General features: G+C 52.1%; 112 protein-coding genes, 2 pseudogenes and 2 other annotated features (1 of these 116 running past the window's edge). Of the genes and pseudogenes, 67 read left to right on the plus strand and 47 right to left on the minus strand.

Going from position 1 to position 115,343, the window contains the following annotated elements; all coding sequences use genetic code 11:
• Positions 1-177 precede the first annotated feature (177 nt).
• The 3 genes from IEV46_RS11405 to IEV46_RS11415 form a co-directional block, all read right to left on the minus strand.
• Entirely contained in the window at positions 178-2,448 is a 2,271-nt protein-coding gene (locus IEV46_RS11405) for a DUF2339 domain-containing protein (protein ID WP_188432687.1), read from the minus strand.
• 124 nt (positions 2,449-2,572) lie between these two features.
• Positions 2,573-3,280 carry a hypothetical protein gene (locus IEV46_RS11410; protein ID WP_188432688.1) on the minus strand — a complete coding sequence of 236 codons (708 nt, stop codon included), beginning with the start codon at positions 3,278-3,280 and terminating at the stop codon, positions 2,573-2,575.
• Positions 3,281-3,404: 124 nt separating this feature from the next.
• Entirely contained in the window at positions 3,405-4,484 is a 1,080-nt protein-coding gene (locus IEV46_RS11415) for an isocitrate/isopropylmalate family dehydrogenase (protein WP_188432689.1), read from the minus strand.
• 195 nt (positions 4,485-4,679) lie between these two features.
• On the opposite strand from IEV46_RS11415, the gene nagZ reads away from it, so the two are divergent.
• The 8 genes from nagZ to ccpA all read left to right on the plus strand — a co-directional run bounded on the left by nagZ (position 4,680) and on the right by ccpA (position 11,730).
• Positions 4,680-6,410 carry a beta-N-acetylhexosaminidase gene (nagZ, locus tag IEV46_RS11420; protein ID WP_188432690.1) on the plus strand — a complete coding sequence of 577 codons (1,731 nt, stop codon included), beginning with the start codon at positions 4,680-4,682 and terminating at the stop codon, positions 6,408-6,410.
• A gap of 57 nt (positions 6,411-6,467) precedes the next feature.
• The gene (locus tag IEV46_RS11425) at positions 6,468-6,887 is read left to right on the plus strand and encodes a DUF948 domain-containing protein (RefSeq protein WP_188432691.1); all 420 of its coding nucleotides are present in this window, start codon (positions 6,468-6,470) and stop codon (positions 6,885-6,887) included.
• A gap of 20 nt (positions 6,888-6,907) precedes the next feature.
• On the plus strand, positions 6,908-7,261 hold the full coding sequence (locus IEV46_RS11430) for a YtxH domain-containing protein (protein WP_188432692.1): 354 nt from the start codon (positions 6,908-6,910) through the stop codon (positions 7,259-7,261).
• 71 nt (positions 7,262-7,332) lie between these two features.
• Positions 7,333-7,755 carry an EamA family transporter gene (locus IEV46_RS11435; RefSeq protein ID WP_188432693.1) on the plus strand — a complete coding sequence of 141 codons (423 nt, stop codon included), beginning with the start codon at positions 7,333-7,335 and terminating at the stop codon, positions 7,753-7,755.
• Between the two features lie 199 nt (positions 7,756-7,954).
• Positions 7,955-8,488, plus strand: a complete 534-nt coding sequence (locus tag IEV46_RS11440) for an RNA polymerase sigma factor (protein ID WP_188432694.1) — start codon at positions 7,955-7,957, stop codon at positions 8,486-8,488.
• Between the two features lie 12 nt (positions 8,489-8,500).
• Positions 8,501-9,250, plus strand: a complete 750-nt coding sequence (locus IEV46_RS11445) for an anti-sigma factor family protein (RefSeq protein WP_188432695.1) — start codon at positions 8,501-8,503, stop codon at positions 9,248-9,250.
• A 96-nt stretch (positions 9,251-9,346) separates the two neighbouring features.
• Complete coding sequence (locus IEV46_RS11450; RefSeq protein ID WP_188432696.1) at positions 9,347-10,438, plus strand: bifunctional 3-deoxy-7-phosphoheptulonate synthase/chorismate mutase; 1,092 nt, start codon at positions 9,347-9,349, stop codon at positions 10,436-10,438.
• A gap of 254 nt (positions 10,439-10,692) precedes the next feature.
• Positions 10,693-11,730, plus strand: a complete 1,038-nt coding sequence (ccpA, locus tag IEV46_RS11455) for a catabolite control protein A (RefSeq protein WP_188432697.1) — start codon at positions 10,693-10,695, stop codon at positions 11,728-11,730.
• Positions 11,731-11,937: 207 nt separating this feature from the next.
• Here ccpA and IEV46_RS11460 read toward each other — a convergent pair whose 3' ends face one another.
• Genes IEV46_RS11460 through IEV46_RS11470 form a run of 3 tightly spaced genes read right to left on the minus strand, consistent with a single transcriptional unit; the run spans position 11,938 to position 14,400 of the window.
• Positions 11,938-13,095, minus strand: a complete 1,158-nt coding sequence (locus IEV46_RS11460; protein WP_188432698.1) for an acetoin utilization protein AcuC — start codon at positions 13,093-13,095, stop codon at positions 11,938-11,940.
• A 1-nt stretch (position 13,096) separates the two neighbouring features.
• Positions 13,097-13,747 carry a CBS and ACT domain-containing protein gene (locus tag IEV46_RS11465; RefSeq protein WP_188432699.1) on the minus strand — a complete coding sequence of 217 codons (651 nt, stop codon included), beginning with the start codon at positions 13,745-13,747 and terminating at the stop codon, positions 13,097-13,099.
• Between the two features lie 20 nt (positions 13,748-13,767).
• A complete protein-coding gene (locus IEV46_RS11470; RefSeq protein ID WP_188432700.1) occupies positions 13,768-14,400 on the minus strand; it encodes a GNAT family N-acetyltransferase in 633 nt (210 codons plus the stop codon).
• A 250-nt stretch (positions 14,401-14,650) separates the two neighbouring features.
• Between IEV46_RS11470 and acsA the strand changes: the two genes are divergently transcribed.
• The 5 genes from acsA (at position 14,651) to IEV46_RS11495 (ending at position 22,118) form a co-directional block, all read left to right on the plus strand.
• Positions 14,651-16,357 carry an acetate--CoA ligase gene (gene acsA / locus IEV46_RS11475; RefSeq protein WP_188432798.1) on the plus strand — a complete coding sequence of 569 codons (1,707 nt, stop codon included), beginning with the start codon at positions 14,651-14,653 and terminating at the stop codon, positions 16,355-16,357.
• A 247-nt stretch (positions 16,358-16,604) separates the two neighbouring features.
• On the plus strand, positions 16,605-18,995 hold the full coding sequence (locus tag IEV46_RS11480; protein ID WP_188432701.1) for a B12-binding domain-containing radical SAM protein: 2,391 nt from the start codon (positions 16,605-16,607) through the stop codon (positions 18,993-18,995).
• 215 nt (positions 18,996-19,210) lie between these two features.
• Positions 19,211-19,714 (plus strand): hypothetical protein, encoded by a 504-nt coding sequence (locus tag IEV46_RS11485; protein ID WP_188432702.1) that lies wholly within the window; start codon positions 19,211-19,213, stop codon positions 19,712-19,714.
• A 474-nt stretch (positions 19,715-20,188) separates the two neighbouring features.
• A complete protein-coding gene (locus IEV46_RS11490) occupies positions 20,189-20,923 on the plus strand; it encodes a hypothetical protein (protein WP_188432703.1) in 735 nt (244 codons plus the stop codon).
• A gap of 13 nt (positions 20,924-20,936) precedes the next feature.
• Positions 20,937-22,118, plus strand: coding sequence for an MFS transporter (locus IEV46_RS11495; RefSeq protein WP_188432704.1), 1,182 nt, complete (start codon positions 20,937-20,939; stop codon positions 22,116-22,118).
• A 537-nt stretch (positions 22,119-22,655) separates the two neighbouring features.
• Here the strand turns inward: IEV46_RS11495 and IEV46_RS11500 are convergent.
• A complete protein-coding gene (locus IEV46_RS11500) occupies positions 22,656-25,283 on the minus strand; it encodes a transglycosylase domain-containing protein (protein ID WP_188432705.1) in 2,628 nt (875 codons plus the stop codon).
• Positions 25,284-25,336: 53 nt separating this feature from the next.
• Positions 25,337-25,540, plus strand: a binding site (T-box leader).
• Between the two features lie 67 nt (positions 25,541-25,607).
• Here IEV46_RS11500 and tyrS point away from each other — a divergent pair.
• From tyrS to IEV46_RS11520, 4 genes are all read left to right on the plus strand, one after another.
• The gene (gene tyrS / locus IEV46_RS11505; protein WP_188432706.1) at positions 25,608-26,864 is read left to right on the plus strand and encodes a tyrosine--tRNA ligase; all 1,257 of its coding nucleotides are present in this window, start codon (positions 25,608-25,610) and stop codon (positions 26,862-26,864) included.
• Positions 26,865-27,374: 510 nt separating this feature from the next.
• The gene (locus tag IEV46_RS11510) at positions 27,375-27,725 is read left to right on the plus strand and encodes a lactococcin 972 family bacteriocin (RefSeq protein ID WP_188432799.1); all 351 of its coding nucleotides are present in this window, start codon (positions 27,375-27,377) and stop codon (positions 27,723-27,725) included.
• Between the two features lie 120 nt (positions 27,726-27,845).
• Complete coding sequence (locus tag IEV46_RS11515; RefSeq protein WP_188432707.1) at positions 27,846-30,083, plus strand: DUF1430 domain-containing protein; 2,238 nt, start codon at positions 27,846-27,848, stop codon at positions 30,081-30,083.
• Between the two features lie 3 nt (positions 30,084-30,086).
• Positions 30,087-30,728: an ABC transporter ATP-binding protein gene (locus IEV46_RS11520; RefSeq protein ID WP_188432708.1), complete on the plus strand. Its 642-nt coding sequence runs from the start codon at positions 30,087-30,089 to the stop codon at positions 30,726-30,728.
• Between the two features lie 60 nt (positions 30,729-30,788).
• Here the strand turns inward: IEV46_RS11520 and rpsD are convergent, their stop codons facing one another.
• Together rpsD and trmB are read right to left on the minus strand one after the other, a co-directional pair.
• Complete coding sequence (rpsD, locus tag IEV46_RS11525) at positions 30,789-31,388, minus strand: 30S ribosomal protein S4 (RefSeq protein ID WP_188432709.1); 600 nt, start codon at positions 31,386-31,388, stop codon at positions 30,789-30,791.
• Between the two features lie 258 nt (positions 31,389-31,646).
• A complete protein-coding gene (gene trmB / locus IEV46_RS11530) occupies positions 31,647-32,306 on the minus strand; it encodes a tRNA (guanosine(46)-N7)-methyltransferase TrmB (RefSeq protein ID WP_188432710.1) in 660 nt (219 codons plus the stop codon).
• 678 nt (positions 32,307-32,984) lie between these two features.
• Here trmB and IEV46_RS11535 point away from each other — a divergent pair.
• The 4 genes from IEV46_RS11535 (at position 32,985) to IEV46_RS11550 (ending at position 36,991) form a co-directional block, all read left to right on the plus strand.
• On the plus strand, positions 32,985-34,247 hold the full coding sequence (locus IEV46_RS11535; protein WP_373284607.1) for an ABC transporter substrate-binding protein: 1,263 nt from the start codon (positions 32,985-32,987) through the stop codon (positions 34,245-34,247).
• A 292-nt stretch (positions 34,248-34,539) separates the two neighbouring features.
• Positions 34,540-35,850: a carbohydrate ABC transporter permease gene (locus tag IEV46_RS11540; protein WP_188432712.1), complete on the plus strand. Its 1,311-nt coding sequence runs from the start codon at positions 34,540-34,542 to the stop codon at positions 35,848-35,850.
• A 14-nt stretch (positions 35,851-35,864) separates the two neighbouring features.
• Positions 35,865-36,692 carry a carbohydrate ABC transporter permease gene (locus IEV46_RS11545; protein ID WP_188432713.1) on the plus strand — a complete coding sequence of 276 codons (828 nt, stop codon included), beginning with the start codon at positions 35,865-35,867 and terminating at the stop codon, positions 36,690-36,692.
• Positions 36,693-36,796: 104 nt separating this feature from the next.
• Positions 36,797-36,991, plus strand: coding sequence for a hypothetical protein (locus IEV46_RS11550; RefSeq protein ID WP_188432714.1), 195 nt, complete (start codon positions 36,797-36,799; stop codon positions 36,989-36,991).
• Between the two features lie 13 nt (positions 36,992-37,004).
• Here the strand turns inward: IEV46_RS11550 and IEV46_RS11555 are convergent, their stop codons facing one another.
• Positions 37,005-37,235 carry a cysteine-rich CWC family protein gene (locus IEV46_RS11555; RefSeq protein ID WP_188432715.1) on the minus strand — a complete coding sequence of 77 codons (231 nt, stop codon included), beginning with the start codon at positions 37,233-37,235 and terminating at the stop codon, positions 37,005-37,007.
• A 181-nt stretch (positions 37,236-37,416) separates the two neighbouring features.
• Between IEV46_RS11555 and IEV46_RS11560 the strand changes: the two genes are divergently transcribed.
• On the plus strand, positions 37,417-37,881 hold the full coding sequence (locus IEV46_RS11560; RefSeq protein ID WP_188432716.1) for a hypothetical protein: 465 nt from the start codon (positions 37,417-37,419) through the stop codon (positions 37,879-37,881).
• A 149-nt stretch (positions 37,882-38,030) separates the two neighbouring features.
• On the opposite strand, the gene IEV46_RS11565 is transcribed toward IEV46_RS11560, so the two are convergent.
• Positions 38,031-38,582, minus strand: a complete 552-nt coding sequence (locus IEV46_RS11565; RefSeq protein ID WP_188432717.1) for a GNAT family N-acetyltransferase — start codon at positions 38,580-38,582, stop codon at positions 38,031-38,033.
• Positions 38,583-38,820: 238 nt separating this feature from the next.
• Between IEV46_RS11565 and IEV46_RS11570 the strand changes: the two genes are divergently transcribed.
• From IEV46_RS11570 to IEV46_RS11585, 4 genes are all read left to right on the plus strand, one after another.
• Entirely contained in the window at positions 38,821-40,032 is a 1,212-nt protein-coding gene (locus IEV46_RS11570; RefSeq protein ID WP_188432718.1) for a hypothetical protein, read from the plus strand.
• 14 nt (positions 40,033-40,046) lie between these two features.
• Positions 40,047-40,664, plus strand: a complete 618-nt coding sequence (locus tag IEV46_RS11575) for a histidine phosphatase family protein (RefSeq protein WP_188432719.1) — start codon at positions 40,047-40,049, stop codon at positions 40,662-40,664.
• A gap of 261 nt (positions 40,665-40,925) precedes the next feature.
• On the plus strand, positions 40,926-42,371 hold the full coding sequence (cls, locus tag IEV46_RS11580) for a cardiolipin synthase (protein ID WP_188432720.1): 1,446 nt from the start codon (positions 40,926-40,928) through the stop codon (positions 42,369-42,371).
• 35 nt (positions 42,372-42,406) lie between these two features.
• Entirely contained in the window at positions 42,407-42,970 is a 564-nt protein-coding gene (locus tag IEV46_RS11585; RefSeq protein WP_188432721.1) for a histidine phosphatase family protein, read from the plus strand.
• Here the strand turns inward: IEV46_RS11585 and IEV46_RS11590 are convergent.
• Together IEV46_RS11590 and IEV46_RS11595 are read right to left on the minus strand one after the other, a co-directional pair.
• Complete coding sequence (locus IEV46_RS11590) at positions 42,911-43,813, minus strand: metal-dependent hydrolase (protein WP_188432722.1); 903 nt, start codon at positions 43,811-43,813, stop codon at positions 42,911-42,913. The two genes, IEV46_RS11585 and IEV46_RS11590, sit on opposite strands and share 60 nt — an antisense overlap.
• 219 nt (positions 43,814-44,032) lie before the next feature.
• The gene (locus IEV46_RS11595; protein ID WP_188432723.1) at positions 44,033-44,938 is read right to left on the minus strand and encodes a diacylglycerol/lipid kinase family protein; all 906 of its coding nucleotides are present in this window, start codon (positions 44,936-44,938) and stop codon (positions 44,033-44,035) included.
• A gap of 223 nt (positions 44,939-45,161) precedes the next feature.
• On the opposite strand from IEV46_RS11595, the gene IEV46_RS11600 reads away from it, so the two are divergent.
• Entirely contained in the window at positions 45,162-45,602 is a 441-nt protein-coding gene (locus IEV46_RS11600) for an ATP-binding cassette domain-containing protein (RefSeq protein ID WP_229736064.1), read from the plus strand.
• Positions 45,603-45,966: 364 nt separating this feature from the next.
• Here the strand turns inward: IEV46_RS11600 and IEV46_RS11605 are convergent, their stop codons facing one another.
• From IEV46_RS11605 to IEV46_RS11610, 3 genes are all read right to left on the minus strand, one after another.
• Entirely contained in the window at positions 45,967-46,644 is a 678-nt protein-coding gene (locus IEV46_RS11605) for a PhzF family phenazine biosynthesis protein (protein ID WP_308420305.1), read from the minus strand.
• Entirely contained in the window at positions 46,613-46,771 is a 159-nt protein-coding gene (locus tag IEV46_RS18505) for a PhzF family phenazine biosynthesis protein (protein ID WP_308420304.1), read from the minus strand. Before IEV46_RS18505 ends, IEV46_RS11605 begins: the two co-directional genes overlap by 32 nt.
• A gap of 222 nt (positions 46,772-46,993) precedes the next feature.
• Entirely contained in the window at positions 46,994-47,851 is an 858-nt protein-coding gene (locus IEV46_RS11610; RefSeq protein WP_188432724.1) for a phosphotransferase, read from the minus strand.
• Between the two features lie 711 nt (positions 47,852-48,562).
• On the opposite strand from IEV46_RS11610, the gene IEV46_RS11615 reads away from it, so the two are divergent.
• Positions 48,563-49,585: a serine hydrolase domain-containing protein gene (locus IEV46_RS11615; protein WP_188432725.1), complete on the plus strand. Its 1,023-nt coding sequence runs from the start codon at positions 48,563-48,565 to the stop codon at positions 49,583-49,585.
• A 67-nt stretch (positions 49,586-49,652) separates the two neighbouring features.
• Here the strand turns inward: IEV46_RS11615 and IEV46_RS11620 are convergent, their stop codons facing one another.
• Positions 49,653-51,173: an MDR family MFS transporter gene (locus IEV46_RS11620; protein ID WP_188432726.1), complete on the minus strand. Its 1,521-nt coding sequence runs from the start codon at positions 51,171-51,173 to the stop codon at positions 49,653-49,655.
• A gap of 202 nt (positions 51,174-51,375) precedes the next feature.
• Between IEV46_RS11620 and IEV46_RS11625 the strand changes: the two genes are divergently transcribed.
• Both IEV46_RS11625 and IEV46_RS11630 read left to right on the plus strand, forming a co-directional pair.
• Positions 51,376-52,788: a sigma-54 interaction domain-containing protein gene (locus tag IEV46_RS11625; protein WP_229736065.1), complete on the plus strand. Its 1,413-nt coding sequence runs from the start codon at positions 51,376-51,378 to the stop codon at positions 52,786-52,788.
• A gap of 264 nt (positions 52,789-53,052) precedes the next feature.
• On the plus strand, positions 53,053-53,532 hold the full coding sequence (locus IEV46_RS11630) for a glutathione peroxidase (protein ID WP_188432727.1): 480 nt from the start codon (positions 53,053-53,055) through the stop codon (positions 53,530-53,532).
• An 87-nt stretch (positions 53,533-53,619) separates the two neighbouring features.
• Here the strand turns inward: IEV46_RS11630 and IEV46_RS11635 are convergent, their stop codons facing one another.
• The 7 genes and pseudogenes from IEV46_RS11635 to IEV46_RS18675 all read right to left on the minus strand — a co-directional run.
• Positions 53,620-53,757, minus strand: a complete 138-nt coding sequence (locus IEV46_RS11635; protein ID WP_188432728.1) for a hypothetical protein — start codon at positions 53,755-53,757, stop codon at positions 53,620-53,622.
• Complete coding sequence (locus IEV46_RS11640; RefSeq protein ID WP_229736066.1) at positions 53,741-55,069, minus strand: helix-turn-helix domain-containing protein; 1,329 nt, start codon at positions 55,067-55,069, stop codon at positions 53,741-53,743. The genes IEV46_RS11635 and IEV46_RS11640 overlap by 17 nt, the downstream gene beginning before the upstream one ends.
• Positions 55,070-55,345: 276 nt before the next feature.
• Positions 55,346-56,692 (minus strand): helix-turn-helix transcriptional regulator, encoded by a 1,347-nt coding sequence (locus tag IEV46_RS11645; RefSeq protein WP_229736067.1) that lies wholly within the window; start codon positions 56,690-56,692, stop codon positions 55,346-55,348.
• A gap of 178 nt (positions 56,693-56,870) precedes the next feature.
• Positions 56,871-57,383: a hypothetical protein gene (locus IEV46_RS11650; RefSeq protein ID WP_188432730.1), complete on the minus strand. Its 513-nt coding sequence runs from the start codon at positions 57,381-57,383 to the stop codon at positions 56,871-56,873.
• 251 nt (positions 57,384-57,634) lie between these two features.
• Entirely contained in the window at positions 57,635-58,084 is a 450-nt protein-coding gene (locus IEV46_RS11655; RefSeq protein WP_188432731.1) for a hypothetical protein, read from the minus strand.
• Positions 58,081-59,559, minus strand: a complete 1,479-nt coding sequence (locus IEV46_RS18785; RefSeq protein ID WP_229736068.1) for a hypothetical protein — start codon at positions 59,557-59,559, stop codon at positions 58,081-58,083. The genes IEV46_RS11655 and IEV46_RS18785 overlap by 4 nt, the downstream gene beginning before the upstream one ends.
• A gap of 75 nt (positions 59,560-59,634) precedes the next feature.
• Positions 59,635-59,781, minus strand: a pseudogene (locus IEV46_RS18675) (DUF4244 domain-containing protein); the annotation flags it as partial.
• 355 nt (positions 59,782-60,136) lie between these two features.
• Between IEV46_RS18675 and IEV46_RS11665 the strand changes: the two are divergent.
• Genes IEV46_RS11665 through IEV46_RS11695 form a run of 7 tightly spaced genes read left to right on the plus strand, consistent with a single transcriptional unit; the run spans position 60,137 to position 68,902 of the window.
• Positions 60,137-61,744 (plus strand): restriction endonuclease subunit S, encoded by a 1,608-nt coding sequence (locus IEV46_RS11665; RefSeq protein ID WP_188432733.1) that lies wholly within the window; start codon positions 60,137-60,139, stop codon positions 61,742-61,744.
• A 12-nt stretch (positions 61,745-61,756) separates the two neighbouring features.
• Positions 61,757-63,289: a class I SAM-dependent DNA methyltransferase gene (locus tag IEV46_RS11670; protein WP_188432734.1), complete on the plus strand. Its 1,533-nt coding sequence runs from the start codon at positions 61,757-61,759 to the stop codon at positions 63,287-63,289.
• Between the two features lie 45 nt (positions 63,290-63,334).
• Positions 63,335-63,535, plus strand: a complete 201-nt coding sequence (locus tag IEV46_RS11675) for a hypothetical protein (protein WP_188432735.1) — start codon at positions 63,335-63,337, stop codon at positions 63,533-63,535.
• Positions 63,536-63,552: 17 nt separating this feature from the next.
• The gene (locus IEV46_RS11680; RefSeq protein ID WP_188432736.1) at positions 63,553-64,803 is read left to right on the plus strand and encodes a restriction endonuclease subunit S; all 1,251 of its coding nucleotides are present in this window, start codon (positions 63,553-63,555) and stop codon (positions 64,801-64,803) included.
• Positions 64,772-67,897, plus strand: coding sequence for a type I restriction endonuclease subunit R (locus tag IEV46_RS11685; protein ID WP_188432737.1), 3,126 nt, complete (start codon positions 64,772-64,774; stop codon positions 67,895-67,897). Before IEV46_RS11680 ends, IEV46_RS11685 begins: the two co-directional genes overlap by 32 nt.
• Before the next feature lie 23 nt (positions 67,898-67,920).
• Positions 67,921-68,715: a DUF4145 domain-containing protein gene (locus IEV46_RS11690; protein WP_188432738.1), complete on the plus strand. Its 795-nt coding sequence runs from the start codon at positions 67,921-67,923 to the stop codon at positions 68,713-68,715.
• A 28-nt stretch (positions 68,716-68,743) separates the two neighbouring features.
• The gene (locus tag IEV46_RS11695; protein WP_188432739.1) at positions 68,744-68,902 is read left to right on the plus strand and encodes a hypothetical protein; all 159 of its coding nucleotides are present in this window, start codon (positions 68,744-68,746) and stop codon (positions 68,900-68,902) included.
• Between the two features lie 644 nt (positions 68,903-69,546).
• On the opposite strand, the gene IEV46_RS11700 is transcribed toward IEV46_RS11695, so the two are convergent.
• The 6 genes from IEV46_RS11700 to IEV46_RS11725 form a co-directional block, all read right to left on the minus strand.
• The gene (locus IEV46_RS11700) at positions 69,547-69,993 is read right to left on the minus strand and encodes a contact-dependent growth inhibition system immunity protein (protein ID WP_188432740.1); all 447 of its coding nucleotides are present in this window, start codon (positions 69,991-69,993) and stop codon (positions 69,547-69,549) included.
• Between the two features lie 270 nt (positions 69,994-70,263).
• A complete protein-coding gene (locus IEV46_RS11705; RefSeq protein ID WP_188432741.1) occupies positions 70,264-71,790 on the minus strand; it encodes a tripartite tricarboxylate transporter permease in 1,527 nt (508 codons plus the stop codon).
• Positions 71,791-71,807: 17 nt separating this feature from the next.
• Positions 71,808-72,269, minus strand: a complete 462-nt coding sequence (locus IEV46_RS11710; protein ID WP_188432742.1) for a tripartite tricarboxylate transporter TctB family protein — start codon at positions 72,267-72,269, stop codon at positions 71,808-71,810.
• A gap of 68 nt (positions 72,270-72,337) precedes the next feature.
• The gene (locus IEV46_RS11715; protein ID WP_188432743.1) at positions 72,338-73,354 is read right to left on the minus strand and encodes a tripartite tricarboxylate transporter substrate binding protein; all 1,017 of its coding nucleotides are present in this window, start codon (positions 73,352-73,354) and stop codon (positions 72,338-72,340) included.
• 165 nt (positions 73,355-73,519) lie between these two features.
• Entirely contained in the window at positions 73,520-74,263 is a 744-nt protein-coding gene (locus tag IEV46_RS11720; protein WP_229736069.1) for a response regulator, read from the minus strand.
• Positions 74,226-75,869 (minus strand): ATP-binding protein, encoded by a 1,644-nt coding sequence (locus tag IEV46_RS11725; RefSeq protein WP_188432744.1) that lies wholly within the window; start codon positions 75,867-75,869, stop codon positions 74,226-74,228. The genes IEV46_RS11720 and IEV46_RS11725 overlap by 38 nt, the downstream gene beginning before the upstream one ends.
• A 387-nt stretch (positions 75,870-76,256) precedes the next feature.
• Between IEV46_RS11725 and IEV46_RS11730 the strand changes: the two genes are divergently transcribed.
• The 4 genes from IEV46_RS11730 (at position 76,257) to IEV46_RS11745 (ending at position 79,678) form a co-directional block, all read left to right on the plus strand.
• The gene (locus tag IEV46_RS11730) at positions 76,257-77,684 is read left to right on the plus strand and encodes a GntP family permease (protein WP_229736070.1); all 1,428 of its coding nucleotides are present in this window, start codon (positions 76,257-76,259) and stop codon (positions 77,682-77,684) included.
• Positions 77,685-77,814: 130 nt separating this feature from the next.
• Complete coding sequence (locus tag IEV46_RS11735) at positions 77,815-78,585, plus strand: 3-hydroxybutyrate dehydrogenase (protein WP_188432746.1); 771 nt, start codon at positions 77,815-77,817, stop codon at positions 78,583-78,585.
• A gap of 164 nt (positions 78,586-78,749) precedes the next feature.
• Positions 78,750-79,226 carry a PaaI family thioesterase gene (locus tag IEV46_RS11740; RefSeq protein WP_188432747.1) on the plus strand — a complete coding sequence of 159 codons (477 nt, stop codon included), beginning with the start codon at positions 78,750-78,752 and terminating at the stop codon, positions 79,224-79,226.
• A gap of 38 nt (positions 79,227-79,264) precedes the next feature.
• On the plus strand, positions 79,265-79,678 hold the full coding sequence (locus tag IEV46_RS11745) for an NUDIX hydrolase (protein ID WP_188432748.1): 414 nt from the start codon (positions 79,265-79,267) through the stop codon (positions 79,676-79,678).
• Positions 79,679-79,713: 35 nt separating this feature from the next.
• Here IEV46_RS11745 and msrC read toward each other — a convergent pair whose 3' ends face one another.
• The gene (msrC, locus tag IEV46_RS11750; protein WP_229736071.1) at positions 79,714-80,211 is read right to left on the minus strand and encodes a free L-methionine (R)-S-oxide reductase MsrC; all 498 of its coding nucleotides are present in this window, start codon (positions 80,209-80,211) and stop codon (positions 79,714-79,716) included.
• Positions 80,212-80,535: 324 nt separating this feature from the next.
• On the opposite strand from msrC, the gene IEV46_RS11755 reads away from it, so the two are divergent.
• The 3 genes from IEV46_RS11755 to IEV46_RS11765 all read left to right on the plus strand — a co-directional run bounded on the left by IEV46_RS11755 (position 80,536) and on the right by IEV46_RS11765 (position 84,398).
• Positions 80,536-81,648: an aminopeptidase gene (locus IEV46_RS11755; RefSeq protein WP_188432749.1), complete on the plus strand. Its 1,113-nt coding sequence runs from the start codon at positions 80,536-80,538 to the stop codon at positions 81,646-81,648.
• Positions 81,649-81,879: 231 nt separating this feature from the next.
• Positions 81,880-83,580, plus strand: coding sequence for a M4 family metallopeptidase (locus IEV46_RS11760; RefSeq protein WP_188432750.1), 1,701 nt, complete (start codon positions 81,880-81,882; stop codon positions 83,578-83,580).
• A 560-nt stretch (positions 83,581-84,140) separates the two neighbouring features.
• Complete coding sequence (locus tag IEV46_RS11765; protein WP_188432751.1) at positions 84,141-84,398, plus strand: hypothetical protein; 258 nt, start codon at positions 84,141-84,143, stop codon at positions 84,396-84,398.
• 44 nt (positions 84,399-84,442) lie between these two features.
• Here IEV46_RS11765 and IEV46_RS11770 read toward each other — a convergent pair whose 3' ends face one another.
• A complete protein-coding gene (locus IEV46_RS11770; protein ID WP_188432804.1) occupies positions 84,443-85,801 on the minus strand; it encodes an alanine/glycine:cation symporter family protein in 1,359 nt (452 codons plus the stop codon).
• 225 nt (positions 85,802-86,026) lie between these two features.
• Here IEV46_RS11770 and IEV46_RS11775 point away from each other — a divergent pair, with 225 nt between their 5' ends.
• Positions 86,027-86,284: an AbrB/MazE/SpoVT family DNA-binding domain-containing protein gene (locus IEV46_RS11775; protein ID WP_188432752.1), complete on the plus strand. Its 258-nt coding sequence runs from the start codon at positions 86,027-86,029 to the stop codon at positions 86,282-86,284.
• A gap of 139 nt (positions 86,285-86,423) precedes the next feature.
• Entirely contained in the window at positions 86,424-87,479 is a 1,056-nt protein-coding gene (locus tag IEV46_RS11780; protein ID WP_188432753.1) for a M42 family metallopeptidase, read from the plus strand.
• A 12-nt stretch (positions 87,480-87,491) separates the two neighbouring features.
• On the opposite strand, the gene IEV46_RS18150 is transcribed toward IEV46_RS11780, so the two are convergent.
• Positions 87,492-87,605 carry a cation diffusion facilitator family transporter gene (locus tag IEV46_RS18150; protein ID WP_229736074.1) on the minus strand — a complete coding sequence of 38 codons (114 nt, stop codon included), beginning with the start codon at positions 87,603-87,605 and terminating at the stop codon, positions 87,492-87,494.
• Between the two features lie 49 nt (positions 87,606-87,654).
• Here IEV46_RS18150 and IEV46_RS11785 point away from each other — a divergent pair, with 49 nt between their 5' ends.
• Entirely contained in the window at positions 87,655-88,128 is a 474-nt protein-coding gene (locus IEV46_RS11785) for a PaaI family thioesterase (protein ID WP_373284609.1), read from the plus strand.
• Between the two features lie 226 nt (positions 88,129-88,354).
• Here IEV46_RS11785 and IEV46_RS11790 read toward each other — a convergent pair whose 3' ends face one another.
• The gene (locus IEV46_RS11790) at positions 88,355-88,720 is read right to left on the minus strand and encodes a hypothetical protein (RefSeq protein ID WP_188432755.1); all 366 of its coding nucleotides are present in this window, start codon (positions 88,718-88,720) and stop codon (positions 88,355-88,357) included.
• A gap of 98 nt (positions 88,721-88,818) precedes the next feature.
• Here IEV46_RS11790 and glsA point away from each other — a divergent pair, with 98 nt between their 5' ends.
• The gene (gene glsA / locus IEV46_RS11795; protein WP_188432756.1) at positions 88,819-89,727 is read left to right on the plus strand and encodes a glutaminase A; all 909 of its coding nucleotides are present in this window, start codon (positions 88,819-88,821) and stop codon (positions 89,725-89,727) included.
• A 94-nt stretch (positions 89,728-89,821) separates the two neighbouring features.
• Complete coding sequence (locus IEV46_RS11800) at positions 89,822-90,118, plus strand: Fpa/YlaN family protein (RefSeq protein ID WP_188432757.1); 297 nt, start codon at positions 89,822-89,824, stop codon at positions 90,116-90,118.
• A gap of 123 nt (positions 90,119-90,241) precedes the next feature.
• Here the strand turns inward: IEV46_RS11800 and IEV46_RS11805 are convergent, their stop codons facing one another.
• Positions 90,242-90,379: a hypothetical protein gene (locus tag IEV46_RS11805; protein ID WP_188432758.1), complete on the minus strand. Its 138-nt coding sequence runs from the start codon at positions 90,377-90,379 to the stop codon at positions 90,242-90,244.
• Positions 90,380-90,543: 164 nt separating this feature from the next.
• Entirely contained in the window at positions 90,544-91,437 is an 894-nt protein-coding gene (locus tag IEV46_RS11810; RefSeq protein WP_188432759.1) for a LysR family transcriptional regulator, read from the minus strand.
• A 116-nt stretch (positions 91,438-91,553) separates the two neighbouring features.
• On the opposite strand from IEV46_RS11810, the gene IEV46_RS11815 reads away from it, so the two are divergent.
• Complete coding sequence (locus tag IEV46_RS11815) at positions 91,554-92,645, plus strand: citrate/2-methylcitrate synthase (protein WP_188432760.1); 1,092 nt, start codon at positions 91,554-91,556, stop codon at positions 92,643-92,645.
• Positions 92,646-92,962: 317 nt separating this feature from the next.
• On the opposite strand, the pseudogene helD reads toward IEV46_RS11815, so the two are convergent.
• Positions 92,963-95,313, minus strand: a pseudogene (helD, locus tag IEV46_RS11820) (RNA polymerase recycling motor HelD).
• Positions 95,314-95,686: 373 nt separating this feature from the next.
• Here helD and IEV46_RS11825 point away from each other — a divergent pair.
• The 3 genes from IEV46_RS11825 to IEV46_RS11835 all read left to right on the plus strand — a co-directional run bounded on the left by IEV46_RS11825 (position 95,687) and on the right by IEV46_RS11835 (position 97,813).
• Positions 95,687-96,508, plus strand: coding sequence for an NYN domain-containing protein (locus IEV46_RS11825; RefSeq protein WP_188432761.1), 822 nt, complete (start codon positions 95,687-95,689; stop codon positions 96,506-96,508).
• A gap of 111 nt (positions 96,509-96,619) precedes the next feature.
• Positions 96,620-97,402 (plus strand): SDR family oxidoreductase, encoded by a 783-nt coding sequence (locus tag IEV46_RS11830; RefSeq protein WP_188432762.1) that lies wholly within the window; start codon positions 96,620-96,622, stop codon positions 97,400-97,402.
• A gap of 30 nt (positions 97,403-97,432) precedes the next feature.
• Positions 97,433-97,813: an Asp23/Gls24 family envelope stress response protein gene (locus IEV46_RS11835; RefSeq protein WP_229736076.1), complete on the plus strand. Its 381-nt coding sequence runs from the start codon at positions 97,433-97,435 to the stop codon at positions 97,811-97,813.
• A 42-nt stretch (positions 97,814-97,855) separates the two neighbouring features.
• Here the strand turns inward: IEV46_RS11835 and IEV46_RS11840 are convergent, their stop codons facing one another.
• The 7 genes from IEV46_RS11840 to IEV46_RS11870 all read right to left on the minus strand — a co-directional run bounded on the left by IEV46_RS11840 (position 97,856) and on the right by IEV46_RS11870 (position 102,750).
• On the minus strand, positions 97,856-98,194 hold the full coding sequence (locus IEV46_RS11840) for a YugN family protein (RefSeq protein WP_188432764.1): 339 nt from the start codon (positions 98,192-98,194) through the stop codon (positions 97,856-97,858).
• 113 nt (positions 98,195-98,307) lie between these two features.
• On the minus strand, positions 98,308-99,267 hold the full coding sequence (locus IEV46_RS11845; protein WP_188432765.1) for an ABC transporter permease: 960 nt from the start codon (positions 99,265-99,267) through the stop codon (positions 98,308-98,310).
• Positions 99,260-100,192, minus strand: coding sequence for an ABC transporter ATP-binding protein (locus tag IEV46_RS11850; RefSeq protein ID WP_188432766.1), 933 nt, complete (start codon positions 100,190-100,192; stop codon positions 99,260-99,262). Before IEV46_RS11850 ends, IEV46_RS11845 begins: the two co-directional genes overlap by 8 nt.
• Positions 100,193-100,206: 14 nt before the next feature.
• Positions 100,207-100,911 (minus strand): ABC transporter ATP-binding protein, encoded by a 705-nt coding sequence (locus IEV46_RS11855; RefSeq protein WP_188432767.1) that lies wholly within the window; start codon positions 100,909-100,911, stop codon positions 100,207-100,209.
• Positions 100,908-101,294 carry a GntR family transcriptional regulator gene (locus tag IEV46_RS11860; protein ID WP_188432768.1) on the minus strand — a complete coding sequence of 129 codons (387 nt, stop codon included), beginning with the start codon at positions 101,292-101,294 and terminating at the stop codon, positions 100,908-100,910. The genes IEV46_RS11855 and IEV46_RS11860 overlap by 4 nt, the downstream gene beginning before the upstream one ends.
• Before the next feature lie 3 nt (positions 101,295-101,297).
• Positions 101,298-101,996, minus strand: coding sequence for a hypothetical protein (locus IEV46_RS11865; protein WP_188432769.1), 699 nt, complete (start codon positions 101,994-101,996; stop codon positions 101,298-101,300).
• 4 nt (positions 101,997-102,000) lie between these two features.
• The gene (locus IEV46_RS11870; protein ID WP_188432770.1) at positions 102,001-102,750 is read right to left on the minus strand and encodes a hypothetical protein; all 750 of its coding nucleotides are present in this window, start codon (positions 102,748-102,750) and stop codon (positions 102,001-102,003) included.
• Between the two features lie 186 nt (positions 102,751-102,936).
• On the opposite strand from IEV46_RS11870, the gene IEV46_RS11875 reads away from it, so the two are divergent.
• From IEV46_RS11875 to IEV46_RS11900, 6 genes are all read left to right on the plus strand, one after another.
• Positions 102,937-103,365, plus strand: a complete 429-nt coding sequence (locus IEV46_RS11875; protein ID WP_188432771.1) for a CBS domain-containing protein — start codon at positions 102,937-102,939, stop codon at positions 103,363-103,365.
• A gap of 69 nt (positions 103,366-103,434) precedes the next feature.
• Positions 103,435-104,109: a DUF421 domain-containing protein gene (locus tag IEV46_RS11880; RefSeq protein ID WP_188432772.1), complete on the plus strand. Its 675-nt coding sequence runs from the start codon at positions 103,435-103,437 to the stop codon at positions 104,107-104,109.
• Positions 104,110-104,201: 92 nt separating this feature from the next.
• On the plus strand, positions 104,202-104,597 hold the full coding sequence (locus IEV46_RS11885) for a YhjD family protein (RefSeq protein WP_188432773.1): 396 nt from the start codon (positions 104,202-104,204) through the stop codon (positions 104,595-104,597).
• Between the two features lie 25 nt (positions 104,598-104,622).
• Complete coding sequence (locus IEV46_RS11890) at positions 104,623-104,817, plus strand: asparagine synthase (RefSeq protein WP_188432774.1); 195 nt, start codon at positions 104,623-104,625, stop codon at positions 104,815-104,817.
• Between the two features lie 95 nt (positions 104,818-104,912).
• Entirely contained in the window at positions 104,913-106,229 is a 1,317-nt protein-coding gene (locus IEV46_RS11895) for a short-chain fatty acid transporter (RefSeq protein ID WP_188432775.1), read from the plus strand.
• 424 nt (positions 106,230-106,653) lie between these two features.
• Positions 106,654-107,304: an SGNH/GDSL hydrolase family protein gene (locus tag IEV46_RS11900; RefSeq protein ID WP_188432776.1), complete on the plus strand. Its 651-nt coding sequence runs from the start codon at positions 106,654-106,656 to the stop codon at positions 107,302-107,304.
• A 227-nt stretch (positions 107,305-107,531) separates the two neighbouring features.
• On the opposite strand, the gene IEV46_RS11905 is transcribed toward IEV46_RS11900, so the two are convergent.
• Positions 107,532-107,975, minus strand: coding sequence for a YhcN/YlaJ family sporulation lipoprotein (locus tag IEV46_RS11905; RefSeq protein WP_009709789.1), 444 nt, complete (start codon positions 107,973-107,975; stop codon positions 107,532-107,534).
• A 58-nt stretch (positions 107,976-108,033) separates the two neighbouring features.
• Between IEV46_RS11905 and IEV46_RS11910 the strand changes: the two genes are divergently transcribed.
• Genes IEV46_RS11910 through spoVAE form a run of 5 tightly spaced genes read left to right on the plus strand, consistent with a single transcriptional unit; the run spans position 108,034 to position 110,977 of the window.
• The gene (locus IEV46_RS11910) at positions 108,034-108,237 is read left to right on the plus strand and encodes a DUF1657 domain-containing protein (RefSeq protein WP_009709788.1); all 204 of its coding nucleotides are present in this window, start codon (positions 108,034-108,036) and stop codon (positions 108,235-108,237) included.
• A 20-nt stretch (positions 108,238-108,257) separates the two neighbouring features.
• A complete protein-coding gene (locus IEV46_RS11915; protein WP_188432777.1) occupies positions 108,258-109,115 on the plus strand; it encodes a DUF421 domain-containing protein in 858 nt (285 codons plus the stop codon).
• 18 nt (positions 109,116-109,133) lie between these two features.
• Positions 109,134-109,613 carry a stage V sporulation protein AC gene (gene spoVAC / locus IEV46_RS11920; protein ID WP_076523994.1) on the plus strand — a complete coding sequence of 160 codons (480 nt, stop codon included), beginning with the start codon at positions 109,134-109,136 and terminating at the stop codon, positions 109,611-109,613.
• The gene (spoVAD, locus tag IEV46_RS11925) at positions 109,614-110,630 is read left to right on the plus strand and encodes a stage V sporulation protein AD (RefSeq protein WP_009709785.1); all 1,017 of its coding nucleotides are present in this window, start codon (positions 109,614-109,616) and stop codon (positions 110,628-110,630) included. It abuts the gene before it with no gap.
• A complete protein-coding gene (gene spoVAE / locus IEV46_RS11930) occupies positions 110,627-110,977 on the plus strand; it encodes a stage V sporulation protein AE (protein ID WP_009709784.1) in 351 nt (116 codons plus the stop codon). Before spoVAD ends, spoVAE begins: the two co-directional genes overlap by 4 nt.
• Before the next feature lie 49 nt (positions 110,978-111,026).
• Here spoVAE and IEV46_RS11935 read toward each other — a convergent pair whose 3' ends face one another.
• Both IEV46_RS11935 and IEV46_RS11940 read right to left on the minus strand, forming a co-directional pair.
• A complete protein-coding gene (locus IEV46_RS11935) occupies positions 111,027-111,230 on the minus strand; it encodes a DUF1657 domain-containing protein (RefSeq protein WP_009709783.1) in 204 nt (67 codons plus the stop codon).
• A gap of 59 nt (positions 111,231-111,289) precedes the next feature.
• The gene (locus IEV46_RS11940; RefSeq protein ID WP_188432778.1) at positions 111,290-112,219 is read right to left on the minus strand and encodes an alpha/beta hydrolase; all 930 of its coding nucleotides are present in this window, start codon (positions 112,217-112,219) and stop codon (positions 111,290-111,292) included.
• Positions 112,220-112,500: 281 nt separating this feature from the next.
• Positions 112,501-112,755 (plus strand) — a binding site (T-box leader).
• 48 nt (positions 112,756-112,803) lie between these two features.
• On the opposite strand from IEV46_RS11940, the gene aroF reads away from it, so the two are divergent.
• From aroF to IEV46_RS11955, 3 genes are all read left to right on the plus strand, one after another.
• Positions 112,804-113,823, plus strand: a complete 1,020-nt coding sequence (gene aroF / locus IEV46_RS11945) for a 3-deoxy-7-phosphoheptulonate synthase (RefSeq protein ID WP_188432779.1) — start codon at positions 112,804-112,806, stop codon at positions 113,821-113,823.
• 334 nt (positions 113,824-114,157) lie between these two features.
• Entirely contained in the window at positions 114,158-114,325 is a 168-nt protein-coding gene (locus tag IEV46_RS18680) for a DUF2642 domain-containing protein (RefSeq protein ID WP_373284610.1), read from the plus strand.
• A 455-nt stretch (positions 114,326-114,780) separates the two neighbouring features.
• Positions 114,781-115,343, plus strand: the 5' portion of a protein-coding gene (locus tag IEV46_RS11955) for a S8 family peptidase (protein WP_188432781.1). It continues 526 nt past the right edge of the window; the window shows 563 of its 1,089 coding nt (coding positions 1-563); its start codon is at positions 114,781-114,783; its stop codon lies beyond the right edge, outside the window.

Raw genomic sequence — 115,343 nt, forward strand, 5'->3', positions numbered from 1 at the left:
AGTATCCCCAGGAAAAGACGGATCTGGTCTATGAGTTGATTCAAGTATACCTCGATGGTGAGATGACCCTGGATGAAGTGGTGCTGGGGATTGAAAATGGATTGAAGGAAACAACGACTGTTTAAATATTGGGACTCATTACATAGGCCGGGGTCACCCCGGCTTTTTCCATGGGGTTCACCCGGTGAGGGAGAAACGGTCTTTGTACCGTTGGTATATATAAGAGACTGCCAGCAGGATCAACCCCAAACCGATAAAGGAGAAAATCCGGTACAGGGTGTCCAGGAAAGAGAGATCAAAGATAAAGATTTTCAGGATGGTGAGACCGAACAAGCCCATGGCCAAGATGCGGAGGCTGCGGAGACGGCGCCGGATTCCCACTGCCATCAGTGTGATGGAATAGAGAAGCCACACCCCGGAGATCGCCAGTTGTTGCATATTGAACAGTGAGCGCGACGCTTCCGTGTCACCGGAAGGCAGTCTTTCCAACGCCTGTTGAAAGTAGTCTCTGGTTTCCACCGTGAACAGCTCAAACAAAACCAAGGAAGCCAACAGAGGCAAGATGACCCGGATGCTTTTCGCCCATGGAGCATTTGACTCATGGTGCCGCAGTTGGAAGGAAACACCCAGCAAAACCGCAGCTGATAATACAAGCACGAGGAATCGGAGGTTGAGCAGAGGGAGATAAGCATCCAAGGGTTGATACATCAATCCCCGGATTCCCCCGACCACCAGTGAGAGAAATAAGATCCCCGTGCCGGAGAAGAGCAGCGGGTACATCCGTTTTTTCAACCCCACCCACACGAGGGACAGAGCATACAACGACCAGATTCCCGCCAGCCCCATCAAGTGGGTGAAATTCAACGCTGTTTCCGAGCCGGGCTGTTCCGCGAGACGCTGTCGGAACCAGTCGTTGGTCTCCACTGTCATCCACAGAAACAGAAGCATCACCCACCCGGTTTGGAGGGCTCCCTGGATGATCGACCAGGCTTCCCCCCGAATCCGTCGCAACAGAAGAGCGCCCCCGGCCGCAGCCCCCGCCAGCAGGAGAAAAGCGAGTGCGCGCAGATTCCACAACGGGAGATGGGTTTCCACAGGGGCCATCCAGGCCTCTCCCTGGGACAGAAGGCGCAGGAAGGCCACCATGTACAGGATCGAGGCAAAGATCCGCAGGTGGGGGGAGGACTTGCGACGACCTTGCCACAGGAGAGCCAGTGCACCCAAACCCCACAGGGCCACGGTGGGGAAGGGGGAGAACCACAGAGGAACGGCAACTCCCGCAAAAGTGAGTGCGGTCAGTTTCATTTGTGTGGCAAACCCTTTTTCCAGAGGGAGTTTCCACTGGATCAGCCAGTAAACCAAACCGACCCCGAGAGAGATCCACCCTGCCAGTTGCTGATCCTGATGGAACAACAGGAACATGCCTCCGAAGTACATCAGAGCATGGACTGCGGCCGCCGCCTGCCTGAGCACCCTTCCCGTCACTTGCCGGTTTCGTCCGAACCGGACTTCAGCAGCCAGGAACATTCCCCAATACAGGGTGAGGAATCCGAAGAGAAGGAGGGTGTTCTCAGAGATCTCCCGAACCGAAAGCCAGATGAAGTAAGTCCCGATCAGTGTGAGGGGAGGGAGAGGCACCCACTTCTCCTTTTTCAGAGAGACCAGAAGCAATCCGGCAGCCAACAGGGCCATATAGGAGAGAAGCCCCACTTCATTCACTTCACCGGTGCTGAGCAGAAAAGGGGTTAAAAAGCCTCCCGCCCAGCCCAGCAGTGAAACAGCGATGGAATCGTGGCGCAAGGCTTGCTGAAAGGCCAGTGCTGTCACCAGAGACATTAAGAAGAGAGCTGCCGGTTGGGGTATCAAGTGATAGAAATTAAAAGATGCGTAAACGGCCAGATAATCGATGGCCAACCCGGCACCGACCAAACCCTGGGCAAAAACGGTCATTCCTTTTCGACGGAATCTTCCCCCCAACAAGACGAGACCGATGCCGAGTGCACCTCCCGTCCAAACCCGGACGGATTCCGTGATCCAATTCCGGTCAAAGGCGTATTTCAGAAAAAAGCCGAACCCGAGTATCAATGCCAGCGCACCGATCCGGTTCATCAGTCTCCCGCCGATGAACCATTCCCAACCTTCCTTCAGCCAAGGATGCTCCTTCTTCTTTGGAGTCTCCCGCTGCAGTGGGGGGGTCTGCCGTTTCGGAGGAGGGGGGACAGGGGTTGGGCCGACCACCGGCGGCATCTCCCTCTCCCCCGCTTGAGGCCGGGGCGCCGGGGCGGAAGGGGAGGAAATGGGCTTGCGCGGGGGTGACGGTATGGTTTCCAGACGTTCCAACCGCTCTGACAGACGGTTCACCTTGCTGATCAGGACGATGAGAACAATCGTGCCGACAATCAATAACAAAAAGAGAAAGAATAATAAAAAAATCAGCAGAGCAATCATGGTTACCTCCAGGTTTGGCAATTTATTCCCCGATCTTATCACATTCTTGCCCAAACTGGAACAACAACAGGGTCCATGACGGACCCTGTTGTAAAAGCAGGCGGGGAACCAGTTTTGATCCCCTTCACTCAGTGGAGATGTTTAAGGGACCCACCTTCTTCATGGAGAAGTTCAGTTTGGCATTGAGATCGGATTCCAGATGGACAAACTGGTATCGTGGCGCCACGGTTTTGGTTTTCGGATCGAAGGGGGCCACCACCAGTGAATCCTTATATGTATCGACCACCACCAAGGGAGACTTCCCGTCAGAGACGAGAAAAAACTTCTGATTCTGGGCGATCAAACTGCCGCTGGAATAAGAGACGAAAATCATCAGACCCGACAATACCATGACAGCGGCCAGATTGGTGATCCGATTCTCTTTTTTGGTGAGTTGGAAAAATAATAACAGCAGACCGGTGCACAGCAGAAAGTAGAAAATTAAGGTGAACAGATTGGTTCTGCTGAGGGAAAAGCCCAGTTTCATACCGATGACCACGGCGACAGAAGCGGTGATGAAGAAAGAAAACAGATAAGGACCGACTCTCCGGAGCCGGGGTACCGTGATGGACAGGAACGCGATGAACAAAGTGAAGATGATTACACAGACGGACAGGACCACCGAGTTGAGATTGATTTCCACAAACATGGAAGGGATGTGAAAATGGGATTTGTAGCCAAGGTCGCTCAGATATGATGAGAAGTAACCCAAACCGGAAATCCCGGCCAGCAACATTCCTTCGGGAGTCCGGACGGCTATTTTCTGAAGTGGCGTCATTTTCTTGTCGGACATTGATCTCACCCCTTTTTGACGCTGTTTCGATACTGATTATACAGAAGCTTCGACGCCTTTGAAATGTGAATCTAATGATTAAAAATGCTCCGTCCCGCAGGACAGAGCAAATGAGGGCCTTTCATTACATTTGCATGCTTTTCCACACTTCCAGCTTGGTCTGCACTTTTTGGATCACTTCTGAAGTAAACTCGGTGGTGGTGGCGCTGCCGCCCAGATCTGCTGTGCGGTGCCCTTCTTTTACTGTTTCAATCGTGGCTTCATAGACGGCACGGGAAGCGAGGGAGGCTTCTTCCGTGTTGAGGTGGGACAGAAGGGAGGCGCCGGCCAGGATCATGGCCATCGGGTTGGCCAGGTTTTTTCCGAAGAGGGTGGGAGCGGTACCGTGGGGGGCTTCCGCCATGACCACTTTCGGGTTGAAGTCCTCGTCAAAACTCATCAGAATCGACTCCGAGCCGGCGATGGATCCGAAGAGCTGCAAGACCATGTCACTCAGGCAGTCGCCGTCGCGGTTGAGAGCCGGAATCACCAGGGAATCACCGGTGTTGTTCAGAAGTAGAGCATAGGTGGCGTCAATCAACTGAGGTTCATAAGGCACCTCCGGATATCTTTGGCTGGCGGCGTCCATTTCTTCCTTCAGCATTCCTTCATAGATAGGACTGACGGTGTATTTGGGACCACCGAAAACCTTGGCATGGGTCCGTTTGGCGTGGCGGAAGGCGTATTCGGCCACGGCGCGGCAGGTTTTCCGGTCGATGGATTCCGTCCGCCAGGAAATTTCATCGATTCCTTCACCTTCCCGCCATTCTTTGGCACCGTAAGCGTCCCCCACCGCCATCCGGATCACCGAGATGGGGGCAAAGGCACCTGCGACGGGGCGAACTCCGGGTATGCGACGTCCGGTGCGGATAATTACTTTTCCGTCGATCTCTTTGCGCAGGATGGCGTTGGGACTGCCCACATCTCCTTTGGCTTCAGGGGTGATTGTGGCGGCTTTGATACCGTATCCCGCTTCTTTCATGGCCCGGGCTGCCTCGTATACCACTTCGTTTTTGGTGTTGCGGCGGTTTTCCAGACTCAGATCGAATTTTTTGAGCTCAATCTCAAAACCGATCACTTCCGGATCGAGAATACGCAAGGATTCTTCCAGGAGCTCCTGACCGGTCTGATCGCCTTCCAGAACGACGATTGTTTTTTTGTCCAACGGGATCACCTCTTCAGTTATATCCTTCCCCATTATACCGGTAGCCTCATCCATGTACCACACCGCCGAACATTCAAAATAGGAAATAAGGCCTTCTTCAAACGGGAGAGAGAGCGGGATATAATGGGGGGGACTTCTTTTTGATGATTCAAAGGAGTGGTGAGTTTGTCTCCTTCCCTTCGGGGTGGACTGTTGTTGATATTGATTTTGGCCGTGGCTGTTCTTCCATCATCCCATCCCGGAACGGGAGGTGGAATGATCGGTTGGTCTCCGAAGGCGGAGGGAAAACAGCTGGAAGGGACCATTCAGGATACGATCGGGAAGATGACCCTAGAACAAAAAGTGGGACAGATGTTTATGGTCGGCTTTCACAATGAAGACCGACCCGCACAGGAAATGAACCGGCAGATCCGGACGCTGATCCGTGATCACCATGTCGGTGGGGTGATCCTGTTTGACCGCAATATCGGAAGTCCACGGCAGACAGCGGAGTTGAACAACAGTATGCAACACCTTGCCCTGTCCTCCTCCCCGGGAATCCCCCTGTTTATCTCCATCGATCAGGAAGGAGGTAAGGTGGCCCGGATCCGCGAAGGAGTGACACAGTTTCCCGGTGGCATGACGTTGGGAGCTTCCGGAAACCCCGATCTCGCCCGGAGATCCGGCCGGGTGGTCGGGGATGAGCTCCGTGGGATGGGAATCAATATGAACCTGGCTCCGGTTCTGGATGTGAACAACAACCCAAAAAACCCGGTGATCGGAATCCGTTCCTTCTCGGGCGATCCCTACCAGGTGGTTGACATGGCTTCCGCCCAAATTCAGGGGTATCACGATGGGGGTGTGCTGACAGTGGTCAAACATTTTCCCGGACACGGGGATACTTCCACCGATTCCCACATCGATCTGCCCACGGTCACCCATTCGATGGACAGGCTCAACCGGGTGGAACTGGTTCCTTTCAAGGAGGTTTTGAACCGGACCGATGCGGTGATGTCCGCTCACATCACCTTTCCAGCACTGGATGACACCCCAGGCCTTCCCGGCACCCTCTCGCATAAGGTATTGACCGGTTTGTTGCGGGAGCGGCTGGGATATGACGGGGTGATCATTACCGATGATCTGGAAATGGGGGCGATCGTGGACAACTTCAGTGCGAAAGAAGCGGCGGTCCGAGCGGTGAAAGCGGGTGCCGATATACTGCTCATCTCTCACGATCTCACCCGCCAACAGGCCTCCATCCGTGGGATTCGGGATGCAGTCAAGAGGGGGGAGATTTCCGAAGCCCGCATTGACCGTTCTCTCCGGCGCATCCTCCACCTCAAGGGGAAGCGGACCGGGGGAGTCGCTTCCGTTGCCGAACAGCCCATCACCCCGGTGGAACAAGTCCCACAACGGGTGGGTACTTCCCGTAATGATCAGGTGGCTCAGACGACGGCGGAAGCTGGATTGACTCTCCTTCAGGATCCAAAGGGCCTGATTCCTCTGGCACTGGAGAAGAAACTCCTGGTGGTGTCTGTGGCAGGGGGGCGCGAATTGGAAAAGTCGTTGCAGGCTAATGGTTTCCGCACGCAACATCGGGAACTGGATCCTGACCCATCGCAACAGGAGATGAATGAATTGATCGACCAAGCAACAGCTGTGGACGGGGTGGTCGTCGGGACGTCACGGGCGGAGATCCATTCCGGACAGCGCCGGTTGGTCCAAGCCCTGTCAGAGAGAAGAATTCCGGTCATCGTCCTCGGACTGGACACACCTTATGAAGTGTCGGTGTTTCCGAGGGATGTCACCTATCTGGCTCTTTACGGTTATGATTCACATTTGTTGAAAGCCGCTGCCGGTGCAATTGCCGGCGAAGTCCCGATCCGCGGCAAACTACCGGTGTCGATCCCCGGCCGGTATCCGGTAGGTCATGGATTGGACAGATAAACCAACTTCGGAAATGGAAGCCTCCCTTTTGGAGAATCCTGTGAAGGAGGTGTCGTTTTGGTCATTGAAATCAGTGTCGCCGTCGCCTCCCTGGCCTTTGTCGTTTTGGTAGCAGCTGTTGTGTTCTCTCTTCGGAAAGTGAACCGGACGTTGGATTCGGTGGACCGGACTTTGAATGAAGTTCGCCCCCAACTGGAGGAGGTTGCCGACGAATCCCGCAAGACGTTGAATGAAACAAGAAAGTTGATCGATGATATGAACCGGAAAAGCCGGCAGACAGATGTCTTTTTTGAATCCGTTCAGGGATTGGGCCACAGTCTTGAGGAATTATCCACCGGGATCACTCGTACGGCTTCCGCCCAGAAAGAGCGCCTGGCGAATGTGACGGCTCTGGTGGGTTCCGGTTTGGAATTGCTCAGAAAATGGCGTATGGAGAAGCGTTCTGACAAAGGAGATCAGGTCAGGCGAGTCAAATAACATATGAGGGGATGAATGAGATGGGTAACAACGGCAACGGAAAACTGTTTTTCGGTGCAGTGGTCGGAGGTTTGGTGGGGGCGGCAGCGGCTCTGCTTCTCACTCCCAAGACGGGGCGCCAAATGCGCAAAGAGCTGCTTGAAAGCCTGGATGGCGCAGGAGAGATACTCAGGGACCGCTCCGGGGAGGTGGGCCGTTTCGCAGGGAATCTGAAAGAGGCCGCCACGGAGAAATGGATTGATATCAGGGATACCGCCACGGAATCTTTGAAGAAAACCAAAGATGAAGGGTCCGGGGATGTCGAGGTGGACTCCGGCCAGCGATGGGTGGAGATCGAGGCGAAGTCGGATCCGGCCTCAACTGACTTAAGGTGAGTTCCCGCAGAAAGTCTATCCCTGCCTGTCCCCGCATATAGATGGGACAAACGGCGGGGACGGGGGTAGACATGAATAAAGAAATGATTTATGCATTGTTGGCGGCTTTCAGCTTCGGAGTGGCCCCTATTTTCGAGAAGCTGGGGCTGGCCCGTACGGAACCGACGATGGCATTGTTTCTCCGGGCTTCGGTAACGACAGCCATCATTTCCGTCTATCTCTTTATGACAGCCAAAAGCGGGAAGCTGGCAGTACCCGACCTGCAATCCCTGATCTATGTTCTGCTGGGAGGGGTGTTTGGAGTGCTTTTCGCCCAATATTTTTATTTCAAGGCGCTCCAGTTTGGAGAGGTGGGACGAGTGATGCCAGTGGTGGGAAGCTTTCCGGTCTTGGCTTTTCTGCTGTCCGTGGTGATCTTCGGGGAGGCTGTCACTGTTTCAAAAGTGGCCGGTGTGGTTCTGGTCACTTGCGGTGTGGTTCTTCTTGGCGATTAAATGCATTCCGGTTGATATAAAAGAGAAAATGGAAGCATACGGCTTCACAGCCCATCCCAACGAGTATGGGGTGGGTTGTACTTTTCGCGAGAACATGTTTCTGTATCATATAACGGGAAATGGCATTCCATCCGTTTTGAAGAATAGTACTTAGAGTCGGAAAACCTGAGATAGAAGAATGGGAAGCAGGAGGATTTCCATGAGCCTGGATAAAACACAAAGAAAAACTGTCACGGATGAGTTTCTGGAACGGCTCCAGGAGCATCGACGTTATCTGTACCATATCGCTTACCGCTTGACAGGCAATATAGAGGATGCAAAGGACCTGACACAGGAGACCCTTTGGCAAGCTCATCGCAAGTCCAATAAATATGTGTATGAAAAATCCCTGAAAGCATGGCTCCGCACCATGATGACCAACCGATTCAGAGATCAAAAAAGGAAAAAAAGTTTGAAACTGGTCGCCTTGGAAGACGCGTTTATACAATCAGAACCACCCCACTCGACAAATGTCTCCGTTGAAGAGCAAGTGGAACAGCGGATGATGTTGGAAGAAGTGAAGGCGGAGATCCGGGACCTTCCCGAGATTTACCGACGGGTGGTCGAGCTCCGGCACTTTTGCGGATACACCTATGCAGAGGTCAGCGAAGCTCTGGATCTCCCGGAAGGGACAGTGAAAACCCAGCTGTTTCGCGCGCGGAAGATGCTGAAAGAGCGACTTTCCAGAAAGTAAGGGGTTCGATGGATGTCTTCTTGCAAGGATATGGATCGCCTGATCCAACTCTATGTGGACCAGGAGATTGAAGAGGCGGACCGTAAAAGATTGGGAGAACATGTGGCGGAGTGTAACATCTGCCGCAACGACCTGCAGGAGATGATCAACCTGGTCGAATCCCTCGAAGAAATCCGAAAATATCGGACTCCGTCCAAATCTGTCGCCCTGGCCAATCAACTGATCAAATGGGCTGCTGTCTGTACTTCGATTGCATTTCTGGTGGCTTTTTTTCCCGGAATGACCCAACACCGGAGCGTCCCTATCAGTAAAATGGCCAATGGGGCAGATCCCGGAGAAGATGTCGTGGCCAAGACCCATCACCTGACGGTCTTGGCTACACAAGCGGAAAAGCTCCATATTCCGGAAAGCGATTATGTTCAAGTGATCCGTCCGAAGAATTCCATAAAGGGTGCGCAATTGGAAACAGCCTTGGTCTATCCGAGCGCCCTTCCCTTCATCCTGGATGGTAAACCGGACTGGTTCAAGGAGGTTAAGCGGTTTGTCTTTGTACGGGTTCCTGACGACAAAACCATGGGGATGATTTTGGCCGCCTCGGGTCTCACCCCGGAAAAAAAAGACTGGGAAAAGAATCGCTTCCCCTTGTCCGTTATCCTCGTCACAGGAAAAAATCCCCGGATGGAAACATTCACCTTTCCGGATAACAAACAAAAAATTTCCCGCTGGTTTGACCGGATGGCAGCCACACCTGTGGTTCCCTGAAGTATATCGGAATACGGATCCACGAAAACTCCCCTGACAAGCGCCTGTTTTTTCGATATAATTAATTTTAAAAACTTCAAGAGGGGAGCTTTGAAGATGGGCCACGAGCTGGATCGACTCCGGCAACAAATGGACGAGGTCAATATGAAGATTTTGGAACTCTTAAGCCGGCGTGCCGAATTGGCACAGATGATCGGAGAGGTCAAAAAAAAGCAGGGAATCAATCGCTTTGATCCCATCCGGGAAAGGAGCATGTTGGAGAGGGTCACTGCGGTCAATCCCGGCCCCTTCGATGATGACACCATCCGTCACCTGTTTAAGCAAATTTTCAAGGCTTCCCTCGACCTGCAACAGAAAGATCATAAGAAGGCACTTTTGGTCAGCCGGAAACAACACCCGGAAGACACAGTGGTACAGGTCGGGGAGGTTGCCGTCGGAGGAAAGTCAAAAACAGTGGTGGCTGGTCCCTGTTCCGTGGAGTCTGAGGAGCAGGTCCGTCAGGTGGCTCGGGCTGTCCGCGACCAAGGGTTGTCCTTCCTGCGCGGGGGTGCCTTCAAACCGAGGACATCTCCTTACGATTTTCAGGGCTTGAGAGAAGAGGGACTCCGAATCCTGCGGAAAGTGGCGGATGAATTTCAGTTGAAAGTGGTCAGCGAAATCGTCAACCCCGTTGATATTGAACGGGCTGAAGACTATATCGACGTAATTCAGATCGGTGCCCGGAACATGCAAAATTTTGAATTGCTGAAGGCAGCGGGTGCCTCCCGGCTTCCCATCTTCCTCAAACGGGGCATGTCCGCGACGGTGGAAGAGTTCCTGTTTGCGGCGGAATATATCGTATCCAAGGGAAACAGTCAGGTCATGCTTTGTGAACGAGGGATTCGAACGTATGAAAAATGGACTCGGAACACCTTGGATATATCTGCGGTTCCGTTGTTGAAACAGGAGAGTCATCTGCCTGTTTTTGTCGATATCACCCACTCCACAGGTCGGCGGGATATTCAGCTTCCAGTGGCCCGAGCGGCTCTCGCCGCCGGTGCCGACGGGATCATGTTGGAGGTGCATCCGGACCCGGCAGTCGCCCTGTCGGATGCCAATCAACAGATCGATATCCCGCAGTTTGAAGCATTTATGGAAGAGATGCGGAAAAACGGTGTCCATCCGGCAGCAGATCCCGTGATCGTCTAAAGGAAAGCGGCTCTCAACCGCTCCCTTGCAAGGTGGGAAAGGGGATCGATGTGTGCCGGATCAGATATTCGCGACGAGCGCCCGGCTTCTGCGGCCGGTTTTTTTTATGCAGCGGGGACAGAATATGAGGTATGGGATGGTGGAGCGGACGGCATCTGTTATCAAATTGTCAAAGGAAGCCCCCCTTTTTTCTTTGCAGGTCCATGGCTTTTATCGTATCCTTGGAACTAACAAAACAACATTGGGTGTGAACTATGGGCAGGAAAAAAGAAACCGTCACCATCTATGATGTGGCCAGGGAGGCGGGAGTTTCCATGGCCACTGTGTCCCGGGTCGTCAACGGCAATCCCAACGTCAAGCCGTTGACCCGCAAAAAAGTGCTGGAAACGATCCGGCGCATGGGATACCGACCCAACGCTGTGGCCCGGGGACTGGCCAGCAAAAGAACCACTACTGTCGGTGTCGTAATCCCGGATATATCCTATGCGTTTTTTGCGGAATTGGCCCGGGGAATCGAAGATATCGCCAATATGTATCATTACAATATCATCCTTTGCAACTCTGACCTCAAGAAGGAGAAGGAGTTGCAGTTAATTGAGGCTCTTTTTGAAAAGCAGGTGGATGGGCTTCTCTTTCTCGGTGGGGAGGTGACGGATGAGCATCGGGAGATTTTTTCCGGTTCAGATATCCCGGTCGTATTGGCCGCCACCCGGGATGAAAAAGAGAAAAACCGTCCGTTTGTGACCATCGACCAGGTGCAGGCGGCCAAGGAGGCGACAGAGGTTCTGATCCGGGAAGGTCATCGGAGGATCGGGCTGTTGGGCGGACCGTTGACCGACCCGATCATCGGGTATCCCCGCTATCTGGGGTATAGAGAAGCTCTGTTGGACAACGGGTTCACCTTGGAGGAAAAGTGGATTCGGTTGGGGAACTACCGTTATGATTCCGGACTGAAGGCGGCCAAGGAGTTGTTGGGGACGGAGGAGGGACCGACGGCCTTCTTCGCAGTGAATGACGAAATGGCGGCAGGGGCACTTCACGCGGCCCAGGATCTTGGCAAACGCGTCCCGGAGGAGATTTCGGTGATCGGTTTTGACAATATTCCCTTGGCATCTCAGATTCGTCCTCTCCTGTCCACAGTGGCGGTTCCGATGTATGATATCGGTGCGGTGGCGATGCGTCTTTTGACCAAATACATGAATGATGAACCCATCGAAAAGAACCAAGTGGTGTTGGAGTACCGTCTGGAATTGCGCGACTCCACCCGTCTTCAAGGGGAGTTGGCTCATTGATGGGCTCACTTCTACAGATCAAGCCGGACAAGTGCCGGCTTTTTTTGTTAAAGTAATTGGGTGAGATGGGTCTCGTGATTCGAAAAGAGAGGGCGACCCCGGCGAAATCGGCAGGCGGCTGGCAATCCCCATCCGATGGGGAACCGACTCCACGGAGTATGAAAATAAAATGCCTTCATCAGATACGGAATCGGGACAGAGTTCATCTCACTTCAACAGCCCGGCCATCTTAAGCACTTGGTTGACGGTGCGTTCGTTTTTCTGGGTGATCTCCTCCCGGCGGGGAATCGGTTCAAACAAGCCCTCGGGGTCGTGCAGGGTGTCGGGAAGTGTCAGTGGACTCTTCGGTTGCCACTTTTCCAGCCAGGACCGGGGAATCTCCATTTCATTCAGGGGACGTCCAGACATCTCTGCCCACAGATAGGTCCAGGCCCGGGGAACCACCCGCCAGATATCGTAGCCGCCCCCACCCACGGCGATCCAGCGGCCGTCACATAGTTCATGAGCCAGTTCGTGGACGACCTGGGGGATGATGCGGTAGATTCGCATGGTGGCGGACAGATGGGTCAAGGGATCGTAGCGGTGGGCATCACAACCGTTCTGGGAGAGGATGACATCAGGCTGGAAAGACCGGGCAATCCGGGGAATCACCCTTTGAAAGGCATCCAACCAGGATTCATCCTCAGTAAAGGCATCCAGAGGAACATTGATGCAGGAGCCCAAACCGGTGTCGTGGCCCCGTTCGTATACATTTCCGGTTCCGGGGAACAAGTAGCGCCCGGTCTCATGGATGGACAGAGTGAGTACCTCAGGATCATGGTAAAAAGCCCATTGGACCCCGTCTCCATGGTGTGCATCAGTGTCAATGTAGAGAACACGTGCTTGATATTTTTTACGTATCTGGGCGATCGCGACAGCGGCATCATTATAGATGCAAAAGCCGGAGGCTTTGCCGCGCAGGGCGTGGTGCAATCCTCCGGAAAGATTGAGGGCGTGACGGGCTTGTCCACTCATCACGATTTCCGCGGCCTCGAGGGTGCCGCCTGTAACCAGGGCTGACGTTTGGTGGATTCCGGGGAAGACGGGATTGTCCTCGGTTCCAAGACCATACTCCTCCAGTCGTTCCCGGGGGATGTCCCCCCGGTCCGCCTCTTTGACCAAACAGATGTAGTCCGGGTCGTGAACCAGGATGAGCTCCTCCTCTGTCGCCGGTCGCGGCGGGTGCAGGTGGTGATCTTCCAGCCGACCGAGAGTCCGGATCAGATCCAGGGTGGGTTTCAACCGGCGGTTGTCGAAGGGATGGTTGTCGCCGAAACGATATCTGAGCAGGTCTTCGCTGTAAATGAACCGGGCTTCGTCCTTCACGTCACACTCCTCCCTCGGGGTCAGGATTGGTTCGCGGCCAGAGCACCCGGTGTCCCGCTTGTTCGATGTTGTCGATGATCTTTCCGAGATCCTTGGCTTGAACCCGGAAGACGATATTGAGATGATCTTCTTTTTGGCTTCTTTCCAGCATGACGCTGTTGATGTTGGTTCGATGTTGGCCAAATATGTCAGCCACCTCCGCCAGAATCCCGAATCGATCCTCCACCTCCACTTCCACATGTTGGCTGGGGCGATCCACTCCAAAAATCTCGATCAGCCGGCGGAGGATATCCGTTTCCGTCAGGATGCCGACTAACTTTTCTCCCTCCAGGATCGGCAGGCATCCGATCCGATGTTCATAGAGGGCCCGGGCCGCATCTTCGAAGAAGTCGAGAGGATGGGCAGTGATCACCTGACGAATCATGACTTCGGAGACCGGTCGGTGAAGAAGGTTCCGCAGTCCTTTAGGATCGAGGCTGGAAGGAGAGGCACTGCGAAGGTCCCGGTCTGTGACCAGACCGACAAAGACGTCTCCGTCCAGGACCGGAAGGTGACGGATTTGATGGTTCTTCAGCAGGTGGATGGCATCACCGATGGAGGTGGAGGGGGTGACCGAGTGGACATTTCGGTGCATGATCTCTTCAACCAGCATGGAGGTTCCTCCTTTTTAAGTCAGTACAAATACCGGTACTGAAAACGAAGTCGATCAAACTTCTCTATGGATTCCAGCGGCACGTTTTTACCGATCCGCGCCATGAGGCAGTTGGCAGGATGGGCGGTGATCTCCGGGTCGTCGGTGGCAAACCGCTCCAGACCTGCGCTGGACATCACCTTTTCCATCACATTTCGATATTCCCAAATGGAAAGACCGGTTCCTTTCAAATCCCAGTGCCAATAGTATTCCGTGGAGATGACGATATAGTTTTCCATGTGAGGGTCGGAAAAGGCGACCCGGAGCATGTTGCGGGCCACGTGATGCCGCCGGTAGGGAGCGGTCACTTCAATCGCCCCCAGTTCCAGGAGATCGTGCATGTTTCCCTTGGACCAGTGTTCCAGGGGGTCGGGATAAAGAAAAGTGATATAACCGACCACTTCTGCGTCAGTTCTGGCGATAATGATTCTTCCCTCCGGCAGGCGAGAGATCCCGATGATAGCTTCCCGTTGCTCATCAGGCGGACGAAATGCGACCAGGTCGGGGTGAAAGGGATACCGCTCCAAGGTTTCGGGGGAAACAGGCCCTTCCACTGTCAGCATTCCACTGTCTGTTTTCCACAGGATTCGGTGATACTCCTTGATGTGCTCCATCACAGTGTCTATGACACCTCCATCGGGTGTGATCGCCCCAAAAGGGTTGTCTGCAACCCTCGCCTGTGATGTAGGAGCCTTCCAGGGCGGATAAGATTGCGAATCTTCCCATCTATGATATAATATAAACCATAAAGTTGTTTTCCAATCCGTTTATTTGTGGCGTCTCTCCAACAAAAGTTGTCGTCGGGTCTCGTCTGGTGACTCCGCCCTGTAAAAAAGAGGAGGGAATGAGTTGAAACAAGGGGAAATGATCCCGGCCATGACGGAAGGGAACAATCTGACATCCTATGAAAACGCTTATAATGACTTTGACTGGAAAGAAGTGGAGAAATCCTTCTCCTGGTTTGACACCGGTAAAGTGAATGCGGCGTTTGAGGCGATTGACCGCCATGCAGAAAGCGAGCGTGGGGACAAGGTTGCCCTCATCTACAGCGATGCCAAGCGGGAAGAGAAGTATACTTTCCGGGAGATGAAAGAGCAGTCCAACCGCTTCGGAAACGTCCTGCGCAAGCTGGGCATCCAAAAGGGAGACCGTGTCTTCATCTTCATGCCCCGCAGTCCGGAGTTGTACTTCAGTTTTCTGGGGATCGTGAAAGTGGGTGCCATTGTGGGTCCCCTCTTTGAAGCTTTCATGGAAGCGGCGGTCAAGGATCGTCTCGAAAACAGCGATGCCACCGCTCTGGTGACGACCCCGGAACTGTTGAAGCGTGTCCCGGTGCAGGAAATCTCAAGCCTGAAGCATGTGATCCTCGTCGGAGCCGATGAAGGGGATCTGAAAGAAGGGTTTTACAGCTTTGAAAAGGAAATGGCGGAAGCTTCCCCTGAACTGGAGATCGAATGGATGGACCGGGAGGACGGGATGCTCCTGCACTACACATCCGGTTCCACCGGCAAGCCGAAAGGGGTTCTCCATGTTCACAACGCGATGATTCATCATTACCAGACCGGGAAATGGATCCTCGACTTGAAGGAAGACGATATTTATTGGTGCACCGCAGACCCGGGGTGGGTGACGGGAACAGCTTACGGGATTTTTGCCCCCTGGCTCAACGGAGTGACCAATGTGATCCGCGGCGGACGATTCAGTCCGGAGGATTGGTATAAAACCCTGGAAACCCATGGTGTGACTGTCTGGTACAGCGCCCCCACCGCCTTCCGGATGCTGATGGGAGCTGGAGCCGATGTGGTACGGAAATTTGATCTGTCCAAGGTTCGTCATATCCTTAGCGTGGGGGAACCCCTCAATCCGGAAGTGGTTCGCTGGGGGTTGAAAACCTACGAACGCCGGATTCATGATAACTGGTGGATGACTGAGACCGGCGGCATCCTGATCTCCAATTATCCCGCCATGGCGATCAAACCGGGTTCCATGGGCAAACCCTTCCCGGGGATTGAAGCGGGGATCATCGATGATGAGGGAAATGAGTTACCCCCGAATCAGATGGGCAATCTGGCCATTAAAACGCCGTGGCCGGCAATGATGAGGAAAATTTGGAAAAATGAGCCCAAATATCAGGAATACTTCCGGATACCGGGTTGGTACATTTCCGGGGACTCGGCCTACCGGGATGAAGACGGATATTTCTGGTTCCAAGGCCGGATTGACGATGTGATCAACACCTCCGGCGAACGGGTCGGCCCCTTTGAAGTGGAGAGCAAGCTGGTGGAGCACCCGGCGGTGGCGGAGGCCGGGGTCATCGGTAAACCGGATCCGGTCCGGGGCGAGATCATTAAAGCTTTCATCGCCCTTCGTGCAGGTTATGAACCTTCCGAAGAATTAAAGGAAGAGATTCGTGCTTTCGTCAAGAAAGGATTGGCGGCCCATGCTGCCCCCCGGGAAATCGAATTCAAAGACAAACTTCCCAAAACCCGCTCCGGTAAGATCATGCGCCGGGTGCTGAAAGCCTGGGAACTGGATCTTCCCACCGGCGACTTGTCCACAATGGAAGACTGAAAAGAACGGAGATCACAGCGCGACTTGAAGTCGCGCTGTATTTATTTGGTCAGTCTCTTTTTGCTATCCAACGTTTGAATGATCATTTACATCCAATATAGTAATTTTTTTCCTTGAAACTATTGACAATCTTCTGTTACCAAATCTATAATGGTGGGAAGAGTCCCTTTACAAATTATTGGATAATTTACAAAACAACCGATCTTTGGATGACACGCCAAACCTGGTATACAGAGCAGGAGACAAATTGATTCACACACCTGCCAAATCCATCGACATCGACACGATTCCCACTCCTGACTTTGATGGATTGCCCTTAGGAAAGTATTTTAGTCCAGAGACGATATTACCGCTGTATACCTCCCGCAGCTGTCCCTATCAATGTGCTTTCTGCACTATACCCTATGCCAGCAGCAAATTCAGAGCGAGAGACCCGCAGAAAGTGGTTGATGACCTGGAAAATTTAAAACGAAAATATAATGTTAGAATGTTCACCTTTGTAGATGAAACGTTGATCATACCCAGTTTGAATAAAATCACAAGAGAAATCGTCAATCGAAAACTGGACGTGAACTGGTACGGCGAAACCAGATTTGATAGAAGGATCGACCGGCAACTGGCCCGGCAGATGTTTGAATCCGGTTGCAGAAAGTTGCAATTCGGATTGGAATCTTATAATCAACGGGTTTTGGATTTGATGAAAAAAGGAACCAAGGTTAAATACATTTTACCTAATATCAAAAGTTGTTTGTCGGAAGGGATCGCGGTTCATCTGTTTACCTTTCTGGGATTTCCCGGCGAAACCGAGGAAGAAGCAAAGAACACCTGTGAATTTTCAAAATACGTTATTCGCTTGTCCGAGGAAGAATACGGCAATCCCTATTCAACAGTGGGAATGGGGGCTTTCGGGCTTGAGGTTTACTCCGATGTTTATTATCATCCCGACCGATATGGTGTAACCTTCAAGGATGATATCCGGCACTTGATGGGTGACGAAATATTCGAAATCAAATATACGGTGAAGTCTGGTTTGTCCCAAGAGGAAGCGGAAGATCTCGTCAATCAATTTCATAACAAGGCGATTCTTCGGGAAGTACATGAAAGGGCCGGTCGTATCAGGTGGACAACCTTGGCTGAAAAAGAGACCAACGAAGAAGAAGCGTTTTTATTATATTGTCTCGCGAATCAAGCAAAAACGGAATCGCGGCCCATTCCGACAGAGCCGCCTGAACATCCCGGATACCTTCTTCCGGGGACTTACCGACGCAGCGCCAATCTGTCCCCCAACGTCGTGGTAAGGGAGTTTTTAAGAGATTTTCTGAGAAGTGGGGAACAACCGGGTCCGGTGATCAGCTTCTACGACAAGGCTCGGGATCTTGTGGTCAATTTACCTGTTGAAGAAGGGGCAACGATTTCCGCTTGGCTGGATGAAAATACATTTCCTGAGAAATTGAGTGACAAGTATCGGGGGATTTGCAACCGGTTGCTTCGATCCGGCTTGATACAAATTTTCGGTGAAGGGATAGTGAAGTCTCTTCTCGATCTATCGAGGGAAAAAGAAGATGTTTTCCTCATCGCCAATCCGGATTTTCAGTTTTTCCGTAGGGACAATGGACAATTTGTTTTATTTAACGAAGTCACTCAAGAGATATTAACAGTAAATACCATCGCGGCTTTCTTTTTCAGTCTTTTTAGGCAGGAACTGGAGGAGTCTCCTCCCTTTGTCCTGGGTTTTTCGTGCACTGCCCAGCAGGTTTTCAATGCAGCATACCTTGCCCGGTTCGCCAAGCGGTACGTACCTGAATTGACTGTGGTTTTGGGCGGTCCTGCCATGATGGGTAGAACTGCTCATCGGTATCTGGAACTATTTCCTGAGGTTGATGTGGTAGTTTGGGGCGATGGGGAAGAAGCTCTCTTGGCCATTGTCAACTCTTTGTATAAGTACGGACGGATTCCATCCTTACCAGGGGTTTTTCACAGAGGCGAACATCAGGTGATGACGGTTCCGACCAAGTCACCGGAACTGAACGATGTGGATCCGCCTGATTATGATGAAATCCAGGAGGAGATCATTAATCGCTCCTACCCTTTAACCACATGGATTAGCAGGGGTTGTTCATGGGGCAAGTGCTCTTTTTGTTCCATACCGGAATATCAAAGAAATTATTTTACACGTTCTGCTGAGCGTGTTTATCAAGAAATTGCTTATTTACATGAAAAATACGGGATGAACCGATTTATATTTGGGGATTGGGAAGTCAACGGAAGCCCCCGCACGTTGAAGGATTTGTGTCAGTTGATTATTCAAGGTGAACGCGATTTTGAATTTTGGGGAGAAGTGAATGCCCGTAAGATGACGAAAGATTTGATGGCGCTGATGAAGCAAGCGGGTTTTGTCAGCGTGCAAGTCGGATTGGAAGCATTTTCGAATTCATTGTTGCGCAAAATGAACAAGCCGACTACAAAATTGGAGAATATTAAATGTCTGATTTACGCCCATGAGACGGGTATGGAGATGTTCTCCAATATTCTTTACAATTTTCCCTTTGAAAGAAGAAAGGGAGATTATGGAGAACGAAAGGGTCTTACATGCCATCAGCCACCTTATAAAGCCTCCGGTATCTTTGGCTTTGGCTGAATTTTTGTTGGAAATTGATGCGGATATTCACAGCACTTTGTCTGAAGAAAGGCTGCAAAAGCCCGGATATTATCGGTTTGAATCTGTTTTCTGTTCCTCCCCCTCCGCAAGGAATATCCCTGTTTATGATCGAGAGTTTGATCAAGTATTATCAATTGGGATTAGATCTTGGGTCGGCGGGGATTTTATCCCTTATTAACTGCCCGGATCGGTAGTTGTGGCACCGTCTGGAGACGCTGAGGGGAACCAATGGAACCAACATCAATCCCTACAATGCAAGGCTGTTACCGGAAGTTCCTCGTCATTTTCTGTTAAGACGTCTTGCTCGTCATCGACGCAATGCTTTTTTGCTGGTGGATCAGCTACGGGGTCTCTGCGATGTCAGTTGCGTCGGATATGGGGGGCTTGTGTTCATCAAATCGGGTTTTCCGGAGGAATTGAAGGATTTGATTACGTATTTGGCCTTGTCCCGGAAACTATCCATCACGGAAGGAACCAGTTTTGGATTCAACATGACGAGAGTGTGTATTGCAGATCAAGAAGACGGTGCCTATTTGCAGATCGCTTGTGGAACGGAGAACATACACCATTTCAGCGAGATTGCCAATCTCATCCGAGATGCATTGAAAGCGGTTGAATCCAGGAAGATACAATCTTCCTTAAGATATCCGATGTTTTTTCCCGGACTATTCTTTATGCAAAAAAGCCAGTTCCGGTGACCTTTCCCGTCTTTATCGGTATGTTCGGGCGCTGGATCAACAAGTATCCCATATGGAAGGTAATAGACAGAGATGATAATAAATGGATTCAAATCGAATTCCGGTTACTATTTTTGTGGATGATGTGACTCCGGGTATCAATTTGCTTTATCAGTATGTTGCCCAAGTGGAGTTTTCTGAATATGACTCCCCGGAAATTACATTCGGTCCTTATGATGAGTTGCTGAGCCAAATGATCCCCATAGATCTTCTATGGAAATTCATCTCTCTTGTCGAGGAATTTCAAATCAAGGGTAAACTCTCACTGGTTCCCTGTCCGGGAGGTCTTGGGAGGATTGATCGGGAAATTGAAGGTGTAACATCCCATGACCTAAAAAATTTCTTCATGCTGTTCGCGTGTTCCTTCTTCCACATTTTGATGTAAGCCCTGAAATCTTGACGCACACTCGATATATGGATATCCATACGGGAGAATTGGGACCTCAATCCGAAGAGGAATGGTCAAGAAACCAATCGGAACAAACCTTGTTTGATTACTTATCCTATGATCTGAGGATATTGAAAAGTGTGGGGATTCCTGCCACCGGAATTACTTCTCCTGTTGATTTCGGGAAGGGAAATGAACAAAACTATGTCAACGCCGTGATGAATGCCGTTGGTGACGTTTCGGAAGCAAATGTGAGCTGGTACTTTCTCCACGAAACAGATGGCGAGCCCGCCAAGCTGGAAGCGCAAGTTCACTTAAAGTCGGGAGAACCGCAAGGGTGTGTACATATTCCAGGTACGGTGCCCGATTTTATGATGCATCTTTTTAATAAACCTCATTCAGCTGGATGTTTTCAAGAGATTGCCGATCTTTATATTTCAGCAGACGGAACACGGGGGGTGATTGTCGACCAAATTCAGGCCAATTCCGAGGTGATTTCTATACTGGTTCACTGGCCGGCACTTTACACCAATGGTCGTTACACCGGTATTCGATTGTTGAGGGAAGTTCTTCGCAGAATGAAGGAACATTTTTCTGATGTTTCTAATCTGGATGACTCCTCATCAATTGTCAAAGCGCGTGGTTTACAGTACAAAGTGGAGGATGTAAGCGACTGGAATGTGACAGATGGAGGAGTTGGCATCATGATTGGACGTTGGTATCGTGGCAACCCGGCCCTGCCTTATCTTTGGATAGGAAAAAATCACGAGTTCCACCGGTGATTGGTTATATAACGTGGCGAGTTTGTTTCTGATTCTATATCTGACTAACAGCGCCTTGTTGGTTTCGTTATATATGTTGGCCAAGATGATTCCCGGTCTGGTTTTCAGTCCCTACGGGGGAGTTTTCTCGGATCGGTTTAACCGGCGAACTGTAGTGATCCTGACGGATCTGGTTCGAATTGGAGCGGCATTGCTCCCCTTGTTTGTGGTCAGTGAGGAACAGGTTTGGTTGATTATTTTGAGCGCTGCTTTGTTGACTTCAGCCAGTTCCGTCTTTTTTCCCGCCGAAAAGGGTTTGGTGACTGAAGTGGCTGCAGGTGATTTGGCCAAGACCAACTCCGTGATGGCTTCGGGCGAAGCAATATCCATGATCGTGGGATCTGCTTTGGGCGGGATTGTGGCATCGGAAAATGTTAAATTGGCATTTATCATCAATGCTGCAACATTTGCCGTCAGTTTGATTACGACCATCGCGATCAATCTGGCCTCCCCTGCCCAAAAAAAGGAAAAACAGAAGGCTGACCCCCTCTCTTTGAAAGCCCAAATTCGCCCTCGGCAGATTTTAAAGGATATGGTTGAAGGTTTTTACATCATCCGGAAACATCCGATCCTGACAAAGCTCATCTTTTTGGCGGTCGGAGTGGCTTTGGCCGGTGGTGGCATTAACGTTTTGCTCAGTGTGATTGCAAAGCACCAACTGGACATCGGAGCGCTCGGAATCGGAAGTGTGTATGCCGCATTGGGACTGGGGTCGTTCTTGGGTTCTGTTCTTGCTCCCCGACTGATGAAAAAGAATTTTTCCCTGACACAGATTATCGGGTGGGCGGCGATGTTTGAAGGTGTGTTCATCGGGCTTTATACCCAGAGTACAGTTCTGCTCTTGTCTGTCGGAGCCTTGTTTATAGCAGGTATTTTTTCCACCGTCGATGACACTGCCACGGACACGCTAATCATGAGCGATACCCCCAAGGACGTGTTGGGGAGATTCTACTCATTTCACGAGCTTTGTACGACCCTTTCGTTTTCGGTTTCCACCTTTATGACCGGTCTGATTATCGAATGGTTTCCGGTACAGGTCGGAGGCATGATCATCTCTGGAATCTGGATTTTTGTCGGGGCGTCCTGGCTGTTTACCACCAGGGGACATGTTCGTAAGGATATTGAAGCCGTCGATTTGTCCACGATGAAAAACTGAGCAGTTTCAAGCCGACCTGATCCAGCGGCTGGGTTTTGCCTTTGTGAATCCGAAAGCCGAAGCGGTTTGAACAAATTAAAAAAATAAAGGAAAAAATTTATGACCACAAGTAAGAAAATCGATTATTATTAACTGTCCTTTTTCTGGGTGTTTCTGAAACAGCCTTAATATAAAACGCCCCGTGAGCACTTTCCCTTTCCAGCGCGCTCACGGGGCGTTTTTATCATGGCCGAGGTTCGGGGTCGGTAATCCAAAACATTTTCTAACGCTCTCAGGATTGTTTCTTTTTGGCTGAGAGGCTGTGATCGCTCCCCAATGAACAGGGGAAACATAGTTGGCGGGGTGTTCTTTGCTTTTGAAAGCCCCAAGGTCATCTTTCTCATGCTCATCGCCATTTTTTCTTCATCATCTGTCCTCTTCTTCATTTGTGGAAAAATGCTCTTTTTTCTCCGATCATCACGATCAGCGTGAAAAAGACCCAATACCCCCAGGGTGTGGGGTCTGATCTGAGATTTCCGGCGAGAAGAACTCAGCGGATCATTCGCTCTGCGGTCTCTTAATCGGGGCGGACGGGGTGCCGTCTGTCGATTCCAAACCGGCGATGTCCACAGCCCGGACCGTGTAGTTTCCCGGAGGGCCGGTGAAGACAGGGGGTTCCCCGAGGCGGATGCTGGCCACCAGTTGACCTTCTCGGTAGATCCGGTATCCGGCCAGGGCGGTATCATCGGAAGGCCTCCATGTCAATTTGACTCCCGAAGAGAAGGGGATCGCCGTCACTTGTGGCGGGGTGGGAGCCCCCAGGCTGATCCGGGGATCCCGTTCCAGTGGGAGCCGATTCCCCCGGTAATACTTGTAACGATCCTCCTCCTGTTTCGGGACCCGGAGACCGGTTTGGGTCCGTGTCAGATCCGGCGGGGTGCGGGGATCCGCCACATACTCCTTTCCCTCCACCACCACGATCCGCTCTTCTCCATGTTGGAGGCAGATCTCCTCGGGAATCTGATCGGCGGGCAGTTTCTCCTTCACCACGGCCTTTGCAGCCCGGCAATTTTCTGTGGCCAGTTGACCGGTCACTTTGCAGATCTCCATTTTCTCCAATCCCTCAGGCTGTGTAAAGGTGGCCCCCTTCGGGGAGAGACGGGGCCGGGCGTGAACGGCGGTCTGAAAGATGCGGGACCAGACCCGTTTGGCCCGACGGTCATCGGGGAGGGGATGGTTGTAATCATAGCCGACCCAGACTCCGAGAGCGATCCGGGGAGTGTAGCCAATAAACCAGACATCGTGGCCGTTTTGGGTGGTGCCGGTCTTCCCCGCCAGCTCATGTCCCCGGGCCCGGGCGCCCACCCAGCGGCCGGTTCCGCTTTGGATCACATCTCGCAACATGTCGGTGGTGAGCCAGGCGGCACTGGGGGAAAGGATGTGACGGGGTTGGGGGCGGTATTGATAGATCACTTGGCCGTCAGCATCCACGATCCGTCGAATCAGCCACGGTTTCCGGTATTCCCCGTGGTTGGCCAGCATGGCATAGCCTGCTGTCATCTCCGCCACGGTGAATCCCCGGGTGAATCCACCGATGGCGGAGGCTTCTCCATCCCGGGGATGAATCGGAAAATCCATGGATTCCAAATAGCGAAATCCTTCATGGACGCCGATCTTTCGCAACAACTTGATCGCGGGGATATTGAGGGACCATTTGAGAGCCTCCCGGACAGTGACAGGACCCTGGTAGCGGTTGTTGTAGTTTTTGTAAGTTTTCCCCTCAGCGCCGTCAACGGATAAGGGTTCATCCACAACAATTGTGGCGGGGGTGACTCTCTTTTGATCCAGGGCCGGCCCGTAGTCGAGCAAGGGTTTGATGGTGGAACCGGGTTGCCGGCGGACAGCCAGGGCATGGTTGAGCTGCCTTTGCTCAAAGTCCCGGCCTCCGACAAAGGCGAGAAGGGACCCGCTCTGAACGTCAATCAGAACTGCCCCCACTTCTTCGTGGGCGTCTTTGACAGTGTGTTTCTTTCCACCGAGACGGAGGGTGTAGGTAATGGGTTTGGCGTACAGTTTCCGGTCCAGGGCGGCCCGGTTCACCGCCTGATAAAGGCGGGGATCCACCGTGGTGTCGATGCGGTAGCCCCCGGTCAGGATCCGTTTCCGGTACTGTTCCAGGGTGGAGTGGTACAAACCTTGCCGACTCAGTTCCGCTGGCTTCAGTCCCTCCGTTTTCATCAGGAGTTTGGCCGCTTCGTCTTCCACTGCCGCCATCAGGAAGGGATGACGGTGGTAGGCGCTTTTTTCCTCCCCTCTGGCCAATGAGGACTTCAGGTCGAACTGGAGGGCTTGGGCTTCAGCTTCCGGAGTGATTTTTCCCGTCTGCCTCATGCGGGAGAGAACGGTTCGCATCCGGCGGGCCCCCGCTTGAAATCCCTCGTCACTAAAGGGGTTGAAGGCAGTGGGACGCTGGATCATCCCCGCCAGATAGGCGGCCTGGGCCAGGTTGAGATGACGGGCATCGACGCCGAAGATCCCCTTCGCCGCGGCCTGCACCCCCAGCAGGTTTCGATGGTGGATTCCTTTGCCGAAGTAAAGGCTGTTCAAATAAAACGTGAGAATTTCATCTTTGGGGAGCATTCGTTCCAGGCGGAGAGCGATGGCGATCTCCTTCGCTTTTCGTTCCAAAGCCTTCTCTCTGTTTTCCAGAATCACATTTTTGACCAGTTGTTGAGTGATGGTACTGCCTCCGCTGGCGATGGACCCCGTTTTCAGGTCATGCCAGGCGGCCCGTAAGATTCCGTGGAGGGAGATTCCGGAATGCTCATAAAAACGGTGATCCTCTGTGGCGATCAGGGCATCGACCAGCGCGGGACTGACTTCCTCTTTGGCCACCCACTTCCGGTCGGCAGCGGTCCGCATCGCCCCGATGGGAGAGCCATCACCGAAATAAGCGTGACTGGTTTGGGTCCAACCGGTCAGCTGTTGACGCAATTGCGTTTCATTGCGCAGAGGCTCCTCTTTGAGGAGGGAGGCGATGTAGCCTGCCGCCACACCGGTTCCGGCAGCAGTGAACAGGATGAGAATGGTGAGTAAAAGGACACCGATGGCAAAGGTTCGCCGGAGATAGGGCCGGATCCGCCGGCGATGCCGACCCTCAGAGGCGGGTGGCCGTTTTGGTTTCAACTTGATTCCCCCCGTCATTTCGGATATGATGGATGTATTGATTTTTTATGAATCGAAAGGCACAGATCAAGCCGCAGTAAGCCGGAGACGGGTACTCCCAGAGAGCTGGTGGCAGGTGCAAACCAGTGGCCCCCTCCGGACGAAGTACAGCTTGGGAGCCATCGCATTGATGCGACGGGTGAAAGCCCGTTATCCTCAGAGAGGAAAGCAGATGCTTTCAACAAGGGTGGTACCGCGGGTTATACCCCGTCCCTTTACCAGGGACGGGGTTATTTTATGGAATTGAATCCTTATTTATCAAAATGACCAGGCAGGTGACGAAAGATGGATCAGGAAAAAGGGCTGACCCCGGAACAGGAGCGGGAAGCGGCACATCAAATGGCCGTGATCCGGCGAGGGACGGCACAGATCATTCCTGAAGACGAACTGGAGAAAAAAGTGAAACGGTCGATCTGGACGGGGAAACCCCTGAAGGTGAAGCTGGGGCTGGACCCCTCAGCCCCGGACATTCATATCGGACACACGGTGATTTTGAACAAGCTGCGTCAATTTCAGGAGCTGGGTCATACGGTCCAGTTGGTGATCGGGGATTTCACGGGGCGGATCGGAGATCCGACAGGTAAATCGGAGACCCGCAAACAGCTGTCGGAAGCGGAGGTGAAGGTCAACGCCCAAACCTACACCGAGCAGCTGTTCAAGGTGCTCGACCGGGACAAGACAGAGGTCCGGTTCAACAGCGAGTGGCTCGCCTCCCTGGACTTCGCTGCGGTGGTCGATTTGGCGGCCAAGACGACCGTGGCCCGGATGTTGGAACGGGATGATTTTGCCAAGCGTTACAACAGCGGTCAAGCGATCAGTGTCCATGAGTTTTTCTATCCCCTGATGCAGGGCTATGACTCCGTTGCTCTGCAAAGCGACATTGAGGCCGGGGGAACCGACCAGACCTTCAACCTGCTGATGGGTCGCCAACTCCAGTCCCAGTACGGCCAGGAAGAGCAGGTGATCCTCACCATGCCCTTGTTGGAGGGGCTGGACGGTATCAAAAAAATGTCCAAAAGCCTGGGCAACTATATCGGCATCGATGAACCGCCCCGGGAAATGTACGGAAAAGCGATGTCCGTCCCTGATGAGTTGATGCTGAAATACTTTGAGCTCGTAACCGATCTCACCCTGGAGGAGTTGGAGCGGCTGCAGGCGGGATTGAAGGAAGGCAGCATCCACCCCCGGGATGCCAAGATGATGCTGGCTGGCCGTCTCGTTCAGATGTATCACGGCCAAGAGGCGGCGGCCGAGGCGGAGGCTCACTTCCGCCGGGTGTTTCAACAACGGGAACTGCCGGAAGAGATCCCGGAGAAGGAAATTCCGGACAGTGGACTGGAGGAGGAGAAGATCTGGATCGTCCAATTGCTTCGTTCCCTGGGGCTGGTCTCCTCCAACGGCGAAGCCCGCCGCATGGTGAAACAGGGCGCGGTCAAAATCGACGGCGACAAAATCTCAGATCAGGATGCCCGGATCACCGTCAACGACGGAATGGTTGTCCAAGTGGGCAAACGCAAATTTGCCCGGGTGAAACGAGTTTGACCAAAATAAACCGACCTCTGTCGATACAGGCGGGGGTCGGGTTTGTTTTGTTTGAATACGAATTGTTGAATCAGACGGATTGATTAAACCTTTCTTCCGTGGTGTACAAGGTGTTTTATTCCAACATTCAGAGAACCTATGGATTGTTCTGAAATCAGGGAGGGTTGTTTTTGAATCAGGAAACTTTGACATAGTTGTTCACCAGCCGCAATTTGGGAACGAAGTTTTAAAAAGTGGTTGATAATCCGTTGCAAGGAGAGATAGGTGGGCGAAATCACAAAGGCAAACTCTCATTCTAATCTGAAATATGGGTTTTAAAACATTGGCCAAAATTGAGACAAAAAGGACCGTGTTTTGCATCTAATCATGTCGAAAGTTGTCTTACTTTTAAAACATGAAATTTATTGACTATATAGGTAATTGATGGTATAGTCCGTTGTGGAAGAAAAAAATATTAGGAGTTGATCAATCTTGGCTGGAAGTATCATCAAAAAAGTCTCCGGTGTTACCATGAGTCTTGCTCTTGCCCTGACCTTCGCTTCAGTTTCCTCGGCAAATGCAGCCAGTGGCAGTGTGGATCTCACAGATGTAAAATCCTTGAAAAGCGGTGCCGTGACCCCCTTCTCTGTAAATGTGGGTGGCGGAACGTGGGACTATGGAACACGTCTTGTTAGTTTTGGCACAAAAAAAGAGGTGTATTCCAACTACTATCACGGCACCAAAAATCACGGGTCCACAGCTCAGATAGGGACCCAGAGCAACAAGTCTTGCGTTAGGCCCGGGAGCACTTCCTATGCCAGCGCTCGGGGTGGGTTGTTTGATTCTACACACGCCTATTGGAACACAAGTTGTACTCCGTAAAAAGAGCTTAACGTATTACTAACCTCCGATTTACAGGATCTAGGTGAACGGATGGGACAAGTTCACCTGGATCCTGTCCTTTTTCCTCTAACACCCTTTTTCGGCAAGGAGGTTGTCCATTTGAAAAAGGTCGTTTTTGCAGCATTGATGGTCACTTTTTTCTTATCGTTGGTTATCGCTTACGAGGAAACGAAAAGCATGGCACTGGAAAAGATGGACACACTGGAAGAAGAGATCGCCACCCCCTTCGTCATCCCGGCGAAGGATTTGCTGGCTGATCCGGAGGAGATGTACCCCATTTTGCGGGAGACAGCCGCACAATCCGAGGTGAATCTCTTTCGCAAGGGTTATCATTTCAGACCGGATGATCAAGTCGAGATGATCAAGTACGTTCTGCTGACCGGTGAAACTCATTTTTTTGATCATGTGCAATTGGACAGTGGTCGGATTTTGCAAGCGAAGGAGACCCAAAACAGCGGTCGGTTTCTCTCTTCCACCCAAACGCAAGATAAAAACCAGGTCGGTCAGATCCACCATTTTGACCCCGGGCAACTCATCACGATCCAACCGTTGAAAGTTTCGTATGAATCCCTCCCGGTAGAGGGGCGGTACTATGTTGAAGCGGAAAATCATGCGCAATTCCAGCTTTTTTTAAAGAGATTGAGTGAAAAGATCAATACGTATTTCAAAAGCACCTATGGATATGAGGATGTCTCTTACACTCCGGCGGATTTTCAGCCTGAACCGGCAGCTACCACCGAAAAGATGCATTCCTCTTCCATGCTGGATTTTTACCCCTACATTCAATATCTTTTGTTCCTGATCACCATCATGTTGCTGATCTATTACACCTTTAATATGGCGAAACAGGTGGGCATCCTCAAAATGCACGGCGTGACCAACCTGCGTATCTGGTGGAGGATCGTCGGTCGACTGATCAGCATGGCCGTTGTGGTGGCGGCTCTGGGAGGCGCCCTTCTGGTGTTGGCACTGCGGGCACCGGCTTTTTTTCTGTATCAAAGCTTGCTTCACCTGGGGCAAGCCTATCTCATTCTCATCCTGCTGTCGCTGCTCTGTTATGTGTATATGTCCACCATCCAGGTCAGCCAGACGATCAAGAACAGAAAAGACACCCGCAGTATCTATGTGTTTAACATGGTGTGGAAGGGGATCTGCGCCCTCATCCTGATGGGCATCGGACTCAGTGCGATGGAGCAGTATGCCCAGATCCGTGATCGGCAGGAACAACTGGATCACTGGGCGCACACGAAAGATTATGGGGTTTTATACCCGGTTTACATAGGGAACAGTACGGCGACTACCCTGGAAGAAAGACAGAAAGAAGATGCAAAAAATGCAGAGGCGATGAGTCAGCTGTATCCGACCTTGAATGGCCAAGGGGCCTTGTACATCGATGCGAGTGAGTATGAAGAAATGCACCTTCTGCTGAACCGGAATTTTGGCGGGATTCGCTCGATCATGGTAAATCCCAATTACCTGAAAGTATTTCCGGTGAATGATTCCGAGGGCCATCCGGTGCAAGTGTCTGAGAAGAGCAAGGATTGGGTGTTGCTCGTGCCAGAACAATACAAGAACCGGGAAAAAGAAATCCGTGATTATTTTGAGAGCAAGGAGCAGAGAGATTTCTATGTTTCTGTCGACAAAGGGCAAAAGCTAAAAATCCTCTGGCTAGCGGAGGGCCAACGCATCTTCAGCTTCAATCCCGACGTATTTCCGGCGGAGCAGAACATGATCACCGATCCCATCATCCATGTCAAGACGGAGAATAATCATCTTTTCGGGTACAGCGGCGGAATCCGCGGGGGAGGTGCGAGGGATCCGTTAAAAGTGAAGCTCATCGATCGGGATACCGCCCTCACATACAAGAAGTTGAGCCCGAAGTTAAAACGGCTCAAAGTGGATGATAATCTGAAGAGGATCCAGACGGTGGATCAGTATGTGTTGGAGGAGCTGCGTGACTTGCAACAAGGGATGAACATCACCATGCTGATCATGCTGGGGTTGGCCGTCTCCTTTCTCTTCCTGATCGTGCAAAACCTGCTGATCTTCTTCCACAAACATCAACAGCGGTTTGTGGTGCACCGCTTGTTCGGGATCGGTTTCTTCCGGACGTACCGAACGTATTTCCGTTGGTTGATCATCACCTGGATCGCACTGGTCGTACTGGGATGGGTGGTGAACCAGGTGCTGGGTCTGGGATTGGTTCAAGGGATCACGGATCCCAGATTTCCGATGGTGGTCCTCAGTTTTCTTGGGATCGAGCTGTTCGCTTCGGTGATCGCATTGATCTTGATTGAGCGTCGCAACAAGATTCAGGTGATTAAGGGAGGAGAATAAAGGATGACATCGATCTGTGAGCTGGAACAGGTAACCAAGCGATATGGCGATCATGTCGTTCTCGATCAGATCAGCATGGTTGTCTATGAAGGGGAGATGGTGGCGATCACCGGCAAGAGCGGCTCCGGTAAAACCACCATCCTGAATATGATGGGCATGTTGGAAAGTCCCGATGAGGGGACTGTCAGACTGTTCGGCGAGAAAAGTCCCCGCATCCATTCCCGCAAGGCCAACCGGATCTTGCGGACCCGACTCTCCTACCTGTTTCAGAACTATGCACTGATGGATAATGCGACAGTGGATGAAAATTTGGAAGTTCCCCTGATCTACTCCAAAAAAACCAAGCAGGAAAAACAGGAACTGAAAAGGAAAGCCCTTAAGAAAGTCGGTCTCAACATTTCTCTTAAGCAGAAAGTACACGAGCTTTCAGGTGGAGAGCAACAGCGGGTGGCCATTGCCCGAATTCTGTTAAAACCTTGTGACTTGATCCTTGCGGATGAACCGACAGGTTCGTTGGATGCTGACAACAGAGACGAAATTCTGCGGATCTTGAAGGATTTGAATCAAGAAAACAAAACCATCATCATCGTCACTCACGACCCGATCGTGGCAGAAACATGTAACCGAACGATTCGCTTATCCTGAAAGAAGTACAAAACGACCTCCATCCCTAAAAGGGTGGAGGTCGTTTTCCACGATTCCCGATCAGCGGGAGTAGAATTCAACGATCAGACGCTCATTGATTTCAGCGGGCAGTTCATCCCGTTCCGGAATGCGGGTGTAGGTGCCTTCCAGTTTATTGTCGTCAAAGCTCAGGTATTCCGGCAGGAAGTTGCGCTCTGCCAGAGCTTCCTTAATAACAGCCAGGTTGCGGCTCTTTTCCCGGAGACCGATCACATCGCCGGGCTTCACCCGGTAGGAGGGACGGTCCACTTTTTTGCCGTTGACGACGATATGACCATGAACCACCAGCTGGCGGGCCTGGGCACGGGTGCGGGCAAAGCCGAGGCGGAAAACCAGGTTGTCCAGGCGGGATTCCAGCAGTTTCATGAAGTTTTCGCCGTGAACCCCTTTCATCTTACCGGCTTCCACAAACAGGGAACGAAATTGCTTTTCGTTCATTCCGTACATAAAGCGCAGTTTTTGTTTCTCCTGCAACTGGGTGCCATATTCAGAGACCTTGCGCCGTTGGTTGGGGCCGTGTTCCCCCGGCGGGTAAGGCCGTTTCATCTCTTTGCCGGTGCCGGAGAGGGAGATCCCCAGGCGGCGGCTCAGTTTCCAACGAGGTCCGGTGTATCGTGCCATGGGTCATTTGCTCCTTTCTTTTTTCACACAGTCGGTTAAGCAAAGACAGGGGATGCCGATCCGCTGGTTGTTGCCCTCACTTTCCGGATAGCGGCGAAAAGCGGGGCACCTCCGGGAAAACAAGATCCTCCCCCGAGGGCGGACCGGTGAGGGTGACATTCCATCACCTGGTTTGCTGAGCTATCCTCAAGTTCCCTTTTAGCGAAAGGAACAATTTGAGCCGTACAAACCAATATTATATCGAATCCTGAAGAGATGTCAACGAGTGGAAGAGAAATCCCTGGGGTGCTTTGCCCGCAGGTAATGGATGGGCATTCCCCGGGCGGTGAACTTCTGTTCATACTCCGTCGGAATGTTTCCTCTCACATAGGGACTTTGATAAAGATCCCGGGTGGATTCCATGATGGTAAAACCCGTGGCTTCCAGCTCCTCCAGAGAGAAATCAAAGAGGGGGGAGTTGTCTGTCTTCAGCAGGATCTCCCCTTTCGGCTTCAGCACTTTCTTGTAACGGTCAAGGAAGTGGCGGTGGGTGAGTCTTCGTCGGGCATGCCGCTTCTTGGGCCAAGGGTCGCTGAAGTGAAGATAGATCCGATCCACTTCCCCCTCTTCAAAGACTTCATCCAGACGGCTGACATCCATCCATAAAAACCGGAGGTTGACACATGGAGTCTCCTCCGCTTTTTTTAAAGCAAGGAGGAGCACTTCCTCGATTCGTTCCACTCCGATCCAGTTTACACCGGGGGTGTCTTGACATGCACGGGATAAGAACTGTCCCTTCCCGGTGCCCAGTTCCAGATGAAGGGGCCGGTCATTGCCGAACAGAGTGTGCCACTTTCCTCGAAGTTGCTCCGGTTCCTTCACCACCCGGGGGTGTTCCCGAACCATCTTCTTGGCGTGGGGTTTTCGTCTGATTCGCATGCTTGTCTCCTTCTTTTCCTTGATATCTTATCTATTATAGCGGAACAGAGGTGTGGATGAGTCATAGTGGATGGGGAGATCGAGTAGGGCCACGTCGACGGTTGTGGCCCATAGGGCACAAGTCGCACCTGAGGTCTTCCGGTTGTGCTGTGTCATCCAGCAAGGATGGAATGACTGGGCTTTGTATCTGATCATCAGATAGGGACAAAGCCTTACGGAAAGAATCACAAAGAAGAATGTGGCCCCTAAAAGCGTTGCAATTTAGTTCTTCTGAGTCGGTCGGGATTGGGTTTTACATGACCTTTTCGTTGTTCTGACGATCCAAAATCACTCCATGTGAAACCCAACCTTCCCTGTGACGACTTTTTCACTAAGGGCCTTTCCTTAAGACTCTCCCGCTTCCAATTCCTAAGATCCGGCTCATCGAAAGCCCTCGGGGTTGATGTAATTTGTTCTTGCATCTTCCCTTGTTTTTGGTATTCTCTTAATTAAAACGTTTTCCTTACTGTTTATTCTGAATGTTCGATGTCCGATTTTTCCTTGAATATCACCGTCATGATGAGTTCTCCGTGAGGAGGTGGTTTGTGGCAACAGCTACCGTTTTGCTTGGTGTTTGTGGATTGGAGTTTTGATGACATTTATGAAAGGGGAGAATCAAACGTGAAATTGTGGAAAAAAATGCTCGCTGCAGGGGTGTCCGCTTCCCTGGTCTTTTCCTTGGCGGCCTGCGGTTCCGGCTCGGATGAGGTGGAGGGCGGCGACAGCGACGGGAAGAAAGTTACCCTGACATATGCCCGGGGCAAGGATCAGACCGGTGCCACCACCAAACTGATCAAAGCCTTCGAGAAGAAGCATCCCCAGATCCGGGTGAAGTTTAAAGAGATGCCTTCAGACACGGGAGTCAGCCATGATCAGTATGTGACGATGTTCAGCGGCGGATCTGGGGAGATCGATGTATTTGACTTGGATGTGATCTGGCCCGCCGAATTTGCCCAAGCCGGTTATCTTGAACCCCTGGACCGTTACATCCAGCGGGACAAGATCGATCTGGACCAATATGTGGAAGGGGCGGTGGAGGCCGGCAACTACAACGGGCAACAGTGGGCGATGCCCAAGTTCATGGATGCCGGATTGTTGTTTTACCGGACTGATCTGGTGGACAAGGCGCCGAAAACCTGGGATGAGATGATGGAGCAGGCCAAGAAGCTGACAGGGAAGAATGGAGCGAAATACGGCTATCTTTTCCAGGGGAAACAATATGAAGGTCTGGTCTGCAATTTTGTGGAGTTTATCGGCTCCTGCGGCGGACAAGTGCTGGATGAACAGGGCAAAGTGGCCATCAACAGTCCAGAGACGGTGAAGGGTCTCCAAAAAATGGCTGAAATCGCCAAGTCGGATCTGGTACCGGGGAATGTCACCGCCATTACGGAAATTGAAACCGATGCGATCTATGGGGAAGGCCAGGCCGTGTTTGACCGTCAATGGCCCTACCATTATGCCAAAATGAACGAAGATGGCTCCAAAGTGAAGGGGAAAGTGGCCGTCGCTCCGTTGCCGGCAGGGGATCAAGGGAGTGTAGCCGCCTTGGGTGGCTGGGTTTCCGGGATCAATAAAAACTCCAAACACAAAAAGGAAGCCTGGGAATTCATCAAATTCATGACAGGTCCAGAGGGACAAAAGATCTCCGCCATCGACGGGGGCTTGGCTCCGACCTATATACCACTCTTTGAGGATAGTGAGGTGAAAAGTGCCAGTCCGCTGTTCAAGGATAAAAATTATGTCGAGGGTCTGAAATCCGCCATTTCCCGCCCGGTTTCCCCGGAATATCAAAAGATTTCCGACATCATTCAAGTGGAAGTCTCCAAAACCTTGGCTGGGAAGCAAACACCGGAAGCAGCCGTGAAGAGCATGGAGAAGAAGTTGCAGGAAGTCGTTAAATAATCAGGTTCACTAATGCCGCTTTGAGCATTTCTTTAAAAGCGTCAAGGGATGTCGAATATTGTCGGTAAATTCAAAGTAGAGCTGGCTCTAAAAGCGTTGTGAAAAAGCGGTTACAGGGAGGGGGGGCATATGGAGTGATTCTGGCAGTTCAGACAAGGAAAAGGTCATGTGAAATCCCACTCGACCAACTTGGCCGGCACAACTTCACAACGTTTCTAAGGGGTGGGGCCGGAGTGGCTCCGGTTCCTGCCTTCCCTTCTTTCCATCTTTCAAGAAAAAAGCGGGTGAAAGCATGAAAAAAGGAACTCGGAAGGGACTTTCCGAAGGGAGCCTGGCCTGGTTGTTGGTAATTCCTGCACTGCTTCTCATCCTTGTGATCGCCATTTTTCCGGTGTTCCGTTCCTTTTGGCTCAGTCTCCACGATGTGCGGCTGAATGATGCCACCAAACGGACCACTCACAGCCATTACGGAGTCGATCTTGAGGGATACGCCAATTCCATGCCGTTTTTGCTGTCGGCGTTGGATCAGGAGATCAAAAAGGCGGAGGGGGCAACCCAAAAGCGTCTCACCCAGGTCAAAGCGAAAGTGGAGAACGTCCGATCCACCCTGGAAAAGGATTCCCGGGTCCGGAAAAACTTTCAAAGAGTGGATGAGCTCCTATTTGAGGGGAAGGCGGTTCCCGAAAACCTGAGGCTGGTGAATATCGAGGAGAAGAAAGCTCGTATCTCCGAGAGTCAGATCTCACAGATCCGGGCGGATCTGAAGGCGATGGAACAAGAGGGGGTCCTGAACCACCCCAAACGGGTGACCGGTCTTGCCAAAGGACTGCAGGAGTGCTTGATTGAGCCCAACTTTGTCGGTCTGAAATATTACCGCATCTATCTGACAGATGAGCGGATGTGGGCTTCCCTGACTAACACCCTCGTCTTTACCGGGATTTCCGTGGGTGTGGAGCTGGTCCTGGGGATCGCCATCGCCCTGTTGATCAACCGGCAGTTTGTCGGTCGGGGGCTGGTGCGGGCCTCGGTGTTGATTCCCTGGGCGTTGCCGACAGCAGTGGCGGCATTGATGTGGAAGTTTCTCTTTGACGGTCAGAATGGAGTCATGGCAAAAATTTTTGCTGAAATCGGTCTGATCCCCAATATGGGAACACTTTTAACAACCAAGTTCTGGTCCATGTTTGCCGTGATTTTCGCCGATGTCTGGAAGACGACTCCCTTTATGGCGCTGTTGATTTTGGCCGGACTTCAGACCATCCCCAAGAGTTTGTATGAAGCGGCGGAGGTGGACGGGGCTAGCAGAATCCAGCAATTTTTCAAAATTACGCTTCCGATGCTGCGTACGACCATTCTGGTCGCTCTTCTGTTCCGGATTCTGGATGCTTTCCGTGTTTTTGATCTGATCTATGTCCTGACCGGCGGAGGTCCGGCCAATGCCACGGAAACGATTTCGGTTTATGCCTACAAGACGATGTTTGCCCAGATGAACTTTGGGGCGGGCTCCGCGCTGGCAGTGATCGTCTTCATCTGCATCGCAATCATCAGCATGTTGTTTGTGAAACTGCTCGGCCGGGATCTGATCAGCGATGGAAGCGGCAAATAAGGAAGGTGAGAGAGATGCGTAAAAATGCGGGATTCTGGTTTTATCTGTTTTTGGCGGCTTTCCTCCTTGTCATGCTCTTTCCTTTTATTTGGCAGGTGTTGACTTCACTCAAACCATCGGGGGAGCTCTTTGGAGAGCATGCGTTTCGGCCAATTCCCGATCACCCGACAGTGGAGAATTACGTTAAGGTATTTACCCAACGTCCCTTTGCCACCTATCTGTGGAACAGCACTTGGGTGGCGATCGTGACGACTGCTTATTGTGTCTTTGTGGCAGCGATTGCCGCCTATGCCATCGCCCGTCTCAAATTCAAAGGAAAGACCATCATACTGGGGATTACGCTTGCCGTCAGCATGTTTCCTCAAATTGCCACGATCTCGCCGATCTTTATGTTTATGGAGAAAATGGGCTTGACCAACAGCTATACGGGCCTGATCATTCCCTACACCACTTTTGCACTGCCTTTGGCTCTCTGGAATCTGACCAATTTTTTCCGGAAGATCCCCTTTGAACTGGAAGAGGCGGCCAAAATGGATGGGGCCACCACTTGGCAGGCTCTTTGGAGAGTGATCTTTCCCTTGGCTGTGCCCGGGACTTTCACCACGGCCATTCTCGTGTTTATCGCCGCCTGGAATGAATTTTTCTTCGCCCTGACTCTCAACACAGAGGAGAGCATGAAAACAGTCCCTGTGGGGATTGCTCTCTTTCAGGGACGCTTCTCCATCCCCTGGGCGGAGATCTCCGCTGCTTCCGTGATCGTCACCATCCCCCTCGTTCTCATGGTTCTTCTGTTCCAACGTCGGATAGTGGCGGGATTGACCACCGGTGCCGTCAAAGAATAACTCCGGAGGGAACGGGGAGATCCGGGATGTGGCCAGGCGGGCGGGGGTTCCATTTTGGCATTTTGACCGGACAGCGAGGATTTAAAGGGTGAATTGAACAAGCGGTGAATGGGATCATCCCGGCGCCAGCAAGAGTGGGAGGAGAGCCTTGGGAAGTGTTGGATGGCTCCGAAGGGTTTGCCATCTTGCAGGAGGGGAGTCCGTCCCCCGATGAGATCCTTCGGATCGGGCATGGACTGGTGGTGCGGGACACCCCCCCTCCCGTGGGAAAAGGGGGAGGGACAAACCGGGGCTGTTGATTTGACCGGAGGTTCACGGCAGAGAGTGTGTGTTTGTGTCTGCAGGGTTCTCCCGCACATACCTTTTCAGACAGTCTATGCAGATGCATGATTTTCTCAGTTGATCCGGCGGCACCCACTCAAAGATCCCCTTTGGAAAATACTCTCGGGTACACCAACAGCTTCCCTGACGCTCACCCCGCCCGCAACCATTTTCCTGTCCGCAGATGGGACAGTACTTGGGACGTTTCGGTTTTTCAGTCATTCCGCTTCCTCATTTCACTTTTTTTCTCCACTGTACAACAACGAAAGCAAAAATGGAATGAGAAAGTCAATTTCTAGGGGGGCTGGATCTGTTTCCGGTTTGCCACAGTTGGGGGAACGCCGGGAGATCCGCCTGTTGTATAATGAAAGGTACGACATGAGAAGTAGAGGAGGGGCCGAGGTTGAAAATACTGCGATCCATCGGTGTGGCCACCCTTTTTCTGCTGTTGGTGGCCTGCGGAAACCAGCTCACCCAACCCAGCCTGGAAAAAGACTTGGATAAAGCGGTGGAAAGGTTGGAGACCAGTGAAAACGGGGGGCTGGGAAACGGGATCCTGCGCATGAACTATGTCACCCGTTTCTCCTGGGATCGTTTCTATATTTTTGGACCGGGAACCAAAGGGACGGAAATCGACCAGGCCTTAGGTTTTCAATGGTCGGAGGGGGAAAAGCTCGCATCCGATCTAAAGGAGGGGGAGAACCTCCTGGTGTTTGTCAAAAACGATCGGGTGAAGCGCTATGTTCAGTATCAGGGGAGAGGGGATTTCGTAGAACGGAAAAAGCCACTCACCCCTCATAATGCCGTCTTCCAGGCAGTGAATGCCAATGGAAAAACCAAGGTTACTACCGTGACCGATTTTAAATGAGCCCGCGCTGACGGGCTTTTTCTTATAAAAAAATTCATCACAGGGAGGGTTGGATTTCACATGAAGCGTTTTTGGATCGTCAGAACTTAGGCGCCGCATGTGTAACTCAATCCCGCCCCCGGCAATAGATTTATCGGACACACCCTAGATCACAAATCTGATGGAGATTCCGATCGGAGCAGACCGTGGATCACCAAGTCGCTCCTTCCGGGATCCGTCCAAAGGGCCTCACGGAGGATACCTTCTTCCCGGAAGCCTGCTCGCTGGGCCACCCGGCGGCTGGCATGATTAGCGGCTTCCACCCGGATTTCGATCCGGTGGATGTTTCGCTCCCGAAAGAGGTAGGTGCTTACTCTTTGGACGGATCGGGTCATCAAACCATCTCCCGTCAATTCCCGTCCAAGCCAGTATCCGATCTCCGCCACCTGATTGTGGGGATCGATTCTTTCCACCGTCACCGAACCGCCCAACACTCCTCGGTGCCAGATCCCGAAATGGGCCTCCCGTCCGGTGGCAAAGGCGGCCCGGCTCCGTCGGATATATCTCTCAATCTCCTGAACTCCCTTCACAGTCCGGATCCAGGGAAGCCAGGGTTCCAGATGGGAACGATTTGCTTCCACCAGCCGGTGCAAAGCTTGTGCATGAAGGGAGTGGAAAAGGTGGAGGCAAAGGTCTTTCCCTGCCTGTAGCATCAGTTTCATGGCGACTCTCCAATTCGTTGGTTCTTATATTTTTGATCCGGCAATGCTTTCTATTCGCATTTCCCTTCTTTGAAAGTGATCAGTGACCGGGAAAACGGCCCTTCATTTGCGGATTGACCCTTTGCGACCGGCGCGATACGATGGTGACGGTGATCCCAACATCTATACTTACAGGCATTATATACAAACAACGGCAGATCTCTGTAAAAAGATAAATCCGGGGATTGGAGTGTGGAGTATGCCGCGTTGGATGAAAAGTTGCCTGTTGCTTCTTCTGGCGGGAGTTCTGACAGCATGTCAGGGTGTGAAACCGGCTCTTTCCTCGCAAAAAAACAGTTTCGGATCAGGTAACAAAAGAGCGGAGCGATTTGTTCCCTACAGCGATCAGGTGGTCCCTCCATTGAAAGAATTGATCAAAAGGAAAGGCTTTCGCCAATATACCCAGGTTTGGCCCTATTTGCTCGGATACAGTTACGATGGCACTTTTGCGGCTGTAATTGTTTATAATTCCCGGGCGAAAGCCTATCGTGTGGATCTGTTTCACACAGGCACGCACCAGGTGCAGGAGACGGTTTATGCTCCCGCTGAAGTCAAAAATAGGGATGCTTCCTCAACGTCAGCCAAACTGGATTCTTCGCGGAGTGAAGAAGAGGAGTTGTTGGCTTTGACCCAGGAGACCCTGGATTTGGGCTATCGGATCAAAGTGCCGACCACGCCTGAAGACCATGTAACCCACCAGGAGATCCGGACGCCGGGAAAACAGTCGCTGAAGTTTACTTTAAAACAGGTGGACCGCGCCGCAGTCCTCAAGGTGGAAAAGGGCGGGGACCGTTGGGAGTTGGCCCGGTTTCCACTGAAAAAAGGGGAGCGCTTAAGCTCCCGGTGGTTGGTCAGCTCCTCCCCGTCACCGGGAGAAAAGTGGACTGTGGTCGCTTCCGCCCATGCTAAAGGCCAGGATCCAAGGCCATTGATGTATACTTTGGATGCCTCCCTGCTCAATCCGGATTGGACAGAAGGGCGGCTGAAAAAACGGCTGAAAACGGTTCTCGGAAAAGGAGCACGGGTGGCGTTTCGGGGGAAGGCTGATTCCCGGAACCGGCCGGAATTTTTTTTGGCGGTACGGGGAGGGAGTTTCTCCACAAGCGGGCCCGGAGAATCCCCCCGGCTCAGTGGTACAGTGGATCGATTTGTGATTTTGGATGCACAAGGGAAGGTGCATTTCCGGGGAAACTCCGCCGGACTGGTCCGGGATGAGCAAGTATTGCTCGATCCTTCCATATCCAAGGACTCCCGCGCCCGATACCGGCTTCTCCTGCTCGAAGAAGAGCGAAAGGATGGTAAGCGGATTCGGATGTTGACGGTGGATCAGTTAAACGGCGAGGGGCGGACAGTGAAAACCTATGAATTGAGTTGGGATCCGGAAAAGAAAAAATTCCGGTATGACTCATGAAAGAAGGGGATTATATGGAAACAACCATTTACCTGATCCGACATGGCGAAACTCTCTGGAACAGGGAACGACGAATCCAGGGACACCAAGATGTTCCTTTGTCGGAGACAGGGTTGGAGCAAGCTCGCCGTCTGGGGAAGTATCTGAGGGGAATCCACTTTCACGGGATGTATGCCAGCGATCTGCAACGGGCTGTACAAACGGCGGAAGAGGTGATCGCCGGGAGAAACCTGTCAGTTCACACCTTTCCTTCCCTCCGGGAACGTTATTTGGGGGAATGGGAGGGGTTGTCCTTTGAATCATTGAAGAAGCAGTATCCTGAAGATTGGCAGACAGTATGGAATCGAGGGGGGAAATACGGAGTGGAACCGACAGAGGAGATTCGGGCACGGATGATGGCTGCTCTGGGTGGGATCTGTCGTGAACACCCCGGACAACGGGTGGCCGTGGTCAGTCACGGCAGAAGCATCAATACCGTGTTGGAGGCGGTCAGCGACGGACGTTACGGACCGGGTCGAAATAGGATCGGGAATACTGCGGTTTCCATTCTGGTTTATCACCCGGAGAGCAGGTGGCGGGTGGAAGAAGTGAATCGCGGGGAGCATCTGGAGTCTGAGGAAGCCAAGGGCTGACCGGGGGTGAACAGGAAAGGAGGGAGTGCAGGGAAAGCGTGGGCTGGGGCGCGTCTGTGTGATTCAAGTTTCCGTGGAATGTGAGACGTTGTGAGAGCAACAGAGGGAGGGGGCACATGGAGTGATTTGGGCAGTTCAGAACAACGAAAAGGCCATGTGAAGCCCAATCCCGACCGGCTCGGTCGAGAGATTTATCGGACACGTCCTGATGTCGGTGTGCACACCTCCCGCCATTGAGGAGGCATCCTGCACGAAATACAGATGAATATTCTCAGTATTTTGTTGAGCGTTTTGTTTGTCTTGAACTTTTTCTTTGCTGCGATTGTAATTTTTATGGAGCGCCGGGATGCCGGTTCCACTTGGGCCTGGCTGCTGGTTTTGTTCTTCATTCCCTTTCTGGGCTTTATACTGTATCTGATCTTCGGTCAGAATCTGAGTCGGAAGCGATTGTTTGACTGGGAGGATCTCAATAAAATCGGAATTGAACATCTGATCTCGGGACAGATCGAGTCCTTGCGGGATGAAGAGTTTCGGTTTTCCGACCCTGTCCTTGAGAAGTACCGGGATCAGATTTATATGCATTTAATCAATAATGAGGCGGTATTAACCCGGGACAATCGTGTGGAGATGATCACGGACGGGAAGGAAAAGTTTGACGCCCTGTTCCGGGATATTCAAAGAGCCGAAGACCACATTCACCTGCAATATTATATTTTTCGCAATGACCGTCTTGGAAAAAGGTTGATCCACACCTTGACCCAAAAAGCGAAAGAAGGGGTGAAGGTGCGTGTCTTGTATGATGATCTGGGATCGAGAAAATTGTCCAAACGGGCCTTTCGTGAATTGTTGAAAGCCGGAGGGGAAGTGGAAGCCTTTTTTCCCTCCGCCATCCCGTTTATCAACCTTCGCCTGAATTACCGCAACCATCGGAAACTGGCCATCATCGATGGAAAAATCGGTTACGTCGGGGGCTTCAATGTGGGAGATGAATACCTCGGATTGAAGTCGAGGTTCGGTTATTGGCGGGACACGCACCTCAGGGTAAAAGGAACAGCGGTTCATGCGATGCAGACGCGGTTCATACTGGATTGGAACCAGGCGGCCAAAGAGGAGATTCATTATTCGGACCGGTATTTTCCGGAAGAGTCCTTCGCGGGGGAAGTGGCGATCCAAATCGTCACCAGCGGTCCCGACTCCGAGGAAGAGCAGATCAAGAACGGTTATATCAAGATGATCTCTTCGGCCAAACGATCCATCCGGATTCAAACGCCCTATTTCATCCCGGATGCCAGTCTGTTGGATGCGCTGCGGATTGCGGTGTTGTCCGGAGTGGATGTGCGGGTGATGATCCCCGACAAGCCGGATCATATGTTTGTCTATTGGGGGACTTACTCTTATATCGGAGAATTATTGGAAGCCGGGGCCAAAATTTATGTCTATCAAAACGGATTTATCCATGCCAAAACCATTATCGTCGATGAGGAAGTCGGTTCGGTGGGTACGGCCAATATCGATATGCGGAGTTTTCGCCTCAATTTTGAAGTGAACGCCTTTTTTTATCACCAACCGACTGCCATACAACTGTCTGCCATTTTTCAAAGGGATCTGGAACAGTCTCATGAGCTGACATGGGAAGAGTATCGGCAACGCCCTCTCAAAATCAGGTTTAAAGAATCGATCTCCAGGCTGCTGTCGCCGATTTTGTAGCTTTTTTTCAAAGGTGGATTATGAGTGGGGATGGGATGAAAATTTATCTGATACGCCATGGTGCGGCGACGGGGCAATCCCCCGAAGCGGATTTGACCAAAGAGGGGGAACGTCGGTCTGAATTGTTGGCGCAGTTTTTGACACCCCTGGATCTGGAAGCCGTCTGGAGCAGTCCCTTCCGGCGGACAGCGAGGACGGCGGCCCCCTTGGTACGCAAAAGGGGTCTTCCGCTTCAGACGGATGAGCGGTTGTCGGAATGGGTGCCTGGCCGGTCAGCCGCGGGAGGATTGGCTGGAGAGGCTGCAGGAAGCCTTCGCCGATCTGAATCTTGTCTGCCTGGAGGTGAATCGGGCCACACCGCGATGAGCCGGGGACTGTCCGCCCTGGAAGAGATCGCCCAAACCAAAGCCGCCCGGGTGGCGGTGATCACCCATGGCGGCCTGTTGACACGGTTGCTCAATCATTTTGATGCGAGATACGGATTTGAAGAATGGCAGAGACTGACCACTCCGGATCTGTTTGAGGTGGAGTGGGGGGCCTCAGGGATCAGACGTCTCGGGCGGGATGGACTCTTTGGGCACGATCACCTGGGTGCTTAACAGGGTAGGACTCTGCATTCGGAAACGGGGGTCGTAAAATCGGACCCGATATCCGTTGGCGGATTCCTCCACTTCCGTGCCGTGTAAGGAGAGAAAGCGGACCAGTGCCCGGGCTTCACCATCGGTGTCCAGGGCTTTCTCCACGGCGGGATGGGATTCGCTTTTGCTTTCCCCGATCTTGCGAAGCCCGGTGAACAGGGAGCCGACGTAATAATGAAAGTGATCCCCGTCTTTGGCGACCAGTTGATATTGGGTCGGCACCAGTTGAGCGACAGGAGTGGTTTGTTCCACTTCGGTCAGGCGGGATTCCAGCCAGGCGGCGTGTCCCGCTTGCAAGGATACATAGAGGAGCAGGGCGGCCCAGACGCCGCGAAAGATGCGGACCCTTCCATATTTCCGTTTCAGGAGGAAACCGCAGGCGAAAATCAGCAGGATGATGAGATCCACGATGGGCAAGATACCCAAGGAATATCGCTCTCCGACAAAGGGCTCCAGCAGTCCGGTTCCCCAGGTGTTGGCCCAATCGGAGAGAAGATGGGTCAGTGTGGCAATCCAGGCGAGCAGCCAGGCTTTCCCCCAACGGATCGAACGGTTGAACAAGGCGACGATCCCCACAGCCAAGAGGGCCATCAGTGGAGAAAAGAGAAGGGAATGGGTGATCCCCCGGTGCCAAGTGAGATAGATTTCCTGTCCCATAAAGGTGGTAAATCCCTCGATATCGGGGATTTCCGCACCGATGACGGCAGCGGCTGCATAACTGAGTTGTTCCTTTTTGTTGGCTCCTTTGATTCCGGAAGCGGCGTAAACGGCATAACCGAGCAAGCCGTGCGTCAAGTTGTCCAAAAAGGTCCCACTCCTTTGCAAAGGGGTAATCCATCAGCCTGTGGGGGAATGGCGTCTATCCGATTCTGCGTCATGCCCCCTTGTTGATGGGCCTCTTTCTTGTCATATCGGTTTCTCTTCTTTAAGTCAACCTTTTTGTCTATATTGCGGAAAATTGGAGACGGAGGGACAGTTGAAGAAACCGCTGCACGAATATCTTCGGCAGCGGTTTTGCTGTGTCTATTTTGGTTTATCGGTACGATTCTCTCCAGTCAAGATCGTCAAGTGACCGGAGAGGCTCCGGATCTCTGATGGAGTGAACCCGTCTTTCTCTCCGTCACAGTCGATACTCTGGGCAGGTTCCGCTTGAATGCTGAAGCGCCGGGTGTGGAAATAGAGGAGGTCGTCACTCTTCGGCCATTCCCGAGTCACATGAGAGGTCAGCATGGACCAGAGGCTGTCCAGAGAGGCTTCCTTGACCACCAGCACATCTAGTTGGCCGTCATCCAGGCGACTGTGGGGAAAGAAGCCCTGCATTCCTCCGATATAGGAACCATTGCCGGCCAGCAGCATGGCGGCTTCCCCTTCAAAACTTCCATCGTCCCAGTTGATGGAGAGGTGAAAGGGGCGGGGATCGAGCAGATTTTGGACAGCGCTCAGATAGTAGGCGAGCCGTCCGTAGCGTTCCTTGTTTTTGCTGTCGATCTGGGCTGACACTTGCGTAATCAAGCCAATCCCCCAAAAGTTGAGGAAAAATCGCTCCTCATCGACCACGCCCACATCCACCTTCCGCTCCCGTCCTTGCAGAATCTGGTCCAGAGCAGCAGGGATGTCCTGCTCCATTCCGATGGCCCGGGAAAAATCATTGCAAGTGCCACCGGGAAGGATGGCGAATCGGGGCCGGTCGGAAAGAAGGGAGAGGGCATTGGCCAATTCGTGAACGGTGCCGTCTCCGCCTGCGGCGATCACCAAGTCCGCTTCACCGCCCTCGTTTTTCACCCATTTAGCTCCATCCCCCGGTGCTTCCGTCTGAAGGACATTGACAGATGGGAAATGTTCCTTCAGACGGCGGGTGATCTGGGGCAGGTGCTCCAACAACCGCCCCTGCCCCGCCATCGGATTGATGATCAGATCCACCCGTTCCATGGTGTAACCCCTCCCGGAAAAAGAAGTTGGGCTTAGTTTACACCATCAGGGGATGACAAATCTAAAATTTTGTTTTTTCTTCACGCTTATATCCAGATTTTTCAACAAATTTGCAAAAAAGTCTTCCGCGCCAATTGTGCATCAGGACTGATCAAGATCAGTTCATCTTCAATTCAAGGGCATCTGAATCCATAATTTTCTGAGGTGCGCGGGAGATTCATATATGCTCAGCTTGTTGGAAAAACCGGATGCCGGTGAGATCATCATCGCGGGTAAAACGAACCCGGGCAAACGGGAGAAAATGTTATTGCGCCGGCACACGATCGGCTATCTCTTTCAAAACTATGCGTTAATACCCAATGAAACGGTGGAAGAGAATATCCCATTGGCTCTGTGTTATCAAAAGAGGGGAGATCAGGGCGGGATCATTGCCGAATCCTTGGATCGCGTCGGTTTAAAAGGGTACGAGAAGAAGAAGGTGTACATATTGAGCGGGGGTGAGCAGCAACGCGTGGCCTTTGCACGGATGATTGCCAAAAACAGCCGTTATATTTTTGCTGATGAGCCAACGGGAAATCTGGACGCGAAAAATGCGGATCAATATTTTTTCATTGCTGGAGGAGTTACACACCCAAGGGAAAACGGTGTTGCTTGTGACTCATGATTTGGAACTTGCCCGCCGGCGCCGCAGTGGTTGACCTTGTAAATCCGATTTGATTTCCACGGGGACGAGGGATCAACAGGCTGTTGCGCCTCTGAAAGCGGGGGGTTGTCACTTTTCCGGAAAAAAAGAAGATGGCTTAGGGTATCTGGTCATTTTGTTGGGATGTGTAGAGAGGCTTTAGCACTCAGGGGAGCACATGTCTCGCATAAGAGGTCGCTTCCGTTGTCTCGCGTGCTTTTTGCAAGAGATAGAGACAGTCACACAGGCCTGCTCCCAGCAATGGTATGATCAGACACGCCCTAAGTTACAGTGTCGGAATAAGTCTAATTTTATTTGGTTCCTTCTCCATGCTAAAATCCACCTGTCACAGACCCTCCATCAATTCCCCTCTCCAGACAGTGACTGCATGGCCGGCCAGTCGGACGCGGTCTCCTTCGACACGGACGTTGAGCGACCCACCCCGTTGGGAGGCCTGGTAAGCCCGCAGTTCCGTTTTCCCTAACTTTTTCGCCCAGTAGGGGCCCAGGGCGCAGTGGGCCGAACCGGTGACAGGATCTTCAGGAATACCGTGATTCGGTGCGAAGAAGCGGGAAATGATATCAAAGTCATCGCTTTCCGATCGACTGGTGATGATCAGGCCCCGTTGGATGGGAAGGCTCTTTAAAGCCGGATGGTTCGGATCAAATTTGCGGATGTCCCTTTCCGTGGCCAGTTCCATCAGATGATCCATCCGGTTGGCGCCGAGAAAACAGAGACAATCGCCAAAGGCTTCTCGCAGTGGAACGGGGATGTCAGACATCGGACGAACTGGCTCCGCAGGGAAGTCCAGTTCGATCTGGTCGCCACGGCGGCGTGCGGTCAACAGGCCGCAACGCGTCTGAAAGCGGGCGGCCTGCTCCATTGACAGGTGTCCCTCTTCCCAAAGAACGTGGGCACTGGCCAGGGTGGCATGACCACAGAGGTCTTCCTCCTCTGTCGGGGTAAACCAGCGCAGGCGGTAACTGTCTCCGTCAGGGTACAGATAGGCTGTCTCCGGGCAGATTCATTTCCCGGGCAATCGTCTGCATCCATCCTTCATCCCGGGGGCCGGACAGAATACAGACCGCCGCCGGGTTGCCGGAGAAGGGACGATCAGTAAAGGCATTGACCTGGACAATTTTTTGACTCACGCGGATCACCACCGTGTTATGTTTGTTCCACTTTGGCCTTCTTCTGCACGGGCCAACCATTCGGTGACCAGGGTTTCCTGAAGTGGATGTGCCCGATCCAATTCTATTCCTGCTTTATGGATGCAATCCCTTGGGTAAGTCCTCCATAGGATTTCCTCCCTCACACGAAAAGGGGTCGTCGGAAATAACGTATCAATAAAGTTCAGAATCACTTTCAGTATATCAGCCGAATTCCGAATCCTGGGACGTTCCGGGGTCTGTTTTGTTTTTTGGTGTCAAGTGATGGTTTTTTCGATCCCCGCTGTGCAACCATCCGTAAACCGGGGCGAGGCGGCGGTAAAGGTCGGCCCGGATCCAGAAGGAGGAGTCGATGAACCCGGAGTAGTGACGGGCCACCCTCCGGGCGGTGCTTTCCCCGAATTCCAGCCAAATGGCGGCAAAGTCGTGAGCTGGATCACCGATACAGGCATCTCCCCAGTCGATCACCCCTGTCAAGTGATGTTCTCCTCCCAGGAGATGGGCGGCACTCAGATCACCGTGGATGGGGCAGAGAGGGAGATGGGTTTTCCCCAATTCCCGATGCAGATGTTGAAAAAGCTTTTTCAACTCCTCCTGCCGGGATACTTCCATGGATGGATACAGTGCTTCTGCCGCCTGCTTCTCCAATTCACGGTACTTTTCCACCCAGTTGGCTCCCCCCGGCAAATCCGGGAAGTTGTCCATCTGGTGGAGGGCACTTAGAAACTGTCCCAGCTCCCGGAGGGGGATGGATAAAAAGGGACGAGTGGCAGTGGACAGCGGGGTTCCCGGCAGCTTCCGGTATCCCCCGAAGGGGAGGGCTCCCCTCAGATGCAGCACCTCATAGTGGGGAACGGCAAGGGACAGATCCGGGGCCGCTTGATTCAAAAAGTCGGCTTCCTGTTTCAGTCGTTCCATCTGTTGGGGACGGCGGGGAAAGCGGAAGATCCATTCTTCGTTCACTTCCAGGACGTAGAAGTCCCAACCCTCCTCATGGGACCGGATGCTTTGGATCTTCAAACCGGGAAGGGCGGACTGAATACCGTTGAGCAACGGATTCATGTTGTCACCTCCATTCAGAGAGAGGGTTTGTTTTCGGATGTTCCATGAGTTCTTTCCACAGGCAGGTTTGGCGATTCGCGTCGGTGTGGGAGAGCCGATGGAACTAACGACAACGATACTTTCCGGCGCTATCAGATAAAAAGTTGAAGTCAATCAAACCATCTGAGTCAGTCTCCTTTTCCCCTCTATTTGAAATACGATCGTAAAATTGGGAAAACCCGCCTGCATCGAAACGAAAGGCGTCGTCCTCCTTTCAGAATGTGATAAAATGGGGGAAGATTCAAGATTCCCTATAATGGATCGGAACAGGGGATCTCAGGTTTCTGTTACTACTTCAGCCCGAAAAAACGGGGGTTGGAGAAAAATGATGAGAAAGGGTCAGGTGTGTTGGTTATCCATATTTCGGGAGTTGAGATCGTGTCCTACCACGCTCCGGTTGCCATCCAGCAAGGAAGTGAAGACTGGCCGCTCCGAATCTTCCGGTCAGGGCAGGGGCAAAGCCCTATCACGAAGTGTCGCAAGGAAGCATGTTGCCCCTAACGCCCCTCCCTCCGGATTCTCCGCTGGGTGGGATGGCTTCCTCAATTCCAGGGCTTCAGCCCATCCGGACTGTAGTGCCTGTGGTACAAAGGTCGCTTTGGTAGCACACAACTCCTTCCCTGCGCCCATTTTCTGGTTAATCAACAGCCCTGAGAAAGGGTGTATATATTGATGGATCTTTCCGCGAAAATTGGTGAAATAGTAAAAGAACATGGGAAAAGCAATCGATTTTCCGGTGTCATCTTAGTTCATGATGATCAGAACACCATTTTTGAACAGGGATATGGTTATGCAAATCGGAATGAACGGATTCCGAATACATCACACACGAAGTTTGGTATGGCATCCGGGTGTAAGATTTTCACTTCAGTGGCCATTTGCCAACTGGTTGAAAAAGGGCTTTTAACCTTCGATACATATATCAAAGATTGCTTGGACTTCACTTTTCAACATTTTGATCCAAAAATCACTATTCATCAGCTGATAACCCATAGTTCGGGTATACCCGATTATTTCGATGAAGAGATGATGAGTGACTTTGAGGAGTTATGGAAGAGCAAACCCATGTATTCAATCCGTTCCGCCAAAGATTTTTTACCTATGTTTCAAAGTAAACCTATGAAGTTTCAATCAGGAAGCAGATTTTCTTACAGCAATTCAGGGTATATTTTGCTGGGACTGATCGTGGAACAAGTGACAGGATTGAACTTTACAGAGTATGTCGAGAAAAATATATTCCAAGTTTGCTGCATGTTCGATTCAGGATATTTTCGCATGGATCAACTCCCTGAACGAACAGCTCTGGGTTACATTGACAGTGAAGAGGATGACACCTGGAGGACCAATATCTATTCCGTTCCAATCGTGGGCGGTCCGGACGGCGGCGCTTTTACAACCGTTCACGATCTGTCCAAGTTTTGGAGAGGTTTATTAAATGCGCGGCTGTTGAGCCGGGAAACTACGGATCAACTACTCACCCCTCACATAGAAATTGCTGATCCATTTTACTATGGATACGGGATCTGGATTTTAAAGCGTGACCACAACGTATTTAAATATTTCATAACCGGAAGCGACCCCGGAGTGGGATTACAATCAGCGGTATTTGTAGAATCCGGATTAAATGTTCATATTATAGCGAACAACAATAGTAATCCGGGTGCAATCGGAAGAGAAATTAATGGGCTACTCTGATTTGGCAACCGCTACTTATCCGGAACCACAGACCTCCCTTCAACATGAAGGGAGGTCTGTGGTCGTCTCACTCCTTGGCTGACAGGGAGGATGCACTCCCTTTGGGTACCAGGAGCCATGCCACGACCAGAGCGGCGATGCTGAACAGAGCGGCTGTCAGGAATACAGTGTCCAAGGATTGGGCCAAGAAGGTGCTTACCCGTTGGGCCACTTCCTCCGGCAGGGTGGCCAGCCCCTCCGGCTGGGTCACCCCTTGGGCCTGTTCCAGTTGCTGGATGGTTTTTCTGCTCAGTTCATCCTTGTGGGCGGTGATATAAGCAGTGATCTCATCCTTTAACCGAAAGCTCAGGATCGCCCCCATCAGAGTGACGCCGCAGGCACCCCCCATGGAGCGGGAAAACATCTGGGAGGAGGTGGCGGAACCCCGCTCGTTGCTGCTGACAGCATTTTGCACAGCCACAATGTAAGTGGTCATGGACAGACCCAGCCCACATCCCAGGACGAACATGCTCACCAATATGAACACGTAAGGTGTGTCGGCATTCATCAGGATGAAACTGAGTGCTGAAAGGGAGATCAACACGGTCCCGGTAACAATCGGAGGCCGGTACCCTTGCTTTAACAGCCAACGGCCCGCTACCACCGAACAAGCACTCCAACCCAACACTTGGGGAGTGATCGCCAGTCCGGCCAAGGTGGGGGATTTCCCGAGGATTCCCTGGACGAACAAAGGCACAAAGTTGATGGCCCCAAACATGCCCATCCCCGTCAAAAAGGCGGACAGGTTGCTGGAGGCGATGATCGGGTTGCGAAACAGAGCGAGTGGGACAAAGGGATCTTTCACTCGCTGTTCCCAACGATAAAAGAAGACCAGCAAAACTACTCCGCTGACCAGAAGTGCCCAGGGAAGCGGATGCCCTGCTTCATTGTTGCCGATGAGCTGGGTGAAGGCCAGGATTCCCAACACCGCCAGGCTGAACAGGACGGCACCACCGTAGTCGATGCTCTTTTCCCCTTCGTGGATCTGTTCTTTGAGGAAAATGGCGATGGTGAGTACGATCAGAATTCCCAAGGGAAGATTGAACCAAAAGATCCAGTGCCAGGAGAGATACTCCACTGTCCATCCCCCGATGAAGGGACCCACAATCGCTGCCAATCCCCACATTGAGGAAAACCATCCCTGGGCACGAGCCCGCAGTTCAAAGGGGAAGATATCCCCCACGATCGTGAGGGTGACTGGCAGCACCCCGCCTGCTCCCATGCCTTGAATCGCCCGGAAGAAGACGAGCTGTCCCATGGACTGGGAAAAGCCGCACAGGGCGGAGCCGATGACAAACAGCAATACCGCAGTGATAAACACCTTTTTGCGGCCGTATAGATCCGCCAGTTTCCCATAGAGGGGAACGGTCAACGTATTGGCCAACATAAAAGCGGAAAACACCCAGCTGTATAGGGAGATTCCGCCGAGGGCTCCCACTACCGTCGGCATCGCGGCATTGACGATAGTTACTTCCACGGCGGCGCTAAATGTGGCCGCCATCAGCGCTCCGGTGATAATATTGCGCCGGGTGGGGTTTAGTTGATTCATCTCTTTTTCTCCTAAAATGATAATTCCATTTTCTATCCTATCGTAAATCCTTCGCTTTGCGAAGGTCTGTTTTATTTATCGGAACCGACTCCATCAGGAAGTGACGGATTTCTTTGAAAATATTATACTTAATAGAAGAGAGACTATTCGGTGTTCTGACGGTTTCTGATCCATTCACTTGGAAAAGGGGGAGGTGGAAGGGATGGATGCGGAGTTTTGTGATTACGAAGAGTTGCTCCACACCTATGAGGAGTGCAAGGCTACCAAAGAAATGATTGAGGCCGCCTTTGAAAGCGCGTACGAAGGAATTGTGTTGACTGATCCCCGGGGATACATCCGAATGTTGAATGAGACCTACGCCCGGTTTTTGAAAGTGGAGGCGGAGGATGCGATCGGACGTCATGTGACGGAAGTGATTGAAAACACCCGGATGCATATTGTGGCCAAAACGGGGGAAGCGGAACTGGCCCAGGTGCAGAAGATTCGGGAAGGAAACATGGTGGTCCACCGCATCCCCATCCTCAAAGAGGGAAGAGTGGTGGCGGTGGTGGGAAAGGTCCTATTCCAGGATGTGCGGGAATTGCATGCCTTATCCGCTAGGGTGCTTCAACTTCAGAAGGAGCTGGATTACTATAAGGGAGAGCTGATCAAACATCTGGGAGTCCGCTATGGATTGGAGGATATTATCGGCGACAGTCCCAAACTGAAAGAGGTCAAGGCGATGGCCCGACGAGTGGCCCCCAGCGATTCCACAGTGTTTATCGGGGGGGAAAGCGGAACGGGAAAGGAGTTGTTTGCCCATTCGATTCACCGGCTGAGTCGCAGAAGTGCCGGTCCTTTTATCAAAGTGAACTGTGCCGCCATCCCCGAGACCCTGATTGAGTCGGTGCTGTTTGGCTATGCAGAAGGGGCATTTACCGGGGCGGTCAAAGGAGGCCAGAAGGGAAAGTTTGAAATGGCTCACCGGGGAACCATCTTTCTGGATGAGATCGGCGAACTTCCTCTAACCATGCAAGCCAAACTGCTGCGGGTGTTGCAGGAGAGGGAGGTGGAGCCGGTGGGGGCGGTTCATCCGGTCAAGGTGGATGTTAGGATCATTGCGGCCAGCAACCGGGATCTGGAGCGAATGGTCCGGGAAAACCGGTTCCGGGAAGATCTATACTATCGGCTCCATGTGGTCGCCTTGATCATTCCCCCTCTGCGGGAACGGCGGTCGGACATTCCTGTGTTGGTGGAGCATTTTCTGGAAGTATTGGCCCATGAGGTGGGGATCCGTGTGGAGGGAGTGGAGCCGGATGCGATGGATGCCTTGCTCGGCTTTGAGTGGCCGGGAAATGTGCGGGAGTTGAAAAACGTCCTCGAACGATCCCTCCACATGACAGAGGGAGACCGGATCCGCCGGGAACATCTCCCCCTCCACTTGGTGGGGAAGAGACGGGAAGAGGGCTTCTCCACACTGAAAGAGACAGTGGAGGAGGCAGAGAAAAACGCCATCCTGCGGGCCCTCCAAGCCTACCGTGGGGATCGGGAACAAGCCATCCGCATGTTAGGGATCAGCCGGTCCGGGTTTTATCAGAAAATGAAAAAATACGGGATTCGTGATTGGAAACAGTGAATGAAGGCATTATACCAAATATTCCGGACAGTCTGTTGTGCCGTTTTGGCCTGGTGAAATATTTCACCAACAGAGTATCGGTTGGTTGGCGATGAACGTTTTTTGACCAGCCTTTCCCCGTTGCTTCTCACGATTGGCCGATTTCAACCAGGGCAGGTCTCATTTGTTACCTTTGTTTGGAGTATGTTTATCGCCAATTTGTGGTCATCGTCAATTGGATGATAGCTTGACCAAATGAGGATCCAGATCATGGGAGGTGTTGTTTTGAGTGTTCATGATTTTGCTGCCCGCAGGATCACCGGGGAAGAGCAATCCCTGTCCGAGTTTGCCGGTTTCGTCCTGCTGATTGTCAACACTGCCAGCAAGTGCGGTTTTACTCCTCAATACCGGGAACTTCAGCAACTCTATGACAAGTACCATGAACGGGGATTGGAGATTCTCGGCTTTCCCTGTAACCAGTTCGGTGGCCAGGAGCCCGGCTCTGAGGATGAGATCCTGGAGTTTTGTCAGGTCCGATACGGGGTCACCTTCCCCATGTTCAGCAAAACGAAGGTGAAAGGTCCCAACGCTCATCCTCTTTTTCAATATCTGAGCCGGGAAGCACCGGGTATTTTCGGCCAGGCGATCAAATGGAACTTCACGAAGTTCCTGATCAACCGTGAGGGCCGGGTGGTCCGGCGCTTTGCCCCTGCGACCAAACCGGAGCAATTGGAAAGGGAGATTGAGAGTATACTTCAGGAATGACTATCAGCTGCCCAAAGGAGTTTCGGACACAAACAACCGGGCGGGGTGGATCCCCCGCCCGGTTACAGTCTGACAGTTTTTCATTGATTATCCGCTCCCTGGATTACTGCTGGCCAGTGTTTCAGCAGGAATGGAGTCGGTTTCTGAAATGGTCCATGCAGCCATCGAAATAAAAAATAATATAGGGATGATGGCGATAAGAATTCTTTTACTCCACTTCTTCACCAACTGCGCCCTCCTCAGATGTCAATTCTAGCTGTACTTTATACAAATTTCGCGTCAATCTCCCAAATTCCTGCTCATCCACATTTTCATAACACTGCGCCAAGCGAAGCAGGGCCTGATACTCCCTTTTTTTTAAATGATGTTTCTGGGCCATCTCCAGTTCTCGACGATAGTAAACAGTAGCTTCTTCTCTTTTGTTTTGTTGCAGATAAAAATCTCCCATCAACTGCAATGCGGAAGTGAGACGGGGGACATCGTCATAACTTTCCCCGAGACGGATTGCTTTCTCCAGCATCGCAGCAGCTTCTTCCTGTCGATTCAATTTCATGTAGAGAAGTCCCAGGCGAGAATAGGCGGTAACAAACTTGTTCCTGTCCGAACTGCTGATCTTTCCCCGCAGAGTGAGTGCCAAATCAAAACACTCCTCCGCCTGTTCCCAATCCTCTTGCTTCATATATACTTCGGCCAACACCACCCACAGATCGAACATATGGGAGTGCTGGTAATTAAAGCGCGCCAATTCCAGTCCGGCTTCCGCATATTGAATCGCTTCCTGGTAAGCACCGGTGCGCTGGGAGAGCTCCGCCCGCAACCAATAGAAGGACAGCTTGGTCTCGATTTGTTCCATCTCCCCGAGGGAGTCCCAAACTTCGTGGACGATGTTAATCGCTTCTCCCAACCGCCCCAATCTCTCCAGATAGATGGCTTTGTTTCGTTTCATGAGATAGATGAACTGTGGACGATCCCCATTATTCTTGAATGCGTTGATCCCGTTGGTGATATATTTCAGGGCTGTTTCCAAATCATTCTGATAGTAACTTAAGAGGCTCAATTCCGTATAAGCGGCTGAGGTGATGTTTGTGTCGGACTCATCTCCGAGACGAACAGCGTTAAATAGGGCTCGCTCCGCTTTGGCCCAGTGTCTGAGACTTCTATGACATCTTCCGAGTATGTAGTAATAATAGGCGGCAAAGGGATGGGAATTTTGGATTTCCAGCTTGGACAGCTTTTTCAGGGCCAGGCGCGGATCGCCCAGATCCTGCAGACATTCTGCCCGGAACAGCGCTTTTTCCAACCGTTCCTGTTCCAATTGCTGTCCCTGCAACATTTCAGGCACCCGGTCGAGATCGATCTCCAGCTTTTTGATCAGATAGAGCGCCTTTTCGCGGCCGACATGGGGAACACCCCGTTCTACGTTGCTGATCGTGGCGGGGGAGATGTTCTCATCTGCCAGATCCTCCAGCCGCAATCCCCTCTCCTTTCGCACCTTTCGAATAATTTCGCCAATGTCATGAACTCCCAGGGTTCTCAACAGGAATCCCACCTTCGTTGATTGGATTGATGTTTGTAGCCTGTTTAACGCTATTCTATCCTATCCAACGGTTGTTGGAAACCGATACAGTGGTGGAATGAAGTCATTACAAAAACCAGACCGGGACGGACCCTGTCTGGTTTCGAAGATGAAGAAGTAGTGATCATGTAGTGCCGGGATTGCTGCTTTTGGTGGTGATCGTTGAGGCTTGTAAAGAGTTTGTCGGAGTGGAGGTGGTTGTGATTGCGAAGACGAGTAATACAGGAATGGTAAAGATCAAGCTTTTTCGGATCCACTTATCCATTTGGATTCACTCCCTTTATTCTTTAAATCAATGAGTACTTTATACATATTTTGCGTCAACCTCGTAAATTCCTGCTCATCGACATTTTCGAAACACTGCGCCAGATGTAGAAGCGCTTCGTATTCTCTCTTTTTCAATTGATGCTTTCGGGCAATCTCCAATCCTTGTTGATAATAAGTGATCGCATTTTGTGTTTTGTTTTGCTTACGGTAAAAGTCTCCCATCAATTGTAGTGCGTAAGTTAAACGTGGGAGGTCATTCAATTTCTGACCGAGAAGGATCGCTTCACTCAACATTTTATGGGCTTCTTCCTTGCGGTTTTGTTTCATGTACAGAATTCCCAGGCGGGCGTAAGCGGTGATGAATCTGTCTTTTTCTCCCCCGATCACTTTCTCTTTCAAACTGAGAGCCATTTCAAAGCAACCTTCGGCCTGCTCCCATTCTTTCAACTCCATATGGACTCCCGCCAAGACGGTCCAGAGATCAAACATCGACGAGTATTGGTAATTAAATCGGGCCAACTCCAATCCGGCTTCCGCATACTTGATCGCCTCATCATAAACACCGGTTCGTCGGGCCAACTCGGCGCGCAGCCAATAAAAGGACAACTTGGTCTCCACTTGTTCCATCTCCGGGAGGGAGTCCCATACTTCATGGACGACGCCGATCGCCTCTCCCAGCCGGCCCAGTCGTTCCAGATAGATGGCCTTGTTCCGCTTCAGGACATGGATGGAGTGGGAGCGGTTTCCGTTGTCCACAAAGGCATCCATCCCACTGTTGACATATTTCAGAGCGGTCTCCAGATCATTCTGATAGTAGGCTACAAGGCTTAATTCTGCGAATGCGGATGCTTCGATGTTGGTATCAGTTTGGCTCGCCAGGCGGATGGCATTGAACAAGGCCCGTTCGGCCTTGGCAGAGTTTTTAAGGCGACTGTGGCATTTCCCTTTTATGTAATAATAGTAAGCCGAATAGGGGTGTGAATTTTCGAGATCCAGCTTGTCCAGCTTTTTCAAAGCCTCCCGTGAGTTCCCCTGATCACCCAGACATTCAATTTGGAACAAGGTCTTTTGCAATTGTTTCAATTCCCGTTGTTGTCCATGCAACAATTTGGGGACCTCACTCAGCTCAATTCCCAACTTGTTGATCAGATAGAGTGCCTTCTCTTGGCCGACGTGGGGAACGCCCCGTTCCACGTTGCTGATCGTGGCGGGGGAGATGTTCTCATCCGCCAGATCCTCCAGCCGCAACCCCCTCTCCTTTCGCACCTTTCGAACAATTTCGCCGATATCTTGAAGCTCCAGCGTATTCAAATCCATCTCACCTCTCCAAACAGGTTGAACCATACCAATATTCTATCCCATCTTACGATTGTTGGAAACCGATTGTTGGGTTGAATAAAAAAAGGTTTAGAATACGAGTTTACTTTATTGTTGGACTGAGGGAGGCTATATACATTCGCGGCAAACACCCCTCCAAACGAAGGGGTGACTGTAATCATCCCGGGGGAAAACTTCTTTCCGGCAACAGAGCCCGATAATCGCCGAATTCGGGTTTGTCTTTGATCAGCTTGTCAACATGTTCGATGCCTTGATCAGCTTCCTGATACACTCCTCCCGACCAACTGTGATACACCTTTGTATACTTTCCGCTCGTTTCGAAGAGGAACGATATCCAGCCTTCCTTATCGTAGTATTTTTCTTTTCGATTCCTGAGAAAGATCTGGTTCTCGATCCCTTTTGGAATGCCAACACCTGTTTTGTCGTACATGTCGTACATTTCGGCGTAGGTTTCTACAATCTTTTCCCTTCTATTCTCATTGAGATGAAGAACGGTACAATACCATGTTCTGAACTGCATCTGTACTACAAACTTCGGCGTTTCCTCCTCTTTAAACACAACCACATACAATTCCCGTTCGTCGTGCAGCTTTTTGGCTTCTTCTCGAGTCAATGGATGCCTGGGCTTTCCCAAGCTGATCATCCACTTTTTGTAAAACTCTACCTTCATTTCAAAACCTCCGGGTTATAGACTTTACCCTTCTCATCTCTGATGATGATATCATGGTCGGTAGCATATTCCCGAACATTTCTGGGAACAGGTTTTTTCTGCACTGGCACCTCCAAAATCATATCACCCTCAAGACTTTCTCCCGCCAAACCTTCATTCTGATGTCCTGATCCTTTACGCTGGGACGTCAAGGAAACCAAAACGCCCAGCTATTCTGGGCGTTGAATTTGACAAAGGTTAACAATCGGGAATTACGATGCTTCAATCCAATTTAACTTGGGGTGAAGCTTTTCGTATTTGTAGAAATACTTTACTGCATCAAGCATTATCTGTTTATTAACACACATATTTTCGGGCAAATTCGACAGCTGAGATATCTTAATCAAGAATTCTTTGGTGTCAGATTTAGATGGGTCTATTAGGTGAAAGATCCTGTCCCCATCATAAACTGGCTCAATTCCCTCTTCCTCTTCTTCCCTCTCAAGCTCATCATCTACAATATAAGAGTAGCCTACATGATACAAAGCTTCATTTTCTATCAAATTACCTCCGCCTACAATCAATTCTCCCTTGGCCTTTCTTTTTAAAGTGACGACGGATCGTTTCTCCCCGTCTAACTGTATCAAATATTCCTCAATCACTTTCCAATCAGGATCTTTGATCGGCGACAAATGCTCGGGGGTTAAAACCCATTGACTCATTTTTTACCTCTTCCTTTCCTGGATGCTTCTTTCATTGCCTTGTATTTGTCTCTTGTAATGCTCCACGGAAGCCTTTCGAAACCTTTTTTAGGGCGGAAAATCTGTGTCACCTTTTTACCGTTCTCTATATAAATTACTTGTAACTCATCTAATCTTGATTGTTCAACCATATTTACAAGTGCTCCCTTACAAAATCCACAAGGCTTTTTATCTACGGTAATTACAGCTTTTCCTCCGATAACACCCTCAGTTTTTCTTTTTAAATAGAGACTATACATAGCATCAGCCTCAGCATGAGTCGGAGAAACTGCATTCATGTAGAGTTGCTTGGAAATTTTCTTATCATTCCCATGAGCATTTTTTGATACAAATTCATGCCCATCTCCTCTTACAATTGCTACAGTGTATGGGTCGTCATCGCCACTTCGAGGGGGAAGTCCAAATTTTTTTCTCGCCTCAGCTACTTCATCAAAAGAAGCAGGTTTCCCTAGATTCCTTTGATTTCCCCCACCACCCTTATCACTGGCCTTGTTATACCCCTCCGCCGCTTCCTGCCCGTTTTTCTTCACCCACGGCATGGCCAGTGTGCCGTCGCCGGAGACACTGGGGATCATTTGTTGCAGTTGTTTGCCCAGGGCGGGGGAGCCGTCGATGACCGCTCCGGCATAGGGGATCAGCATGCCGATCATGCCGGCAATGGTGGCACTTTTCCAATCGAATTTGCGGTCTCTCAACCAGTCAAACGCCGATTGATCCGCTACTCCACCACTGCCGCCGCCGATGATCTTGGGTAACCACTTCTGTATGAATGGACTGAGCGTGGATTGGGCCAATCGGGCTCCCACATATCGGGAGACACCGGCGAACACACCATAACCGAAGACTCCCGCAAATCCACCGATCCCCGCATCTCGTAGGATCGTGGTCGGATCGTTTCCCTGAAGCCACGAAACTCCGCCGGAAATGGCTCCGCTGACCAGCATCGTTCCCCCAAGGGGAGGGGAGGCAAAGAGAGCAATGATGGTTGCGGCTAAACCGATGGTAAATTCGGGATGATCCATTCCAAAACTGACTAACTCAAAAAACGGATCGACCCCGGTGATGGCTCCAATCAGCTTGGAAAAGCCAATCAAACCTTTGAATTGAGGGTGTTTTCCCATCTGATCATACGCAATCCGCTTCCCGACATAGTTTGCAATGCATTCCTGATCGTTTCCACAATGTTTACGTGCTTCCTGAAGAAGCCTTTTTATACGTTCTTCACGCAACTGCTTTTTCTTTTCTTCACTGGGGCCGGAAAGAAGCTCTCCCCCTTTTTTCTTGATGCAGTCCCAGCTTAGTGCACATTCATACCAAGGTGGATCGCTTTTCACCGGCTTTACCGGAGGTGTGGATTCAAAATCAGGCTTTGTGACCAATTGAAGAGGATTTGGTTCTTTCGCTGGAGGTTCCGGCTCCGGGTCTTCTTTGGCCATGTACTTCCCGGCCTTACAGGAAGGTTCTCCGTTTTCATCGTAAAGGAAGGGAACAGAGCAAAGAATGACTTGTCGTAGGGATGCCTGCACGGGCTCACTTTTTGCAATTCCGACCACAATTCCCGCCAACATCGCGGCGGCCACCATCACAAACACATATTCAACGGTGGGGGAACCCCTTCTACTTCTTACCTTTCGAAGGAGCAAACGTAAAAAATCCAATCAACCACGCTCCTTTTTTGGAAGAGTTCGTCAACTGGATTATATTTCATCTTTACTTTCCTGACCAATAGGACTTTGGTTGTGAAAAAGAAAAAATCCAGCTATAGCTGGATTTCGGAAGTTTTATGGGGTATAAGCATCTGCCCACAGGCAATAAACTCCCAATCCGACATATGACACTCATGGCAGGTGGATTCCCCATGGAGAGAAAGACGGCTTTTTCTCCCTTTGAATCTCTTTCCTGTAGAAAAACTGTATTCTCCGATTCTGATTTTAGTATTGAAATATCAAAATCGTTATCCTATACTATTTATGCGAGTTGGAAATGGTTTCCGAGAGAAAGGGGGGTGACCGGATGCGTCAGCCTCTCCAACGCTTCTTAACAACGATGAATGAGCGGGGCTTGGACAGACCGGAAGCGCACTTAATGGAGGCACTTCGGGTCTGGTGGACGGATCGAGCCCTTCAGGAGTCCCCGGATTCAGTCATGGATACTGAAGGGGACCCCGACAGGCTGTTCAAAGTGATGAAAGAGCAGGTGGAAGGGAAACTGGGCCATTTTCCCGGGGACCGGGATCTGTTTTTTCAGTGGTACCATCTGTTAAAAGATCTGGATGTGATCGACTCCGTCACGGAATTGGTCCGGGCCGATCGGAGACACACACTGTTGTTGCCGGAGATGCTGTTTTCCACCTTTGCGAATCGCATCCGGGATGAAGCGATACCCCCTCGCTCCCTTCTGATCACCGAAGCGGAGAAGTTTTTGCCTTGGCTGAAAGCCTTTGTCGAGAGCAACCGGGATCGCTTAATCACGTTGACGACGGAGCGCTGGATCATGCACAAGCTCCTGGAACTGGCCTTTGTAGGGGAAGCCCATGTCCGGATCCGGTTTCAATCCATCTACAAGCCGATGGATCTGCCTTTGTATGATGGTATCTTTTCCGTGCCCGACTTCGGGGGGCGGCTGGGCCCCGCCGAGACCCATGATCAGTTTTGGACCAACGAAACAGAAGGGATCGCCGCGGAAAATCTGGTCCGTCATCTGACGGAGCAGGGAATCCTCCACCTGATTGCACCGGCCAAACTGACCTTTGGCGGTGCCGGTCTGGCCAGACTGCGCCGGGTACTGAGCAAGGCCTTTCAAGTGGGACGAATCGAAGCTTTGCCCGAGGGCAGCCTGCGCCCCTGGACCGGGATCCGGGCTTATTGGATCACCTTGTCCAAGCAACCGGTATCCCAAGTGATCCTCGGCCGTCTGGGATGGAAAGACGGAAACCTGTCCCCGGAGATGGAGCAAAGCCTCACACCCGCCAGATTTGCCGATCGGAAAGATTGGCGCGTCGATCTTTACCTTGCAGACAGCCAGGCTGAACTGGCCCGATATCAAGCTTCTGATATCCCCAAGATCAAATTGAAGGAAGTGGCGGAGATCTTCCGGGGCAAATCGATTATGAAAAAAGATATTCGCCCCGGAGAGATCGCTGTCCTCAACATTTCCAATCTGGAAGAAGGGGAAGTCCTCTGGGATGGGCTGGACACCATCGCCGAAGAGCGGCGCAAGGTCCGTCGCTACGAGCTGGAGCCGGGGGATCTGGTTATGACTTGCCGGGGAACGGTCAACAAATTTGCTGTCATCGACCGCTTGCCCCGCACTGTGATCGCTTCTGCCAATATCATCGTCATGCGGTTTAAGGAGGGGGTGGACAGCACTTGGGTCAGAATCTTTCTGGAAAGCCCTGTCGGAACAGCTCTGGTTAAAAGCTTTCAACGGGGGGGAACGGTGATGAATATCAACCCAGGTGATATCGGCGAGCTGGAAATCCCTTGGCCGGATCCGCAGAAGCAACAGCGGTTGGTCGAGGAATACCGGCGGGAGTGGGAGTATCTTCGGGAGACGATCCGTCAGGCGGAGGAACGCTGGAAAAACAAGCGAACAGCCATTGAACAACAATTGTACGATTGAGAGGGGAACATCATGTCAACCACCAACGGTGCCAACCTGGGATTTGAACAAAAACTGTGGGAAATGGCGGATAAACTGCGCAACAACATGGACGCCGCCGAATACAAGCACGTCGTCTTGGGGTTGTTGTTCTTAAAATACATATCCGATGCCTTTGAAGAGGAATATGAACGGCTCTCCCGGGATGAGTGGGCCGATCCGGAAGATCCCGATGAGTATCTGGCCAACAATATTTTTTGGGTTTCCAGGGAAGCCCGCTGGCAACACATCCGTGATAACGCCAAAAAGCCGGAGATCGGCCGCATCATCGACGATGCCATGGTGGCCATTGAAAAGGATAACCCTTCGCTCAAAAATGTATTGCCCAAGGATTATGCCCGTCCCGATCTGGACAAAACCCGGCTGGGGGAGATTATCGACCTCTTCTCCTTCAAGGTGGGGGACAGGGAGAGCCAGTCCAAGGACGTGCTGGGACGGGTTTATGAGTATTTCCTCAGCCGCTTTGCCAGCGCCGAGGGGAAAAACGGCGGCCAGTTTTACACCCCCCGCACGGTGGTCAAGCTGCTCGTGGAAATGATCGAACCCTACAAAGGGCGGATCTACGACCCCTGTTGCGGTTCCGGGGGCATGTTTGTCCAGAGTGAATCTTTTATCCGCGCCCATCAGGGGAAGATCGGGGATGTGGCCGTCTACGGCCAGGAGTCCAACCCCACCACTTGGCGCCTGTGCAAGATGAACCTGGCCATCCGGGGGATCGACGGCAACCTGGGGAGCAAGCCGGCGGACACCTTTCACGAGGATCTGCACCAGCACCTGCGCGCCGACTACATCCTGGCCAATCCTCCCTTCAACGTCAGCGACTGGGGCGGGGAACGGCTGACCGAGGACAAGCGCTGGAAATTCGGCACACCCCCGGTGGGAAACGCCAACTACGCTTGGATCCAGCACATGGTCTCCAAACTGGCCCCCAGCGGCGTCGCCGGTTTTGTCCTGGCCAACGGCTCCATGTCCACCAACCAGACCTCCGAGGCCGCCATCCGCAAGGGTTTGATTGAAAACGATCTGGTGGACGCCATCGTCACCCTGCCGGGACAGCTCTTCTATTCCACCCAGATCCCCGTCTGCCTCTGGTTCCTCACCAAGAACAAGGCGGCCCGGGGTCATCGGGACCGGCGGGGGGAGATCCTCTTTATCGATGCCCGCAAACTGGGCCACATGGTGAGCCGCATCCACAAAGAATTCAGCGAGGAGGACATCCGCCAGGTGGCCAACACTTACCACGCTTGGCGGGGACAACGGGAAGCCGGGGAGTACAAGGATGTGAAAGGATTCTGCAAGGCGGCCACCCTGGAGGAAGTGCGAAATCATGAATACATCCTCACCCCTGGTCGCTATGTGGGCATCGAAGACACCACGGAGGACGGCGAACCTTTTGCAGAGAAGATGACCCGCCTCACCGGGGAGTTGGCGGACCAATTCGCCAAGTCGCAACATCTGGAAGAAGAGATCCGCCGCAATCTGAAAAAAATCGGCTTTGACTTTTAAACCATACTTTCAGGAGGGGTTGCCGATGGGGCGGGACGGAGACCGATGGATAGGATTCATGGATCCCCGACGGGGTCGGGGGAACAGCGACTGAACAAAAGAGTGCTCCATATGCTCCTCCGCTTCGGCCACCGGGACTTCCTCCTCCGCCACCTCACCCGTCACCGGCCGGAGAAGCTGATGGAGAAATATTGGAGGAGGAAGGAACGGGAAACGGAAAGACAGGAAGCGCAGATGACATCTTAGAGAAGGAGTGATGGGGGATGGGTGTTGAGGGATGGGAGAATTATAAGCTTTCAGAGATAGTGGAGATTATTGGCGGAGGAACCCCCAAAACATCAATGAAGGAATATTGGAACGGCGATATTCCATGGTTATCAGTAAAGGACTTTAATAATGATTTTAGAACTGTTGTTCAATCCGAGAAAACCATAACTAAGCAGGGATTGGAAAATAGCTCTGCAAAACTTTTGGATAAAGGTGATATTGTAATTTCTGCTAGAGGAACGGTTGGGGAATTGACCCAACTTGGCCGACCGATGTCTTTTAACCAATCTTGCTATGGATTAAAAGCGAAAAAAGTCACAACAAATGACTTCGTTTATTATCTTTTAAAACATCAGATTAAGGACTTGCAACAAAAAACCCATGGTTCAGTTTTTGATACTATCACGAAAAATACCTTTAATATGTTGGATGTAGTTCTTCCCCCTCTCCAAGAACAAAAACAAATCGCCGCTATCCTCTCTGCCTTGGATGACAAAATCGAACTCAACCACCGGATCAGCCAAACGCTGGAGGCCATGGCCCAGGCTCTGTTCCAATCCTGGTTCGTCGACTTCGAACCCTTCCGGGACGGGGAGTTTGTGGAAAGTGAGCTGGGGTTGATTCCGAAGGGGTGGGAGGTTGTTAGTCTTGACCAAATAGCCAGTTTTTTGAATGGAATTGCAATGCAAAAATTCCCTCCTGAAGGGAGAGAGTATTTACCTGTAATTAAAATCAAGGAGTTGCGCCAGGGGTTTACAGATCAGAATAGTGGAAAAGTAAGTACTAAAATTCAAGATCAATATATCGTGAACAATGGTGATGTAGTTTTTTCATGGTCAGGAACCTTGGAATGTAAGATATGGTGTGGGGGCAAAGGTGCTTTAAATCAGCATCTATTTAAGGTTACATCAAATCGATATGAGAAGTGGTTTTTCTATTTCTGGATACAGAAACATCTGGAACGGTTTAGGAGAATTGCTTTAGATAAGGCAACGACCATGGGACACATAAAACGAAAAGACCTAAATGACTCCAAGGTCTTGATACCTAATGATGAGATATACACAGAGATTAATCGTCTAATCAAGCCTTTGATTGAAAAATATGAAGGACTTCTAATTGAGACCCAAACCCTGCAATCCCTCCGCGACACCCTGCTGCCCAAGCTGATGTCCGGGGAGATTCGCGTACCCATCGAAGAGAAGGAGGCATCCCATGATCGATCTGACGGAACCGAAGCTGGATGAGCCGGCGGTGATGGAGTGGCTGGAGGAGTTGGGGTTTGAGCGGGCTTACGGGCCGGAGATCTCTCCGGAGGGGGAGTATCCCGAGCGGGGGGATTACGGGGAGGTGATCCTGGAGGAGCGGTTGCGGGAGGCGCTGACCGGGATCAACCCCCATATCCCCCCCGAGGGAATTGAGGAAGCGGTGCGCAAGGTGAAGATCCCCCAGGGGATGGATCTGTTGGAGAACAACCTCGCCTTCCACCGTATGATGACCGAGGGGGTGGATGTGCAGCTGCGGCGGGAGGACGGCAGTATCAAGACGGACAAGGTGTGGCTGTTGGATTATGCCCGGCCGGAGCGCAACAACTGGCTGGCGGTCAACCAGTTCCGGGTGTGGAAGGGATACGGCCATAAGCCCGTCCGCACTGATGTGATTCTCTTTGTCAACGGAATGCCCCTGGTGCTGTTTGAATTGAAGAGCGCTCTGGATGAGGAGAAAGAGCTCACCCACGCCTACAACCAGATCCAAAACTACAAAGCCTGGGCTCCCGATCTGTTCACCACCCACGCCTTCTCCGTCATCAGCGACGGAACCAACGCCCGGGTGGGGACGCTGACGGCGGATGAGGACCGTTACATGTGGTGGCGCACCATGGACGGTGTCGAGGTGGCCCCCGACAGCATTCCCCAGATGGAAGTGCTGATCAAGGGAATGCTGTATCCACCCCGGCTGTTGGATCTCCTGCGTCACTTCCTCCTGTTCCAGACCGATGGCCGCCACACCTCCAAGATCCTGGCAGGATACCATCAGTACCACGCCGCCAACAAGGCGGTGGAGAGCACCCTGCGGGCGACGGAGGAGAAGGGGGATCGCAAGATCGGGGTAATCTGGCACACCCAGGGCTCGGGGAAAAGCTTGTCCATGGTTTTTTATGCCGGCAAGCTGATGCAGGAGCTGAACAATCCCACCCTGGTGATTCTCACCGACCGCAACGACCTGGATGATCAGCTCTTCGGCACCTTCAGCCGCTCGCAACAGCTGCTCCGGGAGGCGCCCGTACAGGCGGACAGCCGGGAGAATTTGCGGGATCTGCTGGACCGGGAGTCCGGGGGCATCATCTTCACCACCATTCACAAATTCGCCCCGGACAAAAAAGGGGAGCCCCTGGGCGCGGTCACCCATCGCAGGAATGTGGTCGTCATCGCCGATGAGGCCCACCGCAGTCAATACGGATTGAAGGCCCGGGTAGTGAAGAAGAAGGATCAGGCCCAGGTGAAGTACGGCCACGCCAAATACATGCGGGATGCCTTGCCCAACGCCTCTTTCATCGGCTTTACCGGAACCCCGGTGGAACTGGCGGACAAGAACACTCCGGCGGTCTTCGGTGACTATATCGATATCTACGATATGACCCGGGCGGTGGAAGACGGGACCACAGTGAAGATCTACTATGAGAGCCGTATCGCCAGGCTGGAGCTGTCTGAGGCGGAGAAGCCCCGCTTGGATGAGGAGTACGAGGAGATCACTGAGTACCAGGAAGCGGAGCAACGGGAGAAACTGAAATCCAAGTGGTCCCGGTTGGAGACCCTGGTCGGTTCGGAAAAGCGGGTGCAGCAGGTGGCGCAAGACATCATCCATCACTTTGAGGAGCGGCAGCAAGCCATTACCGGCAAAGGGATGGTGGTTACCATGTCCCGCCGCATCGCCGTCGATCTCTATGATAAAATCATTCAGCTGCGTCCGGATTGGCACAGCGACGATCTGGAGCACGGGAAGATCAAAGTGATCTTCACCGGCGGGGCGGCGGACGACGAGGAGAAGATGCGCCCCCACCACACCACCAAAAAAGAGCGGGAACTGTTGGCCAAAAGGATGAAGGATCCGGAGGACCCCCTCGCCATGGTGATCGTGGTCGATATGTGGCTGACCGGTTTCGATGCCCCCTGTATGCACACCCTGTATGTGGATAAACCGATGCGGGGGCATAACCTGATGCAAGCCATCGCCCGGGTCAACCGGGTGTTCCGGGACAAACCCGGCGGGCTGGTGGTGGATTATATCGGGATTGCCGATTCCCTCAAGACCGCTCTCACTCAATATACCGAAAGCGATCGCCGCACCACCGGTATCGATACAGAGCAAGCGGTGGAGGTGTTGTTGGAGAAGTACGACCTGATTCGGGATCTTCTCCATGGCTTCGATTACCGTCTGTTCCTGGAAGGTGGACCGTCGGAACGGATGCGGAGCATCACCCAAGGGTTGGATTACGTCCTCGGTTTGGGAGAAGAGGGGAAGAAGAGGTTTATGCAGTGGGTGACGGAACTTTCCAAAGCTTATGCCCTCTGCTCCACGACAGAACAGGCGGAGCGGATCAACCGGGAGATCGCCTTTTTCAAAGCGATCAAATCCGGCATCGTCAAGCTGATCCCCGCTGACAGCCGGCGCAAATCGGCTTCCCAATTGGATGCGGAGATCAACCAGCTCGTGTCCAAATCCGTCATCTCCGAAGGCGTGGTCGACGTGTTGGGCTCCGTCGGACTGAACAAGCCGAATATTGCCATTCTGTCCGATGAATTTTTGGAAGAGGTCAAAGGATTGGAACAGAAAAACTTGGCGGTCGAGTTGCTCCGCCGCCTGCTCAAAGGGAAAGTCCGTGCGGTGCAACGGGACAACATGGTTCAGGCCAAAAAATTCTCCGAGATGCTGGAGCAAGCGATCATCAAATACCAGAACCGGGCGATTGAGACGGCCCAGGTGATCGTGGAGATGATCGAGTTGGCCAAACAGATGAACCAAGCCCACCGCCGGGGGGAAGACTTGGGCTTGTCCAAGGAAGAAGTGGCCTTCTATGATGCCTTGGCCAGCAATGGCTCCGCCAAGGAAATGATGGAGGACGACCTCCTGAAACAGATCGCACGGGATCTGACCCGGGCCATCAAAAACGACATGAGCATCGACTGGAACCTGCGCGAGAGTGTCCAGGCCAAGATGCGGGTCAACATTAAGAAACTGCTGAGAAAATACGGCTACCCGCCGGATCAACAGAAGGACGCCATCGAAACTGTCATGAAGCAGGCCCATCTGATGTGTCTCAGTGAATCGGAAACACGTTAACCGAGGGGAGTGGCATCGATCGTATGAAGGAACAACCTCTTTTTGCCTTTTTGGACAGATGGCAACCGGCAGCGGCCAGGGAAGCGGGGGATGTGGAGCGGATGGTCTACCACGATCCGCCCTCCGCTCTCATCCGAAGCCGCAAATGGCTGGAAGGGATCGTGGGTTGGTTGCTGAAAGAGGAAGGAGTCGTCGATGTCTATGAAAACCTGGCCGAGCGAACCCGGGCGTTGAAGCGGGAAGGGATTATCACCGAGCCGATCTTCGATGCGATGGAGCAGCTCCGGCTGGAAGGAAACAAAGCCGCCCACCAGAGCGGATACGGCACAGTGGAGGAATCCCTGAGGGCCCACCGCCATCTGTACCAGCTGGCGGTCTGGTGGACGGAAGTGTATGGGAGCGCCGACTTCCAGGCACCCCCCTACCGCCACCCCCCGGTGAACAGAGGGGTGGACACGGCAGAGATCGAGCGGGTGATCAGCCGGGCGTTGAATGAGAAATTGGACAGTATGGAATCGATGTTGAACAGACACCGGGAGCCGGCAACGGCTACGGCGGTCCAAACCGCTGAACCGAAGACGGTCACGGATTCCTCCTCCTTTTCCCTCACCAGATACCTGCAGGAGCAGGGCCTGGAATGGATCGACAAACGGGCGGCCGGAGGAACCCTGTGGGTGGTGGGAGGCTGGGAACTGAACAAGGTACTGTTCCCCCTCAAAGAACGCAAGATCTACTTCCGCTTTACCCCCAAAGGCGGCCGGGCAACCCAACGGAAGCCAGCATGGTACTTGCTGAACAAGGCGTCCAAAGATATTTAAAAAGTATGGAGGAGTGAATACGAAAGAGATGAGCAGCTACTTCTTCTCAGAATGGCTGTTGGATACCCGGGTGGAAGAGATCCCCTTTCATTGGTATACGGTTCCTCTTAAAAATTTGGGTGAAGCCGAAGTGGAGGCAGAGACTGCTACCATTGTACGGAAACTGAGAAGAAATCATCCGGGGTAGGCGATCGCTTCCGCCGGACATCTGATTGGAGCCTTTCAGCCGGTTGCTTCTGATGAGATTCAACTTCAGGGAGAGGAGAAGCGCGAAATTAACCCTTCCATTCCCTTGGAACGAAGGCTGTGGGAACGTCTTTTGAGTAGGAGTTTTGAGTTATCGCAAAACCGTGCAGATTATCGGGCCTCTTACGGTAAGGTTATACCAAGAAAACCGACGCAGGTGGTGGGTGGAATAGAAATCAGGCGTTACCTTCAGTTTGATATGAATGTGGACAAGTCCGGTAGGATTGCAATGGGCTTTGAAATCGGGGCATGTTACCGACTCATGTTGAAATGCCGGTACAGTCGGTATAAAGGCCTAAAAACACTGATGACACAGAAAAAGAACATTGGATCATCAGTGGGCTGAAGTCGGGGTACTACATGTTCTTTCGGACCTATAGGTGGAGCAGTAACCCTGAATTGATTCCTTCTCGTCACTATTAATCTCCCGATCCCCTCTTGACAGGGTCGGGAGATTTGTTTCGCTCTTTTTTACACCGATTCTGCGCATTCTGTTTCGGCTTGCGCATCTGCAGCAGGAGGGGGACCACCAGTAGCAGTAAGGATGCGATCAGAAAGGTGAGGGAGATCGCGAGACCCATATTTCTACGATTGTAATTTTGCTTTCAACTTCCGAACATCAGAAAAAAATTCTTCGACAATCCAATCTTCCAATTGGTAATCGGGAGATACAATTTCTTTATGAAGAATTGCATGAACTAGCCTTTCTGTTTGAATTCGCAATCTATCATTTTTGCGCCAAAAGTTTTTGTCAATCCTCGACAGCAAATTCATTAACTCACCCGATGTCATATGACCCAACATCGGATTTTCCCAGAGCCGACTAAGAACTTCCGGAAGAATATATTCAATATATATGTTTTGTCTTAAGCATCTAGCCAGGTCAAACACAGACATCCTGGAAATTTGTGTTGATCGGACATCTTCATACCATATAGATAATGAATAATTTTCATCGACAGCCACCTCTTTTTTAGTTATCCCCAGCTTTTTTTCGATATCTTTAAAGGATAAATCTATTTTTTTATCCATTTAAATCCTCCTTATGAAACGTTCCAGGAGAGGCAGATCGTGTTACCCTAAAGTTCTCCCTAGAAGCGTTGTGAAACAGTGTTGGCTGGCAAAAGCTCACACTGGAGTTTATCACAAAAACAGAAGATATATCTCCGTACTTAAAACATTCATGAAATGTTTTTCAGTTTGTATCCAGAACCACAGAAAAGCACCCGATGGGTGCTTTAAAGAGGGAGATACTCTCGTCTTCACGCTGAAATTATTGAATTTCATTCATTCTTCTATGCTTTACATCGCTTCCGTCGCATTCTGTTTCGGCTTGCGCATTTGCAGCAGGAGGGGGACCACCAGTAGCAGTAAGGATGCGATCAGAAAGGTGAGGGAGATCGGTTTTTGCAGGAAGATCAGCCAGTCGCCGTTGGAGCCGGTCAAGGCCCGGCGCATGTTGTTTTCGATCATGGGACCCAAGACCACTCCCAGCACCACCGGTGCCAGGGGATAATCGTGGCGGGCCAACAGATATCCCAACAGACCGAAACCGATCAACAGAAAGAGATCAAAGGTGCTCACCTGGACGGCATAGACACCGAAAATGGAGATGGCGATAATACAAGGGATCAGATACTTGATTGGTGTGTCCACAATCTTGGTGAACATGCGGATCAAGGGGAGGTTGAGGATCAGGAGGAACAGGTTTCCGATAAACATACTGGCGATCAGTCCCCAGGCCACCGTCGGGTGTTCTTCAAAGAGAAGGGGACCGGGCTGGATATTGTACATCACCAAAGCTCCCAACAGGACCGCCGTGGTGCCGGAGCCGGGAATGCCCAAAGTCAGCATGGGGATCATGGCGCCACCGGAGGCTCCGTTGTTGGCGGCTTCAGGGCCTGCCACCCCTTCGACAGCTCCCTTGCCGAACCGATCCGGGTCTTTATGCAGTTTTCGTTCCATGATATAGGCGAAAAAAGTGGCCAAGGTGGCACCGGCACCGGGCAGGACCCCGACTAAAAAGCCGAGAACCGATCCCCGCCCGATGGGGGCGGCACTCTGTTTCAGTTGTTGACGGGTGGGGAGGATCGTTCCCACCTCCGCTACTTTGCCTTCCGCATCTTTTCGCTCCAAAATCGTTTTAAACACTTCTCCCAGGGCGAACAATCCCACTGCCACTGTCAGAAACTCCACCCCTTGATAGAGCGGGGGATAGTCAAAGGTGAAGCGGGAGATGCCGGAGACATTGTCCACTCCGATGGTTCCGATCAACAAACCGAACACTGTCATCAGCAATGCTTTGGTCATGGATTTGCCGGCCAGGCCGCTGACGGCACACAATCCGAGGAGCATCAAGGAGAAATACTCCGCCGGTCCAAAGTGGAGTGCCAGGTTGGATAAGGGCTCCGACAATAGCACCATGCCGATCAGGGAGATGATCCCGGCGGAAAAGGAGGCGATGGCGGAGATGGCCAAAGCTTGTCCGGCACGTCCCTGTTTCGCCATTTGATAGCCGTCCAAGGTGGTGACTACCGCCGCTGAATCTCCGGGAGTATTCAACAGGATCGAGGTAGTGGAACCGCCGTACATCGCCCCGTAATAAATTCCTGCCAGCAGGATGATGGAGCTGGCCGCCGCCTGTTCGGGAGGCATTCCGCCAGTCATGGTGGCCGTGACGGGAATCAAGAGGGCGACACCGCTGATGGGTCCGATCCCGGGAAGTGTTCCGACACAGGTTCCGATGAAAACACCGATAAAGGCGAAGAGAATATTTTGCCATTGCAGTGCGATCTGAAAGCCTTTCATCAAATATTCCAATGATTCCATGGGATGCCCCCCTTTTTTCAGCCTCCCAACCAAGTGGGGAAGCCGGGCAGTGTGCCTTTCATCACTTCGACAAACAGATAATAGATTCCACCGGAGAAGCCGGCCGCCACCAGCAGGGTTGTCAGCCATTTCCCCTTTTGCATCCCTTGAAAGCCGATCACGAGGAAGAGAAAGGTGGCGAGGAGATATCCGATGATTTCAAGACAAATCACATACAGAACGGATGCCGCCAGCAGAATGAAAAAGCGTTTCAAGTGAAGGGGGGACTTCTCTGTTTCTTCGGTTTGTGATGAGCGGAAGGTCCCGTAGAAGAGACGGATGCTCAACAAGATCATGACCGCGCCGAGGGCCATCGGGAAAATATCCGGTCCCACTTCGGCACCGTAGGTGGCGGAGGCAATCTGCAGGCTTCCGACGAGAAAGGCGACTCCCAGTGCCATAAATACCAGACTGGCATAGCGATCGAAGGTCTTGCTCATCTGTGCACCACCTCTGAGAGGGATTGATGAAGGGAATGAGGAGAAGGGGGCCTTCTCCTCCCAGTGATTCATTTGGCCATGCCCATTTTGTCCAAAATTTCGGAGATCTGTTTTTCCTGTTCTTTCAGGAAGGCGGTGAATTCCTTACTGTTCTTGTAATCACCTTGCCAATCATTTGCTTTTAGTTCCTTTTGCCATGCCTTGCTGGTCGAGAGCTTTTTCAGTCTCTCTTCCCAATATTGCAGGGCTTCGGGAGACATCTCTTTCGGACCGAAAACTCCGCGCCAAATCGTGAAATCCGCATCGATTCCTTCTTCTTTGAGGGTGGGGACGTCTTTCAGCTCACCTGAAAGACGTTTGGGTGCTGTCACTCCCAACACCCGGACTTTTCTCGCTTTTTTATACTCCCCGATGCTGGAGGCGTCTGTGGCGATCACATCAGCGTTGCCGCCGAGCAGTGCGGCGATCGCTTCCCCGCCGCCGTCGTAGGATACGTACTTCAGCTTTTTGGGATCCAGCCCGGACTCATAAGCGGGCAATACGGCGACCACATGATCCATGGACCCTGGAGCGGAGCCGCCGGCGATGGTGACGCCTTTCGGATTCTTCTCCAAATCCCGGATCAGAGAGGACAGATCTTTGTACTTGGAGTCTTTCCGAACGACCAGTGCTCCGTAATCTTTAGTCAATTGGGCCAGGGGAGTGGTATCCCGGTAACCGTAAGGGCTGTTTCCTTCCTTTTTCAGGTTGTTGATCAAGATCGGCGGTGAATTGACGAAAAAGTGATAGGGATCTTTTTTGTACTTTGTGGCGTATTCCGCCATGAATACCGCTCCGCCGCCCCCCGGTTTGTTTTCCACGGTGATGGTTTGGTCCACCAGCTTCTCAGCGACCAGGGCTTTGGTGATGGAGCGGGCAGTCAAGTCCCATCCGCCCCCGGCACCGGAAGGAGCCACCATCGTCAGCGGACGTTCAGGATAACCGGAAGCATCTTTTCCCTCGGCAAAAGGATTGGATCCGCCGCTGCATGCGGTCACGGCAATCGCTGTCACGGCGACCACCGGGATCATCCACCATTTCTTCATCTGTCCAACCTCCCGTTTGTGAACGCTTTCAAATAAAAAAGAGCAACCTGAGCTGCTCTTAATGATACGATGGCTTATGGAAGATGACTCGTTTATGAAACTAAAAGCATTAAGAATCATATTTCCTATTTTGTTCATTTTGTTCACAGGTTGTTCAAAAAAGTATCACCCCAAGTGGCGGACGCTGGTGAAAAAATATCTCCGTTCCGGTCGTCCCACGCTACCATAGGACAAATCGGCCCGGAGAGTGCCGGTGGACACCAAATATTCCAGGTAGCGTCGTGCAGTGGCGCGGCTGGCTCCCAATTGGGAGGCTACTTCCTCCGCCGTCCAGCCTTGACTGCCGCCTTCCAGAAGGACCCGTTGCACTTTTTTCAGGGTGATGGGATCGATCCCTTTGGGGACGGACGGGGGAGAAGCCGCCTGTTTAGCGGATACAGATAGGCTGGAGCCCCCTTTCCACAACTGGTCAATCTGGTATTGATCCATCCGGCCGTTTTGTTTCATCTGTTCCCGCTGATCCCGGTATTGTTCCAGACTGCAGCGGAAACGTTCAAACTGGATCGGTTTGACGATGTAATCCACCACTCCGCCCCGCAAGGCTTCCTGAACCACCTCTGTTTCATTGGCGGCGGTGACCAGAATCACATCGGTGTTGCGGGAATGCTGTCGAATGTGCCAGATCAGGTCCACTCCCAGCACATCCGGCAGATAGTTATCCAACAGCACCAGTTGGGGACGAAGGACTTCCAACCAATCCTTTGCTTCCATACCGGTGGAGGCAGTTCCCACAACGGAAAAACCCTCCACCTTTTCAGTAAATCGACGGTTGATTTCTGCGATGCGCGGGTCATCTTCCACAATCAGCACTTCAATCCTCCGATTCTGCGAACACGACTCTTTCTCCACCCGATTTTCCTCCTTTCGGCAAGGTGATGGTGAACAGTGCACCACCCCATTCTCCTTTTTCTATCGTGACATATCCGCCCATTTCCTCTGCCAGCTCTTTCACCTTGGGTAAGCCCAACCCTCGGTCATCCCCTGTTTTTGTGGAATATCCCCGTTGAAACAGATAGGGAGTGGCTTTCTCCGGCACACCCGGCCCGGAGTCTTCCACCTCTAGCAGAATTTCTTGTCCCCAATCCCCCAGATAAACCTTGACCTTTCTTTCTCCTTCCGGATTTTGCTCCACAGCTTCAAAGGCATTGGTGATCAGATTGCCCAGCATGCTGACCAGGCAATGACGCTGGATTCCGGGGGAGAGGTGTTGTAAGGAACTGTCCGGATCCATGATAAACTCCACTTTCAACTCTTTGGCCCGGTTGAAAAATCCAAGAAGAATCCCGCCGAGCCACGGATCGGGGATCCGTTTCATGATCAATTGGATCAGGTCTTGTCCCGCCACGGTCTCTCGGTGGATCAGATCCAGTGCTTCCCGGTGGGAACCCAGTTGGATCAAGCCGGAGATGGTGTACAGGGTGTTGTTGAACTCATGGGTTTGGGCCCGCAGTGCTTCCGTGTACCGGGAAACTTGGGACAATTGTTCATTCAGTTCATCCATTTCTGACTTCAATCGGAAGCTGGCCACCACTCCGTCGACGGGGCCCGCTTTTCCGGAACGGATCGGGTAGCGGTTCACCACTAATTCCTTGCCGTGGATGGTGAAGTTCCGGTCCAGCTCTTTTTCACCGGAGTGGAGAACTTCAGTCATGCGGGTGTGGGGCAAGACATCGCGGATCGGTTTGCCGATGGGACCCGGGTGAGCAGGTATCGAAAGAATTTGATGGGCGGATTGATTCATCAGGGTGATCTTTCCTGCTTGATCGATGACGATAATTCCTTCCCGAACCGACTCGATGACAGCATTTCGTTCTTTGTACAACGCGGAGATCTCCTCCGGTTCCAACCCCAGCGTGGCTTTTTTAATATCCCGGGCCAGATAGACCGCCCCGAGGGTTCCGATGATCAAGCCCAACAGCAAGTACCCTGTCACCCTGAGGAAATACAGCTCGGACCAATCTTCTATATTTTCCAGCAAAAAACCGACGGATACAATTCCAATCACATTTCCCTCATCATCAAAGACAGGTGTTTTCCCTCTCAGGGAAGGTCCCAAACTTCCCACGGCTTTGGAGATATAGGAGCGTCCATGCTCCAATGCCGGCCCATTGTCACCACCCACCATTTCCCGTCCGATTCGCTCGGGTACGGGGTGGGAGTAGCGGATCCCCTGCCGGTTCCCCACCACCACATATTGAGCGCCGGTCTCCCTCCGAACCCTTTCTGCTATGGGCTGGATCACGGTCCAGGGCTCATCGGTGGAAAAAGCTTTTCGGATGTCGGGCATTCCAGCCAGGGTTTTGGCCACATTGAGTGCCCTTTCTCCGGTTTGTTCCTCTATTGTCGACACCAAGCCGATGTAAAAGGTGATTGCCATCTCTGCAACCACAATCACGATCAGAATTAAGACCAACAAGATCATCCGGGTTTGGAGCTTTAATTTTCGTTTCTTCACGATGTTCTCCTCTCTGGGATTGGACTGGTTCAAATATTTTATGATATCACAACAGTCCGATGAAAAAGCCCGCTCTGTGATAGAAAAGAACCGGCAACTTCTCCTCGCCAGGAATTTCCCGGGGCTGTCCCAGTGTTGGTGGAAGCTCTGATGACAGTTGTGTTCCTCCGGGGAGAGAACCTGCTTTAGTCCAAAATAACAGATTTAAGTCCATATTTTTGTACAACAAAAAAGGCGATGAGGATCAACATTCTGATGGTTTTGTTTTCAGGGTCCAAAAATCTGGATATTCGATAACAAAAGATTGCGGTTTATTCTTATGGCATAAAAATTGCTAAGTAAATAAGAGCGGGGTCATACTCTATTGGTTTTACTCAGGAAAGGGGAGTGTTCAGGTTGGGAGTGCTGGGTATCTTTTTGGCGCTGGGATTGTTGATTTTCTTCGCTTACCGGGGATATCCCGTGATTCTGTTTGCGCCCGTTTTCGCCCTGTTGGCGGCAGTGATGGCAGGGTTGCCCCTATTGCCCACTTATACGGAAGTCTTTATGGTCAAAGCGGTGGACTATGTGAAATTATATTTTCCGATCTTTTTGTTGGGGGCCGTCTTCGGCAAGTTGATGGAGGACAGCGGGGCCGCGCGCTCGATCGCCCGGGGGCTGACGGGAACCTTCGGAAAAAACCAGGCGATTCTGGCAGTGGTGTTGAGTGGTGCCATTTTGACCTATGGCGGCGTCAGTCTGTTTGTGGTGGCTTTTGCGGTCTATCCCTTTGCCGCCGCCCTGTTTCGTGAGGCCAACATCCCCAAACGGCTGGTTCCTGCCACGATTGCTTTGGGGGCATTCACCTTCACCATGGATGCCTTTCCGGGGAGTCCACAGATTCAGAACATTATCCCTACAGCGTACTTCAAAACGACTTCTTTCGCCGCTCCAGTGATCGGGACCGTGGGTGGCCTGTTGGTGGCCGGTCTCGGGCTGTGGTGGTTGTACCACCGGAAAAACCAATTGATGGCCAAGGGGGAAGGGTATGGGGATCACACCTTGAACGAACCGGAAATCATGGAGGGGGAGAAACTGCCTTCCTTCTGGCTCTCTTTGATTCCATTAGTGTTGGTATTGGGCGGAAATGCCCTGTTCACCTATGTCGTGCTGCCCGGATGGTATCCTCAGTCGATCATTGCACAGTATGAAGGATTGGACATCGATCAGGTCCTGGGCATCTGGTCACTGATTCTGGCGCTGATCCTGGGGGTGGCATTTGCCATTCTGCTGCGTTGGATCTATTGGAAGAAAAACCGGGAGTCTCTGGGAACGGAAGAGGCCAAATCAGGTCTCGGTCTGTCCCAAACCCTGGCCGCCGGGGCGGTTGGCTCCCTGCTGGCCATTATGAACACGGCCTCTGAAGTCGGTTTTGGAAACGTGATCGCTTCCCTGCCCGGATTTCAGGCGGTGGCTGACTTCCTGGTCACGATGAAGACCAGCCCCCTGATCTCTGAGGCTTTCTCCATCAACATCCTGGCGGGGATTACCGGTTCCGCCTCGGGAGGGATGAGCATCGCTTTGGATACGATGGGAGCCCAGTATCTGGCATGGGCTCAGACGGCGGGAATCGATCCCGAACTGTTGCATCGGGTGGCCTCTATGTCCGCCGGCGGAATGGACACTCTCCCTCATAATGGAGCGGTAATCACACTGTTGGCCATCTGCGGATTGACCCACCGGCAATCCTACCCGGATATCTTTGCCATCACAGTGATCAAAACCTTGGCGGTGCCGGCGATCATTCTGTTGTCTCTGGTCACAGGCTTGGTCTGAGTCAGAAATGTTTAAAAGTGGGGTGTGAAAAGGGGGGTATGAGCTGTCAGAGATGATACGCGATTTTCCCGCTCCCCACCAAAAACAACCATACAGACATACTTGAAATCTTGGAAAGGGTGGATGGGAAATGGACAGAAAACGGACGGTGCTGGTGACTGGAGCGGCCCGGGGAATCGGGTACAGTGTGGCGGAATCTTTTGCCAGAGAAGGGGATCATGTGATCCTGGCCGATCTCCATCGGGACGCTGCGGAGGATGCGGCCCGCAATATTGCCGGATCGACGGTTGGAGAAGCCTCGGGGTGGGGGGTGGACGTTTCTGATGAAACTCAGGTGAAGGAATTGGTGGGCAGGGTGATCGCCCGGCGGGGAACCATCGATGTGGTGGTGAACAACGCCGGTCTGCAGCACATCGCCAAAGTGGAGGAGTTTCCCCTTGAAAAGTGGAACCAGCTGATCGGAGTGATGTTGACCGGTCCCTTTCTTATGATTAAGCACGTGCTCCCCCATATGAAGAAACAACGGTATGGGCGGATCATCAATATCTCTTCGGTCCACGGGAAAACCGCCTCCCCCTTTAAATCGGCCTATATCTCAGCTAAACACGGAGTGATCGGTCTCTCCCGGACGGTGGCCCTGGAGACGGCAGAAGACGGGATTACTTGCAATGCGATTCTGCCGGGGGTGGTGGACACCCCGCTGGTGCAAAACCAATTGGCACATCTGGCACAGGAAGAGGGGATTTCCAGGGAGGAAGCATTGAATAAACATCTTCTCCACAAACAGGCGCTGAAACGGTTTATCAAGCCGTCGGAGATCGCCGCCTGTGCCGTCTACCTCGCTTCTGACGGCGCGGCTTCGATTACCGGGGAGGAGATCAGTGTCTCCGGTGGTTGGTGAGAAGGGTGACGATGCTTGATGCAGTGATTTTGATTTGGCCGGTGAGACATTCACCGGTCTTTTTCGTTTTCCGCGGAGCTTTTTTATGGTATAAAGAGGGAGAGAGGCACCAGACGACACGATCAAATTCCAGTAACGGATACGGATGGAAAAGAGGGTATGAGATGACTCTGGACGGATTGTTGAAAGAGTTGCAGGATTTGAACGCCATTGAACTGGACACTATTCATAAACAAGTGCAAGCTCTGAAGCGGGCACGGGTCAGCCCGCTGGCTTACATTGAGGAAATGATGAATTTCCAGTCTCCGGGGTATGATGAGCAAGCAGAGGCGTACATTCATCGGATGCTGGTGACAGAGGAGTTGAAAAACCGTTATAAGATTCTTCACGGAGGGATGACCGCCACTTTTATCGATACGGCGATGGGTTCCACAGTTTTTCAGGAAATGGGGAGGGATCGACGATCCGTCACCTTGGATCTTTATGTGAGCTTTCTGAAGCCGGCGGTGGAAGGATGGTTGACCTCCGAAACCCAGGTGATCAAGAAAGGACGGACAATCCTGGTTCTGGAGACAAAGGTGACAGATGAACGGGAGCGGTTGATCGCCCGGGCTTCCGGAACCTTTTTCCGCTTTAGTTAATGGACCCCTGTCAGGGAGGGGATGGAAAGGGGGATGGCATGAAAAAACCTTACAAAATTGCCGCCAAAGCCATCATTTTCGACGGGGATCGCGTGCTGGTCCTGCGCAAGTCGAAAGCGGAACGAAGTGCGAAGGATACCCACGGATGGGACTTCCCCGGCGGGGGACTGGAACCTTCCGAACCCCTGATGGAAGCGTTGTATCGGGAGGTTCAGGAAGAGACGGGCCTTTCCATTCGGGTGGTGGGTCCCGCTTACATCTATGATGATCTTCAGGAAGAGAAACACTTGATCATCATCAAGTTCGCCTGCAGGCAACCGGTTGGCGAAGTGAAGCTGAGTGCCGAACACGACAGCTTTCATTGGACCCGGATGGAGGAGCTGGACGAAGCTCCCTATCCCGAGTGGATGAAAGAGGAGATCCGTCGGGCTTATCGCATCTATATGGAGTGATGGAAAAGGGCCGCCCCTTTTATGGCGGCCTCTGCTTATGCCATTTTGGACCAATCGATGCATTCTTCCACGATCCGGGCCAGTTTTTCGAGACCGTCACGATCCACCTCATCGAAACGATCGGGAACGGGGCTGTCTACATCCAATACCCCGACAATGCCCCCCTCCACCTGCAGCGGGATCACGATTTCGGATTGCGATGCGGCGTCACAGGCGATATGGCCGGGGAATTGGCGAACGTCGGGCACAAGCTGAGTGGCTCTCTCCTGGACAGCGGTGCCGCAGACTCCCTTTCCGATGGGGATCCGGATACAGGCGGGCAATCCTGAGAAAGGGCCCAGCAGAAGCTCCTCTCCCCGCAACAGGTAGAAGCCGGCCCAGTTCACTTCCTCCAAGGAATGGTACAAGAGGGAGGCCGTATTGGCCAGGTTGGCCACCCAATCCCGTTCATCGGCCAACAAACTCCTCGCTTGGCTCAACAGGTTCCGGTACTGTTCTTCTTTATTGCCTTCCACCCGTTTCAACTGAAACATCGTTATTCCTCCAACATCCATGGGAATTGATATTGCCGCACAACTTCTCTTCCCATTCTAACGGTCCCGTCCTTTTCTGACAAATGGGGGTGGAGGATGTTACAATGAATAGCGGAAAAAAGAGATCTGCTTCATTGTGTCGTCTCCATGGACTAAAGGGCACAAAATCATACAGCTCAAAAGTGTTGTGAAAGAGTTGTCACAGGGAGGGTTGGGTGTCACATGGAGCGTCTTTGCTCGTTGGAACCAATAAAGCGGAATATGAAACCCAATCCCGACCCGGCTCGAAAAAGAACTATATCACAGGATAAAGGGGTTTTAGCTATGCGAGATCCACGTGTCAATGAATTGGCCCGTTTGTTGGTCACCCACTCCATGAAAGTAAAACCGGGGGAGAATGTTCTGATCGATCTGTTCGGAGAGCGGGAAGAGCTCGCTCGGGCCTTGATCGCCGAGGTGTATCGCGCGGGAGGGTTCCCTTTCTACCAGGTGAACCGCGATGCGCTGTTGCGGGCACAGCTTTTGGAAACCACCGAGGAACATATGGAGTTGTTGGCCAGATTTGACTATGAACGGATGAAAGCGATGGATTGTTATGTAGCCATCCGTGGGCGGGAGAATATCAACGAATTGGCGGATGTTCCTTCGGATCGGATGAAAATCTATGTTGAGCGTTACAACAGTCTGGTCCATGAAGAACGTGTCAACAACACCCGGTGGGTGGTCCTGCGCTACCCCAATCCGTCTATGGCTCAGCTGGCGGGGACCAGCACCGAAGCCTTTGAGGACTTTTTCTTCAATGTATGCACTGTGGATTATCAGCGGATGGGAGAAGGAATGAAGCTCCTGGTGGAACGGATGGAGAAGACGGACCGGGTTCATATCAAGGGGCCCGGCACGGATCTCACCTTCTCGATTAAAGGACTGCCGGCGATCCCGTGTTCCGGGGAGGTCAATATCCCCGACGGGGAAGTTTTTACTGCTCCGGTTCGCAATTCCGTCAATGGAGTTCTCACCTACAATACCGCCACCGTCTATCAAGGAACCAAGTTTGATCAAATCCGCTTCGAGTTCAAAGAGGGTAAAATTGTGAAGGCCACCGCCAATGAGACGGAGAAGCTGAACAAAATCCTGGATACCGACGAAGGAGCCCGTTACATCGGGGAATTCAGTCTGGGACTCAACCCTTACATCCAACATCCCATGCTGGACACACTGTTCGACGAAAAAATCAACGGCAGCTTCCATTTCACTCCCGGCAAGGCTTACGAGGAGTGTAATAACGGTAATAAATCCGCCATCCACTGGGATATTGTCAACATCCAGCGCTCCGACTACGGCGGGGGGGAGATCTATTTCGATGGGGAATTGATCCGCAAAGACGGCCTCTTCGTCGTTCCCGACCTGGAACCCCTCAATCCGGAAAACCTGAAATGATGCCAGAGAGAGTCCTCGAAGAAGAGGGCTCTATTTTTTGGTGGAACGAATAGGCCAAAACAGGCATGTTGATCGGCAACACACCTCTCTCTTTTTACGCTCATTTTCTGGGTAATCGATGGCCTGTTTTTTCTTTTCGGAAGGATATTCCGAAAGTTTAAAGAAATGGATAAAGGGTGGCTTGAAGGTCATGCAAACCTCAAAAAATAATGACAGGGAGAGGAATCCGGAATGAAGAAGCTGGTATTCACGCTGTTGCTGGCGGCTGCACTGATGACGGGAACGGCTTCGGAATGGACAGCAGCTGTACACGCCGACGGAAGTGAGTCGGTCAAACAATTTCAGAAGTACAGCAATGGAAAATGGCGGGCAAGGGTGGATCGGGAAGGGACTCCTGTTTTTGTCACCGGCGTGTTGAGCGACATAGGAGAGGTCGATACGAAAGAGGAAGCTCTCCGGTTTCTGGAAAAACATCGGGAATATTTCCATGTGAACCGACCGTCACGGGATCTGAAGCTGGAAAAAACGGAAAAGGACAAGCTGGGGATGAAGCACTTCCGTTTCCGGCAGATGAAAGAAGGATTTCCTGTGGAAGGATCTGTCCTGACCGTACATACGGATAAAAAAGGCGCAGTCCGGACGGTGAACGGTCAGATCGATCAGAAAACAGACGACCAGAGTCTGAATACCCGGGTGGCGATTTCCAGGAAAGCTGCTGTGAAAGTCGCAAAAGAAGCCGTAAGTGCTCCGGAGCATCTTTTTGAAGAACCGGTGACGGAACAGGTGGTCTATCCTTCCGGTGGGAAAGGCATTCTCACCTACAAAGTGAATCTCAATTTCCTCGGCAAAGAGCCGGGCAACTGGTTTGTCTATGTGGATGCCAAAACGGGGAAAGTCATCGATAAGTATAATGCGATCATGGATGCCGATGAACTGAAGCATGCCACAGGTGTCGGTGTCGGAGTAAAAGGAACCCGGCGCAAGCTGAATTTGGCCAAGGATCACAGCGACAGAGGATCCATCTTTTATCTCAGGGATATCACGCGGCGCCCCCGGATGCAGGATATCCTGACCTATGACTTCAAAAACCGGTGGGACTCCCGAACCCACCCGTTGCCGGGAGTGTTGTTTCAGAATAAGAGTGCTTCCTGGAAAGATGACTACCACCGGGCAGCAGTGGATGCCCACTATAATTCCGAGAGGGTCTATGAGTATTTTCTCCGGGAGCACGACCGGAACTCCATCGACGGTAAAGGGATGGCTATCGTCTCCACGGTTCATTACGGGGAAGATTACAACAACGCATTCTGGAATGGAAAACAAATGACTTATGGGGACGGGGATGGCAGTTACTTTATTCCCCTGTCAGCGGGATTGGATGTGGCTGCCCATGAAATGACCCATGGAGTGACCACCCACTCTGCCGGCTTGGTATACCGAAATCAACCCGGCGCTCTCAATGAAGCCTTCTCCGACATCTTTGGCGCGCTGGTGGACGAAGCCAACTGGGAGATCGGGGAGGAGGTCATGGCCCCCGAGGCCATCGCTTCCGGGCGCACCTCCCTCCGCAGTCTGGAGAATCCGGGTAAATTCCAGGTGAAAGAAGAATATTGGCCCTATGGGGACGGATCGGGCAAATACCCCTCTCATATGGATGAATTCTATGATTTGCCCCTCCATTTGGATAACGGAGGCGTCCACGTGAACTCCTCCATTATTAATCATGGCGCCTATCTTGCCGGGGAGAAAATCGGAAAACAGACGCTGGGACAAATCTATTACCGGGCGCTTACCGTTTATCTGACCCCGATGTCCGATTTCAAGGATGCGCGGTATGCGGTGATTCAATCGGCCACTGACCTTTACGGGGAAGGAAGTGCCGAGGTGAAAGCTGTGACTGATGCTTTTAACGCCGTGGGCATCACCCCGTGACTATCATGAACACCAGGTCTGTTGATTCATCAGGAAATGGGGGGACCTTTCGCTTCCACGCTTGCTCCGCACGTGAAGCTGAAGCTAGTGGGGTCTCTTGCCAAAAACGCATAGCGAGACCTGGGAGCGAAAGCGAGCTAGGCGAGACTTGTGCTCTCCTGAGTGCATAGCGAGACCTGGGAGCGAAACGAGCTAGGCGAGACTTGTACTTTTCTGAGTGCAAAGGTAAATCCCTCCGCCTCTGTTTCCTATCTGAAAAAAATTATTCACAGGGAGGGTTGGGTTTCACATGGAGTGATTTTGGCAGTCAGAACAGAAAAGGTGATGTGAGGCCCAATCCCGACCGTCCAAGAACGTATTAATCACAACACTTCTGGACGATGGATCGACACGCCTGCATTAAACAAACACCCGCTGACATAAGAACGTCTGCGGGTGTTTCTCTTTGGAATCAGGTCCTTCCAAGGATCATGGGGAGCCACATTCCGTTTTAGGAAAGCTTCATCACTTTCCGGCATAGAAATCAAGGGAACAACTAGTCCCGGAGAGGAGGTCTTTTTTTGCGAAAGTGGGGAAAACGTCTGCTGACTGTGGCGGGAACAGGACTGTTCGCGGGATGGGTGTTCGGGTTGAATGTGGTTCCGGACCGGGTTGCCGTAGAAGAGAGGGATCAGGTACAATGGGTTCCTTTGCCCTCAGGCATGTACTGGTTGGAAGTGATCGGTTTCGCCGTCTGGGCCGCCATGCTGGTCACCTTGCTTTCGGCAGCGGTGATGGGGTTCGCCCGACTTCTTCGTGCCGGAAGGAACCGTAAATAATCGACCAACCTGTGGTTGGTTGCAGGCTGGTCGATTATTCGGAATCACCCGGTCTGCTTTGCTTTTTGACTCTGTTCTTTCAGCATGATCTTTCGGAAGTCCTTGGTCTCCGAGACGACCACGCCTGACAGGAGCAGAAGACCGACTAGGTTGGGCAGGGCCATCAAGGCGTTCATGGTGTCGGAGAGATCCCAGACCAGTTTGATCTCTTGCATCGCCCCGACGAACACAACCAGGACGAAGAAAATCCGGTAATAGAGCGAGGACTTGTCACCGAACAAGTAGGTGAAACACTTTTCGCCGTAGTAGGACCATCCGAGAATGGTGGAATAGGCAAACAGAATCAATCCGATGGAGACGGTCCAATTGCCGATGACGGGCAATACGTTGTCGAAGGCAGCCATGGTGATTTGAGCCCCTTCCAGGTTTGGGTCTGCGTAGGTACCGCTCATGACAATGGTCAGTCCCGTGATGGAGCAGACGACAATCGTGTCCAGAAATGTCCCGGTCATGGAGACGAGAGCCTGGCGGCCGGGATGATCTGTTTTTGCCGCAGCGGCAGCGATCGGGGCCGATCCGAGGCCGGCCTCGTTGGAAAAGAGACCTCTGGCAACTCCCATCTTGATCACTTGGCCGAGGAGCCCGCCGGCGACGGCCTCGCCGGTGAAGGCGTCGGACAGAATGAGAGTAAGAGTGCCGGGAATCTTGTCAAGATTGAGGAAGATGATCACGAGTCCGCCCAGGATATAGAAAACAGCCATAAAGGGAACGAGGTAGGAAGTCACCCGGCCGATGGACTTAATTCCGCCCAACAGCACCAATCCGGTGAACACCGTCAGAACCAATCCGGTCACCCAGGTAGGAATCGCGTCCCCGGAAAGTTGGCTGATTGACCCGGCTACAGAGTGGGACTGGGTCATGTTGCCGATTCCAAAGGCGGCGATCGAGCCGAACAGGGCAAACAGGACAGCCAACCATTTCCAGCCCAAGCCACGCTCGATATAGTACATCGGACCGCCGGAGATCTGCCCTTTTTCATTTGTGATACGATATTTAACGGCCAGAATCGCCTCGGCGTATTTGGTAGCCATTCCAAAGAGGGCCGTGATCCACATCCAGAAGACTGCTCCCGGCCCTCCGGTGGCCACTGCCGTAGCCACCCCGGCGATGTTTCCGGTTCCGATGGTGGCGGCCAAAGCGGTCATCAGGGACTGAAAGTGGGAGATATCCCCTTTCGATTTTTGATCCTGATGCGGGCTGAAGGCCAGCTTCAGCGCATAGGGAAGGGTCCGAATCTGCAGGAATCCCAACCTCAGACTGAGGAAGATCCCTGTTCCCACAAGCAGGACCAAGGTCGGCCACCCCCAGACAAAGCCGTTCACGGTACCAATCCAATCCAGCAGTGTTTTTTCAATACTTGTCCACAAATTGAATCACCTCTCTCGATAGGGTGGAATATATAAACCAAAGTTATGAGTGATAATCGATTCGACGTAATTTGATGTATTCCCTCTTTCCCACTCAGGTGAATGTTTCCAATCATCCGGTAAAAGAAGGGATTTAAGGTTAAAGCATGGAATCTAGTGGTGTATAAAGGGCAGCACCTATACCAATCGGGGGTGAATTTTGTGAAGGCCACAGGGATTGTGCGAAAGGTGGACGAACTCGGTCGGATCGTATTGCCGGTGGAGTTGAGACGGACGATGGATATTGACGTAAGAGATCCCCTTGAAATCTATGTCGACGGATCCACAGTGATTCTGAAGAAGTACAGTCCATCCTGCATCTTTTGTGGGAGTGTGGAGAACGTTCTGCAATACCGCAGCAGAAATGTCTGTGAAGACTGTTTGCGGCAATTGGCCTCTTCCTTGGAGGAACACTCCTGATCTTTCATCGGGCAGTCGTTGGTCACAGACAAAGGGAATTGAAAGGACGGGGGAAGCCGTCAGGGCTTCCTTCTTTTGTTGCGGCGGCTTTCTATTGGTATACTTAAGGGGATCACCCGATACAGAAAGGAGTTTATTCATGGAACCATCCAACCCCGTCGATGCCATCATCGATCATTTGGTTCGTCTGGTTCGCATCCCCAGTCCGACGGGTCATACCGAGGAGGCGATCCGATTTCTGAGAGGAAAACTGTCTCCTTATGAAGGGCGGATTTCATTGAGTCAAGCGGCAAAGGGAGGTCTGCTAGTCACTCTCAAGGGGGAAGATCATCAGATTCACCGCTTCCTGACCGCCCATGTGGACACTCTCGGTGCGATGGTTAAGGAGATCAAACCCAACGGGCGGCTTCAACTCACCAATATCGGCGGATTTACCTGGAACTCTGTGGAAGGAAATTATTGTACAGTGCAGACCCGTTCCCGAGGGAAGGTGACGGGAACGATTCTGGCCACCCACACATCCGTTCACGTCTACGAAGATGCCAGGAAGCAGGAACGGAAGCAGGAAAATATGGAGGTCCGCCTGGATGCCAAGGTACATAATGCGGAAGAGGTTCGGGAGCTGGGCATTGAAGTCGGGGATTTTGTTTCTTTTGACCCCCGGATCGAAGTGACAGAAAGCGGATTTATCAAGGGACGGCACATGGATGACAAAGCCAGCGCCGCCATTCTGCTGGAATTGATCATCCAAGTGGTGGAACAGAGGCTTCGGCTGCCCCACACCACTCATGTTTATTTCAGCACCTATGAAGAGGTGGGGTTCGGGGCCAACTCCAATATCCCGGACCGGGTACGGGAATACTTGGCCGTCGATATGGGGGCGATCGGGGAGGGGCAGGCCACCGATGAATTCTGCGTCTCCATCTGTGCCAAAGATTCCAGCGGACCTTATCATTACGGTCTGCGGAAAAAACTGACGGAGCTGGCGGAGAGGGAAGGAATTTATCATCGGGTGGACATCTACCCCCATTACGGCTCTGACGCCAGTGCGGCCGTACGGGCAGGATACGACCTGATCCACGGACTGATCGGTCCCGGAGTGGATGCCTCCCATGCATTTGAGCGTACCCATCGGGATGCATTGGAGAACACATATCGGCTGCTTTACCGTTATATCCAAACCACGTCCCTCTAGAAGCGTTGTGACTCAGTGTTGGCCGGGTCGGTCGGGATTGGGTTTCACATGACCTTTTCGTTGTTCTTTGGATCCAAAATCACTCCATGTGAAACCCAACCCTCCCTCTGCGTGGCTTTTTCGCAACGCTTCTAAGTTACCCGAGGGAAGCAAACAGGAGGATCCCATGTCAGAATTGTTCCAAGCCTTGAAGGAGATTACAGAAACGGGAACACAAGAGGAGCAAGAGATTTTACGGCTGGCGGTTCAAGCTGTCAGACAAAAACGGGAGCGGGGGAGTGCCTATCCTTCCGGATTTCTCGGCCTGTCCGGAGAATTCACGGAGGAAGGGACTTACCGTTTTCACATCCGGATCACTCCCTATATGTTGAACCGGGGCGGAATTGTCCACGGTGGAATCACTGCCACCTTGGCCGATTCCACTATGGGCTCCTTGATCAACAAAAGCCTTCCGGAAGGGAAGGCTGCGGTGACGGTGGAGATGAAGGTGAACTATTTGGAGGCGGGCACCGGGCAGGAATTAATCTCTGAAGCCCGCTTGATCCGCCTCGGACGGACCCTGGCGTTTGCCGACTGCAAGGTGGAAAACGAGAGGGGAAAACAAATCGTTCATGCTACTGCAACCTTTGCCATTATCGACTTGCCTTGACAATGGCAAAGGTCAGGGGCGCGGAAAAAGGGTGGGCTTTGGAGAGGTTCATTGAGACTCCACTCTATAAAAAACGCGGGATACAGATCGTTCCGGACTTCTACGTTAGAGTTGAATGTTTCGATTCCAATGATTCTGACTATGAATTTGTTGCAGAAGAAAGTAAACCCAGCTTGCCGATGAAGCTCGGAAAGCCGGGTTCCTTTGCTTCTGAGATGAGGTGATGTCACACCACTTCCATCTTCTCGATGCAGTCGACCGGCCGGTCTTGGTTGCTGCCATCAGCCAGGAAAAGGAGGGCCGGGCCGTCGGGACGGATGGGCTTGCCTGCCCGGGCAAACTGAAGTACAGATTTGTACGCATGTTCCAAAGGCAGAATCACCCTTCCGCCTCCCCGTTGGTGAATCACCAGCTTGGTGGCGTCTTCCGCCGGTTCGGCGTTTTTCAGGAAGGGTCCAAACTCCATGCCGAGTCCGTCCACTCCGGGGAACTGCTCAGACATCTCAAAACGACGGTCGTCAAAAATCCACAGGGAAGGATCCAGATTGATCTGATACTTGACCTTTCCCTGGATCAGGATGATTTCATTCATATGATACGCTCCTGTGTTGTTGGTCATCGATCCATCTTTATTATACAGAAGTCTGCGCTGGCGCAAAATAAAGAGTGATAAGGAAAGGCGGGGTGAGCATGAAGGATTTTTTGGAGGAACTGGTGAAACAATATCGACCCTCAGCCGGAGAGGGAAAGCTTGCAGATTATATTCCGGAGTTATCGGCGCAGGATCCGACCACTTTGGGAATCTCTGTGCGAACCTGTGACGGGGAGATTTATTCCGCTGGGAACTGTCCCGAGAGATTCACTATGCAGAGTATTTCCAAAGTGATCACCTTGATTCTCGCCCTGATGGATCAGGGCGAGAAAGCGGTGTTTGAACGGGTGGGAATGGAACCGACGGGAGATCCCTTCAATTCCATTTATAAACTGGAACAGGCACCGGGAAAACCCCTCAATCCGATGATTAACGCCGGTGCATTGGTGGTCAGTTCGCTGATCAAAGGATCCACGGTGGAAGAACGGCTGGGCAGAATTCTGTCTTTAGTTCAACGGATGGCGGAAAATCCGAATATTGGGTTGGATTATGCCGTCTATTATTCGGAGAGGGCGACCGGATTCCGCAACCGGTCCATGGCTTATTTCCTGAAGGAATTCGGTATGATCGAAGATGTGGAAGCCACCTTGGAACTCTATTTTCAGCAGTGTTCTATCGCCATCAGTTGTGATGATTTGGCCCAGATGGGATTGTGTCTGGCCCGGCTCGGTGAAAATGATGCGGGGGAACAGGTGATTCCCCGGGAGCTGGCCCGATTGGTAAAAACATTTATGGTCACCTGCGGAATGTATAACGCCTCCGGTGAGTTTGCGATTCTCGCCGGGATTCCGGCCAAGAGCGGTGTGTCCGGTGGAATTTTGGCCTCTGTTCCGGAGCGGATGGGGATCGGGGTTTTTGGCCCGGCCTTGGATGAAAAAGGGAACAGCGTGGGTGGAGTGCGTCTGTTGAAGGGTTTATCCCGGGAATTGAATCTCAGTATCTTTTGAGGAAATTGCAAATCAGTCGGTGTCATGATACACTGATTCTGAGCGCATGTGGAACCGTTTGGGAACCGAACGGTTGAATGGGGGGTATACCGTGATGACACCGACTCAAACCGATCTGGCCCAGCGCGCCGAACAGTTGCTCAGGGAAGATGCGAAGAAAATTGAACATCTGATTGCGGTTCAGCTGGATAATCTGACCGCACCCAAGTGTCCCCTGTATGAAGAAGTACTGGATACCCAAATGTTCGGTCTTTCCCGCGAAATCGATTTCGCGGTGCGGGCGGGTTTGATCACGAGGGAACAGGGCAGGAGTATCATCAGCGAACTGGAACAAAAATTGGCCCACCTCTACTCGACGGTACTTCCCTCCCCGAACCTGCAGCAGGGCTGATCGGAGCCAACTGAATATATCAACCGAGACTCCAGAAACGGGGTCTTTTTTTGTTGATAAAAAATGGGATCCCGGGATTTCGGGTCCCCATTTTTGTACAAGGGGTAAAACTGACCCTCTGTTTTAACCTTTGATCGATTCCAGCCACTCCGCATAGCATTCGTCACACAGAAGTTCATCCTGCTCCCCTTCAGTTTTGTATAAGGTGACGGGGTGGATGCTTGTGGTTGGGTGTTCACAGTGATCACAGGTATACTCCATGAATATCCTCCCTGCCTTTTTGATTCCAGTATTTCCGGGCGAGGTAAGGATATTCATGCTTACGGGATCAGACCTTCTCCATTTCGGCTGTTCACGTTACGTCAGCAGTATACGTTAAAGCCGCTGACAACCGGGGTGAGCAGGATGGTGGGACAGGTTGTCCGCTACGACCATTCCCCTTCGGGAGTATAGATACCCCGGATGTCGTTCAACAGCCGGCGGAGGGCGGAAGAGTGGTATCGTTCTTTGGGATAGAGGAGAACGACAGGGAGCTGGTTTTTCAGTCCGGGGACCCGGAGTTGCCGGAGTCCATCGTCAGTCATCGGATCGAGGCAGAGGCGGGGGATCAGGGCCAACCCCAATCCTTCACGAACCATCCGTTTCACTTCCTCCAGACTGGTCAGTTCGATGGAGGATTCCGTCCGGATTCCTTTTTCCCGCAGGATCCGGTCTATCAATTTTTGTTCCGTCGCTTCCGGGACGAGGGAGATCAGAGGGGTCTCCTTCAGTTTTTCCAATCGAAAGTAGGATTCCCGGGCAGCGGGGTGATCCAGGGGTGCAATCAGGGTAAGGGTGTCATAAAAGAGAACCTGGTTTTGCAGGTGATCCAGGGGTTGATCCAGATAGTTGATCCCCGCATCCAACCTTCCTTCCAATACTCCCTGCACCACTTGGTTACCGGACAGGGTGTGGACCGTCACCCGGAGCCGGGGACGGATGTCCCGGAAGTAGGTGAGGAGGCGGGGGAGGATGGTGATGGCGGCTCCAGAGGTGGCGCCGATGGTCAACTTTCCCCGCAGCATCTCTTCCGTGTCCTGAACGGCCCGCTTTCCTTCTTCCAGGAGGGCGGCCACCTGGCGCGCATAGGGAAGGAAAGCTTTTCCACCGGAAGTGAGACGAACCCTTTGCCGCAGAAACAGCGGGGCGCCTAGCTCTTCCTCCAGGGAACGGATCTGGGCACTGACGGCCGGCTGAGTCAAAGTCAGCTCCTGGGCTGCTTTGCGGAAGCTGTTATGTTTGGCCACTTCGAGAAAGGTGAGGATTTGGGACAGGTTCAAATAGATCCTCTCCTATAGATAAATTATTGTTATCAGATCTATTATAATCATAAATTAGATTTTTCAACAGAGGTGGAGTACGATAAATTTATGGATAAAAGAAAGGAGAGAAGAAGATGAAAGTGGTACCCGGATTGGAGGGAATTGCGGTTACGGAGACGGAGTTGTCCCTGGTGGACGGGGAGAAAGGACATTTGGTTTACCGAGGGCATTGGGCGAAGGAATTGGCGGTTTCCCGGACTTTTGAAGCGGTGGTACATCTTTTGTGGTATGGACACCTTCCGGAGGAAAAGGAAGAACGACGCTTCCGGGATCTCCTCGCCTCTCATCGGGAGGTTCCGGAGTCGGTGCTGGAAGTGCTGAAGCGCCTGCCCCTGGAGATGGATTTGATGAGTGTGCTCAGAACAGCGGTCTCCACGCTGACGACAACGGAGGACGATATTTCGCCCCGGGAGCGGGCGGGGGCGGTTTTGGCTATGATCCCAACTCTGATCGCCCATCGGTATCATTTTCTCCGAGGGAGCCGGATGCCCGAAATCCGGCGGGATTTGTCCCACACCGCACATTACCTGTATCTGCTTCAGGGGAAAGAGGCCTCGCCGGCCCATGTCCGGGCGCTGGAAGCCTATTGGATCTTGACCGCCGAGCATGGGATGAATGCCTCCACCTTCGCCGGCAGAGTGGTCGCCTCCACCGGTTCTGATCTTTTTTCCAGCTTGACAGCGGCCATCGGAGCCTTGAAGGGTCCTCTTCACGGAGGGGCACCCTCAGAGGTGGAAGGAATGCTGGAGGCGATAGGGTCGGTGGAGGAGGCGGAGCCTTGGATCCGAAAACGGTTGGAAGCGGGGAAGCGCCTGATGGGCTTTGGACATCGTGTGTACAAGACACGGGATCCCCGAGCTGAGGCTCTCAGAGAAGTGTCAGAGAAGCTTTCCGGAGAGGATCCTTGGTTTCATCTGGCCGTTGAAGTGGAGCGAACGGCCCTTCGCTTGCTGGAAGAATACAAACCGGGTCGGCGTCTTTATACCAATGTGGAGTTCTACGCTGCCGCCGTCCTCCGCGCCGTCGGTCTCCCAAGGGAGTTGTACACCCCGACCTTCACCCTGAGCCGGACCGCGGGCTGGTGTGCCCATATCCTGGAACAGGTGGCCCATAACCGAATCATTCGCCCCCAATCGGTCTATCGAGGGCCCATGCCGGGGAATTAGAAGCATTGTAAAAAAGTTGTCACAGGGAGGGTTGGGCTTCTCATGGAGCGTCTTTGCCTCGTCAGAACTTTGGACGTGGAATGTGAAACCACATTCCTACCCGGCCCGAAAAGCGCTATATCACAATACTTCTAGAAGCTTTGTGAATGAGTGCTGGCCGGGTCGGTCGGGATTGGGTTTCACATGTCGTTTTCGTTGTTCTTACGATCCAAAATCACTCCATGTGAAACCCAACCCTCCCTGTGAACGGCTTTTTCACAACGCTTCCAGATCCCAATAGCGGGCAATGAGTTGATCAACACCCAGAGTATCGAGAATCAACGGTCGGCCCGATGCAATATGTCTGGTGAAATCTTGGATAGGAAGGGGCTGCCTTTCCCTGTCGTGTACAGATGCAGTTCATGCATGGCCCGGGTACAGGCGGTGTAGAAAAGTTTTCGTTCACTTTCCCGCCCATATTGTGAAGTGTCAAAGATGACAACGGCATCAAACTCCACTCCTTTGGCCAGATAGGAGGGGATGACGAGGGTACCCGCTTCGAAAGATGGGGTCTCTTTTTCAATCAGGCGGATCGGAAGTACCTGCCGAAGCTCCTCCCAGACTCTGCGGCTTTCGCCAGCGGTTTTACAGATTACGGCGATGGTTTGGTGACCGGCTCCCTGAAGCTCCCAGATCCCATCGACGACCTTTGCGATCAGCTCTTCAGCATCCGCCGCCTCTGTCAGGGTGGGGATCCCGCCTGGGCGGTTGAAGGGTTCAATTTTTTCGCCCCCGGGAAGCAACCGGCGTGTGAACTCGACGATCGGCCGGGTGGAGCGATAGCTTCGAGTCAGGGTAAAGGCTTCGCGCTCCTCCTCTCCGTAGAGAGCCGACAGCGATTCCAAGCCGGTGGTATCGGCGGTGTGAGCGTGAATCGCCTGATTGGTATCCCCCAGGACAGTCATTTTGCTGCGTGAAAACAGCTTTTTGACAAAAGCGAACTGAAAAGGAGACCAATCCTGCGCTTCATCGATAAACAGATGGCGGATGTCGGTGTTCCTCTGCAGGCCTTCTATCTGTTCCTTCAGGTACAGATAAGGAGCGGCATCCTCATAAGGCAACTCATTGCGATCCAATCGCTCCACCGTCTGTGCACAGATAGTCTGCAAATGCGGAGGAGGGTGGTCTCCGGCGTGGAGGTGGAAGATCAACCCAGGCTCTGTGAACAGTCTGCGGTAGATTCTGGGGAGGTCGATGAAACGTAACTGCTTGATGTGGTTGTAGAGGGGCTTAAAGTGCTGCTGAAGAACCCAGGTGACCAGCAACTCCTGCTCACGTTGGAAATCATCGAAGGTCTCTTCTGTAAATCTTTTTTCCCGTTGGAGCTTTTGGTGCACCTCATGGTAAGTGTCCGGATCCAACAGTTGGACCTCCTCTTCCACCCAAGGTTTTCCCCGTTCCAAACGCTCTTTCCTTTTCAATTCCGTAAGCAACCCATTCACCAGCAACTGGATCCGGTTGGGAATCGGCAGGGAAGGGGATCAAGGGCGTAAAAGCGTTCTGTGATGCGTCGGGAGGAAATGAGAATTTCACCTCTGAAACTCACATCCTTGAAGATCATGCTTTTCCGTCCGAGCATGACGAGGTATTGATCCAGAAGATGCATAAAATCGAGGGAAGCTTTCCAGCGGATCCCTTCCATTCTCGGTGTATATCCCGCTTCATCCAGGGCCGTCAGGGTGTATTCCATCTGCGTGAAGGAATCCTCCAGGCGAAAAACATCCCCCAGACGCGTCTGCAATAGGTCCTGAAACGTCGTCTGTTGCATGTTTTCTTCACCCAATTCGGGAAGAACCGTGGAGACATAGCTGTTAAACATCGGATTGGGGGAAAATAACAGGATCTGTTCCGCGCGCAGGGTTTCCCGGTGCCGGTAGAGAAGGTAAGCCACCCGTTGTAACGCGGCCGATGTTTTGCCGCTCCCCGCGGCTCCCTGCACCACCAGTAACCGGGGTCCCTCGTTGCGGATGATGCGGTTTTGCTCTTTCTGAATTGTGGCCACGATGCTTTTCATCTGTGCATCGGTCCGGTTGCCCAGCACCTCCTGCAATAATTCATCCCCGATGGTCACACCGGTGTCGAACAAGCTTTGGATCTGCCCGTTCCGGATGAGATACTGCCGCTTCAGCTTCATAGTTCCGGAAATGGTGCCTGCCGGAGTCTCATATCGTGCAGATCCTGGAGGATAGTCATAATACAGACTGGAGATCGGCGCACGCCAATCGTAGACGAGGAAATTTTCGTCCTCCGGATTGAGGAAGGAGGAGATACCGATATAGATTCGCTCAATTTCCGGGTCGCCTTCTTCCTTGAAATCGACGCGTCCAAACCAAGGGGATTCTTTGAGACGTTCCAGTGTCATCAGCTGGTTTTGCGCCTGCCGATGACACCGCTCCCGGTCTGATAACACCTCAGCTTGCTGCTTGATGCTGATCGCAGTTTCCGCCGCTTCACCGGGATCATCAATGTTCACCCTGACATCCTCCCAAAAATTGCGGCGGATTTTCATCATCTCTTTTTTCGACCGGGCGGCTTGTGAATGATCGGCGGCGATTTGGCGGTCGATTGCCCGGATCACCTGATTCACCCGCTGTTGTTCTTCCTGGTGCTCCTGTCTGGCATGCCCCATGAAATCCATACCTCCTGTTTCCCGGAGATTGTTGAGAGAGGATTGACAAATTCGGATGACTGTTGTATGATTAGTGTGGATGAGTTTAAATATATATGTAAACTGTATTTGGCGGTTTCTTTATTTTAATAGGGTTGATTGCTAAATTCAAGCTACTGTTTTGGAAAGGGATCGATCCAGGGATAGAAGTTCAAGGAAAAAAGAAATCGGAATAACCACCGGCTTCCAACAAAGGAAGCCGGTTTGTTGTGGGTTCGGATTTTTTCCATCGATCCCCTGTTGAACGGGGGGAGACAATTGCCAATGGACTTTCCTTTTGATGTAGAATAATACCTATATACTTTATACAACCGATTTCCGGGAGGATTATTTTATGGCAAAAGATAAATCGATCGCCGTTTGGATTGATTTGGAAAATGTATATTATGGATTGAAAAAATATCATATGAATCCGGATCACCCGGATCCGCAACATAACTTGTTTTTGCGTCTTCAGGAACATTACGGTCGTCATAAAATCCGGATGATGGAGGTGTACGGTGATTTTGAACAATTGGGCCCTGATATCTCCATAAACCAGCTTCTGAAGAAACATGTCCATATACATCACGTTCACGGGAACGGACGGGGAGAAGAGGAACGTAAGAATGCTGCGGATATCCAGTTGTGTCTGGATGCGATGGATGTGCTTCATACGGTGTCGGGAGTGGAGACCTTCGTTATTGTGAGTGCCGACCAGGATATGATTCCGCTGATGGACCGGTTGTGGTCCAGAGGAAAGAGAGTGGAACTTTTCTGTCTCCAGGATGAAAGTCTTTCCCGGGATGCCCACTTGGAGGCTTTCTGTGATGAGTTTTACAATCTGTTCGAATTTTTAAACATTGCTCAATTCCAAAACCTCTCCCATATGGATCGGCATCTTCATGGAGCGTTGATACAGATATATGAGTGGTACAAAGATGTCAATAATAAAGGGAAAAGTTATGGGAGTTCCTGGATCAAGAAAGATCTGGTCCGGAAACTGAATCTGTCCGATGAAGAGGCTGCTGAGCTTTTTTCCAGGCTGATTCACGGGGGCTACTTAATTCCCCATGAAGTGCATGTGGACGGAAACATCTACTATGGGTATCGGGTGAATCAGGATCATCCCCAGGTGCGTACCGTCATTCGGATCGCCGGTTACCGCATTGGATGAAATCGGTTGGGGGACCTGAATTTCCATGGTATAATAAACACAGAATTGTCCGGTAGAATGTGGGTTGTGAGTGAGAGGGTGGGTATAAGATACCGAAGGGAGCCGTCAACCATGGATCTTGGAATCAGGGGACAAGTGGCCCTCGTCACTGCCGGAAGTCGGGGACTGGGGCGGGCGGTGGCCTTGGAGTTGGCTCGGGAAGGAGCACGGGTGGCTTTGGCGGGCCGGGATCCAAAGGTCGCTGAACAGTCTGCCAAAGAGATCGCCGCCGAAACGGGCTCCGAGGTGGTCGGCTGGCGTTGTGATGTTTCCCGTGGAAAGGAAGTGCGGGAGCTTGTCAACCGGGTCGCTGACCGCTTCCAGAGGGTGGATTTGCTGGTTTGCAATGCCGGGGGGCCACCGGGGGGGACCTTTGATACTTTTGATGATGATGCCTGGCAAAAAGCTTTTGAAACCAATCTGTTGAGCGTGGTTCGTTTGGTTCGGGCCACTCTGCCCCATATGAAGGACGGGGGCAGGATTCTCACCATCGCCTCCTCTTCCGTCAAACAACCGATCCCCGGTTTGATCCTCTCCAATACGATGCGGGCGGGAGTGGCCGGACTGATGAAAACTTTATCAGGGGAGCTCGGTCCCCGGGGCATCCTGGTCAACACGCTGTGCCCGGGGCGAATCGCCACGGACCGGTTGAGAGAATTGGATCTGCAGAAAGCGGAAAGGGAAGGGCTATCGGAGGAATTCATCCAAAGGCAATCTCTTCAGGGAATTCCCCTCGGTCGCTATGGTAAGCCGGAGGAGTTCGCCCGCACCGCGGTCTTTCTTCTGTCCCGGGCCAACACATACGTCACCGGGACTTCGCTGATGGTGGACGGAGGAATGGTCCAGGCATTGTAACAGTTCGACACCAACATGGGAGGTAGTAACATGAAGGATCATGCTTCTGAAGGATCGATTCGCATCGCCGATGATGTGGTTGCTGTCATCGCCGGGTTGGCTGCCACCAAAACCAAAGGGGTGGCCAGCATGTCAGGGGGAATCACTGAAGGCTGGGCCAAGCGGGTCAGCGGCAAAAACGTCACCCGGGGTGTCTCCGTGGAAGTGGGACAGGTGGAGGCGGCGATCGATCTCCGGGTGATCGTGGAATACGGGGTGAAAATTCATGAAGTGGCCCGGGACTTGCAGGAAAATGTGAAGGAAGCCGTTGAAACCATGACCGGCCTGTCTGTGGTGGAGGTCAACATCAAAGTGGAAGGGGTGGACTTCCGGGAAGAGGTCCCTGTCGAGGAAGAGCGGGGAGTCCGCTAACAGCGCGAAAGGAGTCGGCGATTGCCGACTCCTTTTTTAACTTCAGGACAAATGCTCATTTAAGTAAGTGAGTGCCTGGTCAACCCGCCCCTGCAATTCTTCGGGGATGGAATCTTCCTCCAACCCGTGGGGGAAGATATGACGATAAAAAACCGGGTTTTCCAGTTTGACAACGGCCTGGGGTTTTTCCAGCCGCCCTTGTACCACATGAGCCCGGATCCGCAGGTAGTAGTCATTCTCTGCGGTAGAGAGCTTTAAATCAAAACTGGCTTTGGAATAATCCCAGGCGCCGCCGCGGATGAACCCCGCCTCGTTCATCGTTTTTTCCACTTCTCCAAAGGGTTTGGTGATGCCTTTCAGTCCCGCCTCTTCCAATACCATTCATTGATCCTCCCTGTTCCAGTCTCCGAAAAAGACTCGTTCCTCATCATGATAGTATGTCTTGCCCGGTTCCGCAATATGGGGTGGGTGACAGTTTGGGCACGTTTGCCGGTTTATGAAGCTACGTCCCGCTTTTTAAACACAATCCAGGAGATGACGTTGAAGATGAGGAAGTAAACGGCGAGAACGGTAATCGAAAAGGACATGGTCATGCCTTTGATCCAAGGTTGCCCTTCCAAATACAGACTTAAATCCGTGTTGGCAAACAGGATGTATTTGACCCACTCATAATCCTGCATAGACAGGATCGAAACAGCGTTGGTTCCCGCAAACATCAGGAAAATCGCCAGTCCGATCGCTAAGGAGCTGCTTCTAAACACCGTGGAGATCATAAAAGCGAAGGTAACCATCATCAGCAGGTTGACACATTCCAGTCCATACAAGCCGAGAACATGAAGCATCTGGTTTTTTTCGATCACCTTGCCATTGTCATAGGTCAGGTGGGGAGCATCCCATCCGCTGAAACCGAACAAAATGACGCCAAGCAACAGACTGAACAGGAACAGGAGAGCCAATAGGGCCAAGGCGAACAGTAGAGTGGACAGATATTTGGACAGCAGGATCTTGGAACGGCTGGCGGACCGGATTAAAAGGAGTTTGATCGTTCCCCAGGAAAACTCCCCGGCCACACTGGTCGCCCCGGTGATAATTGTAAACAGGGTGATCAAGCTGGTTACACTCGCCGTTTGGTACATATAGCCCCACAGGGTTTGCCCGTCCGGGACGATGTCATGATCGATCCGGTATTGGTTGATCTGGATGTTTTTTTCATAATGTTCCTTTGCACCGGGAGGGACGTCTTCACTCTGCAATATTTTCTGATCCTGCTTCACTTGTTTCTCCAGTTTTTGTTTCCAGTTGGGGCCCAGGTCATCATACCCGAAGACATTCTGTTTGACCAGGATCCCCAGAACTCCCGATGCCAACAACATCAGGCTGATCATGACCCAGGTTCCGATGCGGCGGAAAATCTTCATATTTTCGTTTTGCACCAGGCGGACAAAGTTAAACAATTTGCGTACCTCCCGTCAACTCAAGGAATTCATCCTCCAGGGTCCGGGTGGCGGGTCGGATGGAGAAGACCCGGACTCCCGCCTCCACCAACCGGGCATTCAGTATCGGGATCTCATCCCAGGTGGTTGTCACTTGGATCCCCTCCGGGGTTACTTCCAAGGGCCGGTTGTTCAAGGCCGGCTGCAAGCACTTCCTTGCCTGGGAGATGGGATCGACGGTGAACAAGACCATCTGTTGCTCTTGGGCTGCGCCGACGAACTTTCGGACCTGCTTCACGTCAATCAGTTTGCCGTGTTGAATAACGGCGATCCGATCACACATCTGCTCCATTTCGGACAGAATATGACTGGAAACCAGCACAGCGATATTTTCCTCCCGGGCCAGCCGGCGCAAATGCTCCCGGAATTCCCGGATCCCGGCGGGATCCAGCCCATTAGTGGGTTCGTCCAGGATCAGCAGGGAAGGAGAATGGAGCAGAGCCTGAGCCAGCCCCAACCGTTGGCGCATCCCGAGGGAATAGGTCTTGACTTTGTGATGGATGCGGTTCTCCAGTCCGACTTGTCGCACCACTTCGTCGATCCGTGTCTTGGGTACGCCCTGGGTCATACGCCAATAGTGGATGAGGTTTTGGTAACCGGTCAGAAACTTGTACATCTCCGGATTTTCCACGATTCCCCCCACATGAGAGAGGGCTTTTTCAAAGTTCTTTTTCAGATTGATACCGTTGATGAGGACTTCTCCTGCGGTGATGCCGATCAGGCCGACAATCATGCGGATGGTGGTCGTTTTGCCGGCGCCATTGGGGCCTAAGAAACCGAAGACTTCCCCCGGATCGACCTGGAGGGAGAGATTGTCCACAATCTTTTTTTTACCGATCACTTTGGTCAGGTGCCGAACCTCCAGGATCGGCTGTTTCTTTTCCATGTCCCATCCTCCTCTTATTTGCAGGCATGCCCGGCGTAAACCCGGGTCATCCATTCCGACAGGCTGAGTCTTTCATTGGAACGCAGTTCTTCCACATCGGCAAACTTGATGATTTCCCCATCCCGTAAGGCCACTACCTGATCCAGGAGGGACTCCACCTCGTTCACCTCATGGGTGGTGATGATGACGGTCTGTTTCGACAGGTCGACAAAGGAGATCAGTCCCTTGATGATGGAATCCCGGACGATGGGGTCCAGTCCGGAGAGGGGTTCATCCATCAGGATATAGGGAGCGTTACGGGAGAGGGTGACCACCAGCTTCACCCGGCCCCGGTTCCCCTTGGACAGGCTTTTCACCTTCGCTGTGGGTTCAAGTCTCATGAAATCGATCATCTCCCGGGCCCGTTCCCGGTCGAAGTCGGTAAATTGAGAAGCGCAGTAGTCGACGGTTTCCTGGACAGTGAAGATGGGATAGTAGGTTTCCAGTTCCGACAGGTAGGCCACCTTCCGGGCGATTCGGCGCTGGGCGGGCTCCCCGTCCACCAGCACCCGTCCTTTGCTGGGCCGTACGAGGCCGGCGATCAGTTTCAGCATCGTCGATTTTCCACTTCCGTTTTCTCCGATCACCCCGATGATTTTTCCCTCAGGCAGTTCCAGATCCACGTCCATCAGGGCGGTTTTGGTGAGATACCGTTTGCTTACATTTTCAAATCGGATCACGATTCACTCTCCCCCTCTGGCTGTTCATTCAGGTATTCTTCCAGGCCAATCATGATTTCCCGAGGGGAAAAACCCAACTCCCCCATTACTCGGACAAAAGCTTCGATCTGTTGCCGGCGCAGGTCCTCCCTCACTTTTTCCAGGCGGGAGCCGTCTTCAGTGATAAAGGTTCCCTGACCTCTTCTCGTTTCCACGATTCCCATCCTCTCCAATTCGCCGTAGGTTCGTTGCACCGTGTTGGGATTCACGTTGGACTGCATGGCCATCTCCCGCACCGACGGGAGTTTTTCACCGGGGGCCAACTCCTGGCGCAGGATGTGTCGTTGGATCCGGTCAGCCAATTGGAGGTAAATCGGACTGGATGTATTAAAGTCGTCTTTCATCCCTCACACCTCCGTTTTTTTGTCCAGCAGCCAAGCGGACAACAGGAAGAAGATCCAAATCAAAACAGCTGACAGGACTCCGTCTGACCAGGGGCCCGGCTCCAGAAAATTGAATTCCACATAGGTTTCATCGGGACTGATTTGAGTTTTCAATTCCATCAGGGGATTGTAGAAGAGGATGGCCACTACGTAGATGACTCCGCTCCATTTCCCGATCCATCGTTTCAGACTTTGCTGAATCGTCCAGAGCATCAGGAAAATAAAACCCAGGTTTAGTGAAGCGATGAAGATGGAGATTGCTGTATCCATCAGGGATTCCATCTCCACCTGTGTGGGTTTCTGCATCGCAGTTGAATGCTTCCAGATGAGAAAGGAGGGAACCACCAGGCTGAAACCAAGCGAAAGAATTTTGGCGATCAAGGCGTTTAGAACTTTGGATAACAGCAATTGCCAGGCAGGGCGGGGGGAATGGAGCCACAGATGCATTTGCTTTTTCTCCTGGTCAAGACTGGAAGCCAGAAAGAAGGGAAAGTACAGGATGTGAAAAAGGATGGAAGATGCACTTAAGATCAATTTGATTTCGAGGTCCGCCACCATCACCAGGGCAATAAGATCGATCGACAAGATGATCAGCAATCCCGTCAGCAACCAGGGTGCGGTCATTCGAAAATCTTTTTTAAATACGGCAAGCCAAGCGTTCATCTGTTCACACCTCCATCCGCTTCTCCAAAATCCACTGGGCCAAGAAGAAGAATGCGAAGGTCATTAAAAGGTCAGACAGGATTTCACCGGTGTAGACAGGTTCAAAACCGCGATTATCCCCTAGTAATTTCCATTCTGCAGAGGGGCCCCATTGGAAAAGAGAAGCATGGAGGGGACTGGTAACCCATTGAGTGAGCAGATAGAGAAAAGCGAGGGTTCCAACAGTGGTGATCACCCAGGACCACTTGCCCATGTAAGTGCGAAGCCACCGGTGGACGGACCAGACCGCCAACAAAAAGAAACCCAGATGGAAGGAAGTCCAGAGAATCGTCAACACGATCAGGCCCACATCAGACCAGAAAGCCGTCGGATCCAAGGTCGGGTTGTTCCCGAACAGATTCATTGGACCCAACACAAGATAGATCGGGTATAAGCCGCTGACTCCGAGAGAGAGGAGGGTGAAGGGGATTCCCACTACCAGTTTGGAAAGGATCAATTGCCAGGCAGGACAGGGGTTATAAAGCCACAGATGTATTTGCTTTCCCTCAAGCCATAAGCTGATAAAGAGGTAGACAGGAAAATAAATGAAATGTGCAAATACCAGCATGGAGCTGAATGCTAATCGTGTCCCCAGAAGTGATGCCCGAGAAAACCAGAGATCAAAAGCAATGATCAGCCCCAATCCCCCCAAAAACCAGGGAAGCGCCAGTCGGAAATCTTTGTTCAGCAGGCTGCGCCATGGGCTTACTGTCACCTTGATTCCTCCTTTGCGCTAGTTAGTGTCATTGTGTATTAGTTGCATAATACAGTGGTGTCCTAGGTGAATAGTACACTGTATCACTCGTTCTGTCAATCCTTTTTTGTGGGAAATGGGAGAATCAAGGGGAATGGAATTGCGGGAAACGGAAATGATAACCACAGAAAAGGAGGGAACTAGATCATGAGCCAATTACGCGAGATTATGACGCAAAATGTAGCGTCAGTCTCCCCGCAGGACAATGTTTACAAAGCTGCTTCCCTGATGAAACAACACAACATCGGTTCCGTGCCGGTGGTGGAAAACGGTCGGGTTCGCGGTATGGTGACCGATCGAGACCTGGTGCTGCGGGCCCTCGCCGAGCAGAAGAACGAGCAGGTGACAGTGGGGGAAGTGATGACCAACCAAGTGGTGACAGGTACTCCGGAGATGTCGGTGGATGAAGCCTCCAGCCTGATGGCCCAAAACCAGATTCGCCGTCTGCCCGTGGTGGAGAACAACCAACTGGTGGGTATGGTTTCCTTAGGTGACATGGCCGTCCGTCAGCCCCACGTCAATGAAGCGGGTCAGGCTCTGAGCAATATTTCTGAGCCCAGTTCTCCCCAGATGTAACTGCCCCCCTGAAAAGCCTGCCTGAATTCCGAGAGAGGCAGGCTTTTCAGTTGGAGAAGGTGAGTCTTTTTGCTGTTATATACGTTAAAAGTGGCACTCCTGTTTACCGTAGCGATCGCATCCCTGCGCCTGATGGGAAAATCCACACTGGCCCAGGTCACTCCCCATGATCTGATGGCGATTGTGATCATTGCTGCTCTGGCCACCAATCCAATTCTGGTGAATGAACTCAGCAAAACATTGTTGGCGATTGTTCTGGTGACTGCGATTCATATCCTATTTGCCAAGATGACCCTCTATAAACGGACCAATCATTGGATTTTGGGGGAACCGACGATCTTAGTCAAGCACGGAAAAATGATTCGGGAAAACCTGGCCAAGAGTGAAATGTCCGTCTCTGAGCTGTTGGCGACGATTCGCTCCAAAGGGTTTCCCGATATCCGGTATGTCCAGTATGCAATCCTGGAGCCCACCGGGAGCATCAGTGTTCTGCCCCAGGAAGATATGTACCCGGTCACTCCCAAAGAACTCGGCATACGGAAAACCTATCGCGGTATGGCTCTCTCCCTGGTGGTGGACGGTCATATTCAACAAAAGAATTTGGAACTGATCGGAAAAGGTGAAGATTGGCTGAGACGGAAGCTAAAAGAGCAAGGATACTCGGATATCAGGGGGATCCTTTATGCCGCTATGCAGGAAGGCGAAGAAGGAATCCATGTGGATCGGGGGGACGGTGGAAAGTGAGATCCGATTTCCCGAAAGTACCATGGATAGAGGAACGTTCGTTCTTATACAATGGATAGAAGAACAAACGTTCCGAACTGAGGTTTACGAGAATGGTGGATGAAAAGGAAATCGATCGTTTTTCCAATCTGACAAAAAAGATTGTGCTGTTGGATGTGTTGGAGCGAGCCCTGCAATGGGATCGCCGGTGGCTGAAACAATCCCCGTTGAAAACAGGCCGGGCTTGGATACGTTTATTACCCTCCACTCTGGAACAAATCCGGAGGGATCGGATGGCGGCGGAAAAGGAGCTTCACCGGTCAGGGGGGCGAATCCTGGAGGTTCGGCAGAGGGAGGATTGCCGGGAGGTGATCGCAGTGCATCGGGGATATCGCTACACCATGCGTTATCTGAACGGCTGGATTCGAAGCGAGTGCGATGATCTTTTGCTCTGTTTTTGGACGGGTAAAACTACCAGTGGGCAATCTCCCTCGAAAGAGACACATTAAGAAGAAAAGGGGGGAAGGCAAAGGCATGATGAGAAAAGGATTGATCACTCTGGTTCTGGGATTGGTGGTCACTCTGTTGGGAATGTGTGTCCTGTACAGACGGGAGCGCATGATCGGTGAACTCCGGGATCGGCAGATCAGGGGATGGGGAGTCTACGGTTTCGGGCTTGCCCATATTTTATTGGGCGGATTGGCCGCCGTGGTCGGGAGGTTTCGATAAGCGGACACTTTGTCCGCTTTTTTGTTTTTGGATATGGATATAAGATCTTTTGTTCCTATAAAATGAAAATTGGGTTTGTTTAAAATACGGAGGGGATGCGATTGTTCAGGGGAGTTGTTCATGCTTCAGTCCTGCTGGTGCAACGGTATTTGCCGGATCCCTTCATATTTGCCGTCCTGCTCACATTTGTTGTTTTTTTGGCCGGTTGGTGGGTGACACCGGCAGGCCCGTTGGAAATGGTTCAATACTGGGGAGAAGGATTTTGGGGACTGCTGGAGTTTTCCATGCAGATGGTGCTGATCCTGGTTACAGGATATGTGTTGGCCCGGGCAGATTGGATTCGACGAGTTCTTCAAGGGATCGCCGGAAGCGCCCGAACCCCGGGGCAAGCCATTGTGTTGACCACTCTGGTCTCGGCGCTGGCCAGTTGGTTGAATTGGGGGTTCGGGTTGGTGGTGGGGGCGCTGATTGCCAAAGAAGTGGCCAGAAAAGTTCCCAAGGTGGATTATCGTGTTCTTGTGGCGGGAGCATATACGGGGTTTATCGTTTGGCACGGGGGGATTTCCGGGTCCGTTCCCTTGAAAATAGCCACAGATGATTCCTTTGGAGTGATCGTGCCCACTTCAGAAACGATTTTTGCCCCCTTCAGCTTGATACCGGCTCTGATTCTGATCTTTACACTTCCATTTTTTATGTGGATGTTGCAACCCCGGCAAGAAGAACGCGTCACCGTGGATCAGGGCCTGTTGGAAGAAGAGAGCGCGATCTCCGCTGTCACCCGGACAGGGATCACCCCGGCGGAAAGATTGGAACAGAGTTCTTGGATCTCCTGGGTCACAGGGGGGATGGGCTTTCTCTACATCGGGATGCACCTTTGGAAGCAGGGGGGACAGTTGGATCTGAATATTGTGATTTTCCTGTTTTTGATTCTGGGTCTGATCCTGCATCAGACCCCTCGACGCTACCTATCCGCTCTGTCCGCAGCGGTCCGGGAGACTGGGGGAATCGTGATCCAGTTTCCCTTTTACGCCGGGATGATGGGGATGATTTCCATGTCCGGGTTAGGACAAGTGGTTTCCCAGTGGTTTATCGGAATTTCGACGGAAACCACTTTTCCCCTGTTCACCTTCCTCTCTGCAGGTTTTCTGAACATCTTTATTCCGTCGGGTGGCGGCCAGTGGGCGGTTCAGGGGCCGATTGTGTTGCCGGCAGGTGAGGCACTCGGGGTGAGTCCGGCCAAAACGGCGATGGCGGTGGCCTGGGGGGATGCCTGGACCAACCTGATCCAGCCCTTTTGGGCATTGCCCCTGTTGGCGATCGCCCGCTTGAGTGCCCGGGATATCATGGGTTATTGTCTGTTGGCACTGTTTTACTCCGGTATAGTGATCGGCTTAGGACTGTTGTTTCTTTGATGAAAAAGGGGGATTTCCCGTTCTTGGTGGGAGTCCCCCGATTCGGTTTGTCTTGATTATCCATATTTCGGGTGGATCGTACCTTTCAACGAACACTGTATCGATCATCACAGTTCGGGCGAGAAGGGTAGAGCTTTGATTCCCTTTGTATTCAGGAGAGCGCAAGTCTCTCCCGAGAGTCGCTTTGCGTTTTTTAAAAAGAGATAAAAGGGTTACACCGGATTGACTCCCAGCAACGGTTGGATCAGACACCTCTCCGATTGTGCGGCCGCCCGAGATTCAATGCCCCGTTTTCTGCAGTTCTCCGGAATAAAAGCAAGATCACAATCGAAACCTACAAACAGTGAATAAGGGTGAAGGGGTGAGCTCGGGTTGTCGGGGAAAACTTGATCAATTTCACTCTGAAGAAAAGGGGAATGACTGTATGGATCCGATCACCTATCTGGCTTTGGGTGATTCCCTGACCGAAGGGGTGGGTGCCGACGGGCCGGACAGCCATTTCGTAGCCCAACATTTTCAGGGATTGAAGTGTTCACGTGGGTGCCGGTTGATCAATCTGGGGGTCTCGGGTCTGACTTCGGATGAATTGTACCAACTGGTGGTGACACCGGCGATTCGCAAGCTGATTCCACGGGTTTCCCATATCACCATCACCACCGGGGGTTGTGATTTCATCGATTGGTTTGAATCCGGAGCCTCCATTTCCGGTTTGATGACCACGATGAAGAAGGTCCGGAGACAGATCAACCAGATTTTTCAATCTGTGCGGGAGTTGAATCCGGTCGCCAAGGTACAAGTGTTGGGCCTTTATCTGCCCTTGCCCGCTTACGAGCTGGGCTTCTCCCTGGCTTGCCGCACAGTGAAAAAAATGAATAAGGGATATGAACAACTCTGTTCAAAATACGGCATGGAGATGATCGATCCCTTCTCCGCTTTTTTGCACCGACAGGAATTCTTCGCCGATGAAGTTCATCCCAACCAACAAGGTTACGATGTACTGGCCCGGTTGTTCCATGACGGGACCGGCCCTGCCCCCGGGAATGCGGGGGATCAGGTGCCCTTTCTTGTGACCTAGAAGCTGTTGTGAAAAAGCCGTCATACCCGTAGGGCACAAGTCGTGCCCAGGGTCGCTTCGCTCCCCGACCGCCTTCAAAGGCAGTAAATGACAACTCTTCCAGTCCGAATAAAAAGAGGCCCTTTGGGGCCTCTTTTTATTTGGATGGGAAGCGGTGTGAATAAAAAATGGCGGATAGACCAATAAAGGATAGATGAAGGTCTCCGGCAAATGGCGACCAGAAGGTGTCAACCCTTCATATCCTCATTGATTTTGCGAAGCTTTTCCTGAGCCGATGTGGGGCTCAGAAGTGGATGCTCCCGCAGCTCTGCCTCCATTTTTTGCAGGGAGTCAAACAATTTGTGATCTGTGGTGACATGAACTTGATATTGGGGGTAGGTTTGCCGCAGCCGGTGAAAAACAGTTTTTCGGATGTCCCGCAGAAAGAGTCGGTTGAAATTCTCCACCTTCAAGCCGACGGAGAGATCTTTTTTGATAATCACCGCTGTGGCATCTTCCACCCTCCCGTCCTGGCGGGCCAGCTTTTTGGCAGCATCCATCCGTTGCAGATCGGTGGCTTGTTGTTGAGCCATGGGCAACGGTCCCGCAGGCTTCGGAGTTTCCTCAGCCTGCTGGTTACATCCGTTCAGTATCCATGCGGACAGGAAGAAGATCAAACCAATCTTTTTCATTTCACTATCCTCCTCAAAGCCTTGTCACCTGAATCAAAACCCGGTTGGAGGTTGAACGATGACCACTTATTCCAAAGTCAAGCAAACCTTTCTCGATCTGAAAAGCGCCAAGGCGACCCTTGAACAGTATGCCCTCATCGCCGGGGAAGAAAATGCCCGTTCCTTTCGGGAAATCGCCCGGAAGATGGAGCCCACTCTCCAACGTCTGGATCGACGGATCCGATCGATGGAATTTGAAGAACCCCAATACAGAGGTTCATAAGATAAAAAGGGGGATCCGCAATGCCTGTATGGTTGCAATTGATCTTGCGCACTCTGGGTGTCTTGCTCTTTTCGGCGGTCTGGTTGCGCCTGTTGGGAAGAAAGATGGCGGCGGGCATGGCCACCTTTGACCGGGTCTACCTGGTGGGATTCGGAGTGATCGCCGCCCTCCTCGCCTTAAACCAGATCCGGCCGCCGTTGTTGGGATGGCTTGCCTTGTTAACCTGGGGGCTGACAGGGATTGCCTACAGTTATCTTGCCCTGAAAAGCAAGTGGGTGCGGGATCTTGTTCACGGCAAGGAAGCTGTTGTGATCAAGCACGGAAAGGTGATGGAAGAGCAGTTGAAAACCGTTCGTTTCACCCCGGAGGATCTGTTGCAACAACTCCGGAAGCGCCAGATTTTCAACGTGGCCGACGTGGAATTCGCCGTCATGGAAGCCAACGGGGAGATCAGCGCACTGGTGAAATCAAACAGACAGCCCCTCACAGCCCAGCATTTGGGTGTGGAAACCGCTCCCGAGGTGGGCGTGCAGGCGGTGATCCTGGATGGAAACATTTTGGACGAGCCCTTGGCGACTTTGGGACTGAACCGTGGTTGGCTGGAGACGGAGCTGAAAAAAATCGGTGTCCAACCGGAGAATGTGTTTCTCGCCCAAGTGGATGCCATGGGAGAGCTGTATGTGGACCTGTTTGACGATGCCATCCAGGTGCCCAAGCCGACAACCCGGAAACTGCTGCTCACCACCCTGGAAAAAGCCCGTGCGGATCTGGAATCCTACTCCTTGGACACGGACAATCCCAAAGCGAAAAAAATGTATCAACAGTGTGCCCGGGAAATCGCATCCATTCTATATGATGCACGGCCGCTCCTGAAATAACCGTCGGAGGTGAGGAAGGTGTCCCAGAAGAAAAAGAAAAAATTGACACCTGTGCAACAGGAATATCAGGAATTTGTGAAAAAACGGGAGCCGAAACGCCCGCTCCTGCGGAACTGTTTCCGGGCCTTTCTGGTCGGGGGAACCATCTGTCTCCTGGGCCAGTTCATCTCCCGGTTTTATACACAGTTCTTTGACTTCACGGAAAAGACGGCGGGAGACCCCACCACGGCCACTTTGATCTTTTTGGCGGCTTTGTTTACGGGCTTGGGTGTCTACGACCATTTGGGCCAGTGGGCCGGGGCGGGCACTGCGATTCCGGTGACGGGTTTTGCCAACTCCATCGCTTCGGCGGCGATTGAACACCGCTCCGAAGGGTTTGTGCTCGGAGTCGGGGGCAATATGTTCAGGTTGGCCGGTTCCGTGATTGTGTTCGGAGTGTTTTCCGCTTTTCTCATTGCCATCCTGAAAGTCCTCTTTAAAGGGTTGGGAGGGATTTGAGTGATCCGAGGCCGTACCTGGGTTTTTTCAAACAGACCCAATATCGCCGCTTCTGCCACGGTCGGAGGTCCTTTTGAAGCAAAAGGCCCGCTGGCCGGCGATTTTGATCTGCTGCATGAGGATACATGGTTGGGACAGGACAGTTTTGAAAAAGCCGAAAAAAAGATGCTGGAACAGGCGTCGGAACGAGCAATCGACAAGGCCGGGATGCGGAAGGAAGACATCCAGTTTTTTCTGGCCGGTGATCTTTTGGACCAAGTGGTCACCAGCAGCTTCTCCGCCAGGACATTGTCAGTGCCTTATCTGGGGCTGTTCGGGGCCTGCTCCACCTCCATGGAGGGGTTGGCCCTGGGGGCCGTTTTGGTGGATGGGGGCTATGCGGAACGGGTGCTGGCGGGAACTGCCAGTCACAACTCCACAGCGGAAAAACAATTCCGTTATCCGACGGAATACGGCTCCCAAAAGCCCCCCACCGCTCAATGGACGGTGACCGGTGCGGGTGCGGCTGTGTTGACGGCGGAAAAAAAGAGCAATCTTCATGTGACAACCGCCACCGTCGGACGCGTGGTCGATATGGGGATTTCTGATCCCTTCAATATGGGAGCGGCGATGGCGCCGGCGGCGGTGGATACGATTGAAGCCCATTTCAGAGATCTGAAAAATCCCGATTACGATTTGATACTGACCGGAGATCTGGGGAGAATCGGTCACCGGACGGCCGCCGATTTGCTGGAAAAGCACGGCCTGAAACTTCCCAAAGACCGGTTTGGCGACTGTGGGCTCATGATATACGGGGAAGATCAGCCGGTACAGGCCGGGGCCAGCGGATGTGCCTCGTCGGCATGTGTCACCTACGGACACGTATTGAACCGGATGCGAAAAGGGGAATTGCGCAAGGTGTTGATCGTGGCAACCGGTGCATTGCACTCTCCGCTCAGTTACCAACAGAAGGAGAGCATCCCCTGTATAGCCCATGCCGTTTCCATCGAGGCGGAGGAAGGGGGCGATCCCTCATGAGCTATGTTTGGGCTTTTGTGGTGGGGGGAGCCATCTGTGTGATCGGGCAATTGATGATGGATGGACTGAAGCTTTCCCCCGCCCACACCACCAGTATTCTGGTGGTGGTGGGTGCCGTTCTGGGAGGGTTGGGATGGTATGAATCCTTGATTGACTTTGCCGGGGCGGGGGCCACCGTACCGATCACCAGTTTTGGGAATGCTTTGGTACACGGGGCGATGGCGGAAGCGGAGAGGCATGGTCTGGTCGGGGTGGTCACCGGTATTTTTGAAGTGACCAGTGCCGGGATCTCCTCGGCGATCATCTTTGGTTTTCTGATGGCCCTCCTCTTCAAACCCCGGGGGTGAGAAAAGGAAAAGAGCCGATCATTCAACAGATGGGCTCTTTTCCATTCCCTCACTGATTGTATTGAGGTTCTTCCTGCATGATTTGCTGTTCCCTGGTTTTCAATTCCTGTACGATGGAATCCATGTTTTGCGCCATCTGTTTGTACATCTGTTTTGCTTGCTGGTTGTTCGTGTCCAGGGAAAAAGTCCGCAGATTGGCGGCGACACCCTCTGCACTGGCAATTGTTTGTTGAATTTTTGTTCCGACAGTCACGGGATTTCCCTCCTCAGGTTGATTGGTACATCAGCTAGGATGCATCAGGCGGGGATAAACTATGTATCCGGAAACCGGATGGAGCCATGGTTCGTTCCCGCATCGGGTGTAAACCATTGCATCAAGGTCTGGATCACAGTAGAGGATTTTTCCGGGTGCAGCAAATTGTGACCCGCATCAGGGAGAAAAACACACTGCTTCTCTTCGACGGAAACACGATCCATAAACCGGCGCAGTTCCTCCGTCGGATTGTCTCCGCAGATACACAATGTGGGGATCTTCACTTTTTCAGCAGATTGACAAGCTATTTGTTTGTGATTTAAAAGCTCTTGCAACCAGCGGAAGGAATAGCGTAAAGCAATAAACGGGTCACTCAATTTATTTTTTACATCATACGTTACAATGGATCTCAATCGGGGGATCCGGTGGGCCACTTTCATCAGATTGTATGGATTGATGCTGAAACCGGGAAATGAAAAGCTGATGAAACGGATGAACCATCTTATCATGGAAGGGATGTGGAAACGTAAGGAAATGGCGGGGGCGGACAGAACGATTCGGTCGACTGGAGCCGGATACTCCTGAATATACCTTGTGACAATCAAGCCGCCCAGGCTGTGTCCAATCAGATAACAGCGGATCTCTCCGAATTTGCGGCGGAAATAGTGAATCAATTGATCCAGGTCATGGATATATTCCTCGAAACGTCTGACATGGCCGCATTTCCCGCCGGAACAGCCGAATCCCCGCAAATCAAAAGTGATGAAGGCGAAATCATGTTCGCAAAACAGGTGACCGAGGTGTTTGTAAATATCGATATGCTCTCCTGCACCATGAATCAACAGCACCATGATCTTGGGGTTTGCGGGTGACCATACACGATATCTGAGTTCAATTCCGTCTCTCGTTGAAAATCGGTTTTCAAAAGTGTTGACTGCAGACATGGTTCTCCCTTCCGTCACTGTCACCTGGACAACCTGATTTTCCAAAACAAAGAATCCATGTTCGGGACAGGGGGATTTAACTTGTATCGTTCATACTCTCGAATCAGCCATATCCTCAATTGATTACAAACGTATTGCCAAACCTTCCCGAGAGAGTTCATGATCGACAAACCCTTCATGAGATGACTTTCCCGTATTTTGTCCGGCTTCCTGTTTTTTAGTCATCCATAAAACAGCTCTTGGCAGGCCCCGGTTTGCCCAAAAACTGAAAACCCCCGTTGACAATCATCGGGGTCCATGTTAGAGTATCAACAACATTTTCATACTAAAACGCATTGAAGAGGAAAAGTAGACTGGCGGAACCTGATTCCAGAGAGCCGGTGGTCGCTGTAAACCGGTATCAGACCGTCAGTCGAATTACACCTTGGAGCTGACGGTTGAAGCCGGGGAGAGAATCCCCGGTGAACCCGGAACGGAATCCGCCGTTATACGGACGGGCACATGGCAACCATGTGTTCTGGAGAGGGATCCGCTTGGAGGATCCAAAAAGGGTGGTACCGCGAGAAATTCTCGTCCCTTACCGGGGCGGGGATTTATTTTTTTTTACAACAGAGAGGAGGTTTCAAGGCATGATTATCGTGTTGGAACCGGATGCCGGAAGTGCAGAAGTGGATCGGATCGTCAAGACATTGGAGGAAGAGGGGGTGAAGGTCCATTATTCCAAGGGAGTGGATAAGACTGTTCTCGGTCTGATCGGGGATAAGCAAATCTTGAGCCGGTTGTCGGTGGAACGTTTTTCCGGTGTGGAAAAGGTGATCCATGTCAGTGAACCGTTCAAGCTTGCGAGTCGTTCCTTCCACCCGGAACCGAGTCGAGTTCAGGTGGGAAATATCACGATTGGCGGGGGAGAACCCGTTGTGATTGCCGGCCCGTGTTCGGTGGAGAGCCGGGATCAAATTTTGGAAACCGCCAGGGCCGTGAAAGAGGCGGGGGCGGGTCTGTTGAGGGGAGGTGCATTCAAACCCCGCTCCTCTCCCTACTCTTTCCAAGGGCTGGGGGAAAAAGGCTTGAAGCTGTTGGCCGAGGCGAGAGAAGAAACCGGCCTCCCGGTCGTTTCTGAAGTGATGGATCCTGAGAATCTGGACATGGTGGCTGAATACGTGGATGTTCTGCAACTGGGCGCCCGGAATATGCAAAATTTCCATCTGTTGAAAAAGGTCGGCAGGACAGGCAAACCCGTCTTGTTAAAGCGGGGGTTGTCAGCCACGATTGAGGAATGGCTCATGTCTGCCGAATATATTCTCAATGAAGGCAATCCTCATGTCATCCTGTGTGAACGGGGCATCCGAACCTTTGAGACCTATACCCGCAACACGCTGGACCTTTCCGCTGTACCGGTGATTCAACACTTGAGCCATTTGCCGATCATGGTCGATCCCAGTCACGGCACGGGGAAATGGCGTTATATCGCCCCGATGTCCCGGGCGGCATTGGCAGCGGGAGCCGACGGATTGATGGTGGAAGTCCATCCTGATCCCCAAGCCGCTCTGTCTGATGGACCTCAGTCTCTCACGGTGGATAATTTCCGTTCCATGATGGGAGAGTTGAGCCGACCTGTCGCCCGGATCCATTCCGGGAGCGGAACTTGAAAGAAGACGGGCCAGGTTCCGAACTCCGGGCTCCTGCATAGGGTATAAGGTGAAGAATCGATTGGGGGTGAATGTTTTGAATGTCTACCACGACCCAATGGTCCCCCGCGACCGATTCCCAACATGGTACGGATCGCCACTGATACCCGAATATGCGCCAATGCAGGGGCCCATGTTTGGCCAGCCTGTTCCATCCCAACCCCTACCGCCGGAATCCACTGAATTTACGCCCCTCCCCCCGGAATCCAGGCCTGTGATCGGCCGCGGACGGAAAATAAGTCCTTTCAGAGGTCTTCTCGGAAAAAGAAGGAGAGGCTACCTTCTCGCTCAACAAATGCAACGTTTGATGGGGCAAAGAGTCCAAGTTGCCACCTTTTCCGGAAAGCTGGATGGTGAGGTCGCCGGTGTCTACCCAGATAATTTCCTGGTGACAAAGGAGGGGCAAAGGTATTATATTCGTTGGGATGCCATTGCTTACGTGACCCCGGTGGAAGAGTTGTAGATGACCATTTGCTAAAAAAACATCCGCATGCCCTTCTGTCGATAGACGGTCATGCGGATGTTTGATTGTCGCAGATTGTGGCTCCAAAGGTCTCGCTATGCACTCAGGGGAGCACAAGTCTCGCCAAGGTCGCTTTCGCTCCCGGGTCTGGCTATACGCTTTTTGCAAGAGATTGGAGATGGTCATACCAGGCCTGATTTTCAGCGGTGGTTTGCTCAGATATCCCTGAAAGCGTTGTTAAAAACTATGTCACAGGGAGGGTTTGGTTTGCATTGAAGTGATTTTGGATCGTAAGAACAACGAAAAGGTCATGTGAAACCAACCCTCCCTGTGAACGGCTTTTTCACAATGCTTCTAGTAATCTTCCAATAGAAGAGTTTTTGGGCAGAGAACTTCCATCCTCGCACAAACCGCTGTGGACGTCACCTCATATCTTGCATATGAGGTGATATTTCATGCAATCCAAGGAGTATGCGCATTATACCTTTCTCACAAAAAAGCGCTCTGTTGTGGATCGAATCCGACAATCCGGCGGACGCATTCGGTATGTCAGCCGCCACAGCGGATTGATTGCGGCCCGCATTCCGAAGGCTGAGGCAATGCGCATTCTGAAGGGGCCCGATGTTCTTCTTTCTGAGGAAGAATGCCGGATTGCTCTTCCCAAACCGAAAGTGACCCAGGTTCTTACCCGGAAACAATATGTGCAACAAATCCGTGCCGCAGGGCAGACCCTCACCTGGAACATCCGGCGGGTCTGGGGAGGCCCTCCTCTTTCCAGTGCCGGCAAGAAGGTTCGGGTGGGAGTAATCGATTCGGGAATTGACCTGAATCACCCGGATCTGGTATCCAACATCAGAGGAGGCGTCAATTTTGTCGTTCCGGGCCGCCCTCCAAAGGACGGAAATGGTCACGGCACCCATGTGGCAGGACTGATCGCGGCTCGCAACAATGGAATCGGAGTCGTGGGGGTAGCTCCTTCCGCCAGTCTCTATGCCATTAAAGTGCTGGATGATCAAGG

Origin of the sequence: Kroppenstedtia guangzhouensis (assembly GCF_014637345.1) — a bacterium.
Taxonomy (GTDB): Bacteria; Bacillota; Bacilli; order Thermoactinomycetales; family DSM-45169; genus Kroppenstedtia; species Kroppenstedtia guangzhouensis.

Coding starts and splice junctions, on each gene's coding strand:
- IEV46_RS11800 (WP_188432757.1), top strand. CDS start 89,822: ATGACACCGACTCAAACCGATCTGGCCCAGCGCGCCGAACAGTTGCTC.
- ccpA (WP_188432697.1), top strand. CDS start 10,693: ATGGGCAGGAAAAAAGAAACCGTCACCATCTATGATGTGGCCAGGGAG.
- IEV46_RS11655 (WP_188432731.1), bottom strand. CDS start 58,084: ATGAGTCAATGGGTTTTAACCCCCGAGCATTTGTCGCCGATCAAAGAT.
- IEV46_RS11665 (WP_188432733.1), top strand. CDS start 60,137: ATGCGTCAGCCTCTCCAACGCTTCTTAACAACGATGAATGAGCGGGGC.
- IEV46_RS11435 (WP_188432693.1), top strand. CDS start 7,333: ATGAATAAAGAAATGATTTATGCATTGTTGGCGGCTTTCAGCTTCGGA.
- IEV46_RS11545 (WP_188432713.1), top strand. CDS start 35,865: ATGCGTAAAAATGCGGGATTCTGGTTTTATCTGTTTTTGGCGGCTTTC.
- IEV46_RS11715 (WP_188432743.1), bottom strand. CDS start 73,354: ATGAAGAAATGGTGGATGATCCCGGTGGTCGCCGTGACAGCGATTGCC.
- IEV46_RS11690 (WP_188432738.1), top strand. CDS start 67,921: ATGAAGGAACAACCTCTTTTTGCCTTTTTGGACAGATGGCAACCGGCA.
- IEV46_RS11585 (WP_188432721.1), top strand. CDS start 42,407: ATGAAAATTTATCTGATACGCCATGGTGCGGCGACGGGGCAATCCCCC.
- spoVAE (WP_009709784.1), top strand. CDS start 110,627: ATGAGCTATGTTTGGGCTTTTGTGGTGGGGGGAGCCATCTGTGTGATC.
- trmB (WP_188432710.1), bottom strand. CDS start 32,306: ATGCGAATCAGACGAAAACCCCACGCCAAGAAGATGGTTCGGGAACAC.
- msrC (WP_229736071.1), bottom strand. CDS start 80,211: ATGTTTCAGTTGAAACGGGTGGAAGGCAATAAAGAAGAACAGTACCGG.
- IEV46_RS11885 (WP_188432773.1), top strand. CDS start 104,202: ATGGTGGATGAAAAGGAAATCGATCGTTTTTCCAATCTGACAAAAAAG.
- IEV46_RS11645 (WP_229736067.1), bottom strand. CDS start 56,692: ATGGATTTGAATACGCTGGAGCTTCAAGATATCGGCGAAATTGTTCGA.
- IEV46_RS11815 (WP_188432760.1), top strand. CDS start 91,554: ATGAAAGTGGTACCCGGATTGGAGGGAATTGCGGTTACGGAGACGGAG.
- IEV46_RS11595 (WP_188432723.1), bottom strand. CDS start 44,938: ATGGAACGGGTGGATCTGATCATCAATCCGATGGCGGGGCAGGGGCGG.
- IEV46_RS11575 (WP_188432719.1), top strand. CDS start 40,047: ATGGAAACAACCATTTACCTGATCCGACATGGCGAAACTCTCTGGAAC.
- rpsD (WP_188432709.1), bottom strand. CDS start 31,388: ATGGCACGATACACCGGACCTCGTTGGAAACTGAGCCGCCGCCTGGGG.
- IEV46_RS11650 (WP_188432730.1), bottom strand. CDS start 57,383: ATGAAGGTAGAGTTTTACAAAAAGTGGATGATCAGCTTGGGAAAGCCC.
- IEV46_RS11405 (WP_188432687.1), bottom strand. CDS start 2,448: ATGATTGCTCTGCTGATTTTTTTATTATTCTTTCTCTTTTTGTTATTG.
- IEV46_RS11675 (WP_188432735.1), top strand. CDS start 63,335: ATGGATAGGATTCATGGATCCCCGACGGGGTCGGGGGAACAGCGACTG.
- IEV46_RS11835 (WP_229736076.1), top strand. CDS start 97,433: ATGAAGGATCATGCTTCTGAAGGATCGATTCGCATCGCCGATGATGTG.
- acsA (WP_188432798.1), top strand. CDS start 14,651: ATGATCCCGGCCATGACGGAAGGGAACAATCTGACATCCTATGAAAAC.
- IEV46_RS11680 (WP_188432736.1), top strand. CDS start 63,553: ATGGGTGTTGAGGGATGGGAGAATTATAAGCTTTCAGAGATAGTGGAG.
- IEV46_RS11535 (WP_373284607.1), top strand. CDS start 32,985: ATGCTCGCTGCAGGGGTGTCCGCTTCCCTGGTCTTTTCCTTGGCGGCC.
- IEV46_RS11410 (WP_188432688.1), bottom strand. CDS start 3,280: ATGTCCGACAAGAAAATGACGCCACTTCAGAAAATAGCCGTCCGGACT.
- IEV46_RS11620 (WP_188432726.1), bottom strand. CDS start 51,173: ATGAATCAACTAAACCCCACCCGGCGCAATATTATCACCGGAGCGCTG.
- IEV46_RS11470 (WP_188432700.1), bottom strand. CDS start 14,400: ATGGAGCACATCAAGGAGTATCACCGAATCCTGTGGAAAACAGACAGT.
- IEV46_RS11895 (WP_188432775.1), top strand. CDS start 104,913: ATGCGATTGTTCAGGGGAGTTGTTCATGCTTCAGTCCTGCTGGTGCAA.
- IEV46_RS18785 (WP_229736068.1), bottom strand. CDS start 59,559: ATGGCCAAAGAAGACCCGGAGCCGGAACCTCCAGCGAAAGAACCAAAT.
- IEV46_RS11905 (WP_009709789.1), bottom strand. CDS start 107,975: ATGAAAAAGATTGGTTTGATCTTCTTCCTGTCCGCATGGATACTGAAC.
- IEV46_RS11625 (WP_229736065.1), top strand. CDS start 51,376: ATGGATGCGGAGTTTTGTGATTACGAAGAGTTGCTCCACACCTATGAG.
- IEV46_RS11705 (WP_188432741.1), bottom strand. CDS start 71,790: ATGGAATCATTGGAATATTTGATGAAAGGCTTTCAGATCGCACTGCAA.
- IEV46_RS11790 (WP_188432755.1), bottom strand. CDS start 88,720: ATGAATGAAATCATCCTGATCCAGGGAAAGGTCAAGTATCAGATCAAT.
- IEV46_RS11565 (WP_188432717.1), bottom strand. CDS start 38,582: ATGAAACTGATGCTACAGGCAGGGAAAGACCTTTGCCTCCACCTTTTC.
- IEV46_RS11520 (WP_188432708.1), top strand. CDS start 30,087: ATGACATCGATCTGTGAGCTGGAACAGGTAACCAAGCGATATGGCGAT.
- IEV46_RS11735 (WP_188432746.1), top strand. CDS start 77,815: ATGGACAGAAAACGGACGGTGCTGGTGACTGGAGCGGCCCGGGGAATC.
- IEV46_RS11670 (WP_188432734.1), top strand. CDS start 61,757: ATGTCAACCACCAACGGTGCCAACCTGGGATTTGAACAAAAACTGTGG.
- glsA (WP_188432756.1), top strand. CDS start 88,819: ATGAAGGATTTTTTGGAGGAACTGGTGAAACAATATCGACCCTCAGCC.
- IEV46_RS11555 (WP_188432715.1), bottom strand. CDS start 37,235: ATGACTGAAAAACCGAAACGTCCCAAGTACTGTCCCATCTGCGGACAG.
- IEV46_RS11440 (WP_188432694.1), top strand. CDS start 7,955: ATGAGCCTGGATAAAACACAAAGAAAAACTGTCACGGATGAGTTTCTG.
- IEV46_RS11430 (WP_188432692.1), top strand. CDS start 6,908: ATGGGTAACAACGGCAACGGAAAACTGTTTTTCGGTGCAGTGGTCGGA.
- IEV46_RS11465 (WP_188432699.1), bottom strand. CDS start 13,747: ATGCTGGTTGAAGAGATCATGCACCGAAATGTCCACTCGGTCACCCCC.
- IEV46_RS11755 (WP_188432749.1), top strand. CDS start 80,536: ATGCGAGATCCACGTGTCAATGAATTGGCCCGTTTGTTGGTCACCCAC.
- IEV46_RS11900 (WP_188432776.1), top strand. CDS start 106,654: ATGGATCCGATCACCTATCTGGCTTTGGGTGATTCCCTGACCGAAGGG.
- IEV46_RS11510 (WP_188432799.1), top strand. CDS start 27,375: ATGAGTCTTGCTCTTGCCCTGACCTTCGCTTCAGTTTCCTCGGCAAAT.
- IEV46_RS11760 (WP_188432750.1), top strand. CDS start 81,880: ATGAAGAAGCTGGTATTCACGCTGTTGCTGGCGGCTGCACTGATGACG.
- IEV46_RS11840 (WP_188432764.1), bottom strand. CDS start 98,194: ATGGTATTGGAAGAGGCGGGACTGAAAGGCATCACCAAACCCTTTGGA.
- IEV46_RS11890 (WP_188432774.1), top strand. CDS start 104,623: ATGATGAGAAAAGGATTGATCACTCTGGTTCTGGGATTGGTGGTCACT.
- IEV46_RS11570 (WP_188432718.1), top strand. CDS start 38,821: ATGCCGCGTTGGATGAAAAGTTGCCTGTTGCTTCTTCTGGCGGGAGTT.
- IEV46_RS11805 (WP_188432758.1), bottom strand. CDS start 90,379: ATGGAGTATACCTGTGATCACTGTGAACACCCAACCACAAGCATCCAC.
- IEV46_RS11445 (WP_188432695.1), top strand. CDS start 8,501: ATGTCTTCTTGCAAGGATATGGATCGCCTGATCCAACTCTATGTGGAC.
- IEV46_RS11700 (WP_188432740.1), bottom strand. CDS start 69,993: ATGGATAAAAAAATAGATTTATCCTTTAAAGATATCGAAAAAAAGCTG.
- IEV46_RS11910 (WP_009709788.1), top strand. CDS start 108,034: ATGACCACTTATTCCAAAGTCAAGCAAACCTTTCTCGATCTGAAAAGC.
- IEV46_RS11780 (WP_188432753.1), top strand. CDS start 86,424: ATGGAACCATCCAACCCCGTCGATGCCATCATCGATCATTTGGTTCGT.
- IEV46_RS11695 (WP_188432739.1), top strand. CDS start 68,744: ATGAGCAGCTACTTCTTCTCAGAATGGCTGTTGGATACCCGGGTGGAA.
- IEV46_RS11740 (WP_188432747.1), top strand. CDS start 78,750: ATGACTCTGGACGGATTGTTGAAAGAGTTGCAGGATTTGAACGCCATT.
- IEV46_RS11685 (WP_188432737.1), top strand. CDS start 64,772: ATGATCGATCTGACGGAACCGAAGCTGGATGAGCCGGCGGTGATGGAG.
- cls (WP_188432720.1), top strand. CDS start 40,926: ATGAATATTCTCAGTATTTTGTTGAGCGTTTTGTTTGTCTTGAACTTT.
- IEV46_RS11610 (WP_188432724.1), bottom strand. CDS start 47,851: ATGAATCCGTTGCTCAACGGTATTCAGTCCGCCCTTCCCGGTTTGAAG.
- IEV46_RS11825 (WP_188432761.1), top strand. CDS start 95,687: ATGGCAAAAGATAAATCGATCGCCGTTTGGATTGATTTGGAAAATGTA.
- IEV46_RS11850 (WP_188432766.1), bottom strand. CDS start 100,192: ATGGAAAAGAAACAGCCGATCCTGGAGGTTCGGCACCTGACCAAAGTG.
- IEV46_RS11745 (WP_188432748.1), top strand. CDS start 79,265: ATGAAAAAACCTTACAAAATTGCCGCCAAAGCCATCATTTTCGACGGG.
- IEV46_RS11540 (WP_188432712.1), top strand. CDS start 34,540: ATGAAAAAAGGAACTCGGAAGGGACTTTCCGAAGGGAGCCTGGCCTGG.
- IEV46_RS11830 (WP_188432762.1), top strand. CDS start 96,620: ATGGATCTTGGAATCAGGGGACAAGTGGCCCTCGTCACTGCCGGAAGT.
- IEV46_RS11600 (WP_229736064.1), top strand. CDS start 45,162: ATGCTCAGCTTGTTGGAAAAACCGGATGCCGGTGAGATCATCATCGCG.
- IEV46_RS11875 (WP_188432771.1), top strand. CDS start 102,937: ATGAGCCAATTACGCGAGATTATGACGCAAAATGTAGCGTCAGTCTCC.
- IEV46_RS11915 (WP_188432777.1), top strand. CDS start 108,258: ATGCCTGTATGGTTGCAATTGATCTTGCGCACTCTGGGTGTCTTGCTC.
- tyrS (WP_188432706.1), top strand. CDS start 25,608: ATGGATCAGGAAAAAGGGCTGACCCCGGAACAGGAGCGGGAAGCGGCA.
- IEV46_RS11710 (WP_188432742.1), bottom strand. CDS start 72,269: ATGAGCAAGACCTTCGATCGCTATGCCAGTCTGGTATTTATGGCACTG.
- IEV46_RS11450 (WP_188432696.1), top strand. CDS start 9,347: ATGGGCCACGAGCTGGATCGACTCCGGCAACAAATGGACGAGGTCAAT.
- aroF (WP_188432779.1), top strand. CDS start 112,804: ATGATTATCGTGTTGGAACCGGATGCCGGAAGTGCAGAAGTGGATCGG.
- IEV46_RS18680 (WP_373284610.1), top strand. CDS start 114,158: ATGCAACGTTTGATGGGGCAAAGAGTCCAAGTTGCCACCTTTTCCGGA.
- IEV46_RS11615 (WP_188432725.1), top strand. CDS start 48,563: ATGGATCTTTCCGCGAAAATTGGTGAAATAGTAAAAGAACATGGGAAA.
- IEV46_RS11865 (WP_188432769.1), bottom strand. CDS start 101,996: ATGAACGCTTGGCTTGCCGTATTTAAAAAAGATTTTCGAATGACCGCA.
- IEV46_RS11860 (WP_188432768.1), bottom strand. CDS start 101,294: ATGAAAGACGACTTTAATACATCCAGTCCGATTTACCTCCAATTGGCT.